Annotated in this window: 101 protein-coding genes, 14 tRNA genes and 1 riboswitch (1 of these 116 running past the window's edge); of the genes, 57 read left to right on the top strand and 58 right to left on the bottom strand. The window is 44.5% G+C overall.

Annotated features, from left to right (window positions below; all coding sequences use genetic code 11):
- Positions 1-419, top strand: the end of a protein-coding gene (locus tag BEL05_RS00580) for an error-prone DNA polymerase (RefSeq protein WP_069669952.1). It extends 2,719 nt beyond the left edge of the window; only the last 419 of its 3,138 coding nucleotides appear in the window; its start codon lies beyond the left edge, outside the window; its stop codon occupies positions 417-419.
- A 58-nt stretch (positions 420-477) separates the two neighbouring features.
- Positions 478-1,020 carry a tRNA-uridine aminocarboxypropyltransferase gene (locus tag BEL05_RS00575; RefSeq protein ID WP_028764997.1) on the top strand — a complete coding sequence of 181 codons (543 nt, stop codon included), beginning with the start codon at positions 478-480 and terminating at the stop codon, positions 1,018-1,020.
- A 44-nt stretch (positions 1,021-1,064) separates the two neighbouring features.
- On the opposite strand, the gene trhA is transcribed toward BEL05_RS00575, so the two are convergent.
- Entirely contained in the window at positions 1,065-1,745 is a 681-nt protein-coding gene (trhA, locus tag BEL05_RS00570; protein ID WP_069669951.1) for a PAQR family membrane homeostasis protein TrhA, read from the bottom strand.
- A gap of 270 nt (positions 1,746-2,015) precedes the next feature.
- Between trhA and BEL05_RS00565 the strand changes: the two genes are divergently transcribed.
- From BEL05_RS00565 to BEL05_RS00525, 9 genes are all read left to right on the top strand, one after another.
- Positions 2,016-3,026: a hypothetical protein gene (locus BEL05_RS00565; RefSeq protein ID WP_069669950.1), complete on the top strand. Its 1,011-nt coding sequence runs from the start codon at positions 2,016-2,018 to the stop codon at positions 3,024-3,026.
- A 139-nt stretch (positions 3,027-3,165) separates the two neighbouring features.
- Positions 3,166-3,264: riboswitch (TPP riboswitch) on the top strand.
- Positions 3,265-3,407: 143 nt separating this feature from the next.
- A complete protein-coding gene (gene thiC, locus BEL05_RS00560) occupies positions 3,408-5,360 on the top strand; it encodes a phosphomethylpyrimidine synthase ThiC (protein ID WP_037429169.1) in 1,953 nt (650 codons plus the stop codon).
- A 2-nt stretch (positions 5,361-5,362) separates the two neighbouring features.
- Positions 5,363-6,916: a thiamine phosphate synthase gene (gene thiE / locus BEL05_RS00555; RefSeq protein WP_069669949.1), complete on the top strand. Its 1,554-nt coding sequence runs from the start codon at positions 5,363-5,365 to the stop codon at positions 6,914-6,916.
- Positions 6,903-7,682, top strand: coding sequence for a HesA/MoeB/ThiF family protein (locus BEL05_RS00550; RefSeq protein ID WP_028765001.1), 780 nt, complete (start codon positions 6,903-6,905; stop codon positions 7,680-7,682). The genes thiE and BEL05_RS00550 overlap by 14 nt, the downstream gene beginning before the upstream one ends.
- On the top strand, positions 7,669-7,878 hold the full coding sequence (gene thiS / locus BEL05_RS00545; protein WP_028765002.1) for a sulfur carrier protein ThiS: 210 nt from the start codon (positions 7,669-7,671) through the stop codon (positions 7,876-7,878). Before BEL05_RS00550 ends, thiS begins: the two co-directional genes overlap by 14 nt.
- Before the next feature lies 1 nt (position 7,879).
- Positions 7,880-8,653: a thiazole synthase gene (locus tag BEL05_RS00540; protein ID WP_069669948.1), complete on the top strand. Its 774-nt coding sequence runs from the start codon at positions 7,880-7,882 to the stop codon at positions 8,651-8,653.
- Positions 8,654-8,661: 8 nt separating this feature from the next.
- On the top strand, positions 8,662-9,786 hold the full coding sequence (gene thiH, locus BEL05_RS00535; protein ID WP_028765004.1) for a 2-iminoacetate synthase ThiH: 1,125 nt from the start codon (positions 8,662-8,664) through the stop codon (positions 9,784-9,786).
- A gap of 90 nt (positions 9,787-9,876) precedes the next feature.
- Complete coding sequence (locus BEL05_RS00530) at positions 9,877-10,152, top strand: chemotaxis protein (protein WP_069669947.1); 276 nt, start codon at positions 9,877-9,879, stop codon at positions 10,150-10,152.
- 4 nt (positions 10,153-10,156) lie between these two features.
- Positions 10,157-11,368 carry a putative metalloprotease CJM1_0395 family protein gene (locus BEL05_RS00525; RefSeq protein WP_069669946.1) on the top strand — a complete coding sequence of 404 codons (1,212 nt, stop codon included), beginning with the start codon at positions 10,157-10,159 and terminating at the stop codon, positions 11,366-11,368.
- A 53-nt stretch (positions 11,369-11,421) separates the two neighbouring features.
- On the opposite strand, the gene BEL05_RS00520 is transcribed toward BEL05_RS00525, so the two are convergent.
- Genes BEL05_RS00520 through cmoA form a run of 8 tightly spaced genes read right to left on the bottom strand, consistent with a single transcriptional unit; the run spans position 11,422 to position 20,027 of the window.
- A complete protein-coding gene (locus BEL05_RS00520; protein ID WP_028765006.1) occupies positions 11,422-12,306 on the bottom strand; it encodes a LysR family transcriptional regulator in 885 nt (294 codons plus the stop codon).
- Between the two features lie 48 nt (positions 12,307-12,354).
- Complete coding sequence (locus tag BEL05_RS00515) at positions 12,355-13,458, bottom strand: DUF3541 domain-containing protein (protein WP_083250267.1); 1,104 nt, start codon at positions 13,456-13,458, stop codon at positions 12,355-12,357.
- Positions 13,433-15,103 carry a hypothetical protein gene (locus BEL05_RS00510; RefSeq protein ID WP_069669945.1) on the bottom strand — a complete coding sequence of 557 codons (1,671 nt, stop codon included), beginning with the start codon at positions 15,101-15,103 and terminating at the stop codon, positions 13,433-13,435. Before BEL05_RS00510 ends, BEL05_RS00515 begins: the two co-directional genes overlap by 26 nt.
- Positions 15,066-16,022: an alpha-L-glutamate ligase-like protein gene (locus tag BEL05_RS00505; RefSeq protein ID WP_028765008.1), complete on the bottom strand. Its 957-nt coding sequence runs from the start codon at positions 16,020-16,022 to the stop codon at positions 15,066-15,068. Before BEL05_RS00505 ends, BEL05_RS00510 begins: the two co-directional genes overlap by 38 nt.
- Positions 16,023-16,024: 2 nt before the next feature.
- Complete coding sequence (locus BEL05_RS00500; protein WP_028765009.1) at positions 16,025-17,527, bottom strand: inactive transglutaminase family protein; 1,503 nt, start codon at positions 17,525-17,527, stop codon at positions 16,025-16,027.
- A gap of 38 nt (positions 17,528-17,565) precedes the next feature.
- A complete protein-coding gene (locus BEL05_RS00495) occupies positions 17,566-18,282 on the bottom strand; it encodes an ATP-dependent zinc protease family protein (protein ID WP_028765010.1) in 717 nt (238 codons plus the stop codon).
- Between the two features lie 24 nt (positions 18,283-18,306).
- On the bottom strand, positions 18,307-19,299 hold the full coding sequence (gene cmoB, locus BEL05_RS00490; RefSeq protein ID WP_028765011.1) for a tRNA 5-methoxyuridine(34)/uridine 5-oxyacetic acid(34) synthase CmoB: 993 nt from the start codon (positions 19,297-19,299) through the stop codon (positions 18,307-18,309).
- Positions 19,296-20,027: a carboxy-S-adenosyl-L-methionine synthase CmoA gene (gene cmoA / locus BEL05_RS00485; RefSeq protein ID WP_028765012.1), complete on the bottom strand. Its 732-nt coding sequence runs from the start codon at positions 20,025-20,027 to the stop codon at positions 19,296-19,298. Before cmoA ends, cmoB begins: the two co-directional genes overlap by 4 nt.
- A 149-nt stretch (positions 20,028-20,176) precedes the next feature.
- Between cmoA and BEL05_RS00480 the strand changes: the two genes are divergently transcribed.
- From BEL05_RS00480 to BEL05_RS00450, 7 genes are all read left to right on the top strand, one after another.
- Positions 20,177-22,972, top strand: coding sequence for a transporter substrate-binding domain-containing protein (locus BEL05_RS00480; protein ID WP_069669944.1), 2,796 nt, complete (start codon positions 20,177-20,179; stop codon positions 22,970-22,972).
- Positions 22,973-23,140: 168 nt separating this feature from the next.
- Positions 23,141-24,922, top strand: a complete 1,782-nt coding sequence (aspS, locus tag BEL05_RS00475; protein WP_069669943.1) for an aspartate--tRNA ligase — start codon at positions 23,141-23,143, stop codon at positions 24,920-24,922.
- A 67-nt stretch (positions 24,923-24,989) separates the two neighbouring features.
- On the top strand, positions 24,990-25,736 hold the full coding sequence (locus BEL05_RS00470; protein WP_028765015.1) for a YebC/PmpR family DNA-binding transcriptional regulator: 747 nt from the start codon (positions 24,990-24,992) through the stop codon (positions 25,734-25,736).
- A gap of 14 nt (positions 25,737-25,750) precedes the next feature.
- The gene (gene ruvC / locus BEL05_RS00465) at positions 25,751-26,272 is read left to right on the top strand and encodes a crossover junction endodeoxyribonuclease RuvC (RefSeq protein ID WP_028765016.1); all 522 of its coding nucleotides are present in this window, start codon (positions 25,751-25,753) and stop codon (positions 26,270-26,272) included.
- The gene (gene ruvA, locus BEL05_RS00460; protein ID WP_028765017.1) at positions 26,269-26,886 is read left to right on the top strand and encodes a Holliday junction branch migration protein RuvA; all 618 of its coding nucleotides are present in this window, start codon (positions 26,269-26,271) and stop codon (positions 26,884-26,886) included. Before ruvC ends, ruvA begins: the two co-directional genes overlap by 4 nt.
- A gap of 20 nt (positions 26,887-26,906) precedes the next feature.
- Positions 26,907-27,920: a Holliday junction branch migration DNA helicase RuvB gene (gene ruvB, locus BEL05_RS00455; protein ID WP_028765018.1), complete on the top strand. Its 1,014-nt coding sequence runs from the start codon at positions 26,907-26,909 to the stop codon at positions 27,918-27,920.
- An 828-nt stretch (positions 27,921-28,748) separates the two neighbouring features.
- Positions 28,749-31,259 (top strand): TonB-dependent receptor plug domain-containing protein, encoded by a 2,511-nt coding sequence (locus BEL05_RS00450; RefSeq protein ID WP_028765019.1) that lies wholly within the window; start codon positions 28,749-28,751, stop codon positions 31,257-31,259.
- Between the two features lie 63 nt (positions 31,260-31,322).
- Here the strand turns inward: BEL05_RS00450 and gloA are convergent, their stop codons facing one another.
- The 16 genes from gloA to BEL05_RS00370 all read right to left on the bottom strand — a co-directional run bounded on the left by gloA (position 31,323) and on the right by BEL05_RS00370 (position 44,213).
- Entirely contained in the window at positions 31,323-31,733 is a 411-nt protein-coding gene (gloA, locus tag BEL05_RS00445; protein WP_028765020.1) for a lactoylglutathione lyase, read from the bottom strand.
- 534 nt (positions 31,734-32,267) lie between these two features.
- A complete protein-coding gene (locus BEL05_RS00440; protein WP_069669942.1) occupies positions 32,268-33,644 on the bottom strand; it encodes an amidohydrolase family protein in 1,377 nt (458 codons plus the stop codon).
- A 94-nt stretch (positions 33,645-33,738) separates the two neighbouring features.
- Positions 33,739-34,770, bottom strand: a complete 1,032-nt coding sequence (locus tag BEL05_RS00435; protein WP_028765022.1) for a helix-turn-helix domain-containing protein — start codon at positions 34,768-34,770, stop codon at positions 33,739-33,741.
- 110 nt (positions 34,771-34,880) lie between these two features.
- Positions 34,881-35,513 carry an endonuclease III gene (gene nth / locus BEL05_RS00430; protein WP_069669941.1) on the bottom strand — a complete coding sequence of 211 codons (633 nt, stop codon included), beginning with the start codon at positions 35,511-35,513 and terminating at the stop codon, positions 34,881-34,883.
- Between the two features lie 3 nt (positions 35,514-35,516).
- Positions 35,517-36,215 (bottom strand): electron transport complex subunit E, encoded by a 699-nt coding sequence (locus BEL05_RS00425; RefSeq protein WP_028765024.1) that lies wholly within the window; start codon positions 36,213-36,215, stop codon positions 35,517-35,519.
- The gene (gene rsxG / locus BEL05_RS00420; RefSeq protein ID WP_028765025.1) at positions 36,208-36,846 is read right to left on the bottom strand and encodes an electron transport complex subunit RsxG; all 639 of its coding nucleotides are present in this window, start codon (positions 36,844-36,846) and stop codon (positions 36,208-36,210) included. Before rsxG ends, BEL05_RS00425 begins: the two co-directional genes overlap by 8 nt.
- A gap of 19 nt (positions 36,847-36,865) precedes the next feature.
- Positions 36,866-37,918 carry an electron transport complex subunit RsxD gene (gene rsxD, locus BEL05_RS00415; protein ID WP_028765026.1) on the bottom strand — a complete coding sequence of 351 codons (1,053 nt, stop codon included), beginning with the start codon at positions 37,916-37,918 and terminating at the stop codon, positions 36,866-36,868.
- A gap of 2 nt (positions 37,919-37,920) precedes the next feature.
- Entirely contained in the window at positions 37,921-40,401 is a 2,481-nt protein-coding gene (gene rsxC, locus BEL05_RS00410; protein WP_069669940.1) for an electron transport complex subunit RsxC, read from the bottom strand.
- On the bottom strand, positions 40,395-40,964 hold the full coding sequence (gene rsxB / locus BEL05_RS00405) for an electron transport complex subunit RsxB (RefSeq protein WP_028765028.1): 570 nt from the start codon (positions 40,962-40,964) through the stop codon (positions 40,395-40,397). Before rsxB ends, rsxC begins: the two co-directional genes overlap by 7 nt.
- 2 nt (positions 40,965-40,966) lie before the next feature.
- Positions 40,967-41,545 carry an electron transport complex subunit RsxA gene (gene rsxA, locus BEL05_RS00400; RefSeq protein WP_028765029.1) on the bottom strand — a complete coding sequence of 193 codons (579 nt, stop codon included), beginning with the start codon at positions 41,543-41,545 and terminating at the stop codon, positions 40,967-40,969.
- A 95-nt stretch (positions 41,546-41,640) separates the two neighbouring features.
- A complete protein-coding gene (locus BEL05_RS00395) occupies positions 41,641-43,557 on the bottom strand; it encodes an EAL domain-containing protein (RefSeq protein ID WP_069669939.1) in 1,917 nt (638 codons plus the stop codon).
- Between the two features lie 119 nt (positions 43,558-43,676).
- A tRNA-Asn gene (locus BEL05_RS00390) sits at positions 43,677-43,752 on the bottom strand.
- Between the two features lie 32 nt (positions 43,753-43,784).
- Positions 43,785-43,860: transfer RNA gene (locus BEL05_RS00385), tRNA-Asn, on the bottom strand.
- Between the two features lie 33 nt (positions 43,861-43,893).
- A tRNA-Asn gene (locus BEL05_RS00380) sits at positions 43,894-43,969 on the bottom strand.
- A gap of 26 nt (positions 43,970-43,995) precedes the next feature.
- Positions 43,996-44,071, bottom strand: a tRNA-Asn gene (locus BEL05_RS00375).
- Between the two features lie 66 nt (positions 44,072-44,137).
- Positions 44,138-44,213: transfer RNA gene (locus tag BEL05_RS00370), tRNA-Asn, on the bottom strand.
- A gap of 752 nt (positions 44,214-44,965) precedes the next feature.
- Between BEL05_RS00370 and uvrB the strand changes: the two genes are divergently transcribed.
- Positions 44,966-46,984, top strand: coding sequence for an excinuclease ABC subunit UvrB (gene uvrB / locus BEL05_RS00365; RefSeq protein WP_069670039.1), 2,019 nt, complete (start codon positions 44,966-44,968; stop codon positions 46,982-46,984).
- Between the two features lie 84 nt (positions 46,985-47,068).
- Here the strand turns inward: uvrB and rrtA are convergent, their stop codons facing one another.
- Positions 47,069-47,653 carry a rhombosortase gene (gene rrtA / locus BEL05_RS00360; RefSeq protein WP_069669938.1) on the bottom strand — a complete coding sequence of 195 codons (585 nt, stop codon included), beginning with the start codon at positions 47,651-47,653 and terminating at the stop codon, positions 47,069-47,071.
- Positions 47,647-48,330 (bottom strand): 7-cyano-7-deazaguanine synthase QueC, encoded by a 684-nt coding sequence (gene queC / locus BEL05_RS00355; protein WP_069669937.1) that lies wholly within the window; start codon positions 48,328-48,330, stop codon positions 47,647-47,649. Before queC ends, rrtA begins: the two co-directional genes overlap by 7 nt.
- Before the next feature lie 170 nt (positions 48,331-48,500).
- Here queC and queE point away from each other — a divergent pair, with 170 nt between their 5' ends.
- A complete protein-coding gene (queE, locus tag BEL05_RS00350; protein ID WP_069669936.1) occupies positions 48,501-49,169 on the top strand; it encodes a 7-carboxy-7-deazaguanine synthase QueE in 669 nt (222 codons plus the stop codon).
- On the opposite strand, the gene BEL05_RS00345 is transcribed toward queE, so the two are convergent.
- The 4 genes from BEL05_RS00345 to BEL05_RS00330 all read right to left on the bottom strand — a co-directional run bounded on the left by BEL05_RS00345 (position 49,166) and on the right by BEL05_RS00330 (position 51,029).
- Positions 49,166-50,227 carry a PLP-dependent cysteine synthase family protein gene (locus tag BEL05_RS00345; RefSeq protein WP_028765035.1) on the bottom strand — a complete coding sequence of 354 codons (1,062 nt, stop codon included), beginning with the start codon at positions 50,225-50,227 and terminating at the stop codon, positions 49,166-49,168. The two genes, queE and BEL05_RS00345, sit on opposite strands and share 4 nt — an antisense overlap.
- A gap of 477 nt (positions 50,228-50,704) precedes the next feature.
- Positions 50,705-50,789: transfer RNA gene (locus BEL05_RS00340), tRNA-Tyr, on the bottom strand.
- A 40-nt stretch (positions 50,790-50,829) separates the two neighbouring features.
- Positions 50,830-50,914 (bottom strand) — tRNA-Tyr (locus tag BEL05_RS00335).
- Between the two features lie 30 nt (positions 50,915-50,944).
- Positions 50,945-51,029: transfer RNA gene (locus BEL05_RS00330), tRNA-Tyr, on the bottom strand.
- Between the two features lie 125 nt (positions 51,030-51,154).
- On the opposite strand from BEL05_RS00330, the gene BEL05_RS00325 reads away from it, so the two are divergent.
- From BEL05_RS00325 to BEL05_RS00315, 3 genes are all read left to right on the top strand, one after another.
- Positions 51,155-51,643: a VC2046/SO_2500 family protein gene (locus tag BEL05_RS00325; protein WP_028765036.1), complete on the top strand. Its 489-nt coding sequence runs from the start codon at positions 51,155-51,157 to the stop codon at positions 51,641-51,643.
- A 75-nt stretch (positions 51,644-51,718) separates the two neighbouring features.
- Entirely contained in the window at positions 51,719-52,006 is a 288-nt protein-coding gene (locus BEL05_RS00320) for a DUF406 family protein (protein WP_028765037.1), read from the top strand.
- A gap of 152 nt (positions 52,007-52,158) precedes the next feature.
- Positions 52,159-54,330 (top strand): sensor domain-containing phosphodiesterase, encoded by a 2,172-nt coding sequence (locus tag BEL05_RS00315; RefSeq protein WP_028765038.1) that lies wholly within the window; start codon positions 52,159-52,161, stop codon positions 54,328-54,330.
- A 64-nt stretch (positions 54,331-54,394) separates the two neighbouring features.
- On the opposite strand, the gene BEL05_RS00310 is transcribed toward BEL05_RS00315, so the two are convergent.
- Together BEL05_RS00310 and BEL05_RS00305 are read right to left on the bottom strand one after the other, a co-directional pair.
- A complete protein-coding gene (locus BEL05_RS00310; RefSeq protein ID WP_028765039.1) occupies positions 54,395-54,883 on the bottom strand; it encodes a YchJ family protein in 489 nt (162 codons plus the stop codon).
- On the bottom strand, positions 54,880-55,446 hold the full coding sequence (locus BEL05_RS00305) for a YybH family protein (RefSeq protein ID WP_028765040.1): 567 nt from the start codon (positions 55,444-55,446) through the stop codon (positions 54,880-54,882). Before BEL05_RS00305 ends, BEL05_RS00310 begins: the two co-directional genes overlap by 4 nt.
- A gap of 253 nt (positions 55,447-55,699) precedes the next feature.
- On the opposite strand from BEL05_RS00305, the gene BEL05_RS00300 reads away from it, so the two are divergent.
- A complete protein-coding gene (locus BEL05_RS00300; RefSeq protein WP_069669935.1) occupies positions 55,700-56,281 on the top strand; it encodes a Smr/MutS family protein in 582 nt (193 codons plus the stop codon).
- A 70-nt stretch (positions 56,282-56,351) separates the two neighbouring features.
- On the opposite strand, the gene BEL05_RS00295 is transcribed toward BEL05_RS00300, so the two are convergent.
- Positions 56,352-58,193, bottom strand: a complete 1,842-nt coding sequence (locus BEL05_RS00295) for a M2 family metallopeptidase (protein ID WP_069669934.1) — start codon at positions 58,191-58,193, stop codon at positions 56,352-56,354.
- 186 nt (positions 58,194-58,379) lie between these two features.
- On the opposite strand from BEL05_RS00295, the gene psrA reads away from it, so the two are divergent.
- Positions 58,380-59,018, top strand: a complete 639-nt coding sequence (gene psrA / locus BEL05_RS00290; protein ID WP_069669933.1) for a TetR family transcriptional repressor PsrA — start codon at positions 58,380-58,382, stop codon at positions 59,016-59,018.
- An 8-nt stretch (positions 59,019-59,026) separates the two neighbouring features.
- The gene (locus tag BEL05_RS00285) at positions 59,027-61,303 is read left to right on the top strand and encodes an acyl-CoA dehydrogenase (protein ID WP_069669932.1); all 2,277 of its coding nucleotides are present in this window, start codon (positions 59,027-59,029) and stop codon (positions 61,301-61,303) included.
- Positions 61,304-61,370: 67 nt separating this feature from the next.
- On the opposite strand, the gene pyk is transcribed toward BEL05_RS00285, so the two are convergent.
- Together pyk and BEL05_RS00275 are read right to left on the bottom strand one after the other, a co-directional pair.
- A complete protein-coding gene (gene pyk, locus BEL05_RS00280; protein ID WP_028765044.1) occupies positions 61,371-62,810 on the bottom strand; it encodes a pyruvate kinase in 1,440 nt (479 codons plus the stop codon).
- Positions 62,811-62,992: 182 nt separating this feature from the next.
- Positions 62,993-63,847, bottom strand: coding sequence for a MurR/RpiR family transcriptional regulator (locus tag BEL05_RS00275; RefSeq protein WP_028765045.1), 855 nt, complete (start codon positions 63,845-63,847; stop codon positions 62,993-62,995).
- 309 nt (positions 63,848-64,156) lie between these two features.
- Between BEL05_RS00275 and zwf the strand changes: the two genes are divergently transcribed.
- Genes zwf through BEL05_RS00255 form a run of 4 tightly spaced genes read left to right on the top strand, consistent with a single transcriptional unit; the run spans position 64,157 to position 68,839 of the window.
- Positions 64,157-65,629: a glucose-6-phosphate dehydrogenase gene (gene zwf / locus BEL05_RS00270; protein ID WP_028765046.1), complete on the top strand. Its 1,473-nt coding sequence runs from the start codon at positions 64,157-64,159 to the stop codon at positions 65,627-65,629.
- Positions 65,630-65,641: 12 nt separating this feature from the next.
- Positions 65,642-66,340 carry a 6-phosphogluconolactonase gene (gene pgl, locus BEL05_RS00265; protein ID WP_028765047.1) on the top strand — a complete coding sequence of 233 codons (699 nt, stop codon included), beginning with the start codon at positions 65,642-65,644 and terminating at the stop codon, positions 66,338-66,340.
- A 9-nt stretch (positions 66,341-66,349) separates the two neighbouring features.
- Positions 66,350-68,176, top strand: coding sequence for a phosphogluconate dehydratase (edd, locus tag BEL05_RS00260; RefSeq protein ID WP_028765048.1), 1,827 nt, complete (start codon positions 66,350-66,352; stop codon positions 68,174-68,176).
- Between the two features lie 21 nt (positions 68,177-68,197).
- A complete protein-coding gene (locus tag BEL05_RS00255) occupies positions 68,198-68,839 on the top strand; it encodes a bifunctional 4-hydroxy-2-oxoglutarate aldolase/2-dehydro-3-deoxy-phosphogluconate aldolase (RefSeq protein ID WP_069669931.1) in 642 nt (213 codons plus the stop codon).
- A gap of 112 nt (positions 68,840-68,951) precedes the next feature.
- Here the strand turns inward: BEL05_RS00255 and eco are convergent, their stop codons facing one another.
- A complete protein-coding gene (eco, locus tag BEL05_RS00250; RefSeq protein WP_069669930.1) occupies positions 68,952-69,524 on the bottom strand; it encodes a serine protease inhibitor ecotin in 573 nt (190 codons plus the stop codon).
- Positions 69,525-69,735: 211 nt separating this feature from the next.
- Here eco and dmeF point away from each other — a divergent pair, with 211 nt between their 5' ends.
- The 4 genes from dmeF (at position 69,736) to BEL05_RS00230 (ending at position 74,177) form a co-directional block, all read left to right on the top strand.
- On the top strand, positions 69,736-70,788 hold the full coding sequence (dmeF, locus tag BEL05_RS00245; RefSeq protein WP_069669929.1) for a CDF family Co(II)/Ni(II) efflux transporter DmeF: 1,053 nt from the start codon (positions 69,736-69,738) through the stop codon (positions 70,786-70,788).
- A complete protein-coding gene (locus tag BEL05_RS00240) occupies positions 70,788-71,207 on the top strand; it encodes a MarR family winged helix-turn-helix transcriptional regulator (RefSeq protein WP_069669928.1) in 420 nt (139 codons plus the stop codon). Before dmeF ends, BEL05_RS00240 begins: the two co-directional genes overlap by 1 nt.
- A 161-nt stretch (positions 71,208-71,368) precedes the next feature.
- Positions 71,369-73,009: a phosphoethanolamine transferase gene (locus tag BEL05_RS00235; RefSeq protein ID WP_069670038.1), complete on the top strand. Its 1,641-nt coding sequence runs from the start codon at positions 71,369-71,371 to the stop codon at positions 73,007-73,009.
- 139 nt (positions 73,010-73,148) lie between these two features.
- On the top strand, positions 73,149-74,177 hold the full coding sequence (locus BEL05_RS00230; protein WP_069669927.1) for a GGDEF domain-containing protein: 1,029 nt from the start codon (positions 73,149-73,151) through the stop codon (positions 74,175-74,177).
- 55 nt (positions 74,178-74,232) lie between these two features.
- On the opposite strand, the gene BEL05_RS00225 is transcribed toward BEL05_RS00230, so the two are convergent.
- The 5 genes from BEL05_RS00225 to BEL05_RS00200 form a co-directional block, all read right to left on the bottom strand.
- Complete coding sequence (locus BEL05_RS00225) at positions 74,233-76,938, bottom strand: bifunctional acetate--CoA ligase family protein/GNAT family N-acetyltransferase (RefSeq protein WP_069669926.1); 2,706 nt, start codon at positions 76,936-76,938, stop codon at positions 74,233-74,235.
- Between the two features lie 906 nt (positions 76,939-77,844).
- Positions 77,845-77,921, bottom strand: a tRNA-Met gene (locus BEL05_RS00215).
- Positions 77,922-77,970: 49 nt separating this feature from the next.
- A tRNA-Val gene (locus BEL05_RS00210) sits at positions 77,971-78,047 on the bottom strand.
- Between the two features lie 17 nt (positions 78,048-78,064).
- Positions 78,065-78,141, bottom strand: a tRNA-Val gene (locus BEL05_RS00205).
- A gap of 207 nt (positions 78,142-78,348) precedes the next feature.
- A complete protein-coding gene (locus BEL05_RS00200; RefSeq protein ID WP_028765056.1) occupies positions 78,349-79,710 on the bottom strand; it encodes an MATE family efflux transporter in 1,362 nt (453 codons plus the stop codon).
- 32 nt (positions 79,711-79,742) lie between these two features.
- On the opposite strand from BEL05_RS00200, the gene BEL05_RS00195 reads away from it, so the two are divergent.
- Entirely contained in the window at positions 79,743-80,354 is a 612-nt protein-coding gene (locus BEL05_RS00195; protein ID WP_069669924.1) for a riboflavin synthase, read from the top strand.
- A 15-nt stretch (positions 80,355-80,369) separates the two neighbouring features.
- On the opposite strand, the gene BEL05_RS00190 is transcribed toward BEL05_RS00195, so the two are convergent.
- On the bottom strand, positions 80,370-80,570 hold the full coding sequence (locus BEL05_RS00190) for a CPXCG motif-containing cysteine-rich protein (RefSeq protein ID WP_028765058.1): 201 nt from the start codon (positions 80,568-80,570) through the stop codon (positions 80,370-80,372).
- 442 nt (positions 80,571-81,012) lie between these two features.
- The gene (locus tag BEL05_RS00185; RefSeq protein WP_028765059.1) at positions 81,013-81,282 is read right to left on the bottom strand and encodes a hypothetical protein; all 270 of its coding nucleotides are present in this window, start codon (positions 81,280-81,282) and stop codon (positions 81,013-81,015) included.
- A 323-nt stretch (positions 81,283-81,605) separates the two neighbouring features.
- On the opposite strand from BEL05_RS00185, the gene thrS reads away from it, so the two are divergent.
- The 4 genes from thrS (at position 81,606) to rplT (ending at position 84,738) form a co-directional block, all read left to right on the top strand.
- Positions 81,606-83,534 (top strand): threonine--tRNA ligase, encoded by a 1,929-nt coding sequence (thrS, locus tag BEL05_RS00180; RefSeq protein WP_028765060.1) that lies wholly within the window; start codon positions 81,606-81,608, stop codon positions 83,532-83,534.
- 3 nt (positions 83,535-83,537) lie between these two features.
- Positions 83,538-84,080: a translation initiation factor IF-3 gene (infC, locus tag BEL05_RS20660; protein WP_081730742.1), complete on the top strand. Its 543-nt coding sequence runs from the start codon at positions 83,538-83,540 to the stop codon at positions 84,078-84,080.
- A gap of 85 nt (positions 84,081-84,165) precedes the next feature.
- Entirely contained in the window at positions 84,166-84,360 is a 195-nt protein-coding gene (gene rpmI / locus BEL05_RS00170) for a 50S ribosomal protein L35 (RefSeq protein WP_011865828.1), read from the top strand.
- 18 nt (positions 84,361-84,378) lie between these two features.
- On the top strand, positions 84,379-84,738 hold the full coding sequence (gene rplT / locus BEL05_RS00165; RefSeq protein ID WP_011865827.1) for a 50S ribosomal protein L20: 360 nt from the start codon (positions 84,379-84,381) through the stop codon (positions 84,736-84,738).
- Between the two features lie 104 nt (positions 84,739-84,842).
- On the opposite strand, the gene trxB is transcribed toward rplT, so the two are convergent.
- Together trxB and ald are read right to left on the bottom strand one after the other, a co-directional pair.
- A complete protein-coding gene (trxB, locus tag BEL05_RS00160; RefSeq protein WP_028765062.1) occupies positions 84,843-85,793 on the bottom strand; it encodes a thioredoxin-disulfide reductase in 951 nt (316 codons plus the stop codon).
- A gap of 131 nt (positions 85,794-85,924) precedes the next feature.
- On the bottom strand, positions 85,925-87,040 hold the full coding sequence (gene ald, locus BEL05_RS00155) for an alanine dehydrogenase (RefSeq protein WP_028765063.1): 1,116 nt from the start codon (positions 87,038-87,040) through the stop codon (positions 85,925-85,927).
- 179 nt (positions 87,041-87,219) lie between these two features.
- Between ald and lrp the strand changes: the two genes are divergently transcribed.
- From lrp to serS, 6 genes are all read left to right on the top strand, one after another.
- A complete protein-coding gene (gene lrp / locus BEL05_RS00150) occupies positions 87,220-87,723 on the top strand; it encodes a leucine-responsive transcriptional regulator Lrp (RefSeq protein WP_028765064.1) in 504 nt (167 codons plus the stop codon).
- A gap of 179 nt (positions 87,724-87,902) precedes the next feature.
- Positions 87,903-90,398: a DNA translocase FtsK gene (locus BEL05_RS00145; RefSeq protein ID WP_069670037.1), complete on the top strand. Its 2,496-nt coding sequence runs from the start codon at positions 87,903-87,905 to the stop codon at positions 90,396-90,398.
- Positions 90,399-90,435: 37 nt separating this feature from the next.
- On the top strand, positions 90,436-91,062 hold the full coding sequence (lolA, locus tag BEL05_RS00140) for an outer membrane lipoprotein periplasmic chaperone LolA (protein WP_069669923.1): 627 nt from the start codon (positions 90,436-90,438) through the stop codon (positions 91,060-91,062).
- 7 nt (positions 91,063-91,069) lie between these two features.
- A complete protein-coding gene (locus BEL05_RS00135; protein ID WP_069669922.1) occupies positions 91,070-92,401 on the top strand; it encodes a replication-associated recombination protein A in 1,332 nt (443 codons plus the stop codon).
- On the top strand, positions 92,394-92,768 hold the full coding sequence (gene crcB / locus BEL05_RS00130) for a fluoride efflux transporter CrcB (RefSeq protein WP_028765068.1): 375 nt from the start codon (positions 92,394-92,396) through the stop codon (positions 92,766-92,768). Before BEL05_RS00135 ends, crcB begins: the two co-directional genes overlap by 8 nt.
- A gap of 19 nt (positions 92,769-92,787) precedes the next feature.
- On the top strand, positions 92,788-94,074 hold the full coding sequence (serS, locus tag BEL05_RS00125) for a serine--tRNA ligase (protein ID WP_069669921.1): 1,287 nt from the start codon (positions 92,788-92,790) through the stop codon (positions 94,072-94,074).
- Positions 94,075-94,261: 187 nt separating this feature from the next.
- On the opposite strand, the gene BEL05_RS00120 is transcribed toward serS, so the two are convergent.
- The 6 genes from BEL05_RS00120 to punR all read right to left on the bottom strand — a co-directional run bounded on the left by BEL05_RS00120 (position 94,262) and on the right by punR (position 97,516).
- Positions 94,262-94,600, bottom strand: a complete 339-nt coding sequence (locus BEL05_RS00120; protein WP_069669920.1) for a TusE/DsrC/DsvC family sulfur relay protein — start codon at positions 94,598-94,600, stop codon at positions 94,262-94,264.
- Complete coding sequence (gene tusB / locus BEL05_RS00115) at positions 94,594-94,875, bottom strand: sulfurtransferase complex subunit TusB (RefSeq protein ID WP_069669919.1); 282 nt, start codon at positions 94,873-94,875, stop codon at positions 94,594-94,596. Before tusB ends, BEL05_RS00120 begins: the two co-directional genes overlap by 7 nt.
- Positions 94,875-95,231: a sulfurtransferase complex subunit TusC gene (gene tusC, locus BEL05_RS00110; RefSeq protein ID WP_028765073.1), complete on the bottom strand. Its 357-nt coding sequence runs from the start codon at positions 95,229-95,231 to the stop codon at positions 94,875-94,877. Before tusC ends, tusB begins: the two co-directional genes overlap by 1 nt.
- A gap of 9 nt (positions 95,232-95,240) precedes the next feature.
- A complete protein-coding gene (tusD, locus tag BEL05_RS00105) occupies positions 95,241-95,630 on the bottom strand; it encodes a sulfurtransferase complex subunit TusD (protein ID WP_069669918.1) in 390 nt (129 codons plus the stop codon).
- Between the two features lie 119 nt (positions 95,631-95,749).
- Positions 95,750-96,409, bottom strand: coding sequence for a Bax inhibitor-1/YccA family protein (locus BEL05_RS00100; protein ID WP_028765075.1), 660 nt, complete (start codon positions 96,407-96,409; stop codon positions 95,750-95,752).
- A 204-nt stretch (positions 96,410-96,613) separates the two neighbouring features.
- On the bottom strand, positions 96,614-97,516 hold the full coding sequence (gene punR, locus BEL05_RS00095; RefSeq protein ID WP_028765076.1) for a DNA-binding transcriptional activator PunR: 903 nt from the start codon (positions 97,514-97,516) through the stop codon (positions 96,614-96,616).
- A 116-nt stretch (positions 97,517-97,632) separates the two neighbouring features.
- On the opposite strand from punR, the gene punC reads away from it, so the two are divergent.
- Together punC and BEL05_RS00085 are read left to right on the top strand one after the other, a co-directional pair.
- Positions 97,633-98,892: a purine nucleoside transporter PunC gene (gene punC, locus BEL05_RS00090; RefSeq protein ID WP_028765077.1), complete on the top strand. Its 1,260-nt coding sequence runs from the start codon at positions 97,633-97,635 to the stop codon at positions 98,890-98,892.
- Positions 98,893-98,972: 80 nt separating this feature from the next.
- Positions 98,973-99,063: transfer RNA gene (locus tag BEL05_RS00085), tRNA-Ser, on the top strand.
- A 364-nt stretch (positions 99,064-99,427) separates the two neighbouring features.
- On the opposite strand, the gene BEL05_RS00080 is transcribed toward BEL05_RS00085, so the two are convergent.
- From BEL05_RS00080 to BEL05_RS00070, 3 genes are all read right to left on the bottom strand, one after another.
- On the bottom strand, positions 99,428-102,610 hold the full coding sequence (locus BEL05_RS00080; protein WP_069669917.1) for an efflux RND transporter permease subunit: 3,183 nt from the start codon (positions 102,608-102,610) through the stop codon (positions 99,428-99,430).
- A gap of 4 nt (positions 102,611-102,614) precedes the next feature.
- Entirely contained in the window at positions 102,615-103,802 is a 1,188-nt protein-coding gene (locus BEL05_RS00075; RefSeq protein WP_069669916.1) for an efflux RND transporter periplasmic adaptor subunit, read from the bottom strand.
- Between the two features lie 322 nt (positions 103,803-104,124).
- Positions 104,125-105,135, bottom strand: coding sequence for a phosphotransferase (locus BEL05_RS00070; protein ID WP_069669915.1), 1,011 nt, complete (start codon positions 105,133-105,135; stop codon positions 104,125-104,127).
- 148 nt (positions 105,136-105,283) lie between these two features.
- On the opposite strand from BEL05_RS00070, the gene BEL05_RS00065 reads away from it, so the two are divergent.
- Both BEL05_RS00065 and BEL05_RS00060 read left to right on the top strand, forming a co-directional pair.
- The gene (locus BEL05_RS00065; protein WP_069669914.1) at positions 105,284-105,616 is read left to right on the top strand and encodes a hypothetical protein; all 333 of its coding nucleotides are present in this window, start codon (positions 105,284-105,286) and stop codon (positions 105,614-105,616) included.
- A 59-nt stretch (positions 105,617-105,675) separates the two neighbouring features.
- Positions 105,676-106,371: an SDR family oxidoreductase gene (locus tag BEL05_RS00060; protein WP_069669913.1), complete on the top strand. Its 696-nt coding sequence runs from the start codon at positions 105,676-105,678 to the stop codon at positions 106,369-106,371.
- 177 nt (positions 106,372-106,548) lie between these two features.
- On the opposite strand, the gene BEL05_RS00055 is transcribed toward BEL05_RS00060, so the two are convergent.
- Positions 106,549-107,592: a hypothetical protein gene (locus tag BEL05_RS00055; RefSeq protein ID WP_083250266.1), complete on the bottom strand. Its 1,044-nt coding sequence runs from the start codon at positions 107,590-107,592 to the stop codon at positions 106,549-106,551.
- A gap of 117 nt (positions 107,593-107,709) precedes the next feature.
- On the opposite strand from BEL05_RS00055, the gene BEL05_RS00050 reads away from it, so the two are divergent.
- From BEL05_RS00050 to BEL05_RS00030, 5 genes are all read left to right on the top strand, one after another.
- Positions 107,710-108,270, top strand: a complete 561-nt coding sequence (locus BEL05_RS00050) for a GNAT family N-acetyltransferase (protein ID WP_069669911.1) — start codon at positions 107,710-107,712, stop codon at positions 108,268-108,270.
- A gap of 33 nt (positions 108,271-108,303) precedes the next feature.
- Entirely contained in the window at positions 108,304-109,635 is a 1,332-nt protein-coding gene (locus tag BEL05_RS00045) for an NAD(P)/FAD-dependent oxidoreductase (RefSeq protein WP_069669910.1), read from the top strand.
- A 112-nt stretch (positions 109,636-109,747) separates the two neighbouring features.
- Entirely contained in the window at positions 109,748-110,023 is a 276-nt protein-coding gene (locus BEL05_RS00040; protein ID WP_028765086.1) for a hypothetical protein, read from the top strand.
- Positions 110,024-110,138: 115 nt separating this feature from the next.
- The gene (locus BEL05_RS00035) at positions 110,139-110,528 is read left to right on the top strand and encodes a glycine zipper family protein (RefSeq protein WP_069669909.1); all 390 of its coding nucleotides are present in this window, start codon (positions 110,139-110,141) and stop codon (positions 110,526-110,528) included.
- A 281-nt stretch (positions 110,529-110,809) separates the two neighbouring features.
- On the top strand, positions 110,810-111,148 hold the full coding sequence (locus BEL05_RS00030) for a hypothetical protein (RefSeq protein ID WP_028765088.1): 339 nt from the start codon (positions 110,810-110,812) through the stop codon (positions 111,146-111,148).
- A 45-nt stretch (positions 111,149-111,193) separates the two neighbouring features.
- On the opposite strand, the gene gap is transcribed toward BEL05_RS00030, so the two are convergent.
- Together gap and BEL05_RS00020 are read right to left on the bottom strand one after the other, a co-directional pair.
- Entirely contained in the window at positions 111,194-112,204 is a 1,011-nt protein-coding gene (gene gap, locus BEL05_RS00025; protein ID WP_028765089.1) for a type I glyceraldehyde-3-phosphate dehydrogenase, read from the bottom strand.
- Positions 112,205-112,426: 222 nt separating this feature from the next.
- Positions 112,427-113,218: a DUF2989 domain-containing protein gene (locus tag BEL05_RS00020; RefSeq protein ID WP_245686910.1), complete on the bottom strand. Its 792-nt coding sequence runs from the start codon at positions 113,216-113,218 to the stop codon at positions 112,427-112,429.
- A gap of 258 nt (positions 113,219-113,476) precedes the next feature.
- On the opposite strand from BEL05_RS00020, the gene BEL05_RS00015 reads away from it, so the two are divergent.
- The 3 genes from BEL05_RS00015 (at position 113,477) to BEL05_RS00005 (ending at position 115,327) form a co-directional block, all read left to right on the top strand.
- A complete protein-coding gene (locus tag BEL05_RS00015) occupies positions 113,477-114,913 on the top strand; it encodes a glyceraldehyde-3-phosphate dehydrogenase (RefSeq protein WP_028765091.1) in 1,437 nt (478 codons plus the stop codon).
- A 234-nt stretch (positions 114,914-115,147) separates the two neighbouring features.
- A tRNA-Gly gene (locus tag BEL05_RS00010) sits at positions 115,148-115,223 on the top strand.
- Between the two features lie 30 nt (positions 115,224-115,253).
- A tRNA-Cys gene (locus BEL05_RS00005) sits at positions 115,254-115,327 on the top strand.
- Positions 115,328-115,343: the final 16 nt, after the last annotated feature.

Below are 115,343 nucleotides of genomic sequence, written 5' to 3'. Positions count from 1 at the left end.
CGGAGATGGCATCATTACTCAGCGATCAGAAGCACCTGGGCCTGAGCTTAGGGCGTCATGGTATGGCGCTACTTAGAGAGCAAGGACTGTTAGGAGGTTGTCTCACAGCAAAACAATTACTTAATTGCCGTCATGGTCAAGTCGTAAAAGTGGCTGGATTAGTTGTTGGCCGTCAGCGTCCAGGTACGGCTTCGGGCGTTACCTTTGTGACGTTAGAAGATGAAACTGGCAATATCAATGTCATCATATGGCATGCCACTGCGAAGGCGCAGCGTCAGCCTTTTTTGACATCAAAAATTTTAAAGGTAACGGGAGTTTTTGAAACTAACTCTGGGGTATGTCATGTGATTGCTGGTAGGCTAGATGATATATCTGAAGAGATGAATTATTTAGAGGTTAAAGGTCGACATTTCAGATAGAAGGCGAATAAGTTATACTCGTGTTCTTTATCTTAATGCTTAGGTTTTACTTGGTTTAATGCAGATCATTTTACTTACCCATGAACGAGAACTCAGCCGAGTAACCAATACTGGCAAGCTTGCGTTAGTGCATTTCCCACAATACTGTCGTAAGGTGATCTGGTCACGGGTCCAGCCTGATAAACCATTGCAATTAGCGTGTGAAACTGGAACGGCCATTTTACTTTTTCCTGCCTCTGAGGTGGCTGAAAAACCAGTGAATGGTTTTGATGATGAGATATCAGTGAAACAACAGAGTGGCAATAAATCAGTGCACCACTATGAGAGGTTAACGGATATTGATAGCCTTGCCCATAAGTCGATTGTTATCTTAGACGCTACATGGCAAGAGGCGCGTAAAATGATGCGCCAAAGCCCTTATCTGCAACAGGCGAGTAAACTAAGTCTGAGCACGACAGCACGGTCTCAATACCAGCTAAGGCGCAATCAGCTCGAAGGGGGATTGTGCACCTTAGAGTGTATTGCCTTACTGTTTTCCCATGCGGGAATGAGTGCAGAGGCTAAACGGTTACAGCAAGCGTTTGCTTTGCATAACGGATAGTTACCTTTAAGGGACGATAGATAATTAACCAGAACTCGGGATAATTAGATCACTGTGAGGTAAATGCATAGAAAGTGGCTTAAGGCACCACCCAGTACAAATAAGTGCCAGATGGCGTGATTATATGGGATACGTTTTACCACATAGAAGATCACTCCAACACTATAAAACAGACCGCCTATCAGCAGGAGACTGAATCCGAGTGAGCTCATAGCCGCTATCAAGTCGTTCATAACGAACACACACAGCCAACCCATCACTAGATAAAGAATAACGCTGAATACTTTGAAACGGTGAATAAACAGGGTCTTGAAAAGTACGCCACCAATGGCGATGATCCAGATCGCAGACAGAATCCAGTTTGTTTGACTGTTATTGAGTTCAATGAGCATGAGGGGCGTATAAGTACCTGCAATCAGCAGGTAGATAGCGCAGTGATCAGCGATTTTAAGCTTATGCTTTAAACCTACATCACTGACACTGTGATAGAGCGTCGAGCAGGAAAACAGGAGAATAATACTGCTACAATAAAGGATAACACCGAATAACTGTACAGGCGTAAGGGTATCAACACCTTTAATGATCGAAAAGATAAGCGCTATAATCCCCGCAATAATCCCAAGTCCATGGCTAATCGCATTGGCAAATTCCTCTCTACTGCTATAAGCAGGTTTTGCCTTAGATATTGACTTTTCGCTATTTATTACGATGGACTGGCTCTGCATAGTATCTTTGCTCATCTGGTTTGACCACAAAGTAGGAGTTTAACAGTTACAGCTTGCTAAATCTATATCCTGGCGTACACGTGTAAGCCTAGTTTTTGCCTAGTCAAAAAGATCTGGTGACCAGCCCACTATTACTAACTTAGTATGACTGATTTTGGCTGTTGATACTGCTCTTATCTTACTGTTCAGTGGGGCCGTTGAACTTTTTTGTTTGTCTGCTTTCAAATTAGTCACGTTAAAAGGTGTTAGGCGTATCTAAGGAAAGATACATTGCGAGCAGACGCTAAGTTAAGTATTAAGAGACAAGGCTTGTTTCATCAAGCAGCAAATCGAGCATTCACGGCTACTCGAACCACAGTCGATGATAAGCATCTGATAAAATTCGACGCAGATCTCCGCTTTAAGCTTGAGACGGCAGTGCGCCAACATGGGAGCAGGCTAAACTCTCTACTTATTCCATGTGCTGGGGCATTGTTCGTTCACCTAGTTATTCTACTGCTGATGCAACTTAGCTGGCAATCTCAAACGGATCCACTCCTTGCGCCCCAAAGCGCTAAGCCTGTTCCAATTAAGGCGTATATGTTTAGCCAGGCACATTTACAACAATTTGACGAAACTCGCCAAGCAGAGAGCAACACTCTGGATAGTAAGGTGCTAAGCATTGATGTGCCTCAAGTGCGTATTAATACGCCAACGCCAGCAATGCGTGACACAGGGGGGCTACGCTCCCCAAGCATCGACGATGTCGCAGATGTGGTCACCACCGAGTTCAGTGTCGCTATTCATTCATCACAGGAAACAGACAATAATGCGGCAAACAGACCTTCGGTCCCTGAAGCTGAATCACTGAAGGGATCAATGCCTAGTATGAGCATTAATCAGATGACAGGGAGCTACCTAAATCGACAGCGTCAGAACGCTCTAGAACAGCTCATCGCTAAGCAAGCCAATCGTTATACTCAACCGCGATCATTGAGCGTTATGGATAGCGATATGGTAGAGCTGGTTTTGCCTCAAGTTGATGAGTTCAGCAATGCGCTGAGTTTAGATAGCCGAGTGGACCCCAATCGAATTGTGAAACATGGCGATACTTGTTATCGCATCGTATCGGTAGCGACGCCGATTAACCCCTATGCAGAGAATATAGGTTACCCGTTTAAATGTGGTGGCGATAACGTTAAGCAAGCATTGAAAAAAGCACTGGATGAAAGGTTAACTAAGATGGGGGTGAGTCAAAAAAGCCGCTCACACCCATCTCAATATTTGATGGGAAATGTTTAACTGTCAGTTTATATGTCCAGATTATTATTTTAGCTCTTGTTTTTAAAAGGCATATTTCTGATTTATCCCTATGATTTTTTTTGATTTCACCCTTGGTGTTTAGTGCTTGTTTCGCTCGTAGGCTTGGGCTTATACTGGCTGCCTCTTGTCGGAGTGCCAATTGGCTGAGACCGTTTATTCGGGATCCGTTGAACCTGATCAGGTTAGTCCCTGCGAAGGAAACAAGCAAAATCTTCATCTTTTTCTGTTCACTCTTTGCGAGCAAAAAAGGTGTCGTTGAGGCTAAATTTTACCACTGTTAAGTGGGATAAATCGCCTGCGCTATCAACTCTCATCTCTCCAGACAAGCAACTTCATTCTACTAAGAAAGTGAGATTGCTTATGTCAAATCGTCGTGAAACCCGAGCGCAAGCTCAACAATTTATTGATAACCTTAAACCGTTACAACACCCTAATTCAGACAAGATCTACCTTGTAGGCAGTCGTCCCGATCTGCGTGTCGGCATGCGTCAAATTCGCCAAGCTGATACCTTGATTGGTGGGGAGGATAATGCCCCAATTTTCGAGCCTAATCTGCCGTTAAACGTTTACGACTGTGCGGGTCCTTACTCAGACCCTACTGCGGATATTAATGTTCGTTTGGGCCTACCGAAACTGCGTGAGCCATGGATTATTGAGCGTCAAGATGTTGAACTACTAGCCAACGTGAGTTCAGGTTTTACCCAGCAACGCCTTGCTGACGAGGGCCTTGATCATCTGCGTTTTGATTCTTTACTTGCGCCGCGCCGCGCCAAAGCGGGCAAAACCGTGACGCAATTGCATTATGCCCGTCAGGGGATCATTACCCCGGAGATGGAGTATGTCGCCATTCGAGAGAACATGGCGCGCAGTGAGGTGAGCGACGAGATTTTGCAGCGCAAAGCCCCAGGCGAGAGCTTTGGCGCGGCAATTGGACCGGCGATCACAGCAGAGTTTGTGCGTGAAGAGGTCGCCCGTGGACGAGCCATAATTCCGTTAAATATCAATCATCCTGAAGCTGAACCTATGATCATTGGGCGAAACTTCTTGGTGAAGGTGAACGCCAATATTGGTAATTCTGCGGTGACTTCATCCATCGAAGAGGAAGTTGAGAAGCTGGTATGGTCGACACGTTGGGGCGCAGATACCGTGATGGATCTATCAACGGGTCGATATATTCATGAAACGCGAGAGTGGATCATTCGTAATTCACCAGTGCCTATTGGCACAGTGCCCATTTATCAGGCACTGGAGAAGGTTAACGGCGTGGCTGAAGCATTAACCTGGGAGGTGTTTAGAGACACCTTGATTGAACAGGCAGAGCAAGGGGTGGACTATTTTACCATTCATGCAGGTGTGCTACTCCGTTACGTACCTATGACGGCAAAACGTTTAACCGGCATGGTGTCTCGCGGTGGTTCCATCATGGCCAAATGGTGTTTATCTCACCATAAAGAAAACTTCCTGTATGAGCATTTTGAAGAAATTTGCCAGTTATGTGCGGCATATGATGTGTCACTCTCTTTGGGGGATGGTATGCGCCCAGGTTCCATTGCTGATGCTAACGATGAAGCGCAATTTGCAGAGCTTGAGACATTAGGCGAGTTGGTTAAGGTTGCATGGAAATATGATGTGCAAACCATCATCGAAGGGCCAGGTCATATTCCGATGAACCTTATCAAAGAGAATATGGACAAACAGCTTGAGCTTTGTGACGAAGCGCCATTTTACACATTGGGCCCACAAACCACTGATATTGCGCCTGGTTATGATCATTTCACCTCTGGCATTGGCGCTGCGATGATTGCTTGGTATGGCTGTGCGATGCTCTGTTATGTCACCCCTAAAGAGCACTTAGGCTTGCCAAACAAAGAGGACGTTAAGCAAGGGTTAATTACTTATAAAATTGCCGCTCATGCTGGCGATGTGGCCAAGGGGCACCCTAGTGCACAAATGCGCGATAATGCCCTGTCAAAAGCGCGTTTTGAGTTTCGCTGGGAAGATCAATACAACTTGGGATTGGATCCTGATACCGCTCGGGCTTATCACGATGAGTCCTTGCCGCAAGAATCTGCCAAAGTGGCACATTTCTGCTCTATGTGTGGCCCTAAATTTTGCTCAATGAAGATCACCCAAGAAGTACGCGAATATGCAGCGGCTCAGGCCATTGAAGTAAAAGCAGCACAGGCATTTCCTAGCAGCGCTAATGAAGAGATTGATGCTGGTATGGCCAAGATGTCGACGCAATTTAAAAATGCTGGTGCCGCACTCTACCATAGCCCTAAGCCAGCAACGCTAGAAAGCTGCGAGGAGTAAAGATGGATAGCGTTATCAGTAAGTCCATTGTTTGGACTATCGCTGGCTCCGACAGTGGTGGTGGTGCTGGAATTCAAGCCGATCTTGCTACCATTAACGACTTAGGTTGTCACGGCTGCACTGTGATCACTGCGTTGACGGTACAAAATTCTGTTGCGGTTGAGCAGGTAGAGCCCGTCAGCGTTGACTTAATGCTGCAGCAACTTAATTGCTTGCTTAAGGATTTACCGCCTAATGCGATCAAGGTGGGCTTGCTCTGCAATCAAGCACAGATCAATGCGCTAGCCAATTGGTTAGCCATCATTTTAAATGACTATCAAACGCGTCATGGGGTGAGTATTGCAGTGGTTGTTGACCCTGTAATGGTGGCAAGTTGTGGCGATGCACTGGCTAATGGGTTAGATTTTTCGCCATTAACCGGGCTGATAACCTTGTTTACGCCCAATAGCGCCGAACTGTCAGTACTCATGGGGAAGCCGCTCAACACGCTTAGCGAAGTCAGCCTCGCGGCGACAACATTGGCGAGCACCTTAGGGTGTAACATTCTTGCTAAAGGGGGGGATAAAGGCGGCTTATGGCACAAAGATAGCGCAAAGGATCTTTATGTTTGCGCTGAGGTGGATAGGGTATCAGCACGGCACCAACATCGACAATTTATGCTCAGCAGCCAGCGTGTCGACAGCCGTAATCATCATGGTAGTGGCTGCTCGCTCTCATCTGCCATCGCCGCAGCTATGGCAAAGGGCTATGTATTACATGATGCAGTGGTGATTGCTAAGGCCTATGTAACTGCAGGGATCCGTGATGGTTATCAGCTAGGGGATGGCCCCGGCCCATTGGCGAGAACCGGTTGGCCGAAGAGTCTTGAAATGTTTCCTTCGATTGCTTCATTCGATGATGGCCCCAGCTTACAAGCAGCAAGTGCCTTTAAAAAGCTAGACACATCGATTGGAGTTTACCCCGTAGTGAGCTCAATTGCAGTGTTGGAATCACTATTAAAGGCAGGTGCAAAAACGGTACAACTTCGGGTTAAATCAGTTGATGATCCGCTCCTTGAGCAAAAGATCCAGCAAGCAATAAGTTTAGGGGAGACCTATCAAGCGCAAGTCTTTATAAATGACCATTGGCAACTCGCAATAACTCATGGCGCATCGGGTATTCATTTGGGACAAGAAGATCTCTACCACGCTGATTTAGCGGTGATATCACAGTCGGGTATCGCGCTCGGTGTGTCGAGTCATGGCTATTTTGAGCTGCTACTTGCCGCGCAGATCAAGCCATCCTATATCGCAGTCGGCCATATCTTTGCGACCACAACAAAGGAGATGCCCTCATTACCACAAGGGCTAGACAGGCTGAGGCACTACGCGGAACTGCTGGAGAACCATTTTCCAAGTGTTGCCATAGGAGGCATAGATATTAATAACCTGGCTGCCGTCAAAGCCACTGGTGTTAACAATGTGGCAGTAGTGCGAGCGGTGAGCAATGCACTATCGCCAGCTGACGCTTACCGTACTTTAAGCCAAGGCTGGGAGGCAATAAATGTCACTGAATGATGAGCAGTTTATTCACTATTCAAGGCAGATATTGCTGCCAGAACTGGGGGAGTATGGTCAAACGGCACTGATGAGCGCTCATGTTGCAATTGTCGGTATTGGTGGGCTAGGTAACTTATGTGCGCAATATTTAGCGGCTGCAGGGGTTGGACGTCTTACCTTGATTGATGGAGATAGCGTAGAGGTGAGCAATTTGCCTCGCCAGCTTATTTTCGCCGCACGAGATAGTGGTAAAAATAAAGCTAAGGTTTGCGCCGATAAACTGCGTGCCGTTTATGCTGATTGTGATCTCATCGCAGCAGATTGCTTCATCGACAACGCCAACGCGAGCTTGCTTTTAAAGGATGCATCATTGGTGCTCGATTGCAGTGACAATTTTGAAACTCGTCAGCTTATCAACCTATGCTGTGTCCGCGACAGTATTCCAAGCGTTATCGCCTCAGCCGTTCATTTTAGTGGCCAGCTACTTACAGTGGATCTTGTTCGTTATCCCCAAGGGGGCTGTTACCACTGTTTGTTTCCCTGTGAGCTAAAAGTCAGTCAGCGTTGCAGTACCACTGGTGTATTAGGGCCCATGGTTGGGGTAATGGCATCGATGCAAGCATTACAGGCGATAAAGCACATTGCCAAGATAACGCCTAACGCTGGCGAGCTGCTGCGTTTTGACGGCTTGTCAATGGTAACTCGCCACGCCACGCTTGCAAGAGATCCCTCATGCGCGGTTTGCCACACTAAAGTGAAGGAGAGAACAGATGAATCAAATTAACATCAAGGTGAACGGTGAGCCGTTTACCGTATCGAAGGATGAATCACTCGAGACATTGTTATTGTCTTACCAGGTCAACCTAAACAGTGTGGCGCTGGTTAGAGGGGGGCAAGTGGTGCCAAAAACCTTATGGGCAATCACTCCTTGTGAAGCCGATGATGAGATCGAACTGTTTGGCGTTGTCGCGGGAGGATAATATGTTAAAAATTGCTGATACCGTGTTTGACTCTCGTCTATTTACCGGGACGGGAAAGTACGCTTGTGCGAATACGATGCTTGCAGCTATTGAAGCCAGTCGATCACAACTGGTGACGATGGCAATGAAGCGACTCGATTTCCACTCAGGCAGTGATGACATATTAAGGCCTTTGCAAGGGAGCAATATCAAATTGCTGCCTAACACTTCGGGAGCAAGAAATGCCCAAGAAGCGGTATTTGTGGCGGAACTTGCGCGGGAAGTGTTGGGCACTCATTGGATAAAACTGGAGATCCACCCCGATCCAAAATATTTAATGCCCGATCCGATAGAGACCCTAAAAGCTGCTGAGATCTTGTGTAATAAGGGCTATGTGGTGCTGCCTTATGTGCATGCCGATCCTGTTCTTTGTCGGCGGTTGGAGGAGGTGGGCTGCGCTGCAGTGATGCCCCTTGGTAGCCCTATTGGATCTAATCAGGGGTTAGCCACGGAAACCTTCCTTAAGATCATCATTGACCAAGCAAAGGTGCCCGTGGTTGTGGACGCAGGGATCGGTACACCATCTCAGGCGATGCAGGCGATGGAGCTAGGTGCCGATGCTGTATTGGTGAACACGGCGATTGCGAGCAGCGCTGATCCAATCTTGATGGCGCGCTGTTTTGCCGAGGCCGTTGACACTGGACGCTCTGCATACTTAGCTGGACTAGGAAAAGTCAGTGCTGTTGCGCAACATACCAGTCCCCAGCAAGCGCCTTTAACAGCCTTTTTGGATTAGGAGCTAAAATGAGCTTTTATGAATGCTTACAGGCTCTACCAAGAGCGCAGTTGCAGATGTCACTTTATAACGCAACGGCTGCAGATGTCGAATCGGCGTTGTTGGGGTGTCAGGGCGATCTATCGGGTCTGTTAGCCTTGCTTTCGCCGGCGGCAGAGCCCTACTTAGAGCGGATGGCACAACAAGCGGCTGGGTTAACTCGTCAACGTTTTGGTAGAAATATTGGTATGTACCTACCTATGTATGTGTCTAACCTTTGTGCCAATGAGTGTGATTATTGTGGCTTTAGCATGAGCAACAAAATCAAGCGGAAAGTGCTCAATCACAGAGAGCTTGAGGCCGAAATGGCGGTGATAAAGTCACAGGGTTTTGACTCGATTCTAATTGTTTCGGGTGAGCATGAAACTAAGGTGGGAATAGATTATTTTGCCTCAATGATACCTGATGTTAAACGCCAATTTAGTTATGTTGCCATGGAGGTGCAACCATTGAAGGAGAGCGAATATCATGATTTAGTGGAACTTGGCTTAGATGCAGTGATGCTATATCAGGAAACCTACAATCCAATAACCTATCAAGCGCATCATACTCGGGGTAAAAAGCAAGATTTTCAATATCGGCTTGAGTCGCCCGAACGTATTGCGCGAGCGGGTGTTGACAAAATTGGCCTAGGAGTGTTGTTAGGCCTTGATGATTGGCGCCTAGACGCTCTCTTGATGGGTCATCATTTGGACTATTTAGAAAAGCAGTTTTGGCGCACTCGTTACAGTATATCGCTACCGCGCCTACGTCCTTGTGTCGGTGGCATCGCCCCTAAGGTTGAGTTAACTGACAGAGGACTTGTGCAGCTGATTTGTGCATTTAGGTTGTTCAACGCAGAGCTTGAGATCAGCCTGTCTACCCGCGAATCGACGAGTCTTAGAGATAATTTATTAGGGTTAGGTATTACTCAAATGAGTGCGGGCAGCTCGACTCAACCTGGTGGTTACGTCAGTCCGGATACTGAACTGGATCAATTTGAGATTAGTGACGATCGTAGTGCAGAAGAAGTGGCTAATGTTATGAAGTCTCGAGGGTTTGTGCCAGTTTGGAAAGATTGGGAGCGTGGCTGGCGACCTACTCTGTCTGATTAGAACCGTATAAGCCTCGTTATTACTGTACTTTTAAGTAAATTTGGCCAATAATTGTACTAAATATGTGTATAGCGGATCGGAGTGCGTGGTATGGAAATTCCATCAAGTTTCTCATCTGGATTATCAGGGCTGCAAAGTGCTCAATCTGGGTTAACTCAAGCAACGGTAGATGTTGCAAAACCAGCACAGCCTGTTAATCAATCCACTGAAGCATTGCAATCAGAAACAGCACAGCCTGTGGAAGCGGTTGATAAAACCTCTGCGTTGGTTTCAGCAGTAGAAGCTGGCCAGCAAGGGGAAGCGGCAGTTGAAGTACTGGAAGTTTCAAATGAAACGCTAGGTACTGTGATTGATATAAAGGTATAACCTAGTGAATGGCGTTATCTCTGCGCCTTCATCATCGGTGAATCAGGCAACTGTTTCGCCGATTTCTGTTGTCAAAAGCAGTACAAGTTTTTCTCCTTCTCAGACAGCCACCGTGTCCAGCCCAAAGGGAAAGGCTGTCGCTGCACCACTCTCTACTCCTATATCTGTAGCATCGCTCTCTACCGCCGAGACTGGCGGTTTCACGAGTCCAGAGATCACTTCGGTTCAATCTGATATAGGCTCGACAAGTTTCAGTTTGTCCCAAGGGCCAATGAGTCTCGCAGGCTTAATTAACAGCGTGGCAAGTGGCGCATCTCAAGCGGAACCTCGCCCCAGTCAGTCGATATCTCCTAATGCTAATGGTGTTGGCCAAAGTCCACAAACAGACGTCCAATTAACGCCTACTGACAAGGATTTTGAGCCGATATTTGATAATCAAGAGGCAGCCGATAAGGACACTAATGCAGCTCAAGCTACTCAAGATTATTCACCTTTTGATGAGGAGCAAGATACAGATCGCAACTCAGATAGCCAAGCGAGTGACCGCGCGGAGGCATTGAGGCAGCAGATTGAGCTTGATACGCTAGCTAAACGTGATGCCGAGGTGAAAGCTCATGAACAAGCGCACGCCAACGTGGGGGGAAATTTTGCTCGCAGTCCTAGTTTTAAGTATGAGCAGGGCAGTGATGGGAAGCGTTATGCCGTAGATGGTGAGGTGGCGATTGATATCTCAGTGGTCTCAGGGGATCCGCTCGCAACAGTCAATAAAATGAAACAAGTTTATGCGGCCGCGATGGCACCTGCTCAGCCGTCAATGGCAGATATCCGTGTGGCAAGCGAAGCGCTGCGTAAAATGAATGAGGCGAAAAGCCAACTAGCTATAGAGCGGCAGGAGAAAGCCGTGACCGTCGCTGATATGGCGCCGCTGATCGGTGCGGAAAATGCTATTAAAGGGGTCGTTTTTCCGGAGCCAATACAAACTCAGATCGCTGGCAAAGTTGATGGAAATGGGCGGATCTCGGCTTCTAGAGTCGATTCACCATCAGGCCTAGATGACAATCGTTCGCCTTCTCGTAGCATTGAACACATTAGTCGACAAATTTTGGCATCTAGTCCGGCAGAGCAGTCAAACCATTATCAAGACCATGCCATTAGTGGTATGTACCAGTCTCAATCACAAATAAGTACGTCTAATGCGATTGATTTCACGGTCTGATTGATATCTATGTTCTACATATAAGCCTTATCTTTTCTAATTTCTCACTGTTTTTAATGTTGCGCCAAGATCAGCTGTTCTAGCAATTTTGATGCGGGTCCTTGGTTGTCGCGATTGGGCACGGTTAAGCTCAATACAACTCGCCGGTGACTACTGCCATTGAGGGTTAGTTGATGCAGTTTGCCCTGTTCAATAAGCGGGAAAACAAGATGCGTGGGTATCCAGCAAAAACCAAGCCCTTTATGGAGTATTGATAAAGCTTCATGAAAATTTGCTACCGTCCATCTACGCTCAGCCTTTAACCAGCCAATATCTATTTGGGATAGTTGGCCTGTATCTTTAATGACAATTTGCAAGTGTTCCGCTAAGGTGCGATCGTCGATTGGCGCAGTGAGCTGAGCCAAGGGATGCGAAGGGGGACAAACCAAGGTAAACTCTATTTCGGTGAGTGGTTCGGCCAAGAAACCCTTAGGTGTTGGGCTACCGACGATGGCGATATCGACTTTCTCTGCTTCGATTAACTCATGGGTTCCAGTGATCACAGAGTCTAAAATAGTGATACGAGTCCCGCGACTTAAGGGCTCAAATTCACTTAATGCATCGACCAATTTATCCATCGGATAGATGATCTCTCTGGCTATAACCAAGGTTGGTTCCCAACCCTTTTCTAAATTCTTGGCTAACTGTTCTAGCTCAGTGACGGAGCGCGTAATATGCCTAGAACGACGCAGCAAGACTTCTCCTGTTTTGGTTAAGTAGGCCTTTCGACCTCTAACTTCGAGTAGTGCAACCCCTAGTTGTGTCTGCAGTTTTGCGACAGCGTGGTTTAGTGATGATTGGCTTTTATTCAACTTATCAGCTGCTTGCGCGTATCCGCCGTAGTCAACCACAGCCTGTAAAATACGCCATTGTTCTAGTGTTGATTTTGACTGACTCATTAGCTATCCAGAGTAATGTGTGGCCAAGCGACTACTCGGCCTACATGATTAAGGTTTTATGCTTACCTGCTTAGGAAGATACTTTTTAGTTGCCTTGAGCTTATGGAAATATGGCCCTTGGTGCAGCGTTTCAGGCCAGTTAAGTAGCATCATGGCGAGGACGTTACGGTGCTCACCGAGTGCGAGATCTGGGTTACCACGTGGTGATGGGATCGTGGCGACTTTTGGGTCATATGCATTAATGATATGGGCTTGGGTCTTCTTAACAACAGGGTGATTTGAAAGCCCTGCTAAATGAAAGCTTATGCCCACCTCAGCGATAATATCATCTGTTGCGTCGGCAAGGATCCTGTCGATATTGGCGTCAAAATAGTCCAGAATCCAGGCAAAAGTCTGCTTGTCGACTTGATGTTGATAGTATTCACTGGCAGCAAAGATAAAGTGAGTCATGCCATAGATTTTGTTTCTAAACTGCTTTTTGTTTAGCTTTTTGTCACGACTATCAGGATAGACCTCGTTAAATGCTGTTTTGTACTCTTCAATGTAATCACCCACACCGAGTTGCTTGGCCCAATAAACATAGTTAATAAGCTGTGCTGCCCAAGCCTCTATCATCGCCTTATCGGTAAGGCCCGGTTTTAGATCGGTATTTTTGAGAGCTTTGGTAAGCTTTTCATGGCATGGACCCGTTAAGCCAAATTCATCGATTCGGCTAGAAAATCTCAGTAATACATCCGTATAGAAGAGGAACTCAGGGAAAGGTTTAAGGGCCTTTTTGCGTGCCTTAGCGCGTGGACCTTTACCCAGTACTGCAATAGCAGCTTTAGCCTCTTGCTCAATAAAGCCCGGCTTATCTAACTGACAGGCATAGTAAGCTTGTGAGTCGACTACCGCATAAAGATCAACGAGTGCCGAATTGGCATATTGTGTATCACCAGTCATACGGTAGAGCCTTATACCATAATGCCCCTGTACGCGCGGTGGCAGTTGATATAGGTGTGATTCTAAACTTTGTTGTATACCATCGCGGACTTGTTCTAAGTCATTTGCTTTGACCTCAGCACTGGCGTAGCCAGAGCCTAAAAGAAGACTCAGCGCCGTCGCGGCGGCGATCGCACCTATTGACTTAGGTAAGTGGGTTAGCTTGAACATATAAAATCCTATCAATCAAAGAGGTTGTGGAGAGTGATTTACCCAACACTTGTGTTAATTGCTCATTCAAGGAGAGATGATCTTCATTTATCAATAATAGTGAGAATGTCTCTGGTATTGTGTGTTGATGCTTGCTGGTGACATAGAGAAACTGTCCTAAACTCTGTTGCCATAGCGCTTGATAATAGAGCGGTCCTTGTTTGGCAATACCACTAAAACTGTAGATCGCATCGCTAGCTTCTGGCCAGTGGTGGTTAAAGCTTAAGTAAAATTGGTTATTTAAATTTGTGTATAATGCGTTACTCGGTATTTGATAAGCGTTGAGCGCCAATTTACTGCGAAAGACTTTCTGTTGAGTTGCGAAGGTTTGTAATATCGCTTCACGGCTGGATTGAGTTAGTGTTGGTAGTAAAGTCTCGCCTAAATATTGTGCCAACCAATGTTGTGCGATAGCACTACTATCTTGGGTTTCGCCTAGCGTATTGACAAGATAATAGCGACTTCCATGGCTAAATTGGGTGATAATTTTACTCATTTCGGTCAATAGCTGCTGCTGATCGCGATAACTATCAAGGGTTATAGGTAAGCGTAAAGAGAATTGGCCAAACTGCATTCCGACAACGGTTTGTCGTATTCTGGTTGCGCGAATTTGTGCGCCATCCATGAAGTAGATGTCGCCCAATAAACGTTCTCCATGCCATAGCCGATGTAGCTGAGGCGTAATGATTTCGGCGCGCAGGTCAAAGATTGCTAAAGCTTGGTATAGCTGGTTAATAAATTGATCACTGGTTTGTTTAGTGACGCGCGTTTTGGGCGCGTTTGCCAATGTGCTGCCAATCTCCCATGGGGAAAGCGTTACATGGGTCATGCCATCGAGATACTGCTTGAGTAACTTAGGTGTTGCGAGCAACTGGCCACTGAGTGCATCGCTAGCATGATCGCTAAACCCGCGGGTTTGTGCCAGATGATTTCGGCTATCGATCAGCTGTCGTAGGGCGGCGTGGTTTTTGCTTTTAGCACGGGTTTGGTAGGCCTGCCACACCAACTGTTTGCAATGGGTGTCTTGCTGTTTAATTAAATATGAGGCAATTGACTGATTAAACGGTTTGTCAGTGCTCTCAAAACTTGGCGCCAAGTTAAGTTGGCATTGCGTGTCACCAAAATCGAGGGTTAAGCCTTGCGATTTAAGGCCGTGCAGAATCGTGGCTTGAGCGGAATGTTGCTGGGCCTTTTGCGCAAGAGTATGTTGGTGAAGAGAGAGCTGAGTCAGACGGCTGTGCAATCTTTGATGTGCGGGCTCTGCTGATGATGCAAGGGAGCGTTCAATATTGATCAGCGCGGGGCTTTTTAGCAATTGAGACATCTCATCGGCTAAGTGCAGTTGACATTGGATAAGCATCTCATTGTCGTCGCTATTTAACGTAAATTGCCGATAGTAATTAACCCTATCTTTTAAATTAAACAACCCAAGTGTTGCACGCTCGAGTGCGATCGCTTGATTTGCCGCATCATTCGCCGCAAAAGCGGTTGCCGTTGGCAACTCAAATTGCATACATTGCTGGCTCAGAAGGGCGATAGGCGAGGCGGCTTGCGCCGCCAAATGCAGACTAGCTGCAAGCGCTATGGCTAAAATGCGTTTTAGCATAGGCGACACGCTCTTCAACGGACATTGATTTGTTTTTCATCTGTTCGACATGGCGCAGGTGAGGCAAAATACCTCGACCATTGGCGATTTGAATAGCCAGCCCTGGTCGAGCGTTGAGCTCTAATAGCAAGGGTCCAAGTTGTTGATCCAGCACCATGTCTGTACCTAGGTAACCTAACTCACTCATCTCATACGCTTTCGATGCGGTATGAAGCAAAGTATCCCAATGAGGCACAACAATATCTGTCAGCTTTTTATCTGTGTCCGGATGGAAATCAATGGGTTTATCAAATTGAACCGCATGAAGCCCTTTACCGGTGGCAATGTCTAATCCCACGCCGACAGCACCTTGATGTAAGTTTGCTTTGCCGTCAGAAGCTGCGGTAGATAGACGTAACATTCCCATCACAGGAAAACCTTTAAAAACAATAAGCCGTATATCAGGTACGCCTTCATAGGAGTAGCCGTCAAAGACAGGATCAAATTGAATTAGCCCTTCAACAATAGCGACATCAGGCTTACCACCCAGTGAAAACAAGCCACTGAGAATGTTTGATACATGTCTGTCAATCTCACTGGGTGTGACCTCATTGCCATTGGGTTTAAAATAGTGGCCATTATCCACCTTAGTGATCACTAAAATCCCTTTTCCTCCCGATCCCTGTGAAGGTTTGATAACAAAGCCATCTTTGTTATTGACCATTTCAGGGATGTGAGATATCTCATGCTGTTGGCATACCGTACCGATCAGCGCTGGCACAGCAATATTATTTGCTAACGCTAGTTGTTTGGTGGTCAGTTTATCATCCACACGTTTGTAATATTTACGTGGGTTGTAACGTCCAATAAAGTCTATATTGCGTTTGTTCATGCCCAAGATACCTTGGGCTTTGAGCGCCTGAGGGCGCGCGAGAAACATGACTACTCTCCCGCCAATGGCTTAAAGCGCTTAAGTTCTAACAACTTGTAGCCAGTGTATTGGCCCATTAATAACACCATCGCTAAAATCACTAAGTGAATGCCGAGGAAATTAAATACCCAATGCTGTACCCACGTTGCGCTCATGGCAAGATAGGCTAGGGTTGCCACAAACAAACTGCCTCCGCCTTGTACCACGACCTCTTTTGCGCCTTCCTCTTCCCATAGGATTGACATTCTTTCGATGGTCCATGCCAGAATGATCATCGGGAAAAAGGTGATGGTTAAGCCTTCACTCAAACCGAATTTATAGGAGAGTAAGGTGAAGAGGCCGATAATGCCGATCACCACAATAATGACTGCCGATATTCGCGAGATCAGTAACAGGTTCAGTTCTGATAGATAGGAGCGGATCATTAAGCCAAATGCAACAATAAGTAAAAAGCCAACTAAGCCCGTTAAGAGCGTTGTTTGGATAAAGGCGAGGGCGATAAGCACTGGCATAAAGGTACCAGAGGTTTTGATCCCAATAATCACCCTTAAAAATACCACCATCAATACACCGATAGGAATAAGTAAAATCCCCTTAAACAGGCTTTGCTCTTCTAGCGGCAACTGATACAAAGAGAAATCTAAGGCGTCTTTGTTTTTTAACACATCAATAGAGGTGGCTAATGCTGAACGTGTGTCCTGCAACATTGAGAAGCTGACCAGCGAATTGACACCACCTACGACATCTAAGGTTGATTTCCCGGTTCTGTCCCATATCAGTAAATTGTCAGGACGGCCTTGGCTACCATCTGCTGGGTTAAACAGTAACCACTCTCCTTGATGATAGACTTCAACAAATGTTGTTAGCTGCTGACGTCGGCGTTGATCTTCCAAAAATAGTCCATTGACCTTTTTGGCTGGGATCCCTTTGCTATTGAGCATTTGTACAAAGAGATTCGCGGCAGAGTTGCCAGACAAGAGTAGTTCGATATTTTGACTGCGATCAGAGGCATTAAAGCTTTTGTTTAGCTGTTGTGCAAAAGACAAATTGGTTGCGCTACGAGACCAGACTTCATCCATTATCTGCTCTGCAGCGGCTTTCTCTGTAGCCGGCCAATTATACTCCACCGCCTCAGGTTCGGCCTGGGCAATTACTTGGGTTTTTCCTGTAGGGACCAAGGTGACTTTATAATACAGGTCTTGTTGACCACGAGCTTGCCTTACTGACCAAGTCGCATGTCGACCAGAACTGTCATTGGCGATAGTTAAGCCGTAGCCTGGAGAGGTCGCATTTTCTACTAGAATTTCAAAGGCGGGATCATTAGGCAGAGAAAACTTAACTTCTGCAGGTTCACCCGTGCCCTGAAAGCTTACTTTAGCATCTACGGCCCAACTCTGTACTTGTTCGCCAGGTAAAAAAGGCACATTGTGTTCTATGCCTCGATACACACTGGCAGCGACTCCCGCTAAAAATAGCAGTGCGACTAAGATGTAAAACGGTTTTCTAGAATGCATTGAAGACATATCCTATTTTAGTTTGCTGTCACACTGAGTTATTTTTTGCTATGGATGAAGGTTTGCGCCACATCAACGACCGCGATGTCTTGCATAAACTTACGACCTAACAAGAGTTGATATTCGAGATGGCTGCGGTCGACCAGATTTAAATCAGTCTCCGCTTTATACTTACCTATCTGTAGATGAGCGTGGATTACGGGACGGCGATCACTTTTCTCGTCAGAGTCTTGTTTAATGCGGACAAATCGTTCGACTTTAGATTCAAATGTTTGCGGTGTTTTGTCACTGCCTTGGGTAAATACGTCAAACCTTACCCACTGCTTGCCGTCACGTTCAAACAAGATGATGTTGTGTGCATCCAATGACGATGACTCTGCCCCCGTGTCGATACGGGTTTCAAAACTGGCTTTGATTTCGTCGATGAAGACATGTTCCACGGCGCCCAGCACGAACTTATCACCAATAGGTGATGCCTTACACTCAACAGGTACCTCGACGATTTTCTCTTCAGCGGGCTGTTGAGCAGCGGCCACGGCGATGGCAAGGGTATCTATTTGTTGACTTAATGCTGCAATAGATTGATTTTGATTTTGTTGGTTAGTGTTTATGAGCTGTTCAATATCAGCGCGCTGCTGATTTAAGCTCGCACTAAGGGTTGAAGTATCAACTGGTTGAGGTTTGTCTGCGCTATTTGTTGCTGCGCAACCGACAAGTGCAGTGGCAATGGTCAGGGCGATAATCTGCTTTAACATAGTGCTTCCCGTTTACTATTTCAATTAGATCAAATCTTTATTGGGTTGATTTTTGGTGGCCACGAAGGTTGCACGTTTAGGCGCTGGGTATCCTTCGACAGTGAGACTGATGTCACTAGGGTCTAAATAATCGACCAATGACTCATTGGGCATCCAAGGTGTACTGCGCTGCTCTGCAAGTGAGGTGACATCAATATCGACACATTTCACATCCACAAAGTCGGCTTTTTTCAGCCATGCTTCTAACGCTTTAGCCGATGGTAAAAACCAAACGTTATTCATTTTCCCATAGCGATCACCAGGAACCAGAACAGTGTTTTCATCACCATCGACAACTAAGGTTTCCAACACTAACTCTCCACCTGCACGCAGTTGATCACGCAGTTGCAATAGATGATCAATGGGTGAGCGACGATGATAGAGTACGCCCATTGAGAATACCGTATCAAAGGCATCTAATGGTGGCAGTTCTTCGATACCGAGTGGTAAAAAGTGCACTGGATGTTGATCTCCAGCGATGCGCTTTACCGCTTCAAACTGGCAAAGAAACAGCGGTGAAGGGTCGATGCCGACGACATGTTTAGCCCCATCGCCAAGCATACGCCACATATGATAACCACTGCCACAGCCTACATCTAATACTGTGCGATTATTAAGTGGCGAGATATGAGGCTGTACTCGATCCCACTTCCAATCTGATCGCCATTCGGTATCAATATGAATACCGTGCAGGGAATAGGGGCCTTTGCGCCAAGGTTTAAAGATTTTCAGCAGATTTTCTAGCTTCTCTTTTTCACCAGGGGTTAATTGCTCGCCACTGCCTACCATCACATCGGTACTGAAATTAATGGTATCAGGTAGTGGATAGTGTAATTTATTGAGCACTTTTTCCCATTTAGGTAGGTCACCGTGTTTATTCTCACGTTGCCAGTTACCTAATATGGCTGGCAAGGTTTCTAACCAATGCTGCAGACTCGAGTCTGCGATATGTTTGTAAAAAGAGCTAAAGCTGATCACTTGATTGCCACCATAGATGCAAAATTAAAACACTGGAACCATACGCTAAAATGACTGAAACCTTGTTCTCTTAGACGCTGTTCATGTTGAGGTAACGAGTCGGGTTTCATTACGTTTTCGAGCGAACTACGCTTTTGGCTAATTTCAAGTTCGCTGTAACCGTTGGCTCGTTTGAAATCGAGATGCAGTTGATCGAGTAATGACTGGACTGGTGCATCTTCAAACGTGAGTTTTTCTGATAACACTAATAGCCCCCCGGGCACTAAGCCGTTGTGGATTTTTTTCAGTAGCATCTCACGGTCATCGGGCGCTAGGAACTGCATGGTGAAATTAAGTACCACCATTGACGCATTTTCAATATTAATGTCTCGTATGTCGGCACACACTAAATCGACTGGCGTATCACTGACATATGCGCTGAGGTTTTGGGAACAACGCTCAACCATTGATTCACTATTGTCCACCGCAATGATACGACAGTTGCGGCCATCGATATGGCGACGAATATTCAGTGTCGCAGCGCCTAAGGAACAGCCTAAATCATAAACATGACTCGACGGTGTCACGAATTTATCGGCAAAGTCACCTAATGTATTGATTATTTGTCCGTAACCCGGCACGGAACGTTTAATCATGTCATTGAACACACCGGCAACTCGATCATCAAATTGAAAGTCGCTAATATTTTCACAAGCTTGGGCGTAAATAGTGTCTTGAGATGAGTTCATCAGAGTTTTTTTAATAAAATCAATTTTTCATTTTAGCGAATGATAACAGTTAGCAGCAAGTGTAGTACTGGAAATTATGGATAAAATTCTGTCTAATAGCCTAATTACAACAAAAAATTTACAGCGACATGACGTTCTAGGAATAATCATTGAACTCACTTATTCGTTTTCTTATCGGTTTAACTTGCTGCTTTTCATTTTTACTTGCGGCGGCCGAGAGTCAGAAGCCATTAGTTTTAGTCATGGGGGAAGACAGTTATCCCTATCAATTTGTAAGTGACAATGGCGAGCCTAAGGGCTTACTTGTCGACCTATGGCGAGAGTGGGCTTCGCAGACCCACACTCCCGTCGTATTTGTTGTCCGTCATTGGAAAGATTCCTTAATCCAACTTGCCGAGGGTGATGCCGACATTCATTTGGGAATGGGGATCACCGATGAACGTCGGGAGCTGTTTGATTTTGCCAGCCCCATAACTTCTGTTAGTACCTATCTCTATTTACGTAATAATTTGAAAGATAAAACCGCCTTTTCGCAGCTGCTTCCATACCGTATTGGGGTTGTACGAGGATCTTCACATCAATCGATACTCAGTCAGCAGGTAAGTGGCCTTGCGTTTAGCGAATATAGCAGCCGTGCTGCTTTGATGGATGCCGTCCTAAATGGAGAGGTTGATATTTTTGCTGGGATGGAAGGTTACCTAAAAGATTCAGTGGTGAGCAGAGCGGTATTAGAAGCATTCCCTTTAGACAATCGTATATTAATTAAGAAGACGGCTATCGTACCTGCGGTGACGAAGGGAGATAGCGCTCTGCTAGAGAAGATTAACACTGGGATGTCGGAAATTAGCCAAGAGAGCTTGGAGCATATAGAGAAAAATTGGCTTGGTTACAGCCGTGATACCAGAACGTTAGTCATAGCAACCACAAATAACATTGAACCATTTGTTGATATCGGTGGTGATGGTCAACCCCATGGTATGTATATCGATATTTGGAATTTGTGGTCTAAAAAAACCGGCATACCCGTTGAGTTTAAACCAGAGAGCATGGCTAATGCGCTTGATGACTTAAAGTATAACCGTGCCGATTTTCATATTGGGTACCCTGAAAGCGATACCATGAAAACTAACTATCATCGCGCCCAATTGCTTTATCAGGTGAAGAGTCGCTTATTCAGCTTTAAACAGCCACTCAGTGATTTGGCGGCCTTAGATGGTAAAATTGTCGGTGCGGTGCCAACGGCTCCCTATATCGATAAATTAAGGGCAGCATTACCAGAGGTGGAGTTGAAACTGTATTCGGGTGTGGACCAGATGATTGAAGCTGCGCAGCAAGGGCATATTAGTGCGTTTGTCGCTTCTTCGGCTTGGACGCAACATTACCTACTCAAAGCGGGCGCATGGGCTGACTTCCATCTTTACCGCCCGCTCTATTTTACGACCGATATCTACGCACTCACTCGCAATGAAGATAAAGGACTTGCACAGCGTATCTCAGCTGGTTTCGAGCTGATAACCCCGGCAGAATTAGGCAGGATAGAAGCTAAATGGGTCATAGATAGTGATGATCATACTGTGGCCGATGCACATCAGCCGCTTAAACTGTCGGCAGAGGAACAAGCCTATTTAGCCAGATTGCCCGCACTAAAAATGGGCTTTTTACAGTCTTGGAAACCGATGGAGTTTGAAGATAAACAAGGCCTGTTTGCGGGGATAAATAGCCAAATAAGTGAGCAGATAGCTACAGCGTTAAACCTGAAGCTTAAACCTGTGATGTTTACTGAGTGGAATGCGTTATTGACGGCATTAAAACGCGGCGACATCGATATTGCAGGCAGTGTCGCACAGACGCCTGACAGGGAAGCCTCTCTGTTGTTTTCTGAGTCTTACTGGCCGTCACCTTGGGGGTTGGTTACTAACTTAAATCAAGTGACCGCATTTAATTTGGCACAACTCAGCGGTAAACGTCTGGCTATCGTCGAAGACTATCATTTGGTCTCAAATTTAGTGAGTAAAGATTATGGTATCGAGTTGGTATTAGTGCCCAATACCCGCGCAGGTATCGATGCGGTTGCTCAAGGGAAGGCCGATGGCTTTATCGAAAAAGTCATCAACATGTCAGTCGCGTTAATGGATGACGACTATCACTCTCTTAAAATGTCGGTACTGGCAGACTTTTCGGAGGAGCAGAGTCATTTTGGACTGCATCCAAGCTTAAAACCTTTGGTACCGATCTGGGATAAAGCGATTTCACAGATTAGCGTGGAGATGCAACAAGCGATTTATCAACGCTGGCTGGGTAACAATGAACAAGGACACAGTGCGCAACTGACATGGCGCAGTAGCTTTTATCTGTTACTCTTGCTTAGTGGGGTGCTTATCGCCCTGGTCAGCTGGTTTGCGTTTCAGCGTGGCGCTCGTCGCCATAACGGCTTGCAGCAACAGATCGTGAAATTGGGCCATTTTGATACGTTGACAGGGCTGCCCAATCGCACTTTGCTGGACGACAGATTAGAACAGTCAATGTTGCTTCATCGACGCGAGATGCAGCCTTTTGCCGTGTTGTTTATTAGTTTCGATAATATGCATACGGTTAATCAGCAATATGATCATCAAATTGGCGATCAAGTGCTAAAGCTAGGTACGAGCAAGCTTAAAAAGATGATTAGAAAGTCTGATACCTTAGCGCGCTTTGGCGGCAACGAATTTGTGTTAATCCTTAATCGACCCAAAGACCTCGACAAAGTCTGTCAGGTGGCCGATGGCATGATTAGCGCCTTTGCAGCACCTTTTGCCATCAATGGCGATCATGTGGCACTATCGGTCAGCATAGGGATAGCTATGTACCCCAATGAAGGGGATACTGTGGTTGAATTACTTAAAGTAGCAGACAAGCATATGGCCAGAGCCGTCGCTCAAGGTGGCAATTGTTATCGAAGCGCGTAAATCGCTATATTAGATAACGAATTGCTGGTTATTTGCCCAACCTATTAATTGACTTCCCCATAACGGGATGAAGTTGTTTTGAAATCGGCAATATTTCACTATAATGCCGCTTTTGTCATGTATTGAATATTCCCAAGCACGGCTTTGTGGATGAAAGGAAAGGGTTAGATGCGCAGTCATTATTGTGGAGACGTCAATCGGTCTCACGTTGGAGAAGAAGTCACTCTAGTCGGTTGGGTAAATCGAAGCCGAGATTTAGGTGGTGTAGTCTTTTTAGATTTACGCGACCGTGAGGGGATTATCCAGGTTGTTTACGACCCAGATTTACCTGAAGTGTTCGATATCGCCAGCACACTACGTGGTGAGTTTTGTGTGCAAGTGACGGGTCTTGTCCGTGCTCGCCCAGACAGCCAGATTAATGACCAGATGCGCACCGGTGAAGTGGAAGTGTTAGGTAAAGCGTTAACTATCCTCAATGCTTCATCGCCGCTACCGATCAACATGGACAAAAACCAGCACAACACTGAAGAGCAGCGTTTGAAATATCGCTATCTTGATCTACGTCGTCCAGAGATGGCGGATCGTATTATTTTCCGCTCAAAAGTGACTAGCGCTGTACGTCGTTTCCTTGATGGTAACGGTTTCTTAGATATTGAAACGCCAATCTTGACCAAGGCCACACCTGAAGGTGCACGCGACTATTTGGTGCCTAGTCGTACATATAAAGGGCAGTTTTTTGCGCTACCACAATCACCACAGCTGTTTAAACAGTTATTGATGATGTCAGGGTTTGATCGTTACTACCAAATCGTTAAGTGTTTCCGTGATGAAGACTTACGTGCTGACCGTCAACCTGAATTCACCCAGATTGATATCGAAACCTCATTCATGACTTCGCAACAGGTGATGGACAAGACCGAGGAGATGGTACGCGGCCTCTTTAAAGAGTTGCTTAATGTTGACTTAGGCGAGTTTCCTAAGATGACATTTGAAGAAGCGATGCGCCGTTTTGGCTCAGATAAGCCAGACTTGCGTAACCCGCTTGAGTTGATCGATGTTGCCGATTTAGTCAAAAATGTTGACTTTAAAGTGTTCCAAGAGCCAGCCAACGATGTCGAAGGCCGTGTAGCTGTGATCTGTGTACCTGGTGGTGCTTCGCTTTCGCGTAAGCAACTCGATGAGTATGGCAAGTATGTCAACATCTATGGTGCTAAAGGCTTAGCTTGGATGAAAGTTAACGAGCTAGAAAAGGGCCTTGAAGGAATTCAGTCTCCTGTACTCAAGTTCCTGAGCGAAGAGGTTGTTAATGGCATTTTGACCCGTACCAGCGCAGCTAATGGCGATCTGATACTCTTTGGCGCAGATAAAGCCAACATCGTCGCTGAAGCAATGGGCGCGTTACGCCTTAAAGTTGGTGAAGACTTTGACCTGCTGCAAGGTGACTGGAAGCCACTTTGGGTTGTTGATTTCCCAATGTTTGAGCGCACCTCTGACGGTGGACTGCATGCTATGCATCATCCATTTACCGCGCCAAGTAATATGTCGCCAGCAGAACTTGAAGCCAATCCAACTGCCGCTCTCTCTGACGCTTACGACATGGTGCTTAATGGTTGTGAACTCGGTGGCGGCTCGGTTCGTATCCACAACAGTGAGATGCAATCTGCGGTATTTAGAATTCTAGGGATTAATGACGAAGAAGCTCAAGAAAAATTTGGCTTCTTACTCGAGGCACTTAAATACGGTACGCCTCCGCATGCCGGTTTAGCGTTTGGTTTGGATCGGATCATCATGCTAATGACTGGCGCGAGCTCAATTCGTGATGTCATGGCCTTTCCAAAAACCACGACTGCGGCATGTCCGTTAACCAATGCACCGGGTTTTGCTAACCCGCAGCAACTGGAAGAGCTGGGTGTGAGCGTTATCGAAACCAAACAAGGTGACGCAGAGTAAAAAGTACAATTAAAGCCGAGCATACTAGCTCGGCTTTTTCGAGTTAATCTCGAATAAGGAGTAACACATGGCAGGTCATAGTAAATGGGCCAACATCAAACACCGTAAAGCGGCTCAAGACGCCAAGCGCGGTAAACTCTTTTCTAAGTTCATTCGTGAGCTCACCGTTGCAGCGAGAGAGGGCGGTTCAGACCCTGATGCAAATCCAAGACTACGTGCGGCAATCGACAAATCACTCTCCAACAACATGACCCGTGATACGGTTGAACGTGCAATTAAGCGTGGTGCGGGTGAGTTAGATGGTCAAGTGCTTGAAACGATAATGTATGAAGGCTACGGACCTGGCGGTACCGCGGTAATGGTTGAAACCATGACCGATAACCGCAATCGTACCGTTTCTGGTGTGCGTAATGCCTTTAGCAAATCTGGTGGCAATTTAGGCACTGACGGCTCAGTCGCCTACCTATTCGAAAAGCGTGGCGTTATCTCTTATGACGAAGGTAGTGACGAAGATATCATTATGGATGCGGCGCTTGATGCTGGTGCTGATGACGTTGTGACAAACGAAGATACCTCTATTGACGTCTACACCACCCCAGACACCTTTGGTGCAGTAAAAGATGCCTTAGATGCAGCGGGCTTAGACTCGATTAATGCTGAGGTCACCATGATCCCATCAACCAAAGCAGATTTGGATGCCTCTACCGCCCCTAAGTTTCTGCGTTTGATTGATAACTTAGAAGATCATGATGATGTGCAAGAGGTTTATCATAATGCTGAGATCTCCGATGAGATCATGCAAGAATTAGAGTAGGTCTGCGAGACTTAATGACAATCATATTGGGTGTCGACCCTGGATCACGGATCACAGGTTATGGTGTGATCAAATGCCAAGGTAGGCAGCAGATTTATCTTGGTAGCGGCTGTATTCGTACTTCATCAGATGATCTTCCTTCTCGGCTTAAAGTGATCTTTGACGGTATCAGTGAAATCATTCGTCAATATCAACCCGATGAGTTTGCCATTGAACGTGTGTTTATGGCTAAAAATGCTGATTCGGCGTTAAAGCTGGGCCAAGCAAGAGGAGCCGCCATTGTCGCTGCCACCAACGCGGATTTGCCCGTGGCTGAATACTCAGCCACTCAGATTAAAAACGCCGTCGTGGGAACTGGTCGCGCGCAAAAGTCTCAAGTGCAGCATATGATCCAGCAGATCTTAAAATTACCTGCGGCGCCTCAGGCCGATGCTGCCGATGCTCTCGGTGTTGCCGTATGTCATTTTCACACCTATCAAAGCCTTATTGCCATGGGTGGTAAAGCGAATTCAAGAACATACGGAAGATATAGATGATTGGTCGACTTCGAGGTTTATTAATTGAAAAGCAGGCTCCAGAACTGCTGATTGAAGTGAATGGTGTTGGCTATGAGTTACAGATGCCGTTAACCAGCTTTTATGAATTACCAGACCTTAACCAAGAAGCGGTGATTTACACCCATTTTGTGGTGCGTGAAGATGCACAACTCCTGTATGGATTTGTCACAAAACAGGAGCGAGCCCTGTTTCGTCTGTTGATTAAAACGAATGGTGTCGGGCCTAAACTGGCGCTAACCATTCTTTCTGGGATGACCGCGGCAGAGTTTGTCAAATGTGTGGAACACGATGATATCGCGACCTTAGTGAAGTTACCTGGTGTGGGTAAGAAAACCGCTGAACGTCTGCTCGTTGAGATGCGCGATAAATTAAAGAGTCTAATGGAAGCGTCGGTGGGGTCAGAGCGAGAGTTTGTACTGCAATCTAATTACGCGCCCGCACCGCAAGTGAATACCGCTGAAGAAGATGCAATAGCGGCATTATTGGCACTAGGTTACAAACCTGCACAGGCAAGCAAAGCCGTCTCAGGGGCATACCTAGAAGGCATGAATTCAGAGGCGCTAATAAAAGCGTCGCTGAAATCTATGCTGTGAAGCGGTAGAGTGAGGAAAAAATGATAGAAGCCGATCGACTCGTCCATGCGCAGCCTCAAGGCATTGAGGAACGTGACGAGCAAATAGATAGAGCGATGCGTCCCAAGTTGCTCGACGAGTATACTGGGCAAGATGACACTCGAGCGCAATTAAAAGTGTTTATCGAAGCGGCGCAGAAGCGCGGCGAAGCGTTAGATCACATGCTGATTTATGGCCCACCAGGCTTAGGTAAAACAACATTGGCAATGATTGTTGCTAATGAGATGGGTGTTAATATCAAGTCAACCTCTGGTCCGGTACTCGAAAAAGCCGGTGATTTAGCTGCGTTGCTAACGAATCTTGAAGAGGGAGATGTATTATTTATCGATGAGATCCATCGTTTAAGTCCTGTCGTCGAGGAGATCCTTTATCCAGCAATGGAAGACTACCAATTGGACATCATGATTGGTGAAGGCCCTGCAGCTCGTTCGATTAAGCTTGAACTGCCACCCTTTACATTGATCGGTGCAACGACACGGGCTGGCGCGTTAACCTCTCCGTTGCGTGCACGATTTGGTATTCCGTTGAGATTAGAATTTTATAATGTGAAAGATCTCAGCAGTATCGTGACGCGATCGGCCAATGTGCTTGGGTTACCCATTGATGGGCCTGGCGCATTAGAGGTCGCACGTCGCTCTCGCGGCACACCGCGTATTGCCAATCGTCTGCTCAGAAGGGTGCGAGATTACGCTGAAGTTAAGCACGATGGTGAAATCGACAAACGAGTGGCTGATAGTGCGTTAGACATGCTTGATGTCGATGCTGAAGGGTTCGATTATATGGATCGCAAACTACTACTTGCAATTATCGACAAATTTATGGGTGGACCTGTGGGCCTAGATAATCTGGCCGCAGCCATTGGTGAAGAGCGAGAAACCATAGAGGATGTATTAGAACCCTTTTTAATACAGCAAGGGTTTATCCAACGAACGCCTAGAGGCCGTATCGCTACTCAACGAGCCTACCAACACTTTAATTTAATCAAGCCTGAGTAGCTGCATAGCTTATTTGTTCACATCTAATTATGTCTGCAAAGTCTATTTAATTTAGGCTTTGCGCTTGTATTTTTAAACCTGACTATACCCTGATTATTAATTTCATTTTATCTTTATGATGCATCCTGTATCAGTTGTTATTATTGGGTTAGTTGCTTTGCCTTTTTGTTTATTGCATTTCTTTTCGTTATAAGTTTTAAACTACCGTTGTTATAACTAAATCAAAGTTTAATCTTTATTAATTAGCACAGGGTATAAACACTTTATTCTGATTGGTAAGCGGTTGCTGAAAAGCGCTCCTAATTTTTGACTTGTTATTTTTAGGCATAGTTACATAAATGTCACACTTATAGAGTGCTTCTATCAAATCGCGGCTCATTTTTATGTATCATATTGTATCTTATTGGTTTTCGTTTCAATTTCGTAACCTTTTCTGGCTTTAGGATAAGTAGCCTTGTATATATTTCATTCATAATGAGTCTGTTGACCCATAGGTCTAACAGTCATTAAAACTGAAAATATGTGATGGGTGTCACATAACTTGAATTTGTGTGCGTTGTATTTATGTTGCGTTTGTAACGGTATGATTAGCTGGCTTGGGGATAAATATATAGTGATATTCTCTAGGTATTCAAATTATGTCGATGTTCACAGGTTTTTTGTATTTACGTTGTTAACTGTTATGTCATGTTATTTAACTCACCATTATCATTGGTTAATTATTTAGTAGATTGACTGATTTAAAGTGAAACTTCAGTATCAATTTCAGCGCTTACAAATAAAAGTAGAGCGTAAAATAATAACATTGAGTAAGGGAGTTAAATTTACATGGTAAAAACAACAAAGTTGGCCTCGGCTATAAAGTTGAGTTTGATAGCCTCAATATCGAGCAGTGCCTTTGTCGTCTCTCATAATGCGATCGCTGAAGAAGAAAGTGCCACGTTTGAGCGAATTGCAGTGACAGGCTCCCGTATTCAACGTCAAGATATGGAAACTGCATCGCCAGTGACAGTCATTGACGCCAGTGCGATACGAGCAGAAGGTTACAATTCAGTCGATGAGATTTTGCAGGCTCAACCAGCGATGGCTGGTATGGCAGCCGGGTCAACGACGAATAACGGTGCGGATGGGGTTGCGCAGGTTGACCTTCGTGGCATGGGGTCAAGTCGTACCTTGGTTCTATTAAATGGGCGTCGTATGGTGAACTCAGGATCGGGGGCTGACAGCGCCGTGGATTTGAATACGATTCCTGTGGCGATGATTGCCCGCGTTGAGATCTTAAAAGACGGTGCCTCAGCGGTTTATGGTTCAGATGCCATTGCCGGTGTTGTTAACATCATTACAAAGAAAGATTTTGAAGGGTTTCAACTTGATGTCAATGGTGGTGTGACGGATAAGAGCGATGGTGAAAATCTTGAACTGAGTGCCTTGTACGGTTTCAATACCGATAACGGTAACTACACGTTTGGTGTTGCTTACTCTGACCGCGGCGGTGTCATGCAAAAAGACCGCGATTGGGTGGAAGAGGGGGCAAGTAGCTTCGTACCTGGTGGCTCTTTGGGTGGCAAAGTACAAGATGAAAACGGTGATTGGGTTGCACGTACGGAAGGCTACGATTACACCCAAGATAGTTGGCTACAGACACCAAGTACTCGCTATAGCTTCTTCGCCAATGCCACTCAAGAGCTTAGCAACGATATTATTTTCACCGGTGATGTACTGTATACCAAACGTCAGTCAGAGCAGATGATGGCGCCTCAGCCTGCCTCTGTAATGCTTGATGTATGTACGCCTAGCTCAACAGGTAACTGTATTACCTTAACCGATGAGATGCTTGCTGGCGGTATCTCAGCTGATGATCAAGGTAAAGTTGAGTACCGTCGACGTATGACAGACGCAGGCAACCGTATCTATGAGCAAGACACAGATACGCTGCGCATCTCTGCAGGCCTTGCAGGGGTGCTGGATGTACATACCGGGATCGATTGGGATGTTGCTTATACTTACGGTAAAAACAAAGCTGAAACTTGGGTTCATAACTCAATTAATGCATCAAACATGGAGCAATCTATGTATGACAATCAAGATGCATGGTTCAGTGGTGATCCACTGTCAGACGCGATTGTTAATGACATCAGTTATCTAGAAAGTACAACTGGTGGTAACGAACAGCATATCGTATCGGGTGTTATTAGTGGCGAGGCATTTGAATTAGATGCAGGGGCTGTGGCTTATGCTATCGGAGCTGAATATCGTCATGACAGCGGTTACTATAACCCTGATCCAGTGATTGTTGCGGGAGACGGCACTGCAGCGCAGCAAGACCCAACAGATGGTAGCTACAGTGTATTCTCGGTATACCAGGAAGTTAGCGTCCCATTTACCGATAAGTTAACGGGTGAATTCGCGCTGCGTTTCGATGATTACTCAACCTTTGGTAATGCATCGACTTGGAAAATCGGTCTAACCTATGAAGCGACAGATGATCTAATGCTTCGTACCGTCGCGGCGACAGGTTTCCGAGCTCCAAATGTGAGCGAGCTATATGGTGGTAACGTTGGTTCATACGACTACCTAGATGATCCGTGGGGTAATGAGCAAGATCCGCAAATCTTAGTTAACTACACCTCAGATCCCGACTTGAAGGCTGAAAGTTCTGAGTCCTACACTGCTGGTCTAGTTTATTCACCAAGCTACATCGATGGTATGTCTGTGACTTTAGATTACTGGCGCTTTAAAATCACCGATGCAATCTCTCGTCTAGATGTTCAAGCTGGTCTAAAGGCGTGTTATGAAGGTGATGCCACAGCGTGCGAAACCTTTAAAATTGGTGCCAATGGAGATTTGACAGAGTTAACCAATCCGCTGACTAATGTGGGTTATCAAGATACCAGTGGTGTTGACTTTAACTTGGCATATCGTTTCGAAGGTTTAGGGTTAGATTGGAAAGTCAGCAATGATTTGACCTATCTACTTAACTTCGAGCAAGATGGCGTTGACTACACGGGTACCATCGGTGGTATGTTCGGTGGCTACGCAGAAGTGAAAAATAACTTTAGTGTACAAGCGAGCCAAGGTGATTGGAGCCTAATGTATTCAAATCGCTACATCGGCGAAATGAATGACATTAACTATGGTGATAAAGCAGAGTCTGTGCTTTATCACAATATTTCAGGTTTGTACCACTTCAATGACAGTGTCACCGCAACTTTAGGTGTCAAGAACCTAACAGATGTTGAACCTGTCATGGTTGCGAGTGGCAATGAAGCTGGTACGGTTCCTGAAGTGTATGACACCCTTGGACGTCAGTTCTATGGTGGTGTGACGGTGAAGTTCTAAGCCTATCTCTATAAAGTAATAAAAAAAGCGCCATCTGGCGCTTTTTTATTACCCAAGTTAAACCTAACCTAGGCCTTGTTGGGCGGATTTCATCTGAATGAATTCGATTTTGTAGCCATCAGGATCTTCAACAAAAGCGATTTCAGTCGAGCCGCCGGCGACGGGACCGGGTTGACGAGTAACCTTGCCGCCTGCCGCTTCGATGGCAGCACAGCGACTATAGATATCTTCCTCGCCAATGGCAAGGTGACCAAAGGCACTACCAAGATCGTACTGGTTTGTATCCCAGTTGTAGGTAAGTTCAACCACCGCAGCACCGCTGTCTTCATCGTCAAAACCAACAAAAGCAAGGGTATAGCGATATTCAGTATTTTCAGAGCGGCGCAGCAACTTCATGCCTAAGATCTCGGTATAAAAATGGATACTGCGCTCTAGATTGCCAACTCGTAGCATGGTGTGGAGTAATTGAGCCATGAAGACCTCTTCTGTTGCGATAGAAATGAGGAGGCATTATACCCATGTATTGGCCGATAGTTGCACTCAATAACATATTTTATATAGCAAAGTGCCTGATATGGCTTAGGAAAACAGTATTATCTATGACCATTATATTTGACAAAATAAGTCTATGACGTGCCTCACACTTTATGCTTTAAATCATGGAGTTAAATTAGGAGATACGGATAATGGAACCATCAACATCGAGGAGTTTACTATGTCTTACGAATTAAAAATGGCTGTAGGTTTGGCTATCACGATTGCAGCATTTCTTTCTATATTTTTTGTGTGTTTGTTTTAAGCTAGGTAAACGAAAACAGTTTTTGTCTAGCGCCTTAACAGAAGCTCGTTAAAAACTGTTTGATAACAGTGTACTGAGTGTTAGCGATGTCGAACGGCGCACAGAAGCACTAAAAGAGCCACTATTGTGGCTTTTTTAGTATTTACATCATTGAGCATTTGGCTATATAGCTTAGCTCAAGATCGTTTTCAAATCAGGCTATTTGGGGTTTACAGAGCTTCAACTAATACTTTCAGTTCCTGCCATAAACTTCTTGACGCTATCGCTTGTTCTCGCATTTTTTTGAGAGTTTGTTGTGAATACCAATGTCCATTCTTTATCACTGCGCTAGGTTCTTTTAACAGGCTTAAGTCATCTATTGGGCTAGATTGGGTATAAATAAAGTCAGCTTGTAAGCTCTCACGAATGTGGCCAATGTTGTGTTCAAGCTTGAGCGCTCGTGCGGGGTTGATAGTGGCTGCAGCGAGTACTTCAAAAGGTGAAAGCCCCGCTTGGAGGAGGAGTTGGATCTCTTTGTGTGTTGCGAGTCCATGTGGTGACAATAGTACGCCAGAATCGGAACCAACCAGCAATGGTATGCCGCTCTGATGTAGTTTTTGGGTAATAAAGATCAAGAAATCTAACACTTTTTGATTGTGCTTTGCCATGTTTTCAGAGGCCGTTAACCAGCGTTCAACCTGATTGTTTGACGTTTCTAAGGCAATAATATCTGAAGTGTATTCAGGGTTTGTTTTAGCCAAATAGGGCGCTTTTTCTTGACTGAGTTGAGTGAGCTGCGCATAGATGTTTAACGTAGGCGTTACCGGTACACCAGTTGCCTTTAATTCAGCGACCACCTCAGGGAGTAACTCGGGAGCAAATTGGTAATTTAGGGGACCTTGATAGATATCCTCGACATGTTCAAGAGATTGTAAACCACTCAACGAGCCTGTCACCATATCGCCCGACCCGTGAGGGCCGTGTTTAGCGATGGGCATATTGAGTTGCCGCCCCTGTGCAATGATGGCCGTTAATGTTTCTTTACTTAAATTCCCATAGGCTTTGATGAGGTCATAGCCTTGCTCAACATATTGGGTTACAGCTTGTTTTGCTTGCTCTGCGGTATGCACTGAATGATGTAAATATGCATCGTCATAGGCAGATATAATTGGGCTACTTACGGTTGAAGAGCTACCTATCAGGCGTCCTGCGTTGACTTGTTCTCGCCAGTTTAGGTGAGCTGGGATGCCGTTCATGACCCTTACGTGAGTAACGCCATGACTGAGGGTTAATTGGTAAGCGGCTGTTTCATACATGTGAACATGCATATCGATAAGACCTGGGGTAATGAAGCCACCCTTACCATCAATATGAGTTAACCCTGAGTATGTATCATGACGATTTGGGTTAATAATGGCATTGATTCTACCGTCTATGACGATGATATTTTTTCTCGATAGCACTTTTTGTTGAACAACATCAACTACGTTGATATTTGTTAGCACAAAGCTGTTGTCTACGTGATGGTTAGCGTCCTGCGGTTTAACGCCTGTGCCACAGCCAATGAGGATACTGGACAGGACTGATATCGTTAGTAAGATTCTCATGGTGTAATTCCTTATGGTTCGATAATCATAAGGTAAACAGAGCGGAAGTTTTAAACGCTTAAGATCAAGACATTAGACGTCTATGATCGTGATGTTAGACTGACATATTCATTTTATACTCGCTGGGTGTTTTCCCTGTGACTTGTTTAAACACTTTATTGAAGGAAGCTTTGGAGCTAAACCCCGCTTTAACAGCCACATCCAAGATTGATTGGTTTGGTTGCCTTACGAGTGATTGACAAACATGCTCAACGCGGTATCGATTGATATAGTCATTGAAGGAAGTCTCAGCACATAAATTGATGGCCCGAGAGATATCTCGACTTTGCAAGCCTGTTAGCTCGCTTACTTGATTTAATGTTAATCGGGGTGTGAGAAACCATTGATTCGTTGTGAGTAACTTATCTAGCTCTGAAAAGACGCTTGTGTATTCACTCTTTTCATCGGGTAAGTGTCGCTGCGTTAATTTACTTGTTGCCTCAGCCTTTATTGGATGCTGCGGCAGGCGACGTTGTTTTGACAGCATATAAATCATCACCATGATCGCAACTAGCCAGATAAGGGTATTCAAGCCTTGCCCAAGTAGGTTGAGTTCATAAGAAATCATATGCTGAGTATTGAGCCGTATCAGATCTATCAGGGTAAAAGCAGAGGTGAGTAAGACTATTCCGACCAACCAGTTAAGCGAGTATTCATCGGAATCAGAGCGTTGTTCATCAAGCAAACGTTTAAACTTTAACAGAATAAGCACTGATAAGAGTGCGTATGCTAGACGCCAGAGAGTGCCGAGCGCAATAATTGCCTGCACGTGATGGGTAAACATTAAAAAGGGAATCACTGGCAGTAAATGTGCCCATTCATAAGGTTTGAGCGTTTTATTTACGATGAGTTTGATTGCCAAATAGTTAGCTGGGCCAAACAACATAATAAATATGGGGCTAACTAAGTAAACGTCTCGGGTTAGGCCAGTCTCTTCAAAGATGTTAATGAGTGATGCAAAGGCGATGAGCCAAAGTACGAATGAAACGCCCCTGAACTCATTAGTTCTCCACAGAAGTAGACCTCCTAATACACCGACGGTAATGGTTCCGGCTTGAAACAAGTTAACAATGTTCAGTTGCTCCATTAGGTATCCCATTGACTAACGGTCGATAGATAGACTTAATCGTGATGTGTTACACCATAGACAGCTTTGTGCGGGCATCTGATTAAGTCACTATTTTAATGCACGAAAGATCACTCTGTTTTTTCTTTAAATTCACATAACTCTTCGATAAGGCAACTCCCGCAGCGTGGCTTTCTTGCGATACAGGTATAACGGCCATGCAAAATAAACCAGTGATGTACGTCGACTTTAAATTCGGCGGGGACAACTTTTAACATCTGTTGCTCGACTAAATCGACATTTTTGCCCATGGCAAATTTAGTTCGGTTTGCGACACGAAAAATGTGGGTATCTACGGCGATAGTTGGCCAACCAAAGGCGGTATTAAGTACGACGTTGGCGGTCTTTCTACCGACACCGGGTAGTGACTCTAACGCCTCTCTATTTTCAGGTACTTCGCCATTGTATTTTTCAATTAAGATTTCACAGGCTTTAATTACGTTAATTGCTTTATTGTTATATAAGCCAATGGTTTTAATATAACTTTTGAGCCCCTCTACGCCGAGATCAAAAATAGCTTGCGCGGTATTGGCGACAGGGAATAGCTTATCGGTTGCTTTATTCACGCTAACGTCAGTTGCTTGTGCTGATAAGGTTACAGCGACCAACAGCTCGAAGGGCGATGAAAAGTTAAGCTCGGTTTCAGGCTTAGGGTTATTATCCCTAAGGATGGTTAAAATCTGACGACGCTTCTCTGTATTCATCGTTTAGCTCACCTTAGTAATGCGTGCGCGAGTGACCGCCGGTTCTGGATTGGCTGGCATGGTTCGTTGTGCTAATTTGCTGTCGATGACATTTTTGATAGCTATTAAAAATCCCATTGCAATAAAGGCTCCGGGTGGCAGCATGGCGAGTAAAAAGTTGGTGTCTACCTGCCAAAGATGGATGGTTAGTCCTTTAGCCCAGTCACCTAATAAGAGGTCGGCCCCATCAAACAAAGTGCCTTGTCCTAGTATTTCACGACAAGCGCCAAGTACCATGAGCACTAAGGTGAAACCTATGCCCATCATTACGCCGTCGAATGCAGCTTTAGCGACGTTATTACGTGACGCAAAGGCTTCAGCACGGCCGATAATTACGCAGTTGGTAACGATTAGCGGCAGGAAAATACCCAACGAAAGATAGAGGCCGTAGGCATAGGCGTTGATCAATAGTTGTACACAGGTCACGAGAGCTGCAATGATCATGACAAACACTGGAATACGGATCTCTTTAGGTACATAGTCTCTAACCAGAGAGACCAAAATGTTCGAACCAATCAATACCAACATGGTCGCAAAGCCAAGACCAATTGCATTAGTCAGGGTTGCGGTAACAGCCAATAGGGGACATAACCCTAAAAGCTGGACTAAACCTGGATTGTTTTTCCATAAGCCTTGCCACGCAATTTCACGATAATCACTCATAGTTGACCTCACAGTTTGCAGGGCGGTTCATCAACTCTGCCTTATTGGCATTAAAGTAGAGTAGGGTACGTTTTATCGCGCCAACATAGGCTCTTGGCGTGATGGTGGCACCGGTAAATTGGTCAAATTGGCCACCATCTTTCTTAACGGCCCAACGTTTATCTTGCGCACTTGTTATCGACATCTGATTAAAGGCTGTCACCCACGAAGATTTACGTAGGTCAATTTTATCGCCTAAACCAGGCGTTTCATTATGGTTTAAGGTGCGAACGCCAAGCACTTCGCCTAGGGTATTGATGGCAACGATGATTTTTATCTTACCGTTATAGCCATCAGGGGCGACGGTTTCCATGGCAATGGCAACACCTTCACCTTTGAGTGTAGCGATATAAGCGGGCAGCGGTTCATCGACACCAAGCACCTGCTCGTCGTGGATTAAGATACAGTGTTCAATCAATGCATTGTCATGTATTGAGTCTGGAATTATTTGGTGCAAGGTCCGCATTAACTCAAGATCTTGTTGCGTCTTAATCCGCTCAAAGGTGAATTGATTCACGCTCGCCACTAGCGCCGTGCAAAGCAGGGCGAATAGGGCTAGCAAGCTACCATTTTTGGTTATAGAACGTTTCAATTTTCACTCCTGCCTAGGGTTAGTGGCTAGACCGATGACCATAGGCTCGGGGTTTAACATAGTAGTCGATAAAGGGGGCACATAAGTTGGCTAACAACACCGCAAACGCGAAGGCGTCAGGGTACCCCCCAAAGCTGCGGATAACGTAAACCAGCACTCCAATGAGTGCGCCAAAGATTAAGCGGCCTCTCGGGCTAGTCGCTGCGGTGACAGGATCTGTCGCGATAAAGAACGCCGCCAGCATAGTCGCACCAGAAAAGAGATGCAGTAGCGGACCTGTGTGAGTGTCAGGGCTTAACAGATAACCGACTCCAGCGCAGACAAATAAACTACCCAGTATACCGATGCTAATATGCCAACGGATCACCTTCAGCTTTAGCATCATCAATCCACCAAGCAAGTAGGCCACATTTATCCAGGCCCAGCCCACGCCAAACCCGTCAGAAAATGAGGGTAAGGTTAAAGCTTCATCAATGGTTAATCCTGTTGATAGACTTGTTTTAATTGCATCAAGTGGGGTGGCCATTGACACGCCGTCAAAGCCCGCACGGTAGGCTAAAATCTCCTGGCTGCTGGCGCCTTGAAAGATAATCTGCAAACTGCTTAACAAACTCACATCATTGAGCGCAGCGCCAGTAGGGGCGACCCATGTTGTCATCTGTAATGGGAAGCTAATGAGTAGCATGACGTAGGCAGACATGGCTGGATTAAAAATATTATTGCCTAAGCCACCATAAAGATGTTTAACGACGACAATCGCGAAAATGGCGCCAATTGTGGTTATCCACCAAGGTGCTAGCGCGGGAACAGCTACACCAATCAATAAGCCGGTTAATGCCGCACTATTATCACTTAAGGTGGGCCATACTTGACGCTTGCGGCTGGTTAATACTGCAGCTTCTGCTGCCATGGCGACGGCGATCGCCAACATTAATTGAATAATGGCGCCCCATCCGAAAAAGTAACATTGTGCAAGTACACCCGGTACGGCGCAAAGCATCACTTTTAACATGACCGACTTGGTTTGGGCGCTTGTATTTAAATGGGGCGATGACGCCAATTTAAATGCCATGGTTAATCCTTGTTCTGGTCATTGGTAAGCATAGATTCTTGTGTCAATTTTTTTGCCTTAGCTTTTGCTACGGCGGCCGCGATTTTTGCCTTCTTAATCTCTGCTGGCGACGCTATTTGAGCTTCATCGGCCTCGCTGGTAGCACTTTTTTGACTCTTGGCGTCAGCCAATGTCACACCGTCTTCTGGCGCACTATCTGGCCCAATGCTAGCCTCTGTTGGCGCGTGCTCTTGATTAGTCAAGGATTGCTGCGCGAGCTTTTTCGCTTTAGCTTTGGCAACGGCAGCAGCGATTTTAGCTTGTTTTTGCTGAGCGGGTGTTAACGAAACATCTGCACTTGAACCGTCTGTAGCGCAGTGCGCTGTCAATGCCGAGGTATGGGATGTTTCGGCGTTAGCACTATCTGCGTCAGCACTTTGTGCTTGTGCGCGCTTCTTTGCTTTAGCTTTGGCAACGGCTGCCGCAATTTTTGCTTTTTTAGCCTCATCAGCCGATATCGTCTCTGGCTGGGCATCCAAAACAGGCGCAGCAGCGTCGCAGGCATCACTATTACGACTTTCTTTTGCCTTTGCTGCTTTTTTAGCTTTTGCTCTTGCGATGGCGGCAGCGACTTTTTCTTGCTGGGTCGTTAACCCTGGTTCCTCGTTTGTTGCTGTTTGTTGCGCCTTCTTGGCTTTAGCCCTTGCAATTGCTGCGGCAACCTTCTCTTCTCGCGGATCAGGCGTTTCAGTTGCTGGTTCCTTGACTGGGGCTATGCTTTGAGCCAGCTTTTTAGCTTTAGCGCGCGCAACGGCTGCAGCCACTTTTTCCTGTTGCGTGGGCACACTGTTTTCAGTTTGCTCTACTGTTTTAGCCTGCTTCTTTGCCTTGGCTCTGGCGATGGCCGCGGCCACTTTATCTTGCGGTGCATCACTAACATTTTCTGTTTGCGTGGCAGCTTTTTTCGCCTTGATCCGTGCCATCGCTTCTGCAACAGCATCTTTATCATTGTTAGACATAGCGGCTTTGCGTTTATTTGCCGCTTGCTTCGCTTTTTCTTCGCGGGCTCGTTTCTCCTCTTCGAGCCGTAAGGTTCGTGAGTCAAAACGTTGCTTTGCGAGTTCTGCTTGCTTTTTCTCTTCTGCCTCAACTTTCAAGGCTGATTTCGCTACCCGATAGTATTCGACCAAAGGGATATCACTAGGGCAGACGTAGCTGCAACACCCACATTCGATGCAATCTCTTAGGTTGTATCCTGCAGCCTTATCGTACTCTTGCGCTTTGGCATGCCAAAACAGCTGTTGAGGTAAGAGTTGCGCAGGGCAGGCAACGGCACATTCACCGCATCGAATACAAGGCTGCTCTTTACGCTCAGGTGCGATTTCTTGTTGTGTTGGCATCAACACGCAGTTAGTGCCTTTTAGCACGGGAGCGTGTCTATTGGGAAGCATATAGCCCATCATTGGACCACCAATGATTAATGGATCGTCATCGTTGCCCAAATACTGGGTTTTACCCAGCAAGTCGTCAATTGGTGTCCCGATTGGCAGCCAATAGTTCCCGGCTTGGCCGACATGACTTCCGGTCAAGGTCACCACGCGCTCAATCAATGGCATATTGCAATATACCGCTTGATCAATAGCAAAAGCCGTACCGACGTTTTGTACCAAAATGCCTAATTGCGCCGGAATTGAACCAGATGGTACTTCTTGGCCGGTTAATATTTGGATCAACTGTTTTTCACCACCAGAAGGATAGAGCGTCGGGATCACTGTGACCTTGGCAAGATCGCTCGGTAAGGTGCTTCTATTTAACGCATGGCGCATCTGCTCGCTAGCTTGCGGTTTGTTGTCCTCAATGGCGATAACAATACGTTTTGGTGACAACAATTGATGGATAATGGTGATGCCGCTGACAATCTCATCACAATGTTCTTGCATCAATCTATCGTCAGAGGTGATAAAGGGTTCGCACTCGACGCCATTAATGATTAGCAGTTCAATTTCGCTAACTGGCTTTAACTTTATATGGGTTGGAAATGCCGCGCCACCAAGTCCCGCGATACCAGCTTGTTGGATACGAGACAAGATCGCTTCGTTGTCCATTTTGACCACGTCGCTCGGGTCGAGACGTGCGTGTATGCTGCTTACAAGGGTATCTTGCTTATCGTTTTCAATCACGCAGCTTAAAACGGGTAAACCTGAAGCATGGTTGCTGGGACGCTCTTCAATCGCAATAACTTTGCCCGATACGGGTGTATGCACGGGTAAATATCGAAAACCCTCGCCATGGGTGAGCGCCTGGCCTTTAAGCACATTTTGCCCAACGTCAACAGTAAGACTATAGGCGTCTCCAGCCTGAGGAACCGGGATAATATAGTGATCGGCTGGGGCTAGTCTTGCTATCGCAGAATGACTCGATAAGGTTTTGCACTCGGGAGGATGAATACCACCGGGGATTTTCCATAGTGTCCCTTTATCTATCTGTTCAAATAAGGTTAACACTTGGCATCCTCACTAAGATTAATAACGGGTATAGCATTGAGTTTCCAATTCCAGTTTTGCACCGTTTGTCCGACAGGTAACATATCGATGCAATCTACAGGGCAGGGCTCAACGCAGAGGTCACAGCCGGTACAATAGTCGGTGATGACTGTATGCATCTGTTTACCTGTACCCAAAATTGCATCAACCGGACAAGCCTGAATGCATTTTGTGCAGCCGATACATTCATCTTCTCGAATGTAGGCAACTTTCTTAATCTGTGTTTCAGCGGTGGCGGTTAATGGCTCAGGGTCAACGCCCATGAGTTGTGCCAATTTTTCCATGGTTGCCGTGCCACCGGGTGGGCATTTATTGATTTTTTCACCATTGGCTATCGCTTCAGCGTAGGGCCTACAACCGGGATAACCGCATTGGCCGCATTGTGTTTGTGGCAACAAGGCTTCAGCCTGTTCGACAATGGGATCACCCTCAACTTTGAATTTTTCGGCTGCGAAACCTAGCAGTGCCCCAAAGACTAGTGCTAAAACGCTGAGCAGACCGATAGCGATAAAAATTTCAATCATGCTTAGCTTACCAATCCTGTGAAGCCCATGAAGGCAAGAGACATAAGGCCTGCAGTGATCATTGCTATTGCACCGCCCTTGAAAGGCTCTGGTACATCAGCGGCTGCTAGCCGTTCACGCATAGCGGAAAATAGAATCAATACAATCGAGAAGCCTGCCGCAGCACCAAAGCCATAGATGGCTGACTCGATGAAATCGTGTTTTTCATTGACGTTAAGCAGTGCAACACCCAATACCGCGCAGTTGGTGGTGATGAGTGGCAGGTAGATCCCTAAAGCTCGATGCAGAGAGGCACTGGTTTTTTGCACCAGCATTTCAGTAAATTGTACGACGACCGCAATGACTAAAATAAACGCCATTGTGCGCAAATAACCCATTTCAAAGGGCTGCAGCAGGTAGTTGTCTACGAGGTAACTTAAGACTGATGCGAGTGTCAATACAAACGTCGTCGCCATGGACATACCGATGGCAGACTCAAGTTTGCTGGATACGCCCATAAATGGGCATAGTCCGAGGAATTTGACTAATACAAAGTTGTTGACCAGTACTGTGCCGACCAAAAGTAGGAGATATTCACTCATCTCTTTATGCTATCTATTTCTAAATTATGGCGTATTATCGGCCTTTCGGCTGGGATTAACAACACATAGAATGCAGGGATTAATCCCTTTTTGATTTAAGTGACTGTTGATTGTTCATCTTTTGTTGAAATAGGTTTGGGCTTAGCAATGTAGTAGCCTTGAAGACCGTCGACCAAAAGGTGTTCAAATGCCAGTTTTTCTTCTTGGCGTTCGATACTGGTAGCGACCACTTTTATCGATTGTTTGCGCGCAACATCCACAATCATCTTCACAAAAAAGCGGTTATTGTCATCACTGTCGATGGCATCGGTATAACTGCCATCGAGCTTAATAAAGTCCGGCCTAATCTCTTTAAAAAACTTAAACGAGGTGAAACCCATCCCAAAATGTTCGACCGATACCCGTGAGCCAACGCTATGCATATCGCGGACGAACTTATAGGCCATGTTGATATTGGCTTGCATTCCTGATTCGTTAACTTCAAGTACGATGCGTGAAGCTAAAGAGCGCTGGCGGATAAATAGATCTTTAAGCCATGCAACAAAGGTCGGTTGAGTAACTGATGCTGTGCTGATATTAATGCCAAACACGCCATCTAGATTAGGGTTATCCATCAGTAGACGAAAGGTATTGAGAATAATGATTTTGTCGAGTTCGACACTTAAATTATGCCGTTCAGCCATGGCAATAACGGTTGCGGTCGGTAAAAATTTGCCTTCTTTACTGTAAAAGCGAGACAGTAGCTCGCGATATACTTTTTGTTCGCCACGGCACGGCTGAATATCTTGGGCGTGAAAACGCAGTGCTTTGCGGGCGATGATATCTTCAACGGCTTCTTTCCAGCGCGAATCTCCAAATAGCTCATCGCCATTGAGCTTTTCTTGAATATGGTAGCTGTTAGGACCTAGCGTCTGAGCAATACTGACTGCAGCATCACCTAAATACACTAACGATAAAACTTCATTACCTTGCTGGTACGGAACTAACCCCGTATACGCAACTGATTCAGCCTCGATGGTTTGCTGGTACTCATCAAATTCCGACTTAATTTTATCGAGTATTGCTTCGGCGTCGTTAATCACCAGATCAGGGATAAATACAGCAAAATCAGCGCTTGAAATTCGGTAAAACTCGACATGTAACTGCTCGGATAAGGCCTTTCTTAAGCAGTTTGCCACGCCTGCAAGGTAGTCGTCGCCAGCGACTCGTCCTTGGGCTTGATTAATTGCCCCAAGTTCAGTGGCTTTAACCATGGCGAGTAGACCAATTCTGTCTTTACCCGGTTTGGCGAGGTTGTCTAATTTATCAGTAAACTTAGGTCGGGTACTGAAGCCTGTGACCGGATCTTGATAGGCTTCACGATTTAGCAACTCATTGTGTTTATTAATCTCGATAAATTGCTGATGCAGCGCTGTTCGGCTGTTCTCTATTGCCAGCCCTACGGGTTTTAGCTCGCCGCGAAATTTAGAGTGAGCGAGTGCATCAAATTTGAGTGAGGCAAGGGAGGCGATCGCCTCGCTTGCATAGCGAATTGAACGTTTTAAGCGACTCATGAGTAAGCTAAAGAGTATGGCAATAAGCAAATACAGCACCCACAAATAAATTAAGTTGCTTTTTAATGACGATGCAGCGCTGTCTAAAATGGGTTCAAGGCTCAACTTAACTTGTAAGCGCCCCATAGGCAGTGCTCGTGTATCACCGAGCTCTTGAATAAAAAGACGCTTAATTATGTCTGAGCGTTGGCTCATTAGCTGACCGTAAGTGAAGTTAAAACTACTGTCTTGACTATGGATATACTGAAAAAACTGAAATGAATAAGTTTGTTTAAGGCGTGAATAAAGCGCTTCACCGTTCTCTGGAAGGGAGGTTAACCATACAGAAGAGCTGGTGTAGCTATTGAACTGTTCTGTCGCTAATTTCGTCACACGTTCAGCTTCAGCCCGATAAAGCACGAGCGTGATACTGATAAATATTACCACAAGCAAAAAGTGAAAAGTTTTCGAAACACTCATAACAAGTTAGTCCAACGTGATCGGCAAGTTAATTTTAGACAAAATTATTGCGTACAGTCTAACTTATTATCTAATAAAGCGAAATTATATTAATAAGGAGGGCAATATCTTAAAAGCAGTGGCTCCCCAGACTGGACTCGAACCAGTGACATACGGATTAACAGTCCGCCGTTCTACCAACTGAACTACAGGGGAATCGATTTTTGCTTGGTAATATAATATTGAAGTGGCTCCCCAGACTGGACTCGAACCAGTGACATACGGATTAACAGTCCGCCGTTCTACCAACTGAACTACAGGGGAATCGTTTTCTTCAATATTTTTACTTTATGTAAGTGGCTCCCCAGACTGGACTCGAACCAGTGACATACGGATTAACAGTCCGCCGTTCTACCAACTGAACTACAGGGGAATCGATACTTACATATGTGTTAAAATTGGCTCCCCAGACTGGACTCGAACCAGTGACATACGGATTAACAGTCCGCCGTTCTACCAACTGAACTACAGGGGAATCGATTTTAACACTAAGAGTTAATCTATCGATTATGCTCTTACATCTTCATATAACGTTTGCTTTTGGCTCCCCAGACTGGACTCGAACCAGTGACATACGGATTAACAGTCCGCCGTTCTACCAACTGAACTACAGGGGAATCGTTAAAGCAACTCGTCGTTGAAGACGGAGCGCATATTAAATCGCTCTTACACACGAGTCAACTCAGGTAAGGAAAAAAAGTGTAATTATGCTGTTAAGTGCTCAACTAACGCGCATCGTGTCGAGATAGTCATCAAATTGTTTACCTTATCTGCAGTTTCTCATGTTGTTAGGCTAACTGCCTGTTCATTAATTAATAAATGGCTAATTTAAGTGGCTGAATTCTTAATAAGGTTTCAATTGTAGTAAAATTACATAAACTAACAGCTTCAGCATTTTTTAATGATATACGCTTAAGGCCACGGTTTTACTACGTTTGCGTAAGTTATCCACTAAATCTGTGGATAAACCTGTGGGTGATAAAAAAAAATGGCTGCCAAAGCCCGATGGCTGTTGAAATGTGGTTAAAAAGCGTAAAATTTACTTGAAATATATAAAGTGTTAAATTACAAGTGGTTATGGTTAAACGATTCGGTAAAGTGTTTAGCTACGTTCTGTTACATTTATGTAATGTTTTTCTGTGCGGTTGTTGTGCATTAATCTCCCCAATATTGGCGGTTTTGGACTGTTTTTTGTTCAATTATTTGCAATATCCCCTTTGTATTAAAGTTTCATGTCAGTTTTATGTAATGGCCTTATCAATGGGGCTACTTTATCTAATTGCTACCTTGCTGATATTTATCTCATCACTCCATTGGCTAACGTCAGTGAGTCAATTACTATAGAAGGCTAAAGATTATGGAGGTCTTTGTGAGTGAATCCCCGTTTCAATTAGTCTCACCATATAAACCAGCTGGCGATCAACCTAAAGCCATTGCTCAACTCGTTGATGGCTTAGAGGCTGGATTAGCGTGCCAGACCTTGCTGGGTGTGACTGGCTCAGGTAAAACTTACACAATTGCCAATGTGATTGAGCAGATGGCACGCCCGACGATTATTATGGCGCCCAACAAAACATTAGCGGCGCAGCTCTATGGCGAGATGAAAGAGTTTTTCCCCCATAATGCGGTGGAGTATTTTGTTTCTTATTATGATTATTATCAGCCAGAAGCTTACGTTCCCTCAACCAACACATTTATTGAGAAAGATGCCTCGGTTAATGCGCATATCGAACAGATGCGTTTATCAGCCACAAAAGCCCTGCTTGAAAGAAAAGATGTGGTACTGATCGCCTCGGTTTCTGCCATTTATGGTTTAGGTGACCCAGATTCATATTTGAAAATGCTATTGCACCTGCGTCAAGGTGATTTCATGGGGCAACGGGAGATTTTAAAGCGTCTAAGCGAATTGCAATACACCCGTAATGATATCGAACTGCAGCGCGGCACCTATCGTGTACGCGGAGAAGTTATTGATATCTTCCCAGCAGACTCAGAGCGTGATGCCATTCGCGTGGAGTTGTTTGATGATGAAATTGAGCGGCTGAGCTTATTCGATCCGCTCACCGGCCATATTTTGCAACGTATTGCGCGAACCACTGTTTACCCTAAAACTCACTATGTGACCCCAAGAGAAAAAATCTTAGCGGCGACCGATCATATTAAGCAGGAGTTAAGAGAGCGTAAGCAATTTCTGCTGGATAACCATAAGCTCGTTGAAGAGCAAAGGATTTCTGAACGAGTTCAATATGATATTGAAATGATGACAGAGCTAGGTTACTGCTCTGGTATTGAAAACTACTCTAGGTATTTATCGGGACGCAGACCCGGTGAAGGGCCGCCAACGCTGCTTGATTACCTTCCCGCAGATGGCTTACTTATCATTGATGAGTCGCATGTTACCGTGTCCCAAATTGGTGCCATGTACAAGGGCGATCGTTCACGTAAAACCAATTTGGTTGAATACGGCTTTCGTTTACCTTCAGCCTTAGATAACCGTCCACTTAAATTTGAAGAGTTTGAGGCGTTAATGCCGCAAACCATCTTCGTTTCTGCAACGCCAGCGCAGTATGAGCTAGATAAATGTGAAGGTGAAATTGCCGAGCAGGTGGTTAGGCCAACAGGATTACTTGACCCTGAGATTGAGGTGCGCCCTGTTGGCATTCAAGTCGATGATCTGCTGTCAGAAATCGGAAAACGTGTCGCGGTCAATGAGCGGGTTTTAGTCACTACGCTCACTAAGCGTATGTCAGAGGATCTTACTGAATACTTGGATGAGCATGGGGTTAAAGTTCGTTACCTGCATTCAGACATCGATACTGTAGAGCGGGTAGAGATCATTCGTGATCTGCGCTTAGGCGTGTTTGATGTCTTAGTGGGTATTAACTTGTTGCGCGAAGGCTTGGATATGCCTGAGGTCTCTTTAGTCTGTATTCTCGACGCCGATAAAGAGGGGTTCTTGCGCTCAGAACGCTCATTGATCCAAACCATTGGCCGTGCTGCTCGCAACTTGAACGGTAAAGTGATCCTTTACGCTGACAAGATCACCAAATCAATGGCGAAAGCGATTGGCGAAACAGAAAGGCGCCGAGCCAAACAGCATCAGTTTAATATCGACAACGGGATTACGCCTAAAGGGGTATCCAAGTCGATTACAGATGTGATGGATGTTGGCGAGCAAAATAAGCATACCGCAAAGGTGCTGCCAGCCTATCAACGGGTGGCTGAACCTAATGCAAAATACCAAGGCATTGATGCGGCGAGTTTAAGTCATCAAATTGATCAGCTTGAAAAGCAGATGCACCAACATGCTAGGGATCTTGAGTTTGAACAGGCGGCAGCATTGCGTGATCAGGTGCATGAGCTACGAGAAGCGTTAATTAAAGCCTAAATTACCGTAAAACACGTCGCGAAGAAAAGTCTGCGCGACGTGTTCGGTATCTAAACGTTATCTGTTTCCATTCGTCGGTATGGGCTATTTGGCTAATTTGCGAAATGCCCAGTAGCCAATAAAGCAAAGTATCCCCGTTACCACGCCGATAAGGTGTGACTCTGTTGCCACTCGCGCGTTGATTAACTGGGTGATTTGCTCTGTGGCACCATAATATTGCTCATAAATGACTTTGACACACACGCCAGCAACTAGCAGGTAGCCGGATCTTAGTCCTTTCTGGATATCCTTGAGTGCGCCGAAGGTAAAGAGTCCGTGCAGCATGCCGCTGAGTCCGACATAACCTAACAAGCTTGGGAAGAAAAGATACAGTCCAGCTCCTTGAAGCAAACAGAGGCCAATAAACAACAGCGTAAAATTACTCAGACGATAGTGGCACTCATGTAAGAAAGCGATAACCCAAAGGCCCGCGAGATTCATAACCAAATGCCAGTGATTGGTATGTAACAAGTTTCCCGTAAGTAGCCGCCACCACTCGCCATGACCAATCGCAGTGCGACGATAAGCCAGCAGCGAGTCTAATGGCAAAAAATAGAGTAGGGTGCACAACAGAGTGATAAACATCACCACTCCATAGGGGTTTGCACCACTCTTAAGTTTGTTTAGCATGTTGCATCTAACTGCGCTAACACAGCGCTTTTATTGTCTAGATAATCTTGAAGGCCTTTACTGCGTAGCAGACAAGCAGGACAAGTGCCGCAACCAGAGCCTATGATACCGTTATAGCAAGTCAGGGTGTGATCTCTAACTAAGGTTAAGCTGTCATACTTATCGGCTAAGGCCCAAGTCTGTGCTTTATTTAACCACATTAATGGTGTTACCAGGTTTAGTGGTCTATCCATACCTTGCTCTAACGCTGTTTGCATCGCTTTAATAAATTGATCGCGACAATCTGGGTAACCTGAGAAGTCTGTTTCACATACACCAGTGATCACGGCTTCTGCGCCGAGTTGGTAGGCGTAGATGCCAGCTAACGTAAGGAAAAGAATATTACGACCTGGCACAAAGGTGTTAGGTAATCCGTTTTCCATTAGCTCGTTTGACACTGCGATATCGTCTCGGGTAAGAGCTGAAATAGCTAACTCGTTTAATACGTTAACATCTAACACTTTATGGCTAGCAACACCAAGCTGTTGACCTAATGTTTGTGCAGTGATGATCTCTTCTCTATGGCGTTGTCCATAGTCGAAGGTAATGGCATGGACTTCATCATATTGATGGAGAGCTTGAATTAGGCAGGTTGTGGAATCTTGTCCACCACTAAATACAACAACAGCTTTTGACATAAATTTGGATTAGGTAATCAATGTTAGGCGCTAGTTTAACTGAGCCAGACAGGGATGCAAAATTTCTTGTGCGGTCAAAATTAGGAAAAGAGGCGCCATTTATCTGATTTATACTTGCTTGTGAGGCATAAATCTCTTATAAAAGCCGACCGATAACGATGAGGTTTAAAATGAAGTATCCGGTAAATGAAGTGTTTGAGACCATACAAGGCGAGGGCGTGTTTACGGGTGTGCCAGCGATCTTTGTTCGCCTGCAAGGCTGTCCTGTTGGCTGCGCGTGGTGTGACACTAAACACACATGGGAAACCTTAGCCGAAAATCGTGTCGATCCAGCGTTAGTCATTCAGGTCGACGGAGAAGTCGGCCGTTGGTCAGAACTCGGCGCAGGGGAGCTGATTGATGCGCTTAAGCAAAAAGGCTTTACCGCTAAACATATCGTCATTACTGGTGGCGAACCCTGCATGTATGACTTACAGACACTGACTCAGACGCTTAGTGAAGCGGGCTTTCAATGTCAAATTGAAACCAGTGGAACGTTTGAGGTGAAATGCGATGATAGAACGTGGGTGACCGTATCGCCAAAGGTTAATATGAAAGGCGGCTTTGAAGTGTTATCTCAGGCATTAGAAAGAGCCAATGAGATAAAGCATCCCGTTGCTAAAGCCTCTCACGTCGCCGAGTTAGATGCGCTGCTAGAAGGGATAGTGCTCGACAGTAAAACTATTTGTCTACAGCCCATTAGTCAGAAGCCTCGTGCCACCGAGTTGGCAATGAAAGTCTGCATCGAACGTAATTGGCGACTATCGATACAGACTCATAAATACTTAAATATTGATTAAGTTAACTGACCAGATTGATTAAATTGCATTAACTGCGCCTCGTATTGGCTGATATCACCTATTTGCTGCGCAACCCAATCGGTGTTGTAGTAAGTGTCGAGATAGCGTTCTCCCGAATCACATAACAGGGTCACGATTGATCCTGTTTGATTCTTTTTCTTCATTTCACAAGCCAGTTGTAACGCACCGTAGAGGTTAGTTCCTGTTGAGGGACCCGCTTTACGGCCGATTAACGCCTCTAGCCAATTCATGGTGGCGATGGATGCAGCATCTTTAACTTTAACCATGTTATCAACCACGCCAGGTATAAAGGATGGCTCGGCTCTTGGCCTGCCAATCCCTTCTATACGACTGCCTTGAGTACAAGTGACTTGGTCATCACCACTGTGGAAATAGTCAAAAAATACTGAATGTTCTGGGTCAACCACACACAGTTTGGTCATTTCTCTTTGGTAGCGAATATAACGGCCTATGGTGGCTGATGTGCCGCCAGTCCCAGGACTCATCACTATCCATGTGGGCACCGGATGAGGCTCTCTCTGCATCTGCTCGAAGATTGAATTAGCGATATTGTTGTTACCGCGCCAATCAGTGGCGCGCTCAGCATAGGTAAACTGGTCCATATAATGACCAGATAGCTCATCGGCTAATCGTTGCGATTCGGCGTAAATCTCACTGGAGTGTTCTACAAAATGGCAACTTCCACCATAAAACTCGATCTGCTGGATCTTCTTTTTTGCTGTAGATTTAGGCATGACCGCGATAAATGGCAGTCCCAGTAAGCGGGCAAAATAGGCTTCAGATACGGCAGTGCTGCCAGAAGAGGATTCAATGATTGGGGTATCTTGTTTTACCCAGCCATTACACAAGGCGTAAAGAAAAAGCGATCGTGCTAAACGATGTTTCAAGCTGCCTGTAGGGTGGGTGCTCTCATCTTTAAGGTAGATGTCAATCCCGGTCAGGCAGGCAATATCCAATTTGATCAAGTGGGTGTCTGCACTGCGTTGATAATCGGCTTCAATTTTAGCGATTGCTTGGTTTACCCATGATCTTTCCATTGTTATTCCTGTAACGAATTGATTAAGAAATATGAACTCTATTGCTTGGACATTAATACCGTAACCGAAGGTACTTTATAAAATGATAGCACCACAGCAGCCCCCAATCTTGATACGTTGCGCCTCAAAAAGGGAATTAAGGTAACAAGATCCACCATCTTAGATAATCGCATCATACTCAATTTAAAAAGGTAATTCAGTAGTTGGTATGTAAAGTATGTGGTAGGGATGTTACGACAGTAAGCTGGGGAGCTTGGCAAGCTATATAGCGACATTGAGGTTATCAATTACATGATGCACTGTTTATGCGTGTGGCTTGTTAAGTAACGGGTGTGCTTATTTGTTGATTGGATAGCTGATAATGGACGGTAATAGCAGTAAACGGACGATAATAACAATAAAGAATATAAGGTGCTGGTTTGGGTATTGTTTTTGTAGATATGTTACGAAGAGATACTTTGAGCGAAGAGTGCGAAATGGTGGAGGGAGAAGGATTCGAACCTTCGAAGGCTGAGCCGTCAGATTTACAGTCTGATCCCTTTGGCCACTCGGGAACCCCTCCACGTGTATCGCTTAAAACCAATTTAATAATAAGATAAAGATGGTGGAGGGAGAAGGATTCGAACCTTCGAAGGCTGAGCCGTCAGATTTACAGTCTGATCCCTTTGGCCACTCGGGAACCCCTCCACGAATATCTCTATATCAAATTGCCGCAAATGGTGGAGGGAGAAGGATTCGAACCTTCGAAGGCTGAGCCGTCAGATTTACAGTCTGATCCCTTTGGCCACTCGGGAACCCCTCCTCAATTGCGGCGGCAATAGTAGTCAGAAACAGCCGCAGTGTAAAGGCCATAATTGAAATTATTTCTAAAGTTTCTGTTCAAGCGGTCGATTAAATAGCAACAGGCTGTTTAATCGATGTTTTTTTATGCAAACAACGCAAGTATTACTTTCAGAAGCTCATTTAGGCACCAAACTCAATCACGCCATCTCTGGTGAGCGTAGAGGAGAGTTCGGTTTGCTGTTGGCAATGTTGTCGGCCGATGCGCGTGACATGGCACAGTTCCATCTTAAAGGTTCGGACAGAGAGATTGAGCAACGTTTACATGAACAGTTTGAACTGCCTAAATCGCAGCCGCTATTAAGTGATATGTCTAAAGAACAGGTGATAGATCATAGCCTAGTATTTCAGCAGCAGGGGCTCGCCGCATTTCACTTATCGCAATGTTTGCAACCAGAGGCCGTCGTAACAAGGGGGGCTGTCCCGATAGAGGTGAGCCAAGTATTGGCAAACTGTTCATTGGTTAGCAAGGCTAAATATACGGGTGATCTGACAGATGAGGATCTGTCGATTAATACGCCGCACTTTGTTGACCAGCTCGTTCAACAGCGCTTACTTGCAGAAATAATTGTTTAGTTATGAACTGCGTCTCGAACTCATAGGCCAGTTGATACTATAATTATGCCTATTAACACCACATAGAAGTTAGCGATGAAAAACATTCAAAAAGCACAGTCAAATTTAGTGAATGACACCTGTACAGATTGCGGTAGTTACGCCGATATTGGTGCAGTGATTGACGAGTATGATACGCAATTAGTCATTGAAAGAGTTGGAGACGATGCCAAGGAACAAGCACAGCAATTAATTGATCTGGCTTGTAAACGATTTGGTGACCTTCAGTGCTTAGTTTCCGAAACTGAAGGGGGCGTAAGTCTCACTATCACGTTTAACTACAGTGCAGAAAAAATGATCTTCCAACTTGAAAATAACCTTTGATTATTATCAAGATATTAGTATTGAAAAGCCTATGGCGCATGGTGTAGTCTACCGTCGAATAGCAAAAAAATAACATCAGTGAAACTTTTGGCTGTCATTTGACGGCTTTACCTCAGCAGCAACCATTTTTCCGCTGCTGGCTTTAGGATGATATGAGCAAACGCCAATACCAATACCTGTTAGAGTCGATCGTGAACTCGGTAGAAAAACAGGAAGGACAATTTGAAGAAACCGCTCAGTTAGCCGTTAGTCTGCTCACTGACGCGCTTCCTATTGGCGGTGTCGGTGTTTGCCTATTTTCAATCGATCGTGATGAGACTGTTATGGTTGCCAATACAGGTCTTATCGATACCCATTCGTTGATACGTCCGCGTCCCAGCCTTTGTCCCCATTATCTCTCGCTATTAAAGTCTGAACGGGTAATCGATGCCATTGATGTTAAGCATGAGCAAAGACTTACAGAGCTCACTACCGCGTATTTTGACAACACTCCCGTTGCGAGGACACTTGATGTTGCCATTCGTATTAATGGCCATTTAGAAGGCGTACTTTATCTAGAATGTATAGAAAACAATGAGTGGAGCGATGCTGAGGTTCACATCGTGGCGCAGGTCGCCGATCAACTAGCACTCACGTTGGCCACGCAGCGGGCGTATGCGACAGATGAACGCCTAGCGCTCTTCTTTACTGCTGTAGAGCAGTCTGAACAGATTAATATGGTGGTAAATTTGACCACCAATGTGGTCGAATATCTGAATGGTGCACACCATGCCGTCTCGGGTATACCGAAGCATAAAATTGTTGGTAAAACCTTAGATCACCTCGACTTCTTTAAGCAATCTCCAATACAGGCGAATCAGGCGTTGGCTAACGCCAAGATGGGCAGTCCAGCAAAAGGCAATGCGAAAATTGTAAGGTCTGATGGTCTGAGCTATTGGCTAAGGTATTCGGTAAAACCATTTACCACGCCACGCGGTAATCATTATGCTTTAATCACGGCCGAAGATTGCTCTGAGGAGCGTCAATACCAGCAAGAGTTAGAGCGGCTAGCTTGGCAATGTGGATTAACTTCACTCTACAATCGAAGTTATTTTAATCGTGAATTAGAACGAATTGTATCGGGTCATTTAATGCTTATTGATCTGAGGGGGTTTAAACGTTTCAATGATACCAATGGCCATCAGAAGGGCGATAGGATGTTGATTGAAATGGCCCGGCGTATTAAGCATTTTGCCAGTTGTAACGATACAGAATTAGTTGCGCGGGTGGGCAGCGATGAGTTTGCCGTGGTTGTTGAAAGTATTAAAAACCAAGACGAGTTGCAATACGCCATCAAGCGCTTATATCATCAGCTCAATTTGCCAGTAAAAATCGGCCATGAGCACTTTGAGGCAAAACCTGCATTATCTGTGGTACATATTGACACCCTTGAGCCGTATTTTCCTCCGATGACCTGTGCCGACATCGCCATTCAATTTGCGAAAAAGAAACAAGGTGACGCGATACAGCTATTCAATAATGCCTTGCTAAATACATTTAAGACAGATGCTAAAATTGAACGTGATCTGCAAACTGCACTGAAAGGTCGTGAGTTTGAGTTGTATTATCAGCCACTTAAAGATTTAAAACAGCGTAAGTATATCGGGGCTGAAGCGCTTATTCGCTGGCACCACCCCAAGAGTGGTGTGTTATATCCAGGCGCCTTTATCGATATCGCTGAACAAACAGGTATGATTACCGCAATCGGTGAGTGGGTGTTAGAAGCGGCTTGTAAACAACTCAATTTATGGCAGCACCATAACCTGAATCTCTCCATGCACGTTAACGTCTCGGCTAAACAGTTTTTTAGTGCGAGCTTATATGATCAGGTGTGGCAGCTAGTTACGCGATATCGACTTAAACCAAATACGCTAATTTTAGAGATCACCGAAACCGAGTTGATGGAAGATGTGGTTTATGCGACCAACCTGTGCAAAGAGCTTGCTGAACTAGGTGTTGGGTTGGCGATAGATGATTTTGGTACCGGTTACAGTTCAATGCGTTACCTAAAGCAGTTTCCAATCTCTAAATTAAAAATAGATCGCTCTTTTATCTCTGATTTAGGTGTGAGCCATGAAAGCCGCGAAATTGTTAGCGCCATTATCGCTATGGCTTCGGCGCTTAACATTTCATTGACTGCCGAAGGGGTAGAAACCACTGAGCAAGAGCAGTTCTTATCTGGACTCAATTGTCATCAAGCCCAAGGGTTTCTCTATAGTCCAGCATTAAGAGAAGCTGAATTTAGTGCGTTTTTAGAAGAGTCGTTATTACAGAAATTGCATTAGTGCATTGCAGCGCCTTACGCTGATAGGTGTCAACAAAGGGCTTGTTTTACTCATTTTCGATGGATTAATTTGCTAGTGCGATGCAACACTGTTTGAACTTTTTACCACTGTGACACAAACAAGGCTCATTTCGCTTAGGTAAAATAGCGTTAAACTGCTGGCCTTCGGTATAAAGCCATTTGCCATTTACCCATTTAAACTGTGAAACTTCATGGATAGCATCGAGCTTTCCATTTTCAAGATACCAAGCTTGAAATGTTACTAGCCCTGTTTGCCCATTCTTTTTAGCGTTTATGATCTGTAGACCGTGCCAACGGGTTTGATTATCACTATCTAATATGGCTCGGGTCAAGCCATTGAGAAAGTCAGGATGATGGGTTGCGATAAGGTAATCATGGCGCCTTAATACAAAGGCACTGTAGCGGCTGCGCATCAACAATTCAGGGTGGCTAGGAAGATCGCCTTGATGAAAGCGGTGACAGCATTCAGCATAGGAAAGACGCTGTCCTAGTATGTCTTGTCCACAAGGACATAAGTTAATGGGCTGATTCATTGTTTGTTGTCTGACACTACTTCAGTAAACTGGCTGCCATAATACAAATTTGGTGAGGGCTTCGCATTAAAATAAAATGAGGGATCTGAGCGGTTATTGGTATCAACGGTTAGGTACCATTTCCCATCAGCTTTCTTCTTGGACACGGTAACGAACTTGCCAGCGAATTCACTGACGGGCTCTTCGGTTTCTTTTGGCGGGTGGAACCGGATCAAGTAATAACCAATATCGGTGGCATTCTCAACTTCCATTTGACGCTCTACCACGCGAAAGTCCACCTCAATACGAGCATTTTTATGTTTGATTTTGCCAAAAAAGGTTCGGTATAGATCAACAATATTCTCTCGACCTATAGTGATCTCTTTGCCTTGCTGCTCGGGTATGTAACAGGCATTCTCAGCGTACATATCTTCGATAACAGACGCATCAAGCTGGTCAAAAGCACTACTAAATTGGGTGTAAAACCGATTAAGGGCTTCATTATCACTGGCCTGACTCTGTGCCTGAACTTGAACAGCACAGAGCGTTATCAAGGTGAGTAAAGCTATTCTAATAAAATTCATTTAGCCATTCATTTCTGCTAATACTGACGTCACTATAATTGATGGACTTATTATTCGAAAGTGTTAGTTCTTTACAAAGTGTGTATCGGCGGCAATATGAATAAAATATCATCAAGAGGAGCGCTTAGTGAGGGCAAGCATATTGGCTAATTAGTCATCATCTGTATTTAATAGGTTGGATATGCGTTGAGCCTATGGATAATTTCAGCTAGATTTTGCTTATTGCCCACGCGTTAACTTAGGAGTCCATGTTATGGATAGCACAGAGTCTGCGCTTTTTCTCGCATCAATGGAAGATGTCGTTCCCTTAAAAGGAGAGCGGCGTGTGCCTACTAGTGTCGATCGCGAAGAGGAAGTACGCCGGTATCAAGCTGCGAAACGTCTGCAAGCGATCGATTTACTCAATCACGACGTGTCGTGCATTACACCTGTTGACTCGCAGGCAGAGCTAAGTTTTCGAAAGCCTGGAATTCAGGGACAGGTTTTTAAGTTGTTTCGCCAAGGAAAATACCCTGTTGACGCTCAACTATCGCTAAAAGGTGTTGGGTTGCCGTTAGCTAAGGAGCGGCTATATGATTTTATTGAAAATGCTAAAGGAATGGGGTTTCGTAATGTCAGTGTGGTACACGGCACTGGCATAAATAATAAGCCCTTTCCAGCATTGGTAAAATCGAGTGTGGCCCAGTGGCTGAAGTCCTTGGATGGGGTTCTTGCTTATCACAGTGCACCACAGTTTTTAGGCGGAGTCGGTGTCACACTAGTGATGTTGGTCAAGTCTGACGAGGCAAGATTAGTGAGCCGTGAAACCAATCACAAAGGAGTCAAGATTCGTTAACCTGCACTAAATTAAGAAGCCCCGCAATGCGGGGCTTCTTTTAAGGTGGTTACAGTTTACTGGGTAACCACTACCAGCCACATTGTCTATTGGCTGATTTGTTTTGGTCATCTAGCCATACTTTTAACGGAGCAAAGTAATCGAGTACGGCTGTTGCATCCATGCCTTTATTGCCGGTGACAACGGCTAAAGCTTCTGGCCATGGTTGGCTTTGGCCCATCTCTAACATGGTGTTAAGTTTAGCCCCAGCTTCCTTATTGCCGTAGATGCTGCAACGATGGACAGGTCCTTTATCCCCTGCAACATCGCATAATGCTTTATGGAATTGGAACTGTAATATATGCGCTAAGAAGTAGCGCGTGTAGGGCACATTGCCTGGTACATGGTATTTAGCTCCAGGGTCGAAGTCCGATTCATCCCGTGTAATCGGCGATTTGACTCCTTGATACTTTTCTCTGAGCTCCCACCATGCCTGGTTGTATTGTTCTGGTGTAATTTCGCCACTAAAGACTTTCCAGCGCCATTGGTCAATCATTAAACCGAAGGGAAGGAATGCGACTTTATCAAGTGCCTGCTTTAACAGTAGGCCGATATCTTTAGATGCATCAGGGACTTCATCAAGTAAGCCAATCTGTTTTAAATAGTTGGGTGTGATGGAAAGTGCAACGGTATCGCCAATGGCTTCGTGGAATCCATCGTTTGCGCTATTTTTAAAGATAAAAGGTTGCTCTTTATACGCGCGCTGATAAAAGTTGTGACCCAGTTCGTGATGGATAACGGTAAAGTCTTCAGCGGTTTTTTGGATACACATCTTAATGCGTATATCGTCGAGATTATCTAGATCCCACGCCGAGGCGTGGCAAACAACATCTCTATCTTCTGGCTGAACAAATAGTGAGCGACTCCAAAAGGTGTCTGGCAGTGGCTCGAACCCTAATGATGTAAAGAAGCTTTCGGCTTGCTTAACCATCTTATGTTCATCATAACCCTGTTTAGCCAATAGTTCGGTGACGTCATATCCGGGATCTGCGTTATCTGGTGCAACGGAATCGTAGATATTACCCCATTGTTGTGCCCACATATTACCAAGTAAATGGGCCGGTATTGGACCATTATTCGGTGCAACATCATCGCCATATTGTTCGTTTAACTCGCCGCGAACATAGCAATGAAGCGATTCATATAAAGGTTCAACTTGACCCCAGAGGCGATCGAGTTCAGCCGAAAATTCATCTGGCTTCATATCATATTGGCTACGCCACAGTTCAGACAGGTTGGCGTAGCCAAGATCTTTTGCGCCTTCATTCGCGAGCTCAACTTCTCGCTCAAACAATGGACGCATAGGTTTTGCGATATCACGCCATCCTTTCCAGACTTCTAATAACTGGGCTGGATCTTTTGACTCACCCATGATGCCTGATAGCTGTGGTTGGGTGAGGCAACGACCATCTTCGAAGCAGTATTTCCCTTTACCGTATAAGCCATTTAATTCAGCACTGATGTTTGCAAGCTCGGCATTTTTGGCGGGATCTAAGGGGGCGGGTAGGACCAGTGAACTGCGCAAGATATTAAGCTTACGCTGACTTGCTGAGTCTAAATCGAGGTTGACATAATTAGCCGCTTGAGTGGCTAATTGTACCGATGTCGCCGTTTGGCGCTCAGCAACCGATGCTGCGAGGGCAGCTGTATCTTCGGTGATAAAATTACTGTAGATCCATTCGGCTCTATTTTGTTCTATCGATAATGCCGCCAAATCAGTTTCAGCTTTTGCTAAAAAGTCATTAGCTTCTGCCACGGCATCTATAGGTTGGCTAATCGCTGGTGACTCAGCCTGTGTATTACAGCCACTAGTGGTTATTGAAAGTGCTATGGCTAACGATAAGTGCGACAGTTTTGTGCGTGCGGTGATCATCTTACCTTCCTTTGTTATTTTTCTGTGGCATAGTTTACGCAGTTTTGTGGCAATTTGCAGCGGGAGTTTTTAGAATCCCTGACCGATAACGAGCGTGACTTAACCTTAGCGACAGAATTTAATTTGACAAAAAGTGAACCAGTGTTTAATTTAAACGCATGTTTAAATCAGAGTTAAGGTCACGGAATGGCAAATCGATCCGACACTAAAACAAGAATACTGGATGCTGCAGAAAAGCTGTTTGCTGAACGTGGATTTTCAGAAACGTCACTACGGTTAATTACCAGCAAAGCCGAAGTAAATCTTGCATCGGTAAATTATCATTTTGGTTCGAAGAAAGAGTTAATTAGAGCTGTTTTGGCGCGATACCTTGATCGTTTTATGCCTGCGGCTTCAGATGAGCTTGTTCAGCTTAAAGCGTCGAGTGAACCGTCATTAAATGAAATATTTTCCTCTTTAGTAAAGCCTTTACTTGAGCTTAATAAATTCAAAGCCGAAGGAACACGTACATTTTTACAACTGTTAGGCCGCGGCTATATTGAAAGCCAAGGTCACCTTAGATGGTTTATTACTACCCACTACGGTGCGCATTTGAACGAGTTTGTTAAAGCTGTTGCAGAAAGTGCACCACATATTCCTCCCGCCGAGATGTTTTGGCGTTTACACTTTACCTTAGGCACTGTGGTATTTACGATGGCATCAGCCGATGCGTTAACAGAGATCGCTGCCGCTGACTTTAATGAACACAATGATATTGAAGCTGTGATCCGAAAGGTGATCCCATATCTTGCTGCTGGTGTAGCAGTACCCGTTACTTCCCAATAGGGGGCGTTATGACACTCTTAATCTTGGCACTATTAATCATAATAGTGCTTTTTGCCGTTAAAAATATTCGTATGCAGTTAATCACTCGCCCAGTGTTTGCATTCTTTAAAAAGGTACTACCGCCGCTATCGAGTACAGAGAAAGAGGCGATGGAAGCGGGCGATGTATGGTGGGAGGGTGAACTGTTTAGAGGTAAGCCTAATTGGGATACGCTGCATAGCTATGGCAAACCAACGCTGTCTGATGAAGAAAAGGCCTTCATAGACAATCAAGTAATGACTGCGCTGACGATGATTGATGACTTTGATATCGTTCAAAACCGTAAGGATCTGCCGCCAGAGTTATGGGACTTCTTCAAAAAAGAGGGCTTCTTTGCGCTAATTATCCCCAAAGAATATGGCGGTAAAGCATTTTCTGCTTACGCAAACTCAACGATTGTGGCCAAGCTTGCCAGCCGCAGCGTGAGTGCGGCCGTAAGTGTCATGGTGCCAAACTCTTTGGGTCCAGGTGAGCTATTAACTCATTACGGCACTAAGGAGCAGCGTGAATATTGGTTACCTAAATTGTCAACCGGAGAGGCGGTTCCATGTTTTGCATTAACTGGCCCAGAAGCTGGCTCCGATGCTGGCGCAATTCCAGATGAGGGCATCGTTTGCCGTGGTGAGTTTAATGGCGAACAAGTTTTGGGGCTCAAACTTAACTGGAACAAGCGCTACATTACTCTGGCACCTGTTGCGACCGTATTAGGCTTAGCGTTCCAAATGCGTGACCCAGATGGTTTGCTAGGAGATGTTGAGGATCTTGGTATTACCTGCGCCCTTATTCCAACAGATCATCAAGGGGTTGAAATTGGTCGTCGACATAACCCACTCAGTATGGCCTTTATGAATGGGACAACGCATGGCCGCGATGTGTTTATTCCACTCGATTGGATCATCGGTGGACCACAGTATGCGGGTCGAGGCTGGCGCATGTTAGTGGAGTGTCTGTCGGCAGGACGGGGGATTTCACTGCCCGCATTAGCGACGGCATCGGGTCATGTCACGACCAAAACCACTACGGCTTATAGTTATGTTCGTCATCAATTTGGTCTCGCTATCGGTCAATTTGAAGGTGTGCAAGAAGCGATGGCGAGAATTATTGCTAACACTTATCAATTAGAAGCGGCGCGTCGTTTGACCACCACAGGCATTGATTTAAAAGTTAAGCCCTCAGTGGTAACGGCTATAGCGAAATATCACATGACTGAGATGAGCCGTGATGTGCTAAATGATGCTATGGACATTCAATCTGGTAAAGGGATACAGCTTGGACCAAAGAACTATCTTGGTCATGCGTATATGGCAAATCCTATCTCGATTACAGTTGAAGGGGCTAACATTTTAACCCGTAGTCTGATGATTTTTGGCCAAGGTGCAACGCGTTGCCACCCCTATGTGCTTGCTGAAATGGAAGCGGCCGCCATGGACGATCAAAGTGAAGCCTTAGAGCGCTTTGATAACCTACTACTGGGTCATATTGGTTACGCAAGTCGCAATGCGTTCAGTGCTTTATTTAGTGCGTTAAGCGGCAGCTATTTTAATAGTGCGCCCGTGAGTGGCTGCACTAAGCAGTATTATAAAGATATGACACGACTGTCTGCAGCATTGGCATTTATCACTGACCTCTCTATGTTGATTATGGGCGGCGATCTGAAGCGTAAAGAGATGTTGTCGGCGAGATTAGGCGACGTATTAAGTGAGCTTTATCTTGGTTCCGCCACCCTTAAGCTGTTTGAAGATAATGGGCGTCAACAAGATGATCTACCTGCGGTTCATTATGTGATGCAGATGCGTTTACAAAAAGCGGCGTTGGCTTTGCAGGGAGCGCTGAGGAACTTCCCTAATCGCCCGGTGGCTTGGTTGATGAGGGCGATCGTATTCCCAATGGGTAACCACTTTAATGGACCATCAGATAAAATGGCCGTAAACCTGTGTAGTGGCATGTTAAAGCCTGGACCTGCTCGAGATCGATTGACCTTCTTATGTCCTGATTTTGACGGTGACCAAGGTGGTATAGCCGAAGTGGAACAAGCATTTATCGCACAATATAAGTGCCAAAACCTTTACCGCACGTTGAAAAAAGCACAGCGTAATGGTGATTTACCTAGAAAATTACCGCCTCTGACACTGTTTAAGTTAGCTAAAGAGCAAGCCTTGTTATCTGATAGTGAATATCAGCAGTTAGTTGATGCAGACAAACTAAGACTGGCGGCAATTAACGTCGACGATTTTGATGTTTTGTAGAGACAGTTAATCTCAGATACAAAAAAGGTACGCATTGCGTACCTTTTTTATCAGTAATTAATTTGCCTTAGGCAACAATTAACACTTTACTGGTATTGGTGCCACCGATGGTTTCCATCGCGTCACCTTTAGTCATCAGCACCATGTCACCGCTGTTAAGGTAACCAGCTGCTTGAAGTGCTTCTAACGCTTTCTTCGCTAACTCTTCGGCACTATGTGCTGTTGAGTCGAAGAAGAAAGGCTGCACACCACGATACAATGCCATTTTTGCAAGTGTCACGTCATGACGAGACAAAGCGAAGATAGGCAGTGATGAACTGATGCGTGACATCAACTGCGGTGTTGCACCCGACTCAGTTAAGGCGACAATTGCTTTAACGCCTTCTAAGTGGTTAGCTGCATACATGGTAGACAGCGCGATGGTTTCTTCGACCGAAGTAAAGCGCTCATCTAGACGGTGCTTAGAGACTTGAACACTTGGATGTCCTTCAGCGCCTAAACAAACATTGGCCATTGCCATAACGGTTTCTTCAGGGAAGTCACCCGCTGCAGTTTCAGCCGATAGCATGACGGCATCAGTGCCATCTAGTACAGCGTTAGCCACATCCATCACTTCAGCACGTGTTGGCATTGGGCTAGTGATCATCGACTCCATCATCTGGGTCGCAGTGATCACGCTCTTGTTAAGTTGGCGAGAACGACTGATAAGCTTCTTCTGTACAGCAACAAGTGCTGCATCACCAATTTCAACACCAAGGTCACCACGAGCAACCATGACAGCATCAGAGGCTAAGATAACATCATCCATTGCTTCATCAGAAACAACGGCTTCTGCGCGCTCAACTTTAGAAACGATTAATGCATTGCTACCTGCTTTTTGAGCTAGTTCACGTGCATAGTTAAGGTCAGCGCCACTACGTGGGAAAGAAACGGCTAGATAGTCAACTTTAATTGCTGCTGCCGTAACAATATCACGCTTGTCTTTTTCAGTAAGTGCTGCAGCTGAAAGGCCACCGCCTTTTTTGTTGATCCCTTTATTGTTTGAAAGGGGACCTGCAACCGTTACTGAGGTATGAACCTTATTGCCTTCAACTTTCTCTACACGAAGTTGAACACGGCCATCGTCCAGCATAAGGATATCGCCAATGACAACATCTTTAGGTAGCTCTTTATAGTCGATACCAACTTGATGCTCATCACCTTGACCTTTTTCTAGGTCGGCATCCAAGATGAATGCTTGACCTAGGTCAAGTTGGACTTTTTTATTGTCCTTAAAAGTTGATACACGGATCTTTGGACCTTGTAGGTCGCCTAAGATAGCAACATGAACACCAAGTTCTTTTGCTATGTTACGTGTGTCAGTCGCACGTTTTAGGTGATCTTCAGGTGAGCCGTGAGAAAAGTTAAGGCGAACAACGTTTGCGCCAGCTTTGATAATACGACGTAGATTGTCGTCACGATCAGTTGCTGGGCCTAGAGTCGTTACAATTTTGGTTCTGCGGAACATGAGATACTCCGTTAAGTTTAAAAAATCTTACTCTATATTAACAGACAAAACCGACTTTTGTAGGAAAATTACAAACAAAATGATCTACCTCAAGTTATTAATTTTGTGAAGTACTACGACTTAAAGGTAAAAAAAAGGCGGATTGGGTAAACCAAGCCGCCTAAAATCCTTACAAAACTGGACTATAGTATCGGGTCTTTTTCGATACGAGACTCTTTTAACACCTCTTTAACCCGTTTTAAACTTTCCCTAAAACGTGGGCCTCGGCGAAGTGTAAAGCCTGTGGCGAGTACGTCAACAATGACCAGCTGCGCAAGACGAGAGGCCATAGGCAGATACATATCGGTATCTTCTGGCACTTCCATCGTAACTGGCAAAGTACATTCACTTGATAGTGGAGAGTTACGTGAGGTAATCGCAATCACGGCAGCACCATTTTCTCTGGCTAAACGAGCGATATCGATGAGTGATTTCGTCCGTCCTGTATGGGAAATCAATACCACCACGTCGCCTTCAGAACTATTAATACAACTCATACGTTGCATTAATACATCATCAAAACAGATCACGGGTACATTAAAGCGGAAAAATTTATTCTGAGCATCATGGGCAACTGACGCCGATGCGCCTAAGCCAAAAAACGAAATCTTCTTCGCTTGTGTGAGGATATCTACTGCTTTATTTATCGCTGCCGTATCCATGCTTTGTCTAGCAGTATCAAGGGCTGCCATAGATGACTCAAAGATTTTTGTAGTGTATGAATCAGGGCTGTCATCTTCCTCTACATGGCGGCTCACATAAGGGGTTCCGTTAGCCAGGCTCTGCGCCAAATGCAGTTTAAAGTCTGGAAATCCTTTGGTATCTAATCTGCGGCAAAAGCGGTTAACGGTTGGCTCACTGACATCGGCCATTTTTGCTAACGTAGCAATGCTAGAGTGAATGGCAGTTTGTGGTGACGCTAAAATGACTTCAGCGACTTTGCGTTCTGACTTACTGAAATGCGTTAGGCTTTTTTGAACCTTTTCTAGGGTATTCATATGCGTACATCCACTCGATAGTAATGTAATTATATTTATTCTTTTATGTCATTATAGAAGCAAACAAAAAGTGCTAAAGTTTGGACTATATAACGAATTATGATCTAACTATTCAACAAACTTTCTACTATATATAGTAATTTAATCACGAAAAGCATATCAGATTTTGTAGTCTTGTTGCTAGTTTACTAATCATGCATTTTTTGCAAAATTTAGATGCAATTAACAATTTCTGTTGTTATATTACGACAAACATGTGAATTTCCCATCGGAATGATGGCACACAGCGACAAAGGAGATTTATAAGCTATGGGCATGACATCACCAGAAGCCAAAGCTTGCGATTTTGTACTGTTTGGTACCAAAGGGGACTTAGCAAGACGCAAATTGCTTCCTTCTCTGTACCAACTTGATAAAGCCGGTTTACTTAATGAAGAGACCAAAGTGCTCGGGGTTGCTAAAGATGAGTTTACCCAAGAACAGTATCAAGAGCTTGTTGTTACTGCACTTAATAGCTTTGTAAAAGAAGACCTTTGTAAAGAGACATTAAACCGTTTCTTAAGCCGTTGTCATTATGTAGGCACAAACTTCACTGACTCGGCAGGCTATCAGGCGTTTCATGACGTATTAGAGCCCCAAAAGCGTGTCATGGTAAGTTACTTCGCGACACCGCCATCTATATTCGGTGATATTTGTCGCTGTTTACACGAACAAAACCTTATCTATCCTGATACACGTGTCGTCCTCGAAAAGCCTATTGGTTCTGATTTAGCCTCCTCAAAAGTGATTAACGACCAAGTCAGCGCCTATTTTAATGAAAATCAGGTGTATCGTATTGATCACTACCTGGGTAAAGAAACGGTTCAAAACCTGATCGCCTTGCGTTTTGCTAATTCACTGTTTGCCTCTAAGTGGGATAACCGAACGATTGACCATGTGCAGATCACGGTTGCTGAAGAAGTGGGCATCGAAGGACGTTGGGGCTATTTTGATAAAGCAGGCCAAATGCGAGATATGATCCAAAACCACCTTTTGCAAGTGCTGACGCTTGTGGCGATGGATCCACCGGTTAACCTCGATGCAGACAGCATCCGCGATGAAAAAGTTAAAGTTCTTAAATCACTGCGTAAAATCGATGCTGACAATATCTATGAGAACACGGTTAGAGGTCAGTACTCTGCTGGCTTCTTAAAAGGTGCACCTGTGCCAGGGTATCTCGAAGAGGAGGGGGCTAATACCCAATCCCATGCAGAGACATTTGTGGCATTACGCGTTGATATCGACAACTGGCGTTGGGCTGGCGTGCCATTCTACTTGAGAAGTGGCAAGCGTATGCCGACCAAGAGCTCTGAAATTGTCGTGTATTTCAAAAACCCACCTCATAACCTATATCGTTCTAGCTATCGTAATTTGCCAGCGAACAAGTTGACCATTCGTCTTCAGCCTCACGAAGGTGTTGAAATTCAAATGATGAATAAGGTGCCAGGTCTAGAGCAGAAGCAACGTCTGCAAACAACTAAGTTAGATTTAAGTTTCTCTGACACCTTTAAGAATGACCGTATTGCTGATGCCTATGAGCGTCTATTACTTGAAGCTATGCTGGGCAACCAAGCATTATTTGTTCGTCGCGATGAAGTTGAGCAGGCGTGGAGTTGGGTTGACGGTATCATTGAGGCTTGGGAAGACAGCAACGAAAAGCCTAAGCCATATCCTGCTGGCAGTTGGGGGCCTGTGGCCTCAGTTGCATTGATAGCTAAAGACGGCCGCTCGTGGGACGAATAGGAGACATTGATTATGATTAAAGACTCTGTATTCAAATCATTTGATGACAAAACCGCTCTTGAAACACAGCTTGCGGAGCGTATCGCCAATCAGCTACAAACGGCTATTGATGCGCGCGGAAAAGCAAGCTTAGTGGTGTCAGGAGGGTCGACACCCGTGGCGCTTTTTCAACAGCTCAGTAAAAAGGCGATAGAGTGGAGTGAAGTTTACATCACGCTCGCTGATGAGCGTTGGGTTGATGTTGATAGTGACGATTCCAATGAAAAGTTAGTCAAAGCGCATCTACTGCAAAACCGAGCCGCGGCAGCTAAGTTTCGTGGACTTAAAAATATGTTTGCCTCCGCAGAAGCGGGCGCTGATATGACGATTGAACAATTGGCCAATTTCCCAAAACCTTTTGATGTGGTTGTGTTGGGTATGGGTAACGATGGACACACCTGTTCATGGTTTCCCTGTTCATTAGAGATTGAACAAGCACTGTCAACCGATTCACTTTGCTTAGCCGTGAATCCGGGCAATGCGCCTCATGGTCGTATCACAATATCCAAACAGGGGATTTTGGCCAGTCGTCAGATTTATTTACACATTGTCGGTGAGCAGAAGTTGTCTGTTTACCGCCAAGCGCTTGAAAATGAAGATGAGAAAGCGATGCCTATACGCGCAGTATTGGCACAACATAGCACACCCGTCGATGTTTATTGGAGCGCTTAAGGAGCGATTATGCACGCAGTAGTACAGTCCGTAACAGATAGAATCATTGAGCGGAGCAAGCATTCGCGCGCCCAATACCTTAAAGCATTAGATGAAGCTAAGAGTAAAGGTGTCCATCGCAGCAGCCTAAGCTGCGGTAACCTTGCACACGGCTTCGCAGCTTGTAGTCCAGCGGATAAAAATACCATCAAGGCGTTGACGAAAGCCAACATTGGTATCGTCACGGCCTTTAACGATATGTTATCTGCACATCAACCCTATGAAGATTACCCGAAACTGCTCAAGCAAGCGTGCCAAGAAGTCGGCAGTGTTGCTCAAGTAGCCGGTGGTGTTCCTGCAATGTGTGACGGCGTTACCCAAGGGCAACCAGGGATGGAGCTCAGCCTCCTGAGCCGTGAAGTGATTGCAATGAGCACTGCAGTTGGTTTATCTCATAATATGTTTGACGGTGCCTTGCTCTTAGGAATTTGTGACAAAATTGTCCCAGGTTTACTTATTGGCGCATTAAGCTTTGGTCATCTGCCAATGTTGTTCGTCCCTGCAGGACCAATGAAGTCAGGCATTCCCAATAAAGAGAAAGCGCGTATTCGTCAGAAGTTTGCTCAAGGCTTAGTCGATAGAGCTGCTTTGTTAGAGGCTGAATCAAGTTCTTACCACAGCGCGGGCACTTGTACTTTTTACGGTACCGCAAACAGTAATCAGTTGATGCTGGAAATTATGGGGCTACAGCTACCAGGTTCATCATTTGTTAACCCAGATGACCCGCTCCGTGAAGCACTGAACAAAATGGCTGCAAAGCAGGTGTGTCGCCTGACTGAAATGGGCACGCAATATTCGCCTATCGGTGAAGTGGTTAACGAAAAATCGGTTGTTAACGGTATTGTTGGATTATTGGCAACTGGCGGCTCGACTAATTTAACCATGCATATTGTTGCTGCGGCGAGAGCTGCGGGTATCATCATTAATTGGGATGATTTCTCTGAACTATCAGATGCAGTGCCGTTGCTCGCGAGGGTTTATCCAAACGGTCACGCCGATATTAACCATTTCCATGCTGCTGGCGGGATGGCACTGCTGGTAAAAGAGCTGCTAGATGCCGGCCTTTTACATGAAGATGTCAATACCGTGGCAGGCTTTGGCCTAAGACGTTATACCCAAGAACCAAGACTCATTGATAATGAATTGGTTTGGGTTGATGGCCCAGCAACGTCGTTAGATAGCGAAGTGTTGACCACTGCGTCGGCGCCGTTCCAAGAAAATGGTGGTCTGAAGTTACTCAAAGGTAATTTAGGACGGGCTGTGATTAAAGTTTCGGCGGTCGCTGAGCAACATCGTCTGGTCGAAGCTCCTGCAGTGGTTATTGACGACCAAAACAAACTTGAGGCGCTGTTTCAAGCTGGTGAGTTAGACAAAGATTGTGTCGTGGTTGTGAAAGGGCAAGGGCCTAAAGCGGTTGGTATGCCTGAACTACACAAACTTACGCCAATTTTAGGTACCCTTCAGGATAAAGGTTTCAAAGTTGCCTTGCTAACTGATGGGCGCATGTCTGGTGCATCGGGTAAAGTGCCTGCGGCAATTCATTTGACACCTGAAGCATTGGACGGTGGATTAATTGCTAAGATCCAAAACGGTGATCTTATCCGCGTTAATGCCACGACCGGTGAGTTGTCGCTGTTGATTGATGAATCAACTTTGGCAGCAAGAGAAGCTGAGAAAGTTGACTTACGCAGTACAAGTTATGGAATGGGGCGTGAGTTATTTGCGGCCTTACGTTCTAATTTGAGTAGCCCAGAGACGGGCGCTCGTTGTACCACGACCATCGATGAAAATTATTAATCACTGAGGAAGAGTATTAACATGGCTCAGAATAACTGGTCTATACAACCACAAGATATTTTTAAACGCAGCCCAATCGTTCCTGTAATGGTGATTAATAAGATTGAAGATGCGGTGCCTTTGGCACGAGCTTTGGTCGCCGGCGGAATAAGTGTGCTGGAGGTGACGTTACGAACACCTTGTGCGCTCGAAGCGATTACTAAGATTGCAAAAGAGGTGCCTGAAGCACTGGTTGGCGCGGGTACGATTTTAAACGAAGCTCAGCTAAAGCAAGCCATTGATGCTGGTGCGCAGTTTGTGATCACGCCAGGTGCAACGACAGATCTATTGAAAGCGGCGATGGCAGGGACAGTTCCATTAATTCCTGGTGTGGCGAGTATTTCTGAAGTGATGGCGGGTATGGAGCTTGGCTATACTAATTTTAAGTTTTTCCCTGCTGAAGCCTCTGGTGGCGTTAACGCATTGAAAGCTTTTTCTGGTCCGTTAGCGAATATTCGTTTTTGTCCAACGGGTGGTATCACTCCAAGTAGTTATAAAGATTACCTAGCACTGAGCAATGTCGATTGCATCGGCGGTAGCTGGATAGCACCCACTGATGCCATGGAGCAAGGTGATTGGGCGCGTATTACTCAATTGTGTAAAGATGCAATTAGCGGTATCTAACCTAAGCGTTTATTAGGCATAAAAAACCTCTGTGTAAACAGAGGTTTTTTTATGCCTGCTATATAGGGTATCCATAGGGAAAAAATGACAAAGTATCTTGCACCTGAATCATTTAGTTGGATGAGGTAAATTGATACTCCATCTCAGCTGTCCAAACACGATACTTAAGTTGGGCGCCTTCTGGTAAGTAAAATACTTTTGGCAGTCGACTGTCATATTTGAGCATTAACTCTCCTGGAATGGTCAGGAACTGTTCTTTTTTTGCCTTATCAAAACAGGCCATCATTGTGCTCGGTCCGTCACTGATAGTGTCTACTTGGTAGTAGTTGTAGCCCCATCCGTCTAAATTCATCTGTTTCAGTTCACCACGCAAACCATGTTTATTGCAGTCAACTAATTCAGTTCGACCAATAAGAATCTCAATTCTGTATTGTGCTTCATTCTCAAGTGCTGGCAAGTTGAGGATATGCTGCACCATGCCCTCGGTGGGTTGTGGAAACATTTTGCTTGTTTCCTCGGCTTGGTAAGTCACGGCTGTGTAGCTGCTGCTGTGAATATTCATTTGGTTTAACCCACTTGGATGGACCGGACTGGTTGCAAAGGCAGAATTGCCTGCAGCCGTGAATGCTATAACACTGGTTAAGATGAGAGACTGGATCTGTTTGTTAAGTGAAAATGTGTTCATTAAAGCTCCTGATAAAATGATAATGTTCGACTGCTTTGTGGGTATTAACGCTAGCATAATGGAAAAGGGTTATTAGATTTAAAATATTTTTGAGCTAGGACCCAAATCGATCAATCTACTCTATTTAGATCTTTACTTTGACTATCAAACTAAATAATCTCTCCATATTGTTTGATAGTCAAAGTAATTGCTAATAGATATAGGCCAAAACATGGAAAAGACAGCTCACAACAACGCACCATGGCAACACGAACATAATTTTGCCACTGTCAATACACAAGGAGAGCGAAATACCCGTTACGTTCTGTATTTGACCCTTATAACTATGGTGGCAGAGATTGTCGCCGGTACCATTTATGGTTCCATGGCCTTATTGGCTGATGGTTGGCATATGGGAACCCACGCTGCTGCGTTTTTAATCACATTGTTTGCTTACTCCTATGCAAAGAAATACGCCAAGGATCCTAAATTTGCATTTGGGGCGGGTAAGGTCAGTGTGCTGGGAGGGTTTACCAGTGCAATTGCGTTAGGTTTAGTTGCATTGCTGATGATAGTGGAGTCAGTCAACCGACTGCTTAATCCTGAAAACATCCATTTTAACGAGGCTATTTTTGTGGCGTTTATTGGCTTAACAGTTAATGTCCTATCGGTGTTTTTACTCAAAGATCACCATAGCCATGACCACGGCCATAGTCACGGCCATAGTCACGGTCATCATCATAACCATAAGCATCATCACCATGTTTCACATAAACATGACCCTGAACATTGCCACGAAGAAACGAGTGGCAATAAGGCTAAAAAGACCCATGACCATAACTTGAGAGCAGCCTATTTTCACGTGATGGCTGATGCGTTGACCTCGCTACTTGCCATTGCTGCTTTACTATTTGGTAAGTATTTAGGACTCAATTGGCTTGACCCAGTGATGGGGGTTGTTGGTGCCGTAATCATTACCAGTTGGGCGTGGGGGTTGGTTAAGCAAACAGGGCCTATTTTACTCGATGCAAGTATTGAGCAAGGCTATGTAGAGCAAGTGGTTAAGTGTATTGAACAAGCTGGAACTGATCATGTTGCCGATATTCACGTCTGGCCAGTCAGTGCGGATCACTACGCGGCGATTATCTCTGTGGTTACCCATGAAAATAAAGATGCGCGCTATTTCACTGAACAGCTATCTCGCTTTGAGCGCATTAACCATTTAACCATAGAAGTTCACTCATGTGATGACTCAAACTGTCGCCGTCACACTGTGGAGGCTTGATGAAACAAGTTGATGATCAGCTAAGCCATGAGATTGTAGAGTTTTACGAGAAGCTTTCTTCTTGGGAAGCGTCAGTTGTTAGGGGGAAGGGTCATTCGTTAGCGCAAATCCATACGGTCGAAATCTTAGGTGCCCATGGAACTATGCGTATGAAGGAGCTAGCCGAAAAGCTTGGGATCACCACAGGGACCCTGACAGTACAGATCAATAAAATGGTTAACTTAGGCTTGGTTGAACGGATGGCCCATGAGCAGGATAAACGGTCTATTTTGGTGCAGTTAACGACAAAAGGGTATGAGGTGTATCATGAACATGACCAACTACATCATCAGCTAACACATCAAATTACAGAAGCTTTCTCTGATATCGAGCGTTCTCAGTTGTTAACGTTTTTTCAGCGTATCAATCAAGGCTTTTAACAAAGTTATCCATGCGTGTGGGGCGACAGTTTTAGTCATTACTTTTATGTAGCATTTGTAGCTGTGGTTGATGCTTGGTAATATCCTTGCCTGAATCAATCGCCGTTGTAAGAGACCTAGCCCCTTTTGACGCAGCCACTATCGACAAGAGAGAATACTTAGTGCTATCACGTATCAAAACCCTATCGACAAATCAGTTTACTTTTTTACTCGCTTTGTTTTATGTCTGTGTTTTTAATATTCCTCTTTTTGGTATTGTTAAACAGGGGATTGAAAAGCAAGCTGACGTCAATTACATTTTTATCGCGACTATTCCGCTATTTCTTGTCTTTGCACTGAGTTTTATTTTTTCTATTTTTTCAGTTAAATACATCACCAAAGGCTTTTTTATTACCTTAACGCTGTTGTCATCTAGTGTCTTTTTTGCAGCCTTGCAATACGGTGTTGTTTTCGACTACGGCATGATTGAAAACACCGTACAGACCAATACGGGAGAGGCTCTGACCTACTTAAACTTCTCTTCTGTCGTTAATTTTATCGCCACTGGCCTATTACCTGCGTTGTTAATCTATAAGGTTAATATTGATTACAAACCATTGGTTAAAGAGTTATTACACAAAATTTTATTTATGGTGGCAATGCTGGTTGGTATAGCGGTTATCGGTTTTTTCTTCTATCAAAACTATGTCTCATTTGGCCGTAATAATGACCAAATGAAACGTTATATCGTGCCAACCTACGCCGTAGGTTCCATGATCAAGTACGTAAATATCAACTATTTTCAAACACCTTTGGTTTACCTGCAACAAGGCCTAGATGCTAAAAATGTCACGGTAGACAGTAATGGTAAACCAAATTTAGTCGTACTGGTTGTGGGGGAGACGGCTCGCGCCAAAAACTATCAATATTACGGTTATGCTAAAGCCACAAACGCTCATACTAGTCAGTACGACATGGTAGCGTTTCAAAATACCACTTCATGTGGTACAGCAACGGCGGTATCACTGCCTTGTATGTTTTCCAGTATGACACGCAAAGAGTATGAACCCCGAAGAGCTCGGGCCCAAGATACCTTGATTGACGTACTCGATCATGGGGGGATTGATCTATTGTGGCTCGATAACGACAGCGGATGTAAAGGGGTTTGCGATCGTGTTAAGCACATCAATATAGATTTAAATAGTGACCCGCAGTTATGTGACGGCCATTACTGTTATGACCAAGTTTTGCTTAACGAGCTAGACAAAGCACTGGCGACGCCTGTTGAGCACGATACCATGATAGTGTTGCACATTATTGGCTCTCACGGCCCTACCTATTATTTACGATATCCTGATGAACATCGAAAATTCACGCCAGATTGCCAGCGCAGCGATATACAAAACTGTTTAGATGAAGAGCTGGTTAATACCTATGATAATACGATTTTGTACTCAGATTATATAATTAGCCAAGTGATTCAGCGGTTACAAGCGCAGCAGACTGTCGCAGATACGGCCCTAGTTTATGTCTCCGATCATGGTGAGTCATTAGGAGAGAGTGGCATGTATCTTCACGGTGCTCCGTACTCAATCGCTCCAAGTGAGCAAATTGAGATTCCGTTATTGTCTTGGTTATCGCCACAGTTTAGTCAAGAGAACGGCATCGATCTAAATTGCCTAAAGCAACAAGCTGCAAGTGGTACTTATTCTCACGATAACCTATTTTCGAGCCTTTTAGGGTTAATGAACGTACAAAGTGACATCTACAAGGCTCAATTGGACATATTCGCACAATGCCGTACTTCTGTAGAAAATAAATAATGACAAATTAGTGGCAACTTGTTGTTTTTTCGTTATTGTAGTGGTAGCAAAGTGGTTTTTAAGTTCTTTAAACCTCCTCGGCTTTCACTTTTAGCACTATGTGTGAATTGGATATTGAATAATAACATGGCGATTATCTATGAATTTAGCTAAGCACCTGACAGATACGGAACTTTCGGCGAAAATCCTTAGGCATGCGGTGCCTAAGATGTCTGAGTTAAATATTCCTGTAACACCAGATAACTACTCAGTTTGGTACGAGTATTTTCGTGGTGTTAACTTAGACCTAAAAAGAGCGATAGACGGATTACTATCGAATAAGGTGGCGTTTACCGCAGAAGTTAATGCAGGACTACATAGTAATTTTATTCAAGAAAAATCGCCAGAAATCATTGAAAATGTACAGGTGGAAACTCAGCTATTAATTAATGGCTTAATGAGTAAGTTGTCTAAAATGAGCCATGGCACAGAACGTTTTAGCCAAACACTTAATGAGTTTCAGACCGACATTAAAAGTGCGCCAGATCCGGAGACATTAACACGGCTAATTGATACGCTGGCCGACGAAGTCAGCGAAGTAGTCAATAGTAATCAAGAGATGGAAAAAAGCCTCATAGTCATGAGTGATGAGGTGCAATCTCTGAAGTCAGAAATGGAGAACTTAAACTTAGTTGCCATGACTGATCAACTGACATCGCTACACAATAGACGTGCGTTTGACGAAGAAGTTTTAGAGCATTTACAACGCTATAAAACGGATGCTGTTAATAGTAGTTTGCTAATTATCGATATTGATAAGTTTAAGAATTTTAATGACACCCACGGCCATGTGATTGGTGACAAAGTATTAGCTTATATTGCGCTAGCGTTAAAACAGGGAGTGCGGGGCGAAGATTTTGTGGCTCGCTATGGGGGCGAGGAATTTGTTGTTTTACTGCCTGATACCGATCATACCGGTGCATTAGTGGTTGCTGAGCAGTTACGTAGCCGTATAGCAGAGAAAAAACTCACGGTCGGTAAAGATAAGAAGCTGTCATTGGGTGCGATCACCGTTTCGATCGGTATTGCAACGTTAGGGCATGATGATGACAGAGAAACCTATTTTGTGCGTGCTGATGAAGCGCTTTATCGTGCGAAGTCATCAGGGCGAAACTGCGTTAAAGGTTGATTGAAATAAAATAAAGCGAGGCTAAAACCTCGCTTTATTTTATTTTTTAAAACGACTATTTATTTGGCGTAGGCTTCAATGCCATATCCATTTTTATTAAATGCTCTTCCATATCAAACGTCACGGTAAAACCTAAGCGCTTTGCCAGATTAGCCATCGAACGGTTTTCAAACATGGTAAATCCCGTCAATACTTCGGTATCATTAGCTTTGTAATAGTCGATCAGTTTTTCCAGCAATAATTTCCCCAAACCTTGGCCTTGATGGTCGCTTCGAACTGCCATGGCAAACTCAGCTTCTGTATTATCTGGATCAATCGAAGCACGGATCGCACCTAAGGTTATCTCTTCACCATCGTCTCCCTTGGCGGTGGCGATAAAAGCCATTTCCCGTGCGTAGTCAATTTGGGTTAAGACTGCCATCTCTTCATGTGTCATTTTCGAGCGCACACCAAAATAGCGCTTATACCTGTCTTCATCTGACAGAGAGTTGTCAAATGCGAGATGTTTAGGTTCATCTTCTGGCAAAATTGGGCGTAGCATGATGTCGCGGCCATTTTTCAGTTGAGCCCGCTGTTCGAGCTCTTTAGGGTAGGGACAGATAGCCAATCGAGTCGAATTGTCTTGAGGGCTTTCTTGTAGCTGGATGTTAACATCAAGCAAGGTGATTTTTTCACCAGCACAGAGTACAGGGTTAAGATCGAGTCCCTGTATCTCTGGGCAATCGATGATTAGGTGTGAAATTTGAGTGAGCAGCACACATAGGGCATGCATATTTAACCCAAGTGGCAGATGCCTGTCTTTAAGTTTGTGGGTTTTAAGCGCTTGGATCACCATATAACGCGCTAATGTCATATTCAGTGGCGGTAGTGCTACCGCAGCATCGGTTGCTGGTTGCCATTCAGAACCTCCTTCGCCAAGCAAAATGGCTGGGCCAAACACTGGATCGTTGATCACTGCTACACGTATCTCTTGTGCGCCAGCCGTTAACGCCATTTTTTGCACGATAATGCCTTCAATACGTGCTTGTTCATTTAGACTGTGTACGCGAGACATAATTGCGTCAGCTGCGTGCACCACCTCCTGTTTTGACGTTAAATTCAGCATTACGCCATGAACATCTGATTTATGATGGATATCTGGTGACTGAACTTTTAGGGCAACAGGAAAGCCAAGCTCTTGGGCTATCTCGCCAGCCTCTGCCGCATTGTTAGCGAAAAAGGTTTCTATGGTATTGAGCCCATAGGCTTTGAGAATTTGTGTGGACTCGTGAGTTTCAAGCACGCGCTTTTTCTTTTCTAATGCAGCTTGCAGTGTTTGCCTGGCCAACTCGACATTAGTCGGCAGGTTATCGGGAATCGATTGCGGCACTTCCTGCAGTAATTTCTGATTGCGACGATACTCTACCATGTGCATAAATGCACCTACCGCTCCCTCAGGGGTTCGATAGGTTGGAATGCCGGCACGATTAAACTGCTTTCGTGCCTGATACGCTGAGTCCTCACCACTCCAGTTGGTGAGTACATTGACTCGGTTACGATTGGGGTGGTTTGCGATTAATTTGCTGAGCTGATTGGCAATTTCAACACTATCTCCTAACGCTGATGGGGAGTGCAGTACCAAGATAGCGTCGGCAATATTTGAGTCCATTAACTTTTCGAGTACTTGGGCATATCGAGTCGCATCGGCATCACCTCCTATATCCACGGGGTTTTGCCCTGACCAAGTGTTAGGCAGAAAACTATCGAGCGCTTGGAAAGTCTCACGGTCCAGCGTTGCAGCTTTGCCTCCGCCCAACATCAATTGATCTAACGCCAGTACGGCTGGTCCTCCACCGTTAGTCATAATGGCTAGACGTTCGCCAAGCAAAGGAGACGAATGCGCTAAGGTTTCAACCGCTGCAAAGAGTTCGATAAGGTCGTTCACCCTTAGCATACCTGCACGGCGAAAGGCGGCTTCATAAACCGCATCATTACCGCCGATCCCGCCAGTATGAAGTTTTGCTGCTGTTGTGCCTTCTAAACTACGGCCTGACTTAATCACTAAAATAGGTTTATTTCGTGCAGCAGCGCGCGCGGCGGATAGGAAATGGCGTTTTTCGTTAATAGAGTCGATATACAGCAAAATGGCGGTAGTTCGTGAATCTCTCCCCAAAAAGTCGAGGAGTTCATCGAACTCGATATCAGTGGCATCGCCCAATGATATGAACGATGAAAAGCCGATCCCCTTGTTATTTGCCCAGTCGAGCACGGTAGTACAAATGGCGGCAGATTGGGAAACAAAAGCAATCTTTCCGGGTAGGGCGCTGGTGTGGGCCAAACTTGCATTAAGCCCTAGGTTGGGTAGCATCATGCCCAGACTATTGGGCCCTAAAATACGCATACCGTAGCGTTTAGCGTGCTGCTGAGTGAGTTCCAATAAATTGTTACCGTCAGCGTCGGTTTGATTACCCATACCAGAGGCGTTAATAATGGCAACTTTACAACCAAATTGCGCTAGTCGCTCAACAATGGCCGGGACTTTAGGTGCTGCAGTACAGATTATCGCTAAATCAGGCTTTAGAGGCAGTGATTCGATGTTTGGGTAGGCAAGGACACCAAGTACCGCTTCATATTTGGGGGTCACTGGCATAATAGGGCCGGAAAAACCACCTGATAGGAGGTTTTTCATTACCACATTTCCCGCTCGGTTCTTACCGTTAGAGGCTCCAATAATGGCCACTGATTTAGGTTTGAACATCGAGTTTAAGGTACGTTGACTCATCCACGGCTCCAAGCATCTATCGACATTAGCAGTGTAACCTAGTTTAAATAACTTTCTCTAAGATTTTAGTAGGATAAAGCGACAATTTGTTGTTTGTAAACCTAACTAGATAACAAACGTTAGTTAACAACTCCTTATAGTGTTTTGTTATCTACTTACTGTGCTAAAGCCTGATATATTCATGTATTGGGAGAAACATACTGAAATCTGGTTTGACGGTTTGCCGGTTTGACGGTTTGACGGTTTGACGGTTTGTACATTTGGTCATGCTTGCGTTACAGCACTTTTAGATTGAACGCCTTTAATTAGGAGTTAAGGTGTCGAGCTTAAATTCGATGAGCACGCCTTAATTTAACGTATTCAGTGTGAGTTAAAAAATTTGGTGATGAATCATTAGTGTTTACTTGGTAAGAAGCAAGGTCACTAAAGAGCAAAGATGAAAGCATTATTGATACTTGGAGCGTGTTTATTGCTCTGTGTAGCCCCTAATCTGGCAGCTGTAACATACCAATTTATCGCTGTTGATAAGAGTGTTGAGTCTAAGCTCTGCGTTGCGCTAGGTAACGCTCAACGTCGGGTGCTCAGACGAAAGCTCGAAAATTATAGTTATAATGTTCGACTATCAACCAATCTGCTTAACTGAAATCGCATTAGCCTTGCCCAGTTTTCATATAAGTATGCTGCACTGAAATCTTTTGATTTTTTTAATCGTTTTACTTCTATAAAAAAACGGTGTCCGCCAGAGCGTTACCATTAAAGATATCTATGCACATAATGATGCTGATTCGGGTATCCGCCAAATAGCCGAGTTGAGGCGCAGGGGGATTGCTATAATATGGCTGGAGAGATTGTTGGTAAATTTTTTGCATAAAAAAACCAGCTTTCGCTGGCTTATTACTTAAAAATTGGTTGCGGGAGCCGGATTTGAACCGACGACCTTCGGGTTATGAGCCCGACGAGCTACCATACTGCTCCATCCCGCGTCCGTATTTTTAAGTCTTAATAACTGTTTAACTTCTGCTATAAAAGAAGTGGTACAACCGAGTGGATTCGAACCACCGACCCCTACCATGTCAAGGTAGTGCTCTAACCAACTGAGCTACGGTTGTATTGAGATATGTAAGATTGGTACAACCGAGTGGATTCGAACCACCGACCCCTACCATGTCAAGGTAGTGCTCTAACCAACTGAGCTACGGTTGTATTGTCTTATTTCTATCTGAACGTTGGCAGTTGCCATCGAACGAGCGCTATATTACGAGGGTTCTAGTATTCGTTGCAAGTAAAAAAACAGATTTTGTTGTTCAAACGGCGATTTGCTGCACAACTTGAGGTTTAATCCTCCAAGATGCACAAATTGTCACCTTGGAGGATCGTAGGTTAACTAAGGTTAACTAAGGTTAACTAAGGTTAACTAAGGTTAACAACAGCATTACGGTTACCTTGTATATATTTAAGTCTCAGTGCAAAGAGCAGTGCTGCGCTGGTGAGACCTGCAATTAGGCCAATCCAAAAACCATGAGCTCCCATGGCGGGAACAATGATATTGGTTTGTGCTAGTAGATAACCTAGAAGCATGCCTATTCCCCAATAGGAGACCAAGGTGATGTAGAAAGCACTTCTGGTATCTTTATAACCACGAAGTGCTCCAGCAGCAACAACTTGTACTGAGTCTGAAAGCTGATACAGCGCGGCTAAGAACATAAGACTGCCGGCTAAAGTCACTACTTCAGGGTTGTTGTTATAGAGTAGGGCTATTTGCGTTTTAAATAACACGGTGATAACGGCGGTAACCAGTGCCAGACTGAAAGCGATCGTAAGGCCGACTTTAGTCACTAACTTAGCCACTTGTTCTTTCTCCTGGCCAAGATAGTATCCGACCCTTATTGAAACCGCGATCCCAATAGACAGTGGCAACATAAATACAATAGAGGAGAAGTTTAAGGCTATTTGATGCCCTGCAACAACGTTTGCGCCAAGCGGGGCCAATAGCAGTGCAATGATGGCAAATAAGCTGACTTCAAAAAAGAGTGCTAAAGCGATAGGCATACCATGTTTAGTCATTTGCCAAATCGTTGTCCATTGAGGCTTATGAAATGCACTGAAGGGAGCGAGGGCTTTGAACCGCGAATGCGCCTGCATATAAACCGCCATAGCGATAAACATCGCCCAAAAAACTAGAGCAGTAGCGATACCACAGCCGGCACCACCCATTGCAGGTACACCAAAATGACCATAGATGAATATGTAGTTTGCAGGAATATTCACCGCCAAGCCAACAAACCCTATTATCATGGTGGGTAAGGTATATGAGATCCCTTCGCTACAGCCACGAAGTACCTGATAAAGCACAAATGCGGGGACTCCCCAGGCGAAGCCATATAGATATTGCACACTTAATGCTGCTAACTGTGTCTCCAATCCCATTAGTTTAAAGATCTCTGGTGCAAAATAGAGAAACGAGATCACTAAGACGCTGCCAATTATGGCAATATAGGCAGCTTGAAAGGCGATGGGTTGGATTGCTTTTTGGTCATCCGCGCCGTGGTGGTGAGCGAATACAGGCGTAAAGGCCAGCAATAACCCTTGCACAAATAGCAAAGCGGGTAGCCATAAGCTTCCGCCTATGGCTACAGCTGCCATGTCAACGGCACTGACTCGTCCGGCCATGACCGTATCAATGAAGCCCATCATGGTTTGGGTAACTTGAGCAATTAGCACGGGTAATGCTAATTGGATTAAACGTTTGGCCTGAAAGCCAGAATGATTCATGAATACAGCCCTTAATACTAGCGAGAGATAAAATGTTTACAGGTATAGTTCAAGCAACATGCGAAGTGTTGGCGATAGATAAAAAGCCGGGTTTAAATACGCTAGCGATCGCAATGGGTCCGGATTTGCGCGAGGGACTTTTGTTAGGGGCAAGTGTCGCAAATAACGGTGTTTGTTTAACAGTTACTCGAGTCGATGATGATAGGGTGTTTTTCGATGTAATGGAAGAGACGCTTCATGTGACCAACCTCTGTAAATTGAGCGTTGGATCACAGGTTAATATAGAAAGATCATTAACCTTTGGTAGTGAGATTGGTGGCCATATTCTTTCGGGCCATATCCATACTGTTGCCAAAGTGAAGTCGGTGAGTGTTACCGATGAACATTATGACCTGTGTTTAACCGTCGCTCCTGATTGGATGAAATACATACTTTACAAAGGTTTTGTTGGTGTAAATGGTTGCAGTTTGACGGTTGGCAAGGTAACAGAAAATAGCTTTATGCTTCATCTTATCCCTGAGACGTTAAAATTAACTAATCTAGATAGCTATGCCGAAGGTGATGAGATCAACATTGAGATTGATAGTCAAACTCAAGCTATTGTGGATACGGTCGAACGTGTGTTAGCGCAAAGGCTGGGTTGATATTAAGATTCCAAGTTAGTAGAACTGTTCGTCATCAGAGTCGATAAACAGTTCTACTTTGTGACTTGCTGCGTCGATATGTGTCCGCATATGGATAGGGTTACAACATACCCGGCAATCATCGTAGTAGTCTTGATCGCCGCCGCTGATGTCCAAACTGATGTGTTGATGATGCCCACAATGTGGGCAATAGATCACTTGTTGAATGACTTTCATCTTGATGCTCCATTGCCGATAGCAAATCACATGTTTTTTATCACGACGTTATTGAGGTTTGAGCGCGGGAAATAGTGCTAGGCGTCAATCAAAAAGTCGCTAACCTGAAAAGTGGGTGCACATTCACTGCCACATGCTTTGTCTGATTATAGTCCATAGGATTAGAAGCGAAGGGATAATGAGTGTAGTGAAAAATTTTAATTTTTATGGAGCGGTATCTCATTTAATATTGATTATGCATTGTTATTTATGCAATTAATTGATGAAAATTATTCATTGAGTTTAAGGTGAGCCATTGGAGACGGCTAATGGCGACAAGGCTGAACCCTATGCCTTAGGCATTAACCATCAGAATAATTAATGGTTTAGTGCGATTACGATTATCACTTAATATTGGCTAAATAATTTGGTAATGATCTATGCCAGAGTGCCTCCGCCTGAACTAATCTGCAATAAAAGAGGCTGTGATTTTTGTCTCTCTTTGCCAAGATAAGGTGGTTGTTTCAATGGTGTCTGCATTTTTTATCTGTAGCAATTGCTCAGTAAGTGACTTTTCAATCTCTAGTGCTAATGCCTGGGTGTTGAAGTTTGGCGGGTTAACACCTTTTGACTGCGCCTTGACTATCAAACTGTAGTTATTTTGCTCTAATTTCCCATTTGCCTCAGTGTCAGCAGAGAAAAGTGAAGCCGTTAACAATAAAAGTTTAAGCATAGGATTAATCCAGTTCCGATTGGTGTGGCTAGGTGTGACGAATAATAGGGAACATAGATGGTAAATTGATGACAGTTCAATGGAAAAACGATGACAAAATTACCATTGTGTGGTGGTTTGTTACCGATCGCGTATATTCTTTGCGCTTCCTGTATAACTGGAGGGCTAAGCGCTTGCGATTTATCTATAGGACACCTAGAATGGCAGCCTGGTATCTGAGACCACCAAAACTCCAGTAATGTTTTGCTCTTAAGCTACCTACCTCTTTTATTAAAATGACCAAGTGGCCCTACGTGGGGGTCACCACTGGATAAGGAATTTTCATGCCTGTAATCACTCTTCCTGACGGCAGTAAACGCGAGTTTGCTCACGCTGTTTCAACTTTAGACGTCGCAGCCGATATCGGACCTGGCTTGGCCAAAGCATGTATTGCTGGTCGTGTAAATGGTGAGCTAAAAGATGCTTGCGATTTAATTGAAAACGACGCAGAACTGTCGATCATTACCGCAAAAGATGCGGAAGGCGTAGAAATTTTGCGTCACTCTTGTGCTCACTTGCTTGGACATGCAATCAAGCAGATGTGGCCAGAAACTAAAATGGCAATTGGTCCAGTTATCGATAATGGCTTTTATTACGACATCGATTTAGATCACAAGTTGACCGAGGAAGATGTAGCCGAGCTAGAGAAGCGCATGCTTAAGCTAGCAAAGACCGATTATGCCGTTGTTAAGAACGTGGTGAGTTGGCAAGAAGCCCGGGATGCATTTGAGGCTCGTGGTGAAACATACAAAATGGCGATTCTTGATGAAAACATCAGCAAGGATGACTCGCCAGCGTTATATCATCATGAAGAATATGTGGATATGTGCCGCGGACCTCATGTACCAAACATGAAGTTCTGCCACCACTTTAAGCTGATGAGCGTTGCCGGTGCCTACTGGCGGGGTAATTCAGACAATAAGATGCTACAACGCGTATATGGTACGGCTTGGGCAGATAAAAAAGCGCTTAAGGCTCACCTAAATCGCCTAGAAGAAGCTGCGAAGCGTGACCATCGTAAGATTGGTAAGCAGCTTGATCTTTATCATATGCAAGAGGAAGCACCAGGAATGGTGTTTTGGCACAACGATGGTTGGAGCCTATTCCTAGAACTTGAGAAGTTTATTCGCCAAAAGCTTGGTCAATATACCTATCAAGAGGTAAAAGGTCCGTTGATGATGGATCGCGTGTTGTGGGAACGTTCTGGTCACTGGGATAAATATTCAGAAGCCATGTTCACCACTCACTCTGAAAACCGCGAATACGCAGTAAAACCAATGAACTGCCCAGGTCATGTGCAGATCTTTAATCAAGGTTTGAAATCTTATCGCGATCTGCCATTACGTATGGCCGAGTTTGGTTGTTGCCATCGTAATGAACCATCAGGATCGCTCCATGGCTTGATGCGCGTCCGCGGCTTTACTCAAGATGACGCTCATGTGTTCTGTACCGAAGATCAAGTACAGCAGGAAGTCAGTGCTTGTATTAAGATGGTTTACGACACTTACGAAACTTTTGGTTTTAAAGATATCGTGGTAAAACTGTCGACGCGTCCAGAAAAGCGGATTGGTGAAGACGAAATGTGGGACAGGGCGGAACAAGCGCTCATGGACGCATTAACTGCTAATGAGATTGAATACGAGATCTTACCAGGCGAGGGTGCTTTCTATGGGCCTAAAATTGAATTTACACTGCATGACTGTTTAGACAGAGCATGGCAGTGTGGAACGGTTCAATTGGATTACGCATTACCTGGTCGTCTTGGTGCGACATATGTTGCAGAAGATAACAGTAGACAAACACCAGTGATGATCCACCGTGCAATTTTGGGTTCACTTGAACGTTTTCTTGGTATTCTTATCGAAGAGTATGCTGGTAAATTCCCAACTTGGTTGGCACCAGTGCAAGCTGTAGTAATGAATATTACTGATAAACAGTCAGAATATGTTGACGAAGTAGTCAATTTATTTAAAGATCAGGGAATTCGTGCCTCGAAAGACTTGAGGAATGAGAAGATAGGCTTTAAAATACGCGAACACACCCTAAGGCGTGTTCCCTATTTGTTGGTCATTGGTGATCAAGAAATGGAAAATAGGGAAGTAGCGGTGCGAACCAGAGATGGTGTTGACCTTGGTAAAATGCGAATCGAAGATTTTGCAGCCAAAGTTAAAGAACAGATTTCGCTCCGTAGTCTAAATATGTTGGAGGAATAGGTCATAAAGATCAAAAAAACAGATGCGCGCAAAGCAGCGGCAAACAGAATTAATGAACTCATTGTTGGTGTACCTGAGGTACGTCTTAGTGGGTTAGATGGTGAAGTAATAGGCATTGTTAGCCTCAGAGAAGCGCAAGAGCTTGCTGATGAAGCTGGTGTTGATCTCGTAGAGATTAGCCCAAATGCCGAGCCGCCTGTATGTCGCATTATGGACTACGGAAAGTTCCTTTTTGATAAAGCTAAATCTCAAAAAGAACAAAAGAAGAAGCAGAAAATCGTACAGGTGAAGGAAATTAAATTCCGTCCCGGTACTGATGAAAACGACTATCAGGTAAAACTACGCAACCTGAAGCGTTTTCTTGATGACGGCGACAAAGCGAAAGTAACGCTTCGTTTCCGTGGTCGCGAGATGGCTCACCAAAGTCTTGGTATGAATCTTTTGAATCGTATTAAAGATGATTTGGCTGAGATCGCAGTTGTGGAGGCTTTTCCAAAAATGGAAGGTCGTCAAGCTGTGATGGTTCTTGCGCCGAAAAAGAAATAGTAAGGCAACCAGAAAAGTAGCAGGGGTCTGTTAAGGTCTCTGCTCGCCTTGCGTTTTATTAATGTCCCAATGCGGAGTTTTAGCAATGCCTAAAATGAAAACAGACAAGGGTGTACAAAAGCGTTTTAAGAAAACCGCTAACGGTTTTAAGCGCAAGCAAGCCCATTTACGTCATATTTTGACAAAGAAGAGCACTAAGCGTAAACGTCACTTACGTGCAAAATGTTTAGTTGCAAAGTCTGATGTGCCAGCAATCGCACGTCAACTACCATACGCTTAATTAAAGGAGTAAAGAACAATGCCTAGAGTTAAGCGTGGTGTAACCGCTCGTGCTCGTCACAAGAAAGTACTTAAACTAGCTAAAGGTTATTACGGAGCTCGCTCACGTACATACCGTGTTGCTAAGCAAGCAGTAACTAAAGCTGGTCAATATGCTTACCGTGACCGTCGCCAAAAGAAACGTCAATTCCGTCAACTATGGATTGCACGTATCAATGCGGCTTCTCGTCAAAATGGTCTGTCTTATAGCCGTTTCATCAACGGTCTTAAGAAAGCGTCTATTGAAATCGATCGTAAGATTTTGGCAGACATCGCTGTATTCGACAAAGTTGTATTTGCAACTTTAGTTGAAAAAGCAAAAGAAGCATTAGCTAAGTAATTAGTATGTATTGCTTTAAAAGGGACCTTAGGGTCCCTTTTTTTATGAGAGAAATGCAAAAAAAAACAGGCCTGAGCCTGTTTTTTAATAGACAATTTAGCTGTTTACTTCGCGTCTAGGTAGCGCTCAGCATCTAGCGCAGCCATACAACCAGTGCCAGCTGAGGTGATCGCTTGGCGATAGTGTTGATCCATCACATCACCTGCAGCAAATACACCTTCAATGCTCGTTTGTGTCGCGTTACCGTCCAGACCACTTTGTACCTTGATGTAACCGTGGTTCATTTCTAATTGACCAGCAAACATTTCCGTATTAGGTTTGTGACCTATCGCTACAAATACACCCATGACATCTATTTCTTTAATAGCGCCATCTTTAGTGCTCTTCATTTTGAGGCCTGTAACACCCATCTTGTCACCAACAACCTCGTCCAACGTGTTGTCTAAGTGCAGAATAATATTTCCATTTTCGACCTTATCCATGAGACGCTTAGTTAATATTTTCTCTGAGCGAAAAGTATCACGACGGTGAACTAGGTGTACTTCTGAAGCGATATTGCTTAAATAAAGCGCTTCTTCAACAGCGGTATTACCACCACCAATCACAGCTACTTTCTGGTTACGGTAGAAAAATCCGTCACAGGTTGCACAGGCTGATACACCTTTACCTTTGAAAGCCTCTTCAGAATCTAAGCCCAAATACATGGCTGAAGCACCCGTTGAGATGATCAACGCATCGCAGGTATATTCTCCACTGTCGCCTTTTAGTTGGAAGGGACGAACTTCAAGGTTGACTTCATTGATATGGTCGAAAATGATTTCGGTATCAAATTTTTCAGCATGTTTCTGCATCCGTTCCATTAATGCAGGACCGGTTAAATCATCTGCATCACCTGGCCAGTTTTCGACCTCTGTTGTTGTGGTCAATTGACCACCTTGCTGCAGCCCTGTGATCATCACAGGCTTTAAGTTAGCTCTAGCAGCATATACTGCTGCCGTGTAGCCTGCAGGGCCAGAACCCAGGATTAGTAAGTTACAGTGTCTAGCTTGGCTCATCTTTTTCTCCGTGCCTTTAGCGAATTGAAGCGATTGTAGGAAATTTACGCCTTAGGGTAAAGCCAATCTTTTAGATTGTTCTAATCGAAAAAGGGAGCCATCTGGCTCCCTTGTTTTACCGCTAAAACCGATTAGCCAAGTAAAACACTTGGATTAACAAACTCAAGGTTTAACGCCTCTGCCACTTCTTTACAAGTGATCTTGCCGTGCATAACGTTTAGACCGTTTAGCAAGTGCTGATCTTGAAGCAGTGCTTTGCGGTAACCTAGGTCAGCTAACTTCATTATGTATGGTAGTGTTGCGTTATTTAGCGCAAATGTTGAGGTGCGGGCAACCGCTCCTGGCATATTTGCTACACAGTAATGGACGACATCATCGACGATATAAGTCGGATCTTGGTGAGTTGTCGCATGCGAAGTTTCAACACAACCGCCTTGGTCAATGGCAACATCAACGATTGCACTACCAGGTTTCATCTGCTTGATATGTTCTTTAGTGACAAGTTTAGGCGCCGCGGCTCCTGGTACCAGTACACCACCGATCACAAGATCAGCTTCAAGGACATGCTTTTCAATTGCATCAGCTGTCGAATAAATCGCTTTAACGCGATTATCGAACTGCGCATTCAATCGGCGTAGTGCATCAATGCTGCGGTCTAAAATAACCACATCTGCACCTAGACCTACTGCCATTTGTGCCGCATTTGTACCAACCATACCGCCGCCAATAATAACGACTTTGGCAGGCTCAACACCGGGTACGCCGCCGAGTAACATACCGCGACCACCTTTAGATTTCTCTAAGGCCATTGCACCGGCTTGAATAGACATGCGGCCAGCAACTTCTGACATAGGCGCGAGAAGGGGTAATCCACCGCGATTGTCGGTTACTGTTTCGTAGGCAATACAAACAGCACCACTTTTAACCAGATCTTCTGTTTGTGGTAAGTCTGGAGCAAGGTGAAGATAGGTAAATAGCAATTGGTCTTCACGTAACATTGCACGCTCAACTGCTTGAGGCTCTTTTACCTTTACAATCATCTCTGCTGTGGCAAATACTTCGGCAGCAGTACTTAAGATTGAAGCGCCTACATCTACATAGTCCTGATCGCTAAATCCAATTCCTGAACCGGCATTTGTCTCAACGTAAACGTCATGACCTTTGCTGGTCAATTCGCGGACACTTGACGGAACCATACCAACACGATACTCGTGGTTTTTGATTTCTTTAGGTACACCAATTATCATCTTCGAGCCTCAAAATGCATAAAAACCCATTTTTTGTGGGTTGAATTGTTATTTTATATGTCCTGAACGTGATTGTTTCAGGGAAATCTAGTATAGTATCACTTCAGCAGTTAATGCTGCTGAAGTTTAGACATACGCAGTTGTAAATGTTGTTTTAGTGATAAAGCAAGGTTAAAAATATGGTTAATAATAAAAAGAGTCCTATAAAAGACTTAGATCGGATCGATCGTAACATACTTAACGAGTTGCAAATTGATGGTCGCATTTCTAATGTTGAACTTTCAAAGCGTGTTGGGCTGAGTCCCACACCCTGTTTAGAGAGAGTTAAAAGACTCGAAAAGCAAGGTTACATCAATGGATATACAGCATTAGTAAACCCTCATTATTTAGGGGCGTCTTTGTTAGTGTTTGTGGAGATCACGCTCAATCGTGATACCGCGGAAGTATTTGATAAATTTAATCGGGCTGTACAGTTATTAGATGATATTCAAGAATGTCATTTGGTGTCTGGTGATTTCGACTATTTATTGAAGACTCGCGTATCAGATATGTCTGCATACCGTCGCTTGTTAGGAGAAACTTTACTGAAGTTGCCTTCTGTTTCTGATACTCGTACATACGTAGTTATGGAAGAAGTTAAGCAAACCAATAGAGTTGCTATCAATGTAACGCTTGAGTCATAAATCGATTTATGTCGGTAAAAAGGAGCTTTTATAGCTCCTTTTTTTTATGCTGAATATTATTTGCGCAACAAACATTAGATTAACAGCTATTCATCTGTATCCTTAGGGAAAACGCTGCATCAGTTCAATTATTTTGATATCTTAGTTTCACCTGTCATTTCTTCATTGTGGGTTTTCGTTTGTCTAAGGGAAATAGTGTCAAAACACTTAGTGGTTTGCAGCGTCTGCTTGAAGGTGGGCTTATCCTTTGCTGTATGGTTGCTACATTTATATTACTGGCCTTAAGTAGTTTTCACTCGTCGGATCCGGGGTGGAGCCAGTCAAACTTTGAAGGGCAAATAAATAATGTTACTGGTGCTGTAGGGGCATGGGTCGCTGATGTGCTGTTCTATTTTTTTGGTTATACCGCTTATATTATCCCAATCATTGTGGCGCTGACGGGTTGGCTGCTCTTTAAGCGCATTCATAAACTGTTAGAAATTGATTACTTTTCAGTTGGCCTTAGACTCATTGGCTTTTTGCTGATCATGTTTAGTCTTGCTGCGTTGGCGAGCATGAACGCTCAGGATATCTATGAGTTTTCAGCTGGCGGTGTCTCGGGTGATGTTATTGCTGGTGCTATGTTGCCCTATTTTAATCAACTTGGAACAACCCTGTTATTACTGTGCTTTGTCGGTGCGGGTTTTACGCTGTTAACAGGCATTAGTTGGCTAACGGTCGTTGATGCTGTTGGTTATGCAACTCTGTGGTTGTTTAAATGGTTAAAAACCTTACCAGAAAAGTTTTCCAGTGCCCCAGAGACGGACGATACGAAGGGCTTTATGTCTGTTGTTGATCGTTTTAAAGAGAAGCGTATTCAACGTCAACATGAAGACGATTTATTGGACGACGATGCGAGTGAAATCGATGCTCCCACAAAGCAAGCAAAACGAACATTTGCGATGCCAAGCATCAATGCGGCTGCGATTGATGAGGACCATCTTGACGATGACTCAGTCGTTTTGTCGGTGACTGCTGATGAAAATCTTGCCGTTGCAGACGACACCCAGATTGATTTCAATGCTAAACATTCTACGGGGGCTATAACGTCCGCCAAGCGCGCACAAGAAAAAGCTAAAATAGTCGATGGCATTGTTGTACTACCTGGAGGCGAGGCTGCGCAGCCAACCAAACCCATGACGCCCCTACCGGACATATCATTATTGGATGTACCAAATCGCAAAGCAAACCCGATAAGTGAAGAAGAACTCGAACAGGTTGCCCGTTTAGTCGAAGTTAAGCTTGCTGATTTTAATATTGTAGCTAATGTCGTAGGAGTGTTTCCTGGTCCTGTGGTGACGCGATTTGAGTTAGAGTTGGCTCCTGGGGTGAAAGCTTCAAAAATAACAAATCTTTCTAAGGATTTAGCGCGATCTTTGTTAGCAGAGAGTGTCCGAGTTGTTGAGGTGATTCCGGGTAAAGCTTACGTCGGTATCGAGCTACCCAATAAGTTCCGTGAAACGGTTTACATGCGAGATGTGTTAGGGAGTGAAGCATTCGAGAAAAGCCCATCTCATTTGAGTATGGTGCTAGGCCAAGATATCGCTGGTGAACCTGTTGTCGTCGATTTAGGCAAGATGCCGCACCTATTGGTTGCCGGTACGACAGGTTCGGGTAAATCGGTGGGTGTGAATGTGATGATCACCAGTTTGCTGTACAAATCCGGTCCTGACGATGTGCGCTTTATCATGATTGATCCTAAGATGTTAGAGCTTTCTGTCTACGAAGGCATCCCACATCTTCTATGTGAAGTGGTGACCGACATGAAAGAAGCGGCTAATGCACTACGTTGGTGTGTAGGGGAGATGGAGCGTCGCTATAAATTGATGTCAGCACTTGGGGTCCGTAATCTAAAGGGCTACAACGTTAAGATAAAAGACGCCAAAGAGCGTGGCGAAGTGATCACCGATCCGCTTTGGCGCTCACAAGATAGCATGGAAGAAGAAGCGCCAGAGTTGGATAAGCTGCCTTCTATCGTTGTCGTCGTTGACGAATTTGCTGACATGATGATGATTGTTGGTAAAAAAGTGGAAGAGTTAATAGCCCGTATTGCACAGAAAGCACGCGCTGCGGGTATTCACCTGATTTTGGCAACCCAGCGTCCATCGGTAGATGTGATTACTGGACTCATTAAAGCCAACATTCCCACTCGTATGGCGTTCCAAGTTTCCTCTAGAATTGACTCGCGGACTATTTTGGATCAACAAGGTGCCGAGACTTTGCTGGGCATGGGGGATATGCTCTATTTGCCACCGGGAACCAGTGTTCCAATTCGTGTCCATGGGGCTTTTATTGACGATCATGAGGTACATGCTGTCGTTGCTGATTGGCATAGTAGAGGCAAGCCGCAATATATCGATGAAATTCTGCAAGGCTCCACTGAGGGTGAGCAAGTGCTGTTACCCGGTGAGACGCCTGAACTCGATGAGGACACGGATGCGTTATACGATGAAGCGGTTGCATTTGTGACGGAAACCCGTCGAGGCTCAATTTCAAGTGTGCAGCGCAAGTTTAAGATAGGCTACAACCGAGCAGCACGTATTATCGAACAGATGGAGGCACAAGGTGTCGTGAGTGCCCAAGGGCATAACGGCAATCGTGAAGTGTTAGCGCCACCTCCACCTAAAGACTATTAAGTTTGAACGTCATAGTAATGTTCACTAAGGAAGATAGATGTTAAAACCAATTTCTATGCTCGCATTAAGCTTACCACTAATGGTTGTAAGTAATGCGATGGCGGATGATTCGGCTTCTTTAAAGCAGAAACTGGAAGAGCTAAACAGTCTGCATGCAGAGTTTAGTCAAACTGTTACTGATATTAATGGCAAAGTTATTCAGCAAGGTAGCGGTACATTTGCGTTGTCAGTTCCAAATCAATTCTATTGGCATCTAACCTCGCCAGATGAATCATTAATTGTTGCTGATGGCAATGATGTTTGGATCTATAACCCTTTTGCTGAGGAAGTATCCGTTCTTGATTTAAATCAGGCCATCGATGCATCACCTATCGCACTTTTAGTGCATCGAGACGAGAAGACCTGGCAACAATATAGTGTCACGCTGGAAAACCGTTGTTACCAAATTGTCCCCAAGGATATTGACGCTGGCGTGACCAAAGTGGCTGTATGTTTCGATGACAATAGTCTTAGCATGATGACGCTCGAAGATCAGCAAGGCAATATCAGTGAGTTTAATTTAACCGAGCAGGGACCAGTCTCTGATAGCCAAAGCAGTCTATTTAAGTTTGTTGTACCTGAAGGGGTTGATATTGATGATCAACGCTTAAAAACAATTAATTAGGTGCACAGTGTCTAGTTTAAGTTTCGATTTCGCTCCAGATTTTAGACCGCTTGCTGCCCGCATGCGTCCTGAAACCCTAGAACAATATATGGGACAGGGACATTTGCTGGGGGAGGGTAAGCCCTTAAGGCAGGCCTTAGAGGCTGGCCGCGCCCATTCGATGATGTTTTGGGGCCCGCCAGGTACAGGCAAAACAACGTTAGCTGAACTGATAGCAAAACATACCAATGCTCATGTAGAACGAATTTCGGCGGTCACTTCGGGTGTAAAAGAGATACGTGCGGCTATTGAGCATGCAAAAAGTGTGGCCCAGAGTCGGGGTCAGAGAACCTTGCTGTTTGTCGATGAGGTGCACCGGTTTAACAAAAGTCAGCAAGATGCTTTTTTACCCTTTATTGAAGATGGCACTGTCATCTTTATCGGTGCGACAACAGAGAACCCCTCATTTGAAATTAATAATGCACTGCTATCTCGTGCTCGCGTTTATGTGATTAAACGACTTGAGAATAGTGAGATCGTCGCCATTGTTAAGCAGGCCATTACTGATGAAGAGCGGGGCTTGGGGAAGCGTCAATTGCAAATGCCAGATAGCGTGGCCAATAAGTTGGCTAATGTCTGTGAAGGTGATGCTCGCAAGGCGCTTAATCTGATTGAGCTGATGAGTGATATGTTGGCAGATGGTCAGTCGTTTACAGAGCAGTTACTCATAGATGTCGCTGGTCAGCAGTTAGCGGGTTTTGATAAGAATGGTGATCAGTACTACGATCTTATTTCGGCCGTGCATAAGTCAATTCGTGGCTCTGCGCCAGATGCGGCATTGTACTGGTTTTGCCGAATGCTAGAAGGTGGGTGTGATCCACTTTATATCGCGAGGCGATTATTGGCGATAGCTTCAGAGGATATTGGTAATGCCGACCCTGTGGCAATGACGGTCGCAGTGAATGCGTGGGAGTGCTTCCACCGTGTCGGCCCTGCTGAAGGTGAAAGAGCGATAGCGCAAGCGATTGTCTATCTTGCTTGCGCTCCCAAAAGTAATGCTGTTTATACTGCTTTTAAAGCAGCCCGTCAGCTGGCTAGAGAAACGGGGCAAGTCAGTGTGCCTAACCATTTACGTAATGCGCCAACACAATTGATGGCTGATATTGGATTAGGGCAAGGGTATCGCTATGCCCATGACGAACCCAATGCTTATGCGAGTGGCGAGTGCTATTTCCCGCCAGAACTAGCCGATAGTCGTTTCTATTATCCGACTGAGCACGGATTTGAAAAAAGAATTAAATCGAAACTTGAGCTTTTGGCGGAGCTAGACCATCAAAGTGAGTTCAAACGTTATGACTAATTTACTGTTTGTAGCATTAGGTGGCTCTATTGGTGCGGTTTTTCGCTATCTGATCTCATTATTCATGATTCAGGTATTTGGCTCTTCATTTCCTTTTGGTACACTGGTCGTCAATATCCTTGGTTCTTTTCTGATGGGAGTTATTTATGCCCTTGGTCAAGTCAGTGAAGTTAGCCCAGAATTAAAAGCTTTAGTTGGTGTTGGTCTTTTAGGCGCACTGACAACGTTTTCAACCTTCTCAAATGAAACCTTGTTGTTAATCCAAGAAGGGGATTGGCTGAAAGCATTTTTGAATATCGCTCTGAACCTTTGTCTATGTATTTTCATGGTCTATTTAGGACAGCAGTTGGTTTTTTCTCGCATTTAACTATTAAGAAACTAAAAACATGTTAGATCCCAAATTTTTACGTACAGAATTAGAGGCGACTGCTGAGCGCCTAGCTACTCGCGGATTTATCCTAGACGTTGATCGTCTAAGTAAGTTAGAGGAAAAGCGTAAGTCACTTCAAGTGGCTACCGAAGAGTTACAAGCATCGAGAAATGCGATATCCAAATCTATTGGTCAGGCTAAAGCAAAAGGCGAAGATGTCGCGCCAATTATGGCTCAGGTCGGTGATTTAGGTACCGAGCTAGATAGTAAAAAGGCAGAGCTTGCAGTGTTGCTTGATGAGCTGAACAACATTGCCATGAGCGTCCCCAACTTGCCAGATGAGTCGGCGCCAATTGGTGCTGATGAAAATGAGAATGTTGAAATTCGTCGTTGGGGTGAACCTAGAACGTTTGATTTTGACGTGAAGGACCATGTTGATCTTGGCGAAAATCTGAAAGGCTTAGATTTTAAAAATGCTGTAAAAATCACTGGCTCTAGATTCATCGTAATGAAAGGCCAAATTGCTCGCATGCATCGTGCACTGTCACAATTTATGCTAGATCTTCATACAACAGAACATGGCTACACTGAAGCATATGTGCCGTTATTAGTTAATGAAGACAGTTTATTAGGAACAGGCCAGCTACCTAAATTTGGTGAAGACCTATTTCATACTAAGCCTGCAACGGAAGAGGGCCAAGGGCTTAGCTTAATCCCTACCGCTGAAGTGCCTTTAACTAACCTTGCTCGCGATACGATCATCGATGAAGAAGAGTTACCCGTTAAGATGACTGCCCATACCGCTTGTTTTCGAAGTGAAGCAGGATCTTATGGCCGTGATACTCGTGGACTTATCCGCCAGCACCAGTTTGACAAGGTAGAACTCGTTCAACTTGTGAAACCTGAAGAGTCTATGGCAGCGCTCGAAAGTTTAACGCAACATGCTGAAACCGTTTTGCAGAAATTAGGCCTTCCATACCGCACAGTAGTACTTTGTACTGGAGATATGGGCTTTGGCGCGGCAAAAACCTTCGATATTGAAGTATGGTTACCCGCTCAAAATACCTACAGAGAGATCTCTTCTTGCAGTAACATGCAGGACTTCCAAGCCCGTCGTATGCAAGCTCGTTACAAAGCTAAGTCGGCTAAAAAGCCCGCACTATTACATACACTAAATGGTTCTGGTCTTGCTGTAGGACGTACCTTAGTTGCTGTGTTGGAGAACTATCAAAACGCTGATGGCACGATTACGATACCTGAAGTGTTGCGCCCTTATATGGGTGGTTTAACCCAAATCGGTTGACGTTATAGAGAGTACTAGATGGACAAGGGCGGACGCTATTTTCAGTGGCTGACCTATGTAGTAATTATCGCTATTTTTGGTGGTGTGATGTTATCTACGTTTGGTAAAGCTGCTCTGTTAGTGCTAAAAAATCTGTAATAAAAAAGCCTAGCGAATGCTAGGCTTTTTTAATTTTAACATTTGTTGTTTATATACATTTAGCTGGCTTGGGTAAACCTGCAACTTTTGTTGCTTGCTTTGCTGGCCCCGTAGGAAAGAGTGTATACAGGTACTTAGAGTTACCTTTTTCTGCGCCTAAACTTTGGCTGATAGCTTTAACTAACACCCTGATCGCTGGGCTAGTATTGAATTCAAGATAGAAATTTCTTACAAAGTGAATGACTTCCCAGTGTGCATCGCTAAGTTCGATATTCTCTTTACTTGCGATAATCATCGCGACCTCTTCGTTCCAATCGCCCACATTGAGCAAGTAACCTTGGGGGTCAGTTTCAATCTGCTTTGATTGATATTGAATAGAGTTTACCAACTTATAACCTTAGAATGATTGAGTGAAAGTGATACAAATTCTTGATAACTAATTTGAGTACAATGACTTAAACGTTGTGTTAGTCCTCTGGCTTGGACATCAACGGTTAGCATCCGAACGTTTAATGGCTGAAGCCTATTTTGCCATTCGGCCAGCAGTAGGGCATTGATGCTGTCACCCAGTAACATAATCGTGTCGTGGTTTTGCACAAATGGAAGGCAACACGCTAACGCGCGGTCTTGATTTGGTGATTGCTGAATAAGATGGAGAATCATTAGTACACAAATACCTCATCAGCGGTGTTAAGTTGTTCGGTTATCATCGGGTTATCCACCCGTTTTACGTCAATCACGCAGTCAGTGAGTGCAACATTATAGGTGTCCATCGCTTCACTAGCCACCCATACCTCTTCAATGTCATAGAGAGGCAGGGCCTTGAATGTAGAGATATAGTCACGACAGCCTATCTGGCTAGGTTGCTGATGGGGCAATAGGTTTAGCACACCATCATCGATAAAAATCAGTGTCACTTGCTGCTCGAAACTGGCGCTCAACAAGGCAAAATCAAGCCCCTCACGGCTACTGGCGTTGCCATGAGGTGGGTGACGAAATACGATAGTAATATTTTTCATTAACGGCACCTAAAAGCTGATAACACGATCAGCATGCTCAATACCTGTAACTAACTCACCTAAACCACCCATCTCAAATGGCGGCAAAAGGTTCCATTGTGCTACGCGATTCTCTTTAGCTTCAACAGGTGACAACACACCGCGGCGTAATGCGGCAGATACACAGTTTATCAGTGGAATGTGATGAGTCTGTGCAAATGCTTGCCACGCCTGAGTGAGATGATATTCATCCGAGGCCGGACTATTGAGGCTATTGGTCGATAACACGCCGTCTTGGTAAAAAAACACGCGCACAATTTGGTGACCTTCAGTGACAGCGGCTTTTGCATAGCATAATGCATGATAACTGCTGCTTTTGCCGTATGCGGGCTGATTCACTTGAATTAAGATTTTACTCATTGACTGCCTAAACAAAAATTGAGGCAAAAAAATAGCCCCTACAATGTGGGGCTATTCTATCTTAAAAAGCGTTCTATTCCCAAATATCCAATAGCGATTAATGGGGGAAAGTAAACGGTTTAGTCGTCGTTACCCATTCCCATTAAATGTAGGATAGAGATGAACAGGTTTAAGAAGTCCAAATAAAGTGAAACAGTCGCACGGATATAGTTGGTTTCACCGCCGTTGACGATGCGACTGGTATCAAACAGGATAAAACCTGTCATCAGTAGGGCGATACCGGCGTTGAGTGCCATAAACACGGTGCCGCTACCAATAAATATATTGGCTATACCGGCTACAATGGCAATAACTAGGCCAGCTAATAGAAAGCCGCGCATAAACGAGAAGTCTTTTTTGGTCGTTAGTGCATAACCCGATAGGGTAACAAACACTACAGCCGTTAAGCCAAGTGCTTGCATAATAAGCTGTGGGCCATTAGCCATGCCCGCATAATGATTTAGCATATAACCTAGTGAGGCGCCTTCCATCCCCGTAAATGCAAATACCCACAATAGACCTGCGGCGGATTCGGCTTTACGTAAGGTAACAAATAGCAAGACTAAACCACCCAATGACAGGCCAATCGACATCATTGGACCTATTTGCATCATCATGGCAATGCCGGCGCATAATGCAGAAAATGCCAATGTCATCGACAGCAACATATAGGTGTTTTTTAGTAGTTTATTCACTTCCTGTGTGGAAGCTTGTCCAGCGTACAGTGTTTGTTGGGTCATCTTTATCTCCAAAGATCCTTTATTTCAATAAGATCGCCACCAGTTTAGCGTTGACCTCAGTGAGTGTTATCTCATTTGAGTGTTAATTGACTCATGAGTTCCATTTCATGAATAGAGATTAACATTAGAACGAAAAAATTTAATAAATCATACCTGAGCTGCGGTATAGGTAAAAGGCATTATTAGCAAAAACACGACTTAAGGTTAATTGAACCAATCTTTTTGCAATTGAGCGCTGTCACCTAAGTAATCTAACACCCAGGCCATAGCTGGCGACATATTGGCCCCATTCCATGCCAAGCAACACGGACTTGGTGATTTAGGTCTTTCAAGCTGTTTTTCTACTAACGAGCCACTATTAACAAAAGGCATAGCAAAATGCTTTGGCATATAGCCTATGCCTAATCCCTCTCGGAAACAGTTGATGGCACGGATCCAATCTGGGACCACCAAACGTCGCTGATTCTCGAGTAACCAGGTCATGCGTTTTGGGATCTCTCTGGAGGTATCTTCGAGACAAATGGCAGGAAAAACCCTTAACTCTTCATCTTTTAATGGTCTATCAACCGCTGCCAGCGGGTGGTGCTTGCTGACTAAGAAGGTCCATTCAATATCACCCATATCTTTAAAGTGGTAATCGCCACCCACTGGGATAGCGGTGGTTGCACCGATAGCGATATCACTCCTGCCAGTTGCTATTGATTCCCACACTCCATTGAACACTTCAATGCGAATAATCAATTCGACATTATGAAAGTGGCGATAGAAATCCGCAATTAAAACGCTAATTTTGTCGGCGCGGACGATATTGTCTAATGCAATGGATAGAGTAGGCTGCCAGCCATTTGCGACTCGCTTAGTATCATCTTTTAAGGATTCTATATTGGTGAGCACTAAACGTATCTGTTTGACAAAATGCTCACCGGCAGCGGTTAAGCTGACGCTGCGATGGTGGCGTTCAAAAAGCGTTACCCCGAGCTCTTCTTCTACCTGTTTTACCGCGTAGCTTACAGCAGAAGGGACTTTATGAAGTTTATTGGCAGCAGCGGTAAAGCTACCTACGCGAGCGACCATATCTATAAGAAGCATCGATTGTTCTGAAAGCATACCTTCATTCCTTTGCTGTGATATTTTTTGATGGCTATGTACAAAAATAAACGTTTCACAACCAATAATCAAGACAATAGACTGCGCTTCTTTATTCTTTACGGCTGTATGTTTGTATGAAATTTATTAATAAAAGCACTAATTTGCTATTCTTATCTTACTTAGCGTTATTAAGTATGCTGGGTTTTGTTGCAACTGATATGTATTTACCTGCTTTCAAAGCAATTGAAACAACTTTTAGTACTAGCGCATCTCAGGTAGCAAGTTCACTAACGTTCTTTCTGGCTGGTTTAGCAATTGGTCAGTTACTTTATGGGCCATTAGTACAGCGTATTGGCAAGCGTAATAGCTTGTTAGTGGGTTTGTTTCTATTTGGGCTATCCAGTTACGGTATTGCCACTAGCGAGTCGATGTTGATGTTCAATATCTGCCGCTTTATACAAGCGATTGGAGCATGCAGTGCAGCAGTCATTTGGCAGGCGATCGTGATTGATAAGTATGAGGCTGATGAAGCTCAAAAGGTGTTTACTAATATTATGCCTTTAGTGGCGCTATCGCCTGCTTTAGCGCCGATTCTAGGTGCCTTTATATTAGAGCACGGAGAGTGGCGTAATATTTTCCTCATTTTAACGGCGCTAGCAGCTGGGCTAATGATAGCGACGAGGTTTTGGGTTAAACCTGAACTGACTAAAGCCACCAGCGCTGATTCAAGTCAATCATCTATTGGCTATTTAACGATGTTAAAAGCGCCCAAATATGTAGGGAATGTACTGATATTCGGTGCGTGTTCTGCAGCCTTTTTTTCCTACTTAACGTTATGGCCGATTGTTATGGAGATGCACGGCTATGAGGCGACGGAGATAGGATTAAGTTTTATTCCACAAACTATTATGTTTATCGTGGGTGGCTACTTAAGTAAAGTGCTAATAAGAAAGGTAGGGGCTGAACGTACGCTGTCGGTATTACTCATGTTATTTGGGACGTGTGTTGCAGCCATTTCATTCAGCGTACTAATTATTCAAGCCAAGAGTATTTGGCCACTGTTAACTATCTTTTCTGTGTTAGCTGCTGCCAATGGTGCTAGCTATCCAATAGTCGTCAATTGCGCACTACAGGTCTTTAAGCAGTGTTCAGCTAAAGCGGCTGGATTACAAAACTTTTTACAAATCAGCTTAGCCTTTGGTGCATCATCCATTGTTGCGTTATGGGCATCGGCTGGCGAAGTTGCGATAGCTATTGGTATTCTAGTCAGTGCGGTTGGCGTCTTCTTGGGCTATAAGGTTCGCCAATTGGATACCTGGGACGGAATGAGCAAAAAGTTGACGTTTCCCGATCCTGCTCGCATTGCGGTCCATAAGGTCAAAGATGAGGATTGATGTATAGTTAGGCGCTTGGTGGGAAGAGGGTATTTTTTACTTTACAACTCCCATACATCGCTATATGATTCGCGGCGTTCGGAGAGATGGCAGAGTGGTCGAATGCACCGGTCTTGAAAACCGGCACGGGTTTATAGCCCGTCTAGGGTTCAAATCCCTATCTCTCCGCCACATTAGAAAAAAGGCTACTCGAAAGAGTAGCCTTTTTTCGTTTAAGTAATGTCCTTTTTAAAAGGCTCATAAAAACGATTTGAACTCTTGGGTTCCTGTTAGTTAAAACCAGTAATCTCTGCACAGCTTTAAACTGGCCGTGATCAAAACATAGCGGGCTTTCGCTATATGAGTTTCATCGATATTTGAGTGGGCAGTTTTAACCAGAGTGTTCCTACTGTTTAAAGTTTGCAACCTCAAGGTTAGAGCAAAAAAATGCTCTCCTGTTATCGTCACCTCGTTTGCTTAAATGGTAAAAGTTCGTGCCATTGACGATCCAAAAAAAGCCCGCTAGTTTTAGCGGGCTTTTATCCTACGTTATACGTTAGTGCTGTTGGGCTGCATCTTGGTTTGTACTACTACCAAAGAAGTTGTGGCCAATTCGGCTCACAATCTGTTTCATATCCTCGATCATTACATAGAGACAAGGGATGAGTACAAGTGTCACGACGGTAGCAAACAGGACGCCAAAGGCCAGTGACACAGCCATAGGGATAACCATTTGAGCCTGCATACTTGTCTCAGTCATTATGGGTACCAGACCAATAAACGTGGTAAGAGACGTCAACAAAATTGCTCTAAATCGTCGACAGCCAGCCTGAATCACAGCGACTTTCATTGCCACACCGGCAAGCCTTGCACGGTTAACATAATCAACCATGACGAGGGAGTCGTTGACGACTACACCCGCCGCAGCAATGATGCCAAATAGCGATAGGGCACTTAAGTCAATACCAAGTATCATGTGTCCCAGCACCGAGCCAATCACTCCAAATGGGATCACTGACATGATCATTACTGGCTGTAGATACGATTTTAACGGGATAGCAAGCAAACTATAAATTACCAATAGAGAGATGATGAAATCTCTCATTTGGGTATTGGCACTATCTAGCTGCTCTTGAATATTTCCTGACACCTCGGTTTTTACCCGTGGATACTTCTTTAATAACTCAGGCATAAAATTGTCGCGAATATCTTGAGCTAACTTAAACGGCTCAGCTTGCGCGGCATCAACAGAGCCCCATACATTAATGGTTCTATTGCCATTTTCACGACGTATTCCACTAACACCTTGAGTAACTTCAATGTCAGCAATCTCAGATAGCGGGATCTCAGCACCTTGTTGGGTTTGGATCATCACCTCAGTGACATGTGCGATAGAGTTGCGCTGCTCTTCAGGGTAGCGAAGCATGACTTTAATCTCTTCACCGTTTCGTAAAATACGTTGTGCTTCCATACCATAGAAGCTAGCACTGACTTGAGAAGCCACATCGGCAAGGGTCAGCCCAACGCTGTTTGCTAACGGTTTGAGTTTAAATTGCACTTCTTTAGCGCTTGATTGTCGACTGTCGTTAACATCACCAACCCCCTTAAGGGTATTAAGCTTGTCTTTAAGCTCTTGAGCTGCGGCAATTAGCTGAGCGTCGTCTTTACCTTCAAGACGGAAACTAATATCACCATCATCTCGGCCGCCCCCAAAGAGGTTATCTTGGATCTTAAATGATTTAACTCCTGGGATAAGGGGCATGGCTTGACGCCACAGTTCAGCCAATGCGAATGTATCGATAGGGCGTAACTCTGGGTCGACAAGTTTAGTCATGATTTGTGCACGAGTGCGACCCTCTAGGTCAACTTGCATGTCAGAAATCATCTTCTGACCATACTGCGCCTCAAGTTTTTTATCTACATTATATAGCGCTTTTTCAATTGCTAACGCAGCAGATAGGGTAGCATTTTCAGATGCGTCGACATTCATCTCTACGCTGATCCGTGGAAAGTCATGAGGGATTTTGGGTTGACCCACGTAACGGATAATACCGCCGGTATAGAGACCAGCACACACCATGATAAAGGCGATAAACAGGGTGATCACCGCATAGCGGTATTTTACGGCTAAGGTCAACGATGGGTGATATAAGTCCTTTATCACAAACTGTAACCCTTTATCGACTTTCGCTTGAAGGAAATTCACTCCCATACGAAGAAAATCGATAGGATTTTTGGTGCCAGGTTTGATCACTGTTTTTTTCTTCATGCGCGCAAGGTGAGCGGGTAAAATAAGTTTTGATTCTACCAACGAAAATAGTAAACAGAGGATCACCACAAAACCAATCGCTTGGCCAAAGGCTGAAGAGGGACCTTCATCGAGTGTAATAGGTAAAAACGCTGCTATGGTCGTTAGCACCCCAAATGTTGCTGGCATCGCGACCTTTTGGACACCTCGAATAACATTTTCAATATTTTGCCCATGTTCTTCACATTCAGTATGGGCGCTTTCACCCATCACAATGGCATCGTCGACAACTATCCCAAGTACCAGAATAAAGGCAAACAAACTGATGACATTAATAGTGACATCAATCATCGCCATTGGCATAAAGAGTAGGGTACCTAGGAAACAAACTGGCAGTCCCATCATGACCCAAAATGCCAGCCTAACGCGCAGGAAAAGCGCCAGCATAAAGAACACTAACACCGCACCACTCTTCATGCTGTCCAACATGAGGTTAAGTCGTCCCTCTAGGTAGTAGGTCATATCTACCCAAGTCTCTAATTTTAGCCCCTGGGGCAATACATCCTGTTTATCGGCGACATATTGATTAACAACTTTGGCGACATCGGTCATGCTTTGATCGTTGGACGCGCCAACAAAAAAGGTCACCGAGTTTTTACCATTAAACTTAGAGTATTGAATGCCTTCTTCAAAACCGTCAATGACGGTCGCGACGTCTCCAAGTAGTAGCTTAGTGCCATCCTCTAAGGTAATGAGTGGGAGGTTTTCAAACTCATAACCCACGTAGGCCTGATTTTGAACCCTTAAGTTGATGTAGCCATTCTCCGCGCGGATTTGTCCAGCTGACATATTGCGTGAATAGCCACGAACCGCTTTGGCGACATCGTTAAAGGACAGGTTAAACTCCCTTAACTTATCTTTACTCACCTCGATGGCGACTTCATAACCCAGACCGCCGTAGAACTCGGTAATATTCACCAAGGGCAGTTGCATTAATTCGTCGTGGATTTTTTCTCCAAGCTCTTTTAACTGCTTTGGCCCTACATCACCATAAAGGCTAATGTAAAACACCTCTTGCCGTAATTTGATTCGCTCGACTCTTGGGCGCTCCATGCCATCAGGAAAGCTGGATATAGAATCAATTTCAGACTTTATTTCATCGAGTACCACTTGCGGATCGTAAGAGTCTTCTATTCGAAAGTAGCCAGATGCTGAATTTCGATTAGAGTAGGTGATCACACGTTTCAGTCCTTGCACTCGCTCGAGCGCTTCTTCAACCTTAATGGTGATCCCTTCTTCGACTTCTTGAGGGGCAGCACCCGGATAAAAGGCGCTAAATTCAACCCAGTTAATTTCTACTTGAGGAAAAAACTGCTTGCGGATTGTATTAGCCGTCAGTAATCCGCCTAAAATAATAATAATCATCAGCAGGTTAGCCGCAACACTATTTCGCGCAAACCAAGCGATGATACCTCTGTTTGTATCAGCCATCAGATTATTCCTTTTCTTCCATCGCTAATTGCGTAGGCTCTGCGCTAGGATCATCGATCGCTTTTTTGTCACCAGGTAAAGCTAGTTGCATCCCTTCAATGGGGTAGTCTAATGCTGATGTGATCACCTGCATGCCATCTTCTAGGCCATCACTGATCACAGCCAGTGCGCCTTGTTGGCGGACAACATTAACGGTTTGATATTTCAATTTTTTCTCGTCATCTAATATGGCGACTTTGTCTGCGACAATCAGATGGCGAGCTAAGGTGGTGACATTCTCCGCTCTAGTACCATCAATATGCGCCGTAACGTAACTGCCAAACCGTAATTGATTTTTGTTGTCATGCAGTCCGTAGGGATCGTCTATTTGGGCGACGAGATAGGTCATACGGCTGCGGTTATCGATCACACCTTCGCTACGTACAATCTTACCTTGCCATTGTTGTTGCAATCCGGCGAATTGCCCCTGAATGGTGACTGAGGCACCGAGTCCTTTATTATCAAGGTAACGTATGTCTTTATCTGCAAGGGGGAGACGAATTTCTGCCTGAGCTGTACTAAGGAGCTTACCAAGCGGCGTACCCATGCTTACGTACGAGCCCAATCCAATGGTACGGTTTTCGATTAGTGCATCATAAGGGGCTTTGATAATAGTTCGCTCTAAATTACGCTTAGCACGCTTTAACCCCGCTTCTGATGAGTTCAGCTTGGCTAACTCTTGTGCTAATTGTGGCTTACGTAGGCTTAGTTCGGTGGGGACACCGTCTTTAATGCGTTTCCACTCTTCTTCAGCTACTTTTCCATAGGCTTTTTCTTGCACTAGGGTCGCGCGAGCAGAGGCTAGGCTTGCTTCGGCATCGGTCAATGCGGCTTCATAGTCACTCGGATCTATTTTCGCGAGCACTTCCCCTTTTTTAATAAAACCGCCTCTAACAAAAGCTTCTGACAGATAAACTATTTCGCCATTAACTTGAGAGACGAGTTCGGTTTCATATTTGGCATTAACAATACCGTAGGAGTTAACGGTAAATACCATGGGGTCCATTTTAATAATATCGACTGAGACTACGGGCGTATTATCAACAATCGCTTTTTCTTCTGGTGGTTTTTTCATCGATGATATTGCCAAAAAACCGCCAATACCCGCGGCTAAAACGATGATAGGTAATATAATTTGCTTTTTGGTAGCCACAAACACTTCCTCTTGTTGAAGCTAAGTTACTCTAATCCACGAAGTAATTAACAAACGCAGATCTGACGATATAGAGATATAAAGTGTAGATGTTAACGAAATGAGGTGAATGTGAAAGGTCTATTATGTAAATAGGTGTGTGAAAATTGTTACAGCATGCGTAGATGGGAGTGATTAGTGTTTGAAAGAGAGTTGCGATGCCGAATTAGTGAACAAAATGTTGTTCGTGGGTACGCACCCGTTTACGTATACCGACAACTCTCTTGCTTTCAGTTTAGCTGCTTTGCGCTATTTTACTACCGAGCGCATGTCTCATCCTACCTCATAAGTTGTCTTGATCTAATGCGATTTGTGTCATTGATTGGCTAAAATTATTCAGCTTGTGATGTTGAGGCTGCCAACCAACCAGGAAGCGGTGAAAATCTGCCCACGCAAAGGGCAGTAATTCACGCCAAGATTGTTCTATTTTTACGATTTCAGATGTTAAAAGTTTGGTTTGTAGCTCAGCACACAGTATTGAAAAATAAGCGTTAATGAAAGATTCATAGCCATTCTCTAATTGGTGTTCTGATAACGCGCTGCCCAAAAAATAGATTAAATCTTTAATGCCAACGCCACCGCCTACGTATTGAAAGTCCACGGCTGCCACCTTAGGGGGACAAGTGGGGGCCGGCTGTTCAGAAAAGCAGAAGTTCGCCACTTTGGCATCACCATGCACAATGGTCTGAAAAGGGCATTGAGTTAATTTTGCGTCAATGTGAGCTGCTAGCCGTTTTAGTTGGCTATCTGGCATCGCATTGTACTCTTCTTGCCGTGTTTCAAGGTGCCAATAGGTTCCTGTTGTCCATAAACCTTCGGGCCATTGTGGGGTTGGATTAACCTTAATAAAGCTTGCGTGGAAAATCGCTAGCCACTTAATGACGGCGAGAGCCTGTATGCCGTCCAGTTTTTCGTAACGTTTAGTGAAACCAGCTTGATCCAGGTCGCTGAGAATGATAATGGTCTGGTTTGAGGTTGTATCGTCAAGGCTTTGATAATAAACAGGTATTAAAGTGTCTTTGTGACAACGTTTAGACCAGTGCTGATACCACTGTCTTTCAACTTGATAAGAATGTAACTTGCGTTGGTGTCCTATGTCGCTATTCCACTGGTAGGGATGTAACGCGTTCTTAGGCGGTGTTATTAGTTTAACGATGTAGCGTTGTGGTTTGCCATTATGTAGTAGTTTATACCTTGCAATTTCACCGTAACCGCTCCAAAGGCGCTGTAATGTTCCAAGTTTAATGGCTTCACTTGCATTAAGTGTTTGGCATAGGTAGTTTGCTAAATTCAAATGAGAGTCATAATTGGATTTAAGATTGACGTGATTGTGACAAAAATAGCGTCAGATTTAAAGGCTAGTTAGAGTTAGATTAAATAGCTTTCGAGCGTATCCAGCCTTCGAGGTTATAATTAATAGCAAGAGTTGAGTAGGAGGTTTCATGACAGGGTTATCTGATAACAAAAAGTTAGTGCTCTTATGCCGAATAGAACCTGGCTGCTTAGGACCTGATGGGATCGACCACATCGCTAATTTCTGCCGCTTTGCTAATGGGGCATTAAAGCGTGTTGATGCTGAGTTTATTAAATGGCGACCACTGCCTAGATATGACAAATCTTTAGATGAAATTGAATATTCCATTGCAGGAAAAGGGCTCACCCGTCCTCAAGCAGCACAATACTTGGCCGTGTTTGATAAATCATTGGAAGAGTTTGAAGAACATTTCCATGACACCTTAACTGAGCTCATCGATATTTACTTAGCTAAAAAGTAGGGTAGGTCCGCCAGTATGTATTTATCGATTTATTTCAGCGCTAATTCAGGAAGTAATGTATGACAAAACATGTTGTGATCACTGGTGCTAACCGAGGTATTGGCTTAGGACTTGTTAAGTACTATTTAGACAAGGACTATACTGTTGCTGCGTGCTGCCGCCAACCGAATCATGCCGATGAACTGAATGAGTTAGCAGAGCAATGTACCACACTTTCTGTTTATTCTCTTGATGTGGAGAGTGAGGCATCAATTAGCGACTTTGTCACTGCATTAGGGGATGCCGAGGTAGACCTAGTGATAAATAATGCAGGTTATTACGGTCCAAAAGGCTATGCTTTTGGTCAAGTAGACATCACGGAGTGGCATAAGGTGTTTGCTATTAATGCGATGGGACCATTATTGGTCGCGCAGCACTTAGCGCCGCTGCTGGCAAAGTGTGAAAATTCTAAGCTGGTTTGTCTCTCTTCTAAAATGGGGAGTATGACAGATAACACGAGTGGAGGAAGTTACTTATATCGGTCTTCAAAATCGGCCCTTAACGCTGTCGTTAAGAGCCTCTCTATCGATCTACTACCGCAAAATACTTTGTGTGTCGTCTTGCATCCCGGTTGGGTGCAAACAGAGATGGGAGGCCCCAATGCATTGATAACGGTAGAAGAATCGGTTCACGGGATGGCACAAACTATCGCTAAGTTGACCCTTGCTCAAACCGGGCAGTTTTTTAATTATAATGGTGAAACCATTCCTTGGTAGCACTCGTAACTAGCATAATTCGATTGCGATTCAATGTGATTCATTGTGAGATAAGTCCTCCAAAATCTTATTAAGTCGCAGTTAATAAGGCTTTGGAGGGGCTCAACTCACTCAATGATCTGTTAAAGCATATCAGTTAAGACCTACCCCTAATGCAAGCTTTTCAAAGTAAGAGGATTATTCAGGAAAAGCTGGCGAAATACATTTTTTCACTTCAAAACGATATTGATATTTTACGGTTTTATCGGGAATGATCTCTAGAATCTCATAATCATTGAGTTCAACCACGGAGGAGCCTGGCTGCTTGTAACAGCGTGAACGTTTGTCGCTTTCTAATTTGAATGCAAAATGGGCTATTAACTGCCTAACTTGAGTTTGATAGGTTTGTCTAATACGGGCATAGGTCGCTTCGTCTGGAAGTGGTTCGTCAGCAGTTAATGACTTAATACTATTTGTTTCTTCAAGTGCTTTAGGCTTCGTTTCGGACTTAGTTTCTTCAGCCCATACCTCAACAGTTGGAGTTTTGCTGGCTATCGTTTGGCCCATCTCGTCTATGGCATTATTTGATTGAGGTTGTTCAATGATTGCTAAGTTATTAAAGGTATCCTCGACATTCTGTTCCACATTGCCCACCAACATAAACACATGGTAGAGCACAATTGATGAGAGAATAAAGCGTACGATCATCGTGATAAAGCGATAGTGCTTATTATCGGTCAAACGCCAGTTCTTAACACCCAAAGGCCGCAGTATCAACAAAATTATGATATAAAAAGGCACAATTATCTGTGCCATCAGTAATGCTATAGCACTGATGGCAATGACCCAAGCTGGAAGAAAAAGCAAGATTGCAAAGTTATGGGTGTAACTAAAATGGCTTGCTGGCACACCGACAATTTCGTTAACAGTGCTACTTGTCATGACTAAAGCAAAATTTGCCACGATCGCGTAAAACAGCAACAGTATGGCTTTACCGGCTAGTGAGTGCCACAGTCGAGTAAATAGCGGCCAGAACTCTAGCATTAACGCAATGGTTGTAATAACGGCAATGGTGCCTAATTGGCTATCGGCAAAAAATAATACGATAGCGATCAAATAGAATCGCTGCGGCAAGGTTAAATTAGCCCAAATCAGCTTAATAGATTGCCATGTTGATTTGGGGTGCGAGGCAAGTAATTTGAGTCTCTTTTGGATATTTAACTGGGCAAAATTTGGTTGCACTATATTCCCTTACTCGCGGTGTCATTTTGTCTTAGATAGGTGCTTATGATTGATTATCGCCTATATGTTACTGTAGTGTTAATCGACAGTAAATGCAGCAAATGATTACTTTATAATATGCCGATTAGAATAATACCACTCACAACTCCATATTTTAGCCAAGTGATCGCACTGGGAAACCATGTCCATGGTGATGGTTATTTGGATGCTGAGATGATGCAGCAGATCGCGAGCAAAGGGAGCAAAGACGGGATTAACGCTAACTTCGTTGCCTTAGACAATGAGCGCCTTATTGGTTTCAGACTCACCTATGCACCGGGTTCGTGGACGATTGACCGTTGGTGTACGCCTGCCTCGTGGGATGTACCGACCGAGCAGCTCTGCTATTTTAAATGCAATACCGTCGCGACGGAATATCGAGGCCAAGGTGTTGGAGGTTCACTATTAAGGGCGTCAATAACTGCGACTCAAAAGCAAGGAGCGGTCGGAGGTTTGAGTCATCTCTGGAAACAAAGCCCGGATAATTCAGCTGTCGGATATTTTACTCGTGCTGGTGGCCGATTAATAAAAGAGCATCCAAATCGATGGAATAATAACCCGGATCATCCCGATTATGTTTGCGTATTGTGCGGCGAATCATGTCACTGCACCGCTTGTGAGATGTTGCTACTTTATTAACTCATCCTAGTGTTAGAAATTTAGGTTATTGCCATGACGTATGATCCGTTAATTACCCGATCCCCACATCACCAGCCTTGGCCCGATTCCTATTGGGCATCTACGGTAGAGTGTCCACAGGTTCAGCCAGCCGTAAATGGAATATGCCAAACCGACGTTGCTATTGTTGGAGGAGGCTTTACAGGGTTGTTGACCGCATATTATTTGGCTAGTGAGTTCAATGTTGACTGTTGTGTTATTGAAGCAAATCAAATCGGTTTTGGGGCGAGCGGAAGAAATGCAGGTTTTGTTTTAAAGGGCTCGGGACGCTTAGGCTACCAGCAGATGGCAAAGCGCTGGGGATTGGAGACGACCCAGGGCGTATATCAAGAGTTTTCTGAGGCGGTACAACGTGTTGAGTCGCTCATTACTACCCATAATATCAATTGTGATACGCAGGCACATGGATATATCAAGGTAGCTCATAATCAGCGAGCTTATGAAAAACTCAAATCTACTGCGGCGTTTATGCAGCAACACCTAGGCGACAGTAGCGAGTTTTTGAGCAAGGAAGATCTTCAGGCTCAATACATGAACAATTATCAGGCCTATGGCGCACTGCGACTGAATGATGGTTTTGGGGTAAATCCTCTCAAGTTAGTATTAGGCTATAAAGAGGCCGTGATTGCTAGTGGCGTGTCTGTTTACGAATCAAGTTGCGTGTCACATTGGTTAACAGAAGGTGGTCAACATCGCCTATTAACCGAGCATGGTGAAGTCAGAGCAAATAAGGTGATCACTGCTGGTAATGCTTATACCCCAAAAAAGTTCAATGGTATTATCGACAAGCGATTTCTCCCTATTTTAAGTAATATCATCGTCACTGCACCGCTAAGCGAGCGACAATTGGCCTTATCTGGCTTAAAGACTCATCAAGTTACCATGGATACAAGGCTGCTAAAATATTACTACCGCCTTTTACCTGATAATCGTCTTTTATTCGGTGGTCGAGGGGCTATCACTGGTAAAAACGCTCAAGACCCCATTTATCAAAAACGTTTATTATCTGCATTGTCCGACTGCTTTCCAGCATTATCTGATTGTACTGTCACACATAATTGGACCGGATGGATTGCGGCCGCTCTCGATGATATGCCTCATGTGTTTAGCAAAAATGGGGTTGGATACAGTTTGGGCTACTGTGGTTCAGGTGTCGCGTATAGCGCACAAGCTGCCTATCGGTTAGCACAGAGTATAGTGGGAGAAACAGTACCCAATCTACCGCTATATCAAACGCAAATACCTAAATTTCCTTACGCAGGATTAAGGCGTTTAGGCCAGCGAGGGTATTACCACTATGCCTGGCTAAAGGATCGGTACTTTTAGTTGCCAATTTTGTTATGATGAAGCGTTAAACGCAAAAATTTCTGAATGTTCTATAATTTTTTATTCTCACATTCACCTAGGTATAGAAACGCTTACGTTCTAAGGCTTCGTTATGAAACATGTTGTAGATAAAATGCTTGATACCCACCAGAGTTTGGTACATTCAGAAGGGGTTAAGATCCTGTCTCACACTCAGCGTGAAATTGAAGAATGGGTACAACATACCATCACCATTGAGGGCTGTGACGCCCCGTTTAAGTTCAAACGAACCAAGAAGTATCGCAGCTTACAAGGCCAGAAAGTCAACATGACCTATTATCCTGAAACTGAAACCGTAGCAGGCTTTGATTTTGAAATCATGAAAGTGGTTCGCATAAAGCGTTACTGATTTAATTACTCGAATCTTTATTAAGCATTTGTACAGTTGTTGTCGGTTAATATCTTTCTATTATTTTAGAACTACTGAGCGAAGCACAGTAAATTTATAAAACAAAGGTGACACGATGAAGAAAGCCCTACTAATTGCCACTCTATTTTTATTTCATGGCGCTGCCAGTGCAAATGTCGTTATTGATAAATCAGGTGTAGATGAAAAAGACTATACCTACGATCTGCATCAATGCACTGAGCTATCGAACCAAGCGCAAAAGGATAAAGTTGAGGGCGGTATGGTCTCTGGTGCCGTTAAGGGGGCTGCTGTTGGGGCGGCAGTTGGTGCCATTTCAGGTGGTAGTGGTTCCAGTGGTGCGAAAACCGGTGCTGGCGTTGGTGTCGCGGGTGGTTTTTTGAATAGAAATAGCAGTAAAAGGGCGGCTGAGAAGTCCTTTCAAGATGAAAAACAAACCATCTTACGTAACTGTATGGCCAACCGAGGTTATGTTGTGCTTAACTAGTGTTGCACTTGCTCCCCAATTTTTAAAGGCTCAAATTATGGGCCTTTTTTGTACCTGTTTTCAGGCCATAAAAATCATCGTTTCTAAACGCTAACCAAAAATGTGCTGCTCTTAATGTGTGCCAGGCGACTATATAAACTTTCTCGGTGTCATTATAAGTGTGATACAGATCTAATATCAGCCTTTTGTTCATTAGCTCCATCTTACGATTAAGACTCTGTTCAGCTTTTGCCCATTAAAATACTCGACACCACCAATATAGGCGATCAGTTGGAGCAGGTATGTCCCAAGTACAGCAAATAGACTCATTGAGAGAGTTGTATGTAGGCTCATTAAGTTTGCGAGAGAAAGCGAATTTTGCGAGTCGACGCCCTGCGGAGATAGTAAAGATGTTGGTTAATTCTGAATGTATGTTAGTCAGAGATTTTTTACTGGCTCACTACCTCGCCGATACAAGAGTACCGATTAAGTCGTTACTGCAGCAAAAGAAGCGAAGCTTAGACCTCTACCGCTATATCTTGACTGCAAAGCTGATACCCGTCGAAAAAGAGATTCTATTGAGCTACATGAATGCGAATATTCATCAATTAGATGAAGTGATTGTAGAGGTAAAGCATTAGCATAAAAAAGGAGCCATAAGGCTCCTTTTTCTATGTTGAGGCTAATTATTTAGCTGTCATCAACGCTACTGCGTTATCTAGCATGCGGTTACTGAAACCCCACTCGTTATCGTACCAAGCCATAACTTTAACTAGACGACCGTTAACACGGGTTTGTGTCGCATCAAAGTTTGATGAGTATGGATTATGGTTAAAGTCGATAGAGACTAACGGCTCTTTGTTTACCGCTAATACTTCGCTCATTGGCGCAACGCTTGCCGCTTTTTCAATAATCGCGTTGATCTCTTCAACTGTAGTGTCTCGAGCTGCGATAAATGATAGGTCAACCAGTGAAACGTTTACGGTTGGTACACGAACCGCTAAACCATCGAACTTGCCTGCAAGTTCAGGTACAACCAAACCGACAGCAGCCGCTGCACCTGTTTTAGTTGGGATCATTGACATGGCCGCTGCACGAGCACGACGTAGATCGGTGTGGTACACATCCGATAGACGTTGATCATTGGTGTATGCATGAATAGTGGTCATTAAACCTGATTCAATACCAATTTCGTCATTTAACGGCTTAGCAAAAGGTGCCAAACAGTTTGTAGTACATGATGCGTTAGAGATAACGGTCATGTCTGCAGTGATTTCATTGTTATTTACACCGTAAACAACGGTTGCATCAACATTCTTACCTGGTGCAGAGATGATAACTTTTTTAGCGCCTGCATTAAGGTGAGGTTGAACAGCTTCTTTTGAAGTGAAGATACCGGTACATTCGAACACCACGTCAACGTTTAGCTCTGCCCAAGGAAGCTTAGCTGGATCACGCTCAGAAAACGTCTTAATCTTGTCTTCGTTTACGTAGATAGCTTCTTCATCATGTTCAACTTTTGCATTGAAGCGACCATGTACTGAATCGTACTTGGTTAGGTGAGCATTGATTGAAGCATCGCCAAGATCGTTAATCGCAACGATCTTAATTGGATAGCCTTTTTCACTTTCATAAAGTGCGCGAAGTACGTTTCTTCCGATACGGCCATAGCCGTTAATTGCAACGCGGATAGTCATCTCATATCCCTCAGGTAATGTATAAAAATAATCTGGTAGTAAAATTACCAAATTGACAGCTATCGTCAAGTAATATCCCGCGTTATGCGCCAATTAGCTTAACAATTTTGCTGGTTTCTTTACAAAGATCAGGTTTTTTACAAAAAATGGTGTTTATTTTGTAAAAAAAATACTAGTGGCAAACATTTTGCTCAGTGGCCAGACGAGCCATTCTATCCCAAGCTATTTTTCTGATGGGCGATTAAGCTGCTGGCGAAGTTCACTAGAAGGGTAGTCACCATTTTTAAGTTGTTCAACTAAGCTTTCGGCTTGTTTATCTAAAAATGATTGCAGCTGAACATCACCATTAATCAAGGCTGACATTCTAGCGTCTGATGCGGTGTTTTTAGTCATCAAGACATTGGCTTTAGAAAACAGGTAGGTCTTCTCTAGATCACTTTTCTGTTGGTAGATACTGGCTAAACCAAGTAACCAGTCAGGGTTGACCTGTTCTGGAGATACCAAATCAAGTAACGTCAAATAGAGCGTCTTTGCTCGCTCAATATTGGATTTTTGATAGTAGGCCGCTAGGTGAGCAAGGATCAGTGGGTCGGTTATCTCATTATTGACCTCTGCATGGATCACTCTGGCTTGGGCGTTGAGATTGCCAAATCTTATCCAGTGGTAAAATGACAGATAGAGATCTGTGCTGTCTTTAGTTGAATCTTGCAGCTGAGCAAGGTTTTGGGCACTGATCCCAAAAGCCCGAACTCTGTCGTTGGTGCGTTCAGGGTGGAGAATATGTTGTACGCCAGCAGCAAGTTCGATGCACTTGCTATAGTTTTCGAGGTTGATTAGTTGCTGATATATCTGTTTACCTGTTGGGTTAGGGGTATTTTTCAGCAGGAAACGCTTTTTAATAAGGTCCGCTTTTTCAAATCTGCACCAACTATCGCTATGTAGATCGTCACAAAGTTCAGGATTATTTTTACATATCGTGGTTGTATTAGCACCATTATCGCAGCCAAATAGCATCGAAATCATTAAAATCGATATTATTGGTGTAATGATTACAAAGTAATTGCGCAATCGGACATCCTTTCGTGGTTTTTTCTAATATTATTACACGGTTACAGAAAATATCTTACTAGATCGAAAGGCGACTTTTCTTTACAATGTCGCCGACCAATACGAGGAATTATATTCCGATAATAATAGATTATTGGTCTTTTCTTTTTGTTACTCAAACATTTCTACAAATATAGTAGTTAAAGTGAGATAAAGGATCTGTAAATGACCGCTGATAAACACCTACAAAGTTGGCAAGAACGTTTCGAAATGGCTGAGGCAATGCAGCCGTTATTGGGAAAATTATATCGTAACCAGGGTGTAGAAGTCGTTCTATACGGTAAACCCCTTCTTAATGCTTCAACAATTGAAATCATTAAGTCTCACCGCTTAGTTCGTCGTCATGTTGGTGATAAATTAAGATTGCGTGAAAGCTTCCCGTTTGTCGAGGCATTAAGCAAACTTGCCGTAAAACAATGTAAAGTTGATATCGGTAAGCTGGCGATCAATTACTGGCGTGAACATAGCGATGCAAGCCAAGTTGAAGCCTACATGAGCCAAGCATTGGCATCAGCTATCGACCATGATGATAATCAGCAAGCACGTGATGTCGTACTATACGGTTTTGGGCGCATTGGTCGTCTACTTGCGCGCCTGCTAATTGAAAGAACGGGCGTAAGTAACAAACTATGTTTGCGGGCGATCGTGTTACGCGGTGGTCGTAAAGGCGATTTAGAAAAACGTGCCAGCTTATTACGTCGTGATTCAGTTCATGGTCCATTTAATGGTTCAGTAGAAGTTGATGAAGAAAATAATGCAATCATTGCAAACGGTACTTACATTCAGGTCATCTACGCGAATTCGCCAGATGAGATTGACTACACCAAGTATGGTATCAATGATGCGTTAGTTGTCGATAATACAGGTATCTGGAAAGATGAAGCCGGTCTAGGGCTGCATTTGAAGTCTAACGGTGCCACAAAAGTGTTGTTAACTGCACCGGCAAAAGGTGCGATTAAGAATATCGTATACGGCGTTAATGAGAATGACATTCTTGATGAAGATACTATCGTCTCTGCAGCAAGCTGCACGACGAATGCCATCACACCAGTATTAAAAGCGGTTAATGACAAATACGGTATTGTAAATGGTCATGTTGAGACTATTCACTCTTATACGAATGATCAAAACCTTATTGATAACTACCATAGTGCCGATCGTCGTGGCCGCAGTGCACCGTTAAACATGGTTATCACAGAAACTGGCGCGGCTAAGGCTGTATCTAAAGCGCTTCCAGTGCTTGAGGGTAAGCTAACAGGTAATGCGATTCGTGTACCAACGCCAAATGTATCTATGGCGATTATCAGCCTTAACTTGAATGGCGAAACCAACAAACAAGATATGAATGAGTATCTTCGTAATGTTGCCTTATGCTCTGAGTTGCAAAATCAAGTAGATTTCACCGAATCAACAGAGATAGTGTCATCGGATCTCGTTGGCTCGCGTTATGCCGGCGTTGTTGATTCCCAAGCAACGATTGCTGAAGGCAATAGAACGATTTTATACGTTTGGTATGACAACGAATTTGGTTATAGCTGCCAAGTTGTTGGTGTGATGCAAAAGATGCTTGGTTTGCATTACCAATCGCTACCTGTTGCGTAAATTAGCTTAATTCACAAAACGCCTTGGCCATTGCCAAGGCGTTTTTGTTTATGTAATCACCATTTTGACGAACAAAAAAACATAAAGGCGATTATTGCAGCAAACAGTTAATTAAACTCAATTATTGTTGTTTTTCACGTTGACTCTTTTAGTTAAATCGGTAGAATGCCATTCCGCAGTCAGGGGAAAGCTTCTTCAGGATACCTTTGGCTGAGATTGAACGTATTAAGATATGCGACATTAGCTCAGTTGGTAGAGCGATACCTTGCCAAGGTATAGGTCATCGGTTCGAACCCGATATGTCGCTCCAATTATTATTGGACTTAGACATTCAATGTATGGCGCGATGGCAGAATGGCTATGCTGCGGATTGCAAATCCGTCGATCTCGGTTCGACTCCGGGTCGCGCCTCCACTTTAAGTTTTAACGC

The sequence above is a fragment of the Shewanella colwelliana genome (genome assembly GCF_001735525.1).
Taxonomy (GTDB): Bacteria; Pseudomonadota; Gammaproteobacteria; order Enterobacterales; family Shewanellaceae; genus Shewanella; species Shewanella colwelliana.
Note: the sequence above shows the minus strand (reverse complement) of the source record. Positions and strands in the feature narration are given on the sequence as shown.

Bases quoted from the DNA above. Each gene is read 5' to 3' on its own strand.
- BEL05_RS00575 (WP_028764997.1), top strand. From the start codon at position 478: ATGCAGATCATTTTACTTACCCATGAACGAGAACTCAGCCGAGTAACC.
- trhA (WP_069669951.1), bottom strand. From the start codon at position 1,745: ATGCAGAGCCAGTCCATCGTAATAAATAGCGAAAAGTCAATATCTAAG.
- thiC (WP_037429169.1), top strand. From the start codon at position 3,408: ATGTCAAATCGTCGTGAAACCCGAGCGCAAGCTCAACAATTTATTGAT.
- thiE (WP_069669949.1), top strand. From the start codon at position 5,363: ATGGATAGCGTTATCAGTAAGTCCATTGTTTGGACTATCGCTGGCTCC.
- BEL05_RS00550 (WP_028765001.1), top strand. From the start codon at position 6,903: ATGTCACTGAATGATGAGCAGTTTATTCACTATTCAAGGCAGATATTG.
- thiS (WP_028765002.1), top strand. From the start codon at position 7,669: ATGAATCAAATTAACATCAAGGTGAACGGTGAGCCGTTTACCGTATCG.
- BEL05_RS00540 (WP_069669948.1), top strand. From the start codon at position 7,880: ATGTTAAAAATTGCTGATACCGTGTTTGACTCTCGTCTATTTACCGGG.
- thiH (WP_028765004.1), top strand. From the start codon at position 8,662: ATGAGCTTTTATGAATGCTTACAGGCTCTACCAAGAGCGCAGTTGCAG.
- BEL05_RS00530 (WP_069669947.1), top strand. From the start codon at position 9,877: ATGGAAATTCCATCAAGTTTCTCATCTGGATTATCAGGGCTGCAAAGT.
- BEL05_RS00520 (WP_028765006.1), bottom strand. From the start codon at position 12,306: ATGAGTCAGTCAAAATCAACACTAGAACAATGGCGTATTTTACAGGCT.
- BEL05_RS00515 (WP_083250267.1), bottom strand. From the start codon at position 13,458: ATGTTCAAGCTAACCCACTTACCTAAGTCAATAGGTGCGATCGCCGCC.
- BEL05_RS00510 (WP_069669945.1), bottom strand. From the start codon at position 15,103: ATGCTAAAACGCATTTTAGCCATAGCGCTTGCAGCTAGTCTGCATTTG.
- BEL05_RS00505 (WP_028765008.1), bottom strand. From the start codon at position 16,022: ATGTTTCTCGCGCGCCCTCAGGCGCTCAAAGCCCAAGGTATCTTGGGC.
- BEL05_RS00500 (WP_028765009.1), bottom strand. From the start codon at position 17,527: ATGCATTCTAGAAAACCGTTTTACATCTTAGTCGCACTGCTATTTTTA.
- BEL05_RS00495 (WP_028765010.1), bottom strand. From the start codon at position 18,282: ATGTTAAAGCAGATTATCGCCCTGACCATTGCCACTGCACTTGTCGGT.
- cmoA (WP_028765012.1), bottom strand. From the start codon at position 20,027: ATGAACTCATCTCAAGACACTATTTACGCCCAAGCTTGTGAAAATATT.
- aspS (WP_069669943.1), top strand. From the start codon at position 23,141: ATGCGCAGTCATTATTGTGGAGACGTCAATCGGTCTCACGTTGGAGAA.
- BEL05_RS00470 (WP_028765015.1), top strand. From the start codon at position 24,990: ATGGCAGGTCATAGTAAATGGGCCAACATCAAACACCGTAAAGCGGCT.
- ruvC (WP_028765016.1), top strand. From the start codon at position 25,751: ATGACAATCATATTGGGTGTCGACCCTGGATCACGGATCACAGGTTAT.
- ruvA (WP_028765017.1), top strand. From the start codon at position 26,269: ATGATTGGTCGACTTCGAGGTTTATTAATTGAAAAGCAGGCTCCAGAA.
- ruvB (WP_028765018.1), top strand. From the start codon at position 26,907: ATGATAGAAGCCGATCGACTCGTCCATGCGCAGCCTCAAGGCATTGAG.
- BEL05_RS00450 (WP_028765019.1), top strand. From the start codon at position 28,749: ATGGTAAAAACAACAAAGTTGGCCTCGGCTATAAAGTTGAGTTTGATA.
- gloA (WP_028765020.1), bottom strand. From the start codon at position 31,733: ATGGCTCAATTACTCCACACCATGCTACGAGTTGGCAATCTAGAGCGC.
- BEL05_RS00440 (WP_069669942.1), bottom strand. From the start codon at position 33,644: ATGAGAATCTTACTAACGATATCAGTCCTGTCCAGTATCCTCATTGGC.
- BEL05_RS00435 (WP_028765022.1), bottom strand. From the start codon at position 34,770: ATGGAGCAACTGAACATTGTTAACTTGTTTCAAGCCGGAACCATTACC.
- nth (WP_069669941.1), bottom strand. From the start codon at position 35,513: ATGAATACAGAGAAGCGTCGTCAGATTTTAACCATCCTTAGGGATAAT.
- BEL05_RS00425 (WP_028765024.1), bottom strand. From the start codon at position 36,215: ATGAGTGATTATCGTGAAATTGCGTGGCAAGGCTTATGGAAAAACAAT.
- rsxD (WP_028765026.1), bottom strand. From the start codon at position 37,918: ATGGCATTTAAATTGGCGTCATCGCCCCATTTAAATACAAGCGCCCAA.
- rsxB (WP_028765028.1), bottom strand. From the start codon at position 40,964: ATGATTGAAATTTTTATCGCTATCGGTCTGCTCAGCGTTTTAGCACTA.
- rsxA (WP_028765029.1), bottom strand. From the start codon at position 41,545: ATGAGTGAATATCTCCTACTTTTGGTCGGCACAGTACTGGTCAACAAC.
- BEL05_RS00395 (WP_069669939.1), bottom strand. From the start codon at position 43,557: ATGAGTGTTTCGAAAACTTTTCACTTTTTGCTTGTGGTAATATTTATC.
- rrtA (WP_069669938.1), bottom strand. From the start codon at position 47,653: ATGCTAAACAAACTTAAGAGTGGTGCAAACCCCTATGGAGTGGTGATG.
- queC (WP_069669937.1), bottom strand. From the start codon at position 48,330: ATGTCAAAAGCTGTTGTTGTATTTAGTGGTGGACAAGATTCCACAACC.
- queE (WP_069669936.1), top strand. From the start codon at position 48,501: ATGAAGTATCCGGTAAATGAAGTGTTTGAGACCATACAAGGCGAGGGC.
- BEL05_RS00345 (WP_028765035.1), bottom strand. From the start codon at position 50,227: ATGGAAAGATCATGGGTAAACCAAGCAATCGCTAAAATTGAAGCCGAT.
- BEL05_RS00325 (WP_028765036.1), top strand. From the start codon at position 51,155: ATGCAAACAACGCAAGTATTACTTTCAGAAGCTCATTTAGGCACCAAA.
- BEL05_RS00320 (WP_028765037.1), top strand. From the start codon at position 51,719: ATGAAAAACATTCAAAAAGCACAGTCAAATTTAGTGAATGACACCTGT.
- BEL05_RS00315 (WP_028765038.1), top strand. From the start codon at position 52,159: ATGAGCAAACGCCAATACCAATACCTGTTAGAGTCGATCGTGAACTCG.
- BEL05_RS00310 (WP_028765039.1), bottom strand. From the start codon at position 54,883: ATGAATCAGCCCATTAACTTATGTCCTTGTGGACAAGACATACTAGGA.
- BEL05_RS00305 (WP_028765040.1), bottom strand. From the start codon at position 55,446: ATGAATTTTATTAGAATAGCTTTACTCACCTTGATAACGCTCTGTGCT.
- BEL05_RS00300 (WP_069669935.1), top strand. From the start codon at position 55,700: ATGGATAGCACAGAGTCTGCGCTTTTTCTCGCATCAATGGAAGATGTC.
- BEL05_RS00295 (WP_069669934.1), bottom strand. From the start codon at position 58,193: ATGATCACCGCACGCACAAAACTGTCGCACTTATCGTTAGCCATAGCA.
- psrA (WP_069669933.1), top strand. From the start codon at position 58,380: ATGGCAAATCGATCCGACACTAAAACAAGAATACTGGATGCTGCAGAA.
- BEL05_RS00285 (WP_069669932.1), top strand. From the start codon at position 59,027: ATGACACTCTTAATCTTGGCACTATTAATCATAATAGTGCTTTTTGCC.
- pyk (WP_028765044.1), bottom strand. From the start codon at position 62,810: ATGTTCCGCAGAACCAAAATTGTAACGACTCTAGGCCCAGCAACTGAT.
- BEL05_RS00275 (WP_028765045.1), bottom strand. From the start codon at position 63,847: ATGAATACCCTAGAAAAGGTTCAAAAAAGCCTAACGCATTTCAGTAAG.
- zwf (WP_028765046.1), top strand. From the start codon at position 64,157: ATGGGCATGACATCACCAGAAGCCAAAGCTTGCGATTTTGTACTGTTT.
- pgl (WP_028765047.1), top strand. From the start codon at position 65,642: ATGATTAAAGACTCTGTATTCAAATCATTTGATGACAAAACCGCTCTT.
- edd (WP_028765048.1), top strand. From the start codon at position 66,350: ATGCACGCAGTAGTACAGTCCGTAACAGATAGAATCATTGAGCGGAGC.
- BEL05_RS00255 (WP_069669931.1), top strand. From the start codon at position 68,198: ATGGCTCAGAATAACTGGTCTATACAACCACAAGATATTTTTAAACGC.
- eco (WP_069669930.1), bottom strand. From the start codon at position 69,524: ATGAACACATTTTCACTTAACAAACAGATCCAGTCTCTCATCTTAACC.
- dmeF (WP_069669929.1), top strand. From the start codon at position 69,736: ATGGAAAAGACAGCTCACAACAACGCACCATGGCAACACGAACATAAT.
- BEL05_RS00240 (WP_069669928.1), top strand. From the start codon at position 70,788: ATGAAACAAGTTGATGATCAGCTAAGCCATGAGATTGTAGAGTTTTAC.
- BEL05_RS00230 (WP_069669927.1), top strand. From the start codon at position 73,149: ATGAATTTAGCTAAGCACCTGACAGATACGGAACTTTCGGCGAAAATC.
- BEL05_RS00225 (WP_069669926.1), bottom strand. From the start codon at position 76,938: ATGAGTCAACGTACCTTAAACTCGATGTTCAAACCTAAATCAGTGGCC.
- BEL05_RS00200 (WP_028765056.1), bottom strand. From the start codon at position 79,710: ATGAATCATTCTGGCTTTCAGGCCAAACGTTTAATCCAATTAGCATTA.
- BEL05_RS00195 (WP_069669924.1), top strand. From the start codon at position 79,743: ATGTTTACAGGTATAGTTCAAGCAACATGCGAAGTGTTGGCGATAGAT.
- BEL05_RS00190 (WP_028765058.1), bottom strand. From the start codon at position 80,570: ATGAAAGTCATTCAACAAGTGATCTATTGCCCACATTGTGGGCATCAT.
- BEL05_RS00185 (WP_028765059.1), bottom strand. From the start codon at position 81,282: ATGCTTAAACTTTTATTGTTAACGGCTTCACTTTTCTCTGCTGACACT.
- thrS (WP_028765060.1), top strand. From the start codon at position 81,606: ATGCCTGTAATCACTCTTCCTGACGGCAGTAAACGCGAGTTTGCTCAC.
- rpmI (WP_011865828.1), top strand. From the start codon at position 84,166: ATGCCTAAAATGAAAACAGACAAGGGTGTACAAAAGCGTTTTAAGAAA.
- rplT (WP_011865827.1), top strand. From the start codon at position 84,379: ATGCCTAGAGTTAAGCGTGGTGTAACCGCTCGTGCTCGTCACAAGAAA.
- trxB (WP_028765062.1), bottom strand. From the start codon at position 85,793: ATGAGCCAAGCTAGACACTGTAACTTACTAATCCTGGGTTCTGGCCCT.
- ald (WP_028765063.1), bottom strand. From the start codon at position 87,040: ATGATAATTGGTGTACCTAAAGAAATCAAAAACCACGAGTATCGTGTT.
- lrp (WP_028765064.1), top strand. From the start codon at position 87,220: ATGGTTAATAATAAAAAGAGTCCTATAAAAGACTTAGATCGGATCGAT.
- lolA (WP_069669923.1), top strand. From the start codon at position 90,436: ATGTTAAAACCAATTTCTATGCTCGCATTAAGCTTACCACTAATGGTT.
- crcB (WP_028765068.1), top strand. From the start codon at position 92,394: ATGACTAATTTACTGTTTGTAGCATTAGGTGGCTCTATTGGTGCGGTT.
- serS (WP_069669921.1), top strand. From the start codon at position 92,788: ATGTTAGATCCCAAATTTTTACGTACAGAATTAGAGGCGACTGCTGAG.
- tusB (WP_069669919.1), bottom strand. From the start codon at position 94,875: ATGATTCTCCATCTTATTCAGCAATCACCAAATCAAGACCGCGCGTTA.
- tusC (WP_028765073.1), bottom strand. From the start codon at position 95,231: ATGAAAAATATTACTATCGTATTTCGTCACCCACCTCATGGCAACGCC.
- tusD (WP_069669918.1), bottom strand. From the start codon at position 95,630: ATGAGTAAAATCTTAATTCAAGTGAATCAGCCCGCATACGGCAAAAGC.
- BEL05_RS00100 (WP_028765075.1), bottom strand. From the start codon at position 96,409: ATGACCCAACAAACACTGTACGCTGGACAAGCTTCCACACAGGAAGTG.
- punR (WP_028765076.1), bottom strand. From the start codon at position 97,516: ATGCTTTCAGAACAATCGATGCTTCTTATAGATATGGTCGCTCGCGTA.
- punC (WP_028765077.1), top strand. From the start codon at position 97,633: ATGAAATTTATTAATAAAAGCACTAATTTGCTATTCTTATCTTACTTA.
- BEL05_RS00080 (WP_069669917.1), bottom strand. From the start codon at position 102,610: ATGGCTGATACAAACAGAGGTATCATCGCTTGGTTTGCGCGAAATAGT.
- BEL05_RS00065 (WP_069669914.1), top strand. From the start codon at position 105,284: ATGACAGGGTTATCTGATAACAAAAAGTTAGTGCTCTTATGCCGAATA.
- BEL05_RS00060 (WP_069669913.1), top strand. From the start codon at position 105,676: ATGACAAAACATGTTGTGATCACTGGTGCTAACCGAGGTATTGGCTTA.
- BEL05_RS00050 (WP_069669911.1), top strand. From the start codon at position 107,710: ATGCCGATTAGAATAATACCACTCACAACTCCATATTTTAGCCAAGTG.
- BEL05_RS00045 (WP_069669910.1), top strand. From the start codon at position 108,304: ATGACGTATGATCCGTTAATTACCCGATCCCCACATCACCAGCCTTGG.
- BEL05_RS00040 (WP_028765086.1), top strand. From the start codon at position 109,748: ATGAAACATGTTGTAGATAAAATGCTTGATACCCACCAGAGTTTGGTA.
- BEL05_RS00035 (WP_069669909.1), top strand. From the start codon at position 110,139: ATGAAGAAAGCCCTACTAATTGCCACTCTATTTTTATTTCATGGCGCT.
- BEL05_RS00030 (WP_028765088.1), top strand. From the start codon at position 110,810: ATGTCCCAAGTACAGCAAATAGACTCATTGAGAGAGTTGTATGTAGGC.
- gap (WP_028765089.1), bottom strand. From the start codon at position 112,204: ATGACTATCCGCGTTGCAATTAACGGCTATGGCCGTATCGGAAGAAAC.
- BEL05_RS00020 (WP_245686910.1), bottom strand. From the start codon at position 113,218: ATGCTATTTGGCTGCGATAATGGTGCTAATACAACCACGATATGTAAA.
- BEL05_RS00015 (WP_028765091.1), top strand. From the start codon at position 113,477: ATGACCGCTGATAAACACCTACAAAGTTGGCAAGAACGTTTCGAAATG.